At 74.6% G+C, this 115,343-nt stretch carries 92 protein-coding genes and 1 pseudogene (2 of these 93 cut by a window edge); 70 read left to right on the top strand and 23 right to left on the bottom strand.

The features are described 5' to 3' along the window. The 13 genes and pseudogenes from ACFPCY_RS07460 to ACFPCY_RS07520 form a co-directional block, all read left to right on the top strand. Nucleotides 1–280, top strand: the final stretch of a protein-coding gene (locus ACFPCY_RS07460; protein ID WP_378252892.1) for a CoA transferase subunit B. Its footprint begins 350 nt before the window's first position; 280 of the gene's 630 nt are visible here — the last part of the coding sequence; its start codon lies off the left edge, out of view; its stop codon occupies nt 278–280. A gap of 9 nt (nt 281–289) precedes the next feature. Next, the gene (gene pcaH, locus ACFPCY_RS07465) at nt 290–955 is read left to right on the top strand and encodes a protocatechuate 3,4-dioxygenase subunit beta (RefSeq protein ID WP_378252893.1); all 666 of its coding nucleotides are present in this window, start codon (nt 290–292) and stop codon (nt 953–955) included. Continuing rightward, nucleotides 955–1,518, top strand: a complete 564-nt coding sequence (gene pcaG / locus ACFPCY_RS07470; RefSeq protein ID WP_378252894.1) for a protocatechuate 3,4-dioxygenase subunit alpha — start codon at nt 955–957, stop codon at nt 1,516–1,518. The genes pcaH and pcaG overlap by 1 nt, the downstream gene beginning before the upstream one ends. After that, the gene (gene pcaB / locus ACFPCY_RS07475; RefSeq protein WP_378252895.1) at nt 1,508–2,749 is read left to right on the top strand and encodes a 3-carboxy-cis,cis-muconate cycloisomerase; all 1,242 of its coding nucleotides are present in this window, start codon (nt 1,508–1,510) and stop codon (nt 2,747–2,749) included. The genes pcaG and pcaB overlap by 11 nt, the downstream gene beginning before the upstream one ends. Then, nucleotides 2,746–3,977, top strand: a pseudogene (gene pcaDC, locus ACFPCY_RS07480) (bifunctional 3-oxoadipate enol-lactonase/4-carboxymuconolactone decarboxylase PcaDC). The gene pcaB and the pseudogene pcaDC overlap by 4 nt, the downstream one beginning before the upstream one ends. Before the next feature lie 5 nt (nt 3,978–3,982). Beyond that, nucleotides 3,983–4,783: an IclR family transcriptional regulator gene (locus tag ACFPCY_RS07485; RefSeq protein ID WP_378252896.1), complete on the top strand. Its 801-nt coding sequence runs from the start codon at nt 3,983–3,985 to the stop codon at nt 4,781–4,783. Between the two features lie 13 nt (nt 4,784–4,796). Beyond that, nucleotides 4,797–5,954 (top strand): 4-hydroxybenzoate 3-monooxygenase, encoded by a 1,158-nt coding sequence (locus tag ACFPCY_RS07490; RefSeq protein WP_378252897.1) that lies wholly within the window; start codon nt 4,797–4,799, stop codon nt 5,952–5,954. A 47-nt stretch (nt 5,955–6,001) separates the two neighbouring features. Next, complete coding sequence (locus tag ACFPCY_RS07495) at nt 6,002–7,798, top strand: serine/threonine-protein kinase (RefSeq protein ID WP_378252898.1); 1,797 nt, start codon at nt 6,002–6,004, stop codon at nt 7,796–7,798. Nucleotides 7,799–7,878: 80 nt separating this feature from the next. Beyond that, nucleotides 7,879–8,505: an acyl-CoA-like ligand-binding transcription factor gene (locus ACFPCY_RS07500; RefSeq protein WP_378252899.1), complete on the top strand. Its 627-nt coding sequence runs from the start codon at nt 7,879–7,881 to the stop codon at nt 8,503–8,505. A 166-nt stretch (nt 8,506–8,671) separates the two neighbouring features. After that, nucleotides 8,672–10,930: an MMPL family transporter gene (locus ACFPCY_RS07505; protein WP_378252900.1), complete on the top strand. Its 2,259-nt coding sequence runs from the start codon at nt 8,672–8,674 to the stop codon at nt 10,928–10,930. A gap of 87 nt (nt 10,931–11,017) precedes the next feature. After that, complete coding sequence (locus ACFPCY_RS07510; RefSeq protein WP_378252901.1) at nt 11,018–11,962, top strand: phosphatase PAP2 family protein; 945 nt, start codon at nt 11,018–11,020, stop codon at nt 11,960–11,962. A gap of 67 nt (nt 11,963–12,029) precedes the next feature. Then, the gene (gene lysX, locus ACFPCY_RS07515) at nt 12,030–15,290 is read left to right on the top strand and encodes a bifunctional lysylphosphatidylglycerol synthetase/lysine--tRNA ligase LysX (protein WP_378253764.1); all 3,261 of its coding nucleotides are present in this window, start codon (nt 12,030–12,032) and stop codon (nt 15,288–15,290) included. A 131-nt stretch (nt 15,291–15,421) separates the two neighbouring features. Further along, nucleotides 15,422–16,780 carry an ABC1 kinase family protein gene (locus ACFPCY_RS07520; protein ID WP_378252902.1) on the top strand — a complete coding sequence of 453 codons (1,359 nt, stop codon included), beginning with the start codon at nt 15,422–15,424 and terminating at the stop codon, nt 16,778–16,780. Between the two features lie 54 nt (nt 16,781–16,834). Here ACFPCY_RS07520 and ACFPCY_RS07525 read toward each other — a convergent pair whose 3' ends face one another. Further along, nucleotides 16,835–17,716, bottom strand: coding sequence for a siderophore-interacting protein (locus ACFPCY_RS07525; RefSeq protein ID WP_378252903.1), 882 nt, complete (start codon nt 17,714–17,716; stop codon nt 16,835–16,837). A gap of 108 nt (nt 17,717–17,824) precedes the next feature. Here ACFPCY_RS07525 and ACFPCY_RS07530 point away from each other — a divergent pair, with 108 nt between their 5' ends. From ACFPCY_RS07530 to narI, 8 genes are all read left to right on the top strand, one after another. Further along, nucleotides 17,825–19,207, top strand: a complete 1,383-nt coding sequence (locus ACFPCY_RS07530; protein WP_378252904.1) for an FUSC family protein — start codon at nt 17,825–17,827, stop codon at nt 19,205–19,207. Beyond that, nucleotides 19,207–19,743: a MarR family winged helix-turn-helix transcriptional regulator gene (locus tag ACFPCY_RS07535; RefSeq protein ID WP_378252905.1), complete on the top strand. Its 537-nt coding sequence runs from the start codon at nt 19,207–19,209 to the stop codon at nt 19,741–19,743. The genes ACFPCY_RS07530 and ACFPCY_RS07535 overlap by 1 nt, the downstream gene beginning before the upstream one ends. A gap of 98 nt (nt 19,744–19,841) precedes the next feature. Next, nucleotides 19,842–20,615 carry a cyclase family protein gene (locus ACFPCY_RS07540; protein WP_378252906.1) on the top strand — a complete coding sequence of 258 codons (774 nt, stop codon included), beginning with the start codon at nt 19,842–19,844 and terminating at the stop codon, nt 20,613–20,615. Then, nucleotides 20,612–22,294: a thiamine pyrophosphate-binding protein gene (locus ACFPCY_RS07545; protein WP_378252907.1), complete on the top strand. Its 1,683-nt coding sequence runs from the start codon at nt 20,612–20,614 to the stop codon at nt 22,292–22,294. The genes ACFPCY_RS07540 and ACFPCY_RS07545 overlap by 4 nt, the downstream gene beginning before the upstream one ends. A 98-nt stretch (nt 22,295–22,392) precedes the next feature. Beyond that, nucleotides 22,393–26,028 carry a nitrate reductase subunit alpha gene (locus tag ACFPCY_RS07550; protein ID WP_378252908.1) on the top strand — a complete coding sequence of 1,212 codons (3,636 nt, stop codon included), beginning with the start codon at nt 22,393–22,395 and terminating at the stop codon, nt 26,026–26,028. Further along, nucleotides 26,028–27,683, top strand: a complete 1,656-nt coding sequence (gene narH / locus ACFPCY_RS07555) for a nitrate reductase subunit beta (protein ID WP_378252909.1) — start codon at nt 26,028–26,030, stop codon at nt 27,681–27,683. Before ACFPCY_RS07550 ends, narH begins: the two co-directional genes overlap by 1 nt. Then, entirely contained in the window at nt 27,680–28,327 is a 648-nt protein-coding gene (narJ, locus tag ACFPCY_RS07560) for a nitrate reductase molybdenum cofactor assembly chaperone (RefSeq protein ID WP_378252910.1), read from the top strand. The genes narH and narJ overlap by 4 nt, the downstream gene beginning before the upstream one ends. Next, a complete protein-coding gene (gene narI, locus ACFPCY_RS07565) occupies nt 28,324–29,052 on the top strand; it encodes a respiratory nitrate reductase subunit gamma (protein WP_378252911.1) in 729 nt (242 codons plus the stop codon). The genes narJ and narI overlap by 4 nt, the downstream gene beginning before the upstream one ends. A gap of 19 nt (nt 29,053–29,071) precedes the next feature. Here the strand turns inward: narI and ACFPCY_RS07570 are convergent, their stop codons facing one another. Continuing rightward, on the bottom strand, nt 29,072–30,043 hold the full coding sequence (locus ACFPCY_RS07570; protein ID WP_378252912.1) for a tellurite resistance/C4-dicarboxylate transporter family protein: 972 nt from the start codon (nt 30,041–30,043) through the stop codon (nt 29,072–29,074). A gap of 175 nt (nt 30,044–30,218) precedes the next feature. Between ACFPCY_RS07570 and ACFPCY_RS07575 the strand changes: the two genes are divergently transcribed. The 3 genes from ACFPCY_RS07575 (at nt 30,219) to ACFPCY_RS07585 (ending at nt 33,546) form a co-directional block, all read left to right on the top strand. Next, complete coding sequence (locus ACFPCY_RS07575; RefSeq protein WP_378252913.1) at nt 30,219–31,070, top strand: MIP/aquaporin family protein; 852 nt, start codon at nt 30,219–30,221, stop codon at nt 31,068–31,070. 44 nt (nt 31,071–31,114) lie between these two features. Beyond that, entirely contained in the window at nt 31,115–32,632 is a 1,518-nt protein-coding gene (gene glpK, locus ACFPCY_RS07580; RefSeq protein WP_378252914.1) for a glycerol kinase GlpK, read from the top strand. Nucleotides 32,633–32,706: 74 nt separating this feature from the next. Further along, nucleotides 32,707–33,546 (top strand): polysaccharide pyruvyl transferase family protein, encoded by an 840-nt coding sequence (locus ACFPCY_RS07585; protein ID WP_378252915.1) that lies wholly within the window; start codon nt 32,707–32,709, stop codon nt 33,544–33,546. Here the strand turns inward: ACFPCY_RS07585 and ACFPCY_RS07590 are convergent. From ACFPCY_RS07590 to ACFPCY_RS07630, 9 genes are read right to left on the bottom strand one after another with little or no spacing between them, the layout of a single operon-like run. Beyond that, complete coding sequence (locus ACFPCY_RS07590) at nt 33,518–34,462, bottom strand: UDP-glucuronic acid decarboxylase family protein (RefSeq protein WP_378252916.1); 945 nt, start codon at nt 34,460–34,462, stop codon at nt 33,518–33,520. The genes ACFPCY_RS07585 and ACFPCY_RS07590 overlap by 29 nt on opposite strands. Further along, nucleotides 34,444–35,385 carry a glycosyltransferase family 9 protein gene (locus ACFPCY_RS07595; protein ID WP_378252917.1) on the bottom strand — a complete coding sequence of 314 codons (942 nt, stop codon included), beginning with the start codon at nt 35,383–35,385 and terminating at the stop codon, nt 34,444–34,446. The genes ACFPCY_RS07590 and ACFPCY_RS07595 overlap by 19 nt, the downstream gene beginning before the upstream one ends. Beyond that, a complete protein-coding gene (gene rfaE2 / locus ACFPCY_RS07600; protein WP_378252918.1) occupies nt 35,382–36,749 on the bottom strand; it encodes a D-glycero-beta-D-manno-heptose 1-phosphate adenylyltransferase in 1,368 nt (455 codons plus the stop codon). The genes ACFPCY_RS07595 and rfaE2 overlap by 4 nt, the downstream gene beginning before the upstream one ends. Next, nucleotides 36,746–37,369: a D-sedoheptulose-7-phosphate isomerase gene (locus tag ACFPCY_RS07605; RefSeq protein ID WP_465251215.1), complete on the bottom strand. Its 624-nt coding sequence runs from the start codon at nt 37,367–37,369 to the stop codon at nt 36,746–36,748. Before ACFPCY_RS07605 ends, rfaE2 begins: the two co-directional genes overlap by 4 nt. Then, complete coding sequence (locus tag ACFPCY_RS07610; RefSeq protein WP_378252919.1) at nt 37,366–38,583, bottom strand: glycosyltransferase; 1,218 nt, start codon at nt 38,581–38,583, stop codon at nt 37,366–37,368. The genes ACFPCY_RS07605 and ACFPCY_RS07610 overlap by 4 nt, the downstream gene beginning before the upstream one ends. Beyond that, on the bottom strand, nt 38,580–39,575 hold the full coding sequence (locus ACFPCY_RS07615) for a glycosyltransferase family 4 protein (protein WP_378252920.1): 996 nt from the start codon (nt 39,573–39,575) through the stop codon (nt 38,580–38,582). The genes ACFPCY_RS07610 and ACFPCY_RS07615 overlap by 4 nt, the downstream gene beginning before the upstream one ends. Further along, entirely contained in the window at nt 39,572–40,570 is a 999-nt protein-coding gene (locus ACFPCY_RS07620) for a glycosyltransferase family 9 protein (RefSeq protein ID WP_378252921.1), read from the bottom strand. The genes ACFPCY_RS07615 and ACFPCY_RS07620 overlap by 4 nt, the downstream gene beginning before the upstream one ends. Further along, entirely contained in the window at nt 40,558–42,207 is a 1,650-nt protein-coding gene (locus ACFPCY_RS07625) for an HAD-IIIA family hydrolase (RefSeq protein WP_378252922.1), read from the bottom strand. The genes ACFPCY_RS07620 and ACFPCY_RS07625 overlap by 13 nt, the downstream gene beginning before the upstream one ends. After that, complete coding sequence (locus tag ACFPCY_RS07630) at nt 42,204–43,844, bottom strand: carbamoyltransferase family protein (protein WP_378252923.1); 1,641 nt, start codon at nt 43,842–43,844, stop codon at nt 42,204–42,206. Before ACFPCY_RS07630 ends, ACFPCY_RS07625 begins: the two co-directional genes overlap by 4 nt. A 223-nt stretch (nt 43,845–44,067) precedes the next feature. Between ACFPCY_RS07630 and ACFPCY_RS07635 the strand changes: the two genes are divergently transcribed. Together ACFPCY_RS07635 and ACFPCY_RS07640 are read left to right on the top strand one after the other, a co-directional pair. Next, on the top strand, nt 44,068–44,952 hold the full coding sequence (locus tag ACFPCY_RS07635) for a glycosyltransferase family 2 protein (protein WP_378252924.1): 885 nt from the start codon (nt 44,068–44,070) through the stop codon (nt 44,950–44,952). A gap of 9 nt (nt 44,953–44,961) precedes the next feature. After that, nucleotides 44,962–45,789, top strand: a complete 828-nt coding sequence (locus tag ACFPCY_RS07640) for a glycosyltransferase family 2 protein (RefSeq protein WP_378252925.1) — start codon at nt 44,962–44,964, stop codon at nt 45,787–45,789. A gap of 3 nt (nt 45,790–45,792) precedes the next feature. Here the strand turns inward: ACFPCY_RS07640 and ACFPCY_RS07645 are convergent, their stop codons facing one another. From ACFPCY_RS07645 to ACFPCY_RS07660, 4 genes are all read right to left on the bottom strand, one after another. Further along, a complete protein-coding gene (locus ACFPCY_RS07645; RefSeq protein ID WP_378252926.1) occupies nt 45,793–46,509 on the bottom strand; it encodes a cytochrome c oxidase assembly protein in 717 nt (238 codons plus the stop codon). Between the two features lies 1 nt (nt 46,510). After that, nucleotides 46,511–47,002 carry a DUF2243 domain-containing protein gene (locus ACFPCY_RS07650; RefSeq protein ID WP_378252927.1) on the bottom strand — a complete coding sequence of 164 codons (492 nt, stop codon included), beginning with the start codon at nt 47,000–47,002 and terminating at the stop codon, nt 46,511–46,513. 121 nt (nt 47,003–47,123) lie between these two features. Continuing rightward, a complete protein-coding gene (locus ACFPCY_RS07655) occupies nt 47,124–48,587 on the bottom strand; it encodes an MFS transporter (RefSeq protein WP_378252928.1) in 1,464 nt (487 codons plus the stop codon). A 95-nt stretch (nt 48,588–48,682) separates the two neighbouring features. Then, nucleotides 48,683–49,945 carry an RICIN domain-containing protein gene (locus tag ACFPCY_RS07660; protein WP_378252929.1) on the bottom strand — a complete coding sequence of 421 codons (1,263 nt, stop codon included), beginning with the start codon at nt 49,943–49,945 and terminating at the stop codon, nt 48,683–48,685. Between the two features lie 269 nt (nt 49,946–50,214). Between ACFPCY_RS07660 and ACFPCY_RS07665 the strand changes: the two genes are divergently transcribed. Next, a complete protein-coding gene (locus ACFPCY_RS07665; protein WP_378252930.1) occupies nt 50,215–51,099 on the top strand; it encodes a helix-turn-helix transcriptional regulator in 885 nt (294 codons plus the stop codon). Between the two features lie 79 nt (nt 51,100–51,178). Continuing rightward, complete coding sequence (locus ACFPCY_RS07670) at nt 51,179–54,517, top strand: hypothetical protein (RefSeq protein ID WP_378252931.1); 3,339 nt, start codon at nt 51,179–51,181, stop codon at nt 54,515–54,517. Nucleotides 54,518–54,528: 11 nt separating this feature from the next. Here ACFPCY_RS07670 and mgrA read toward each other — a convergent pair whose 3' ends face one another. After that, on the bottom strand, nt 54,529–55,554 hold the full coding sequence (gene mgrA, locus ACFPCY_RS07675) for an L-glyceraldehyde 3-phosphate reductase (RefSeq protein ID WP_378253767.1): 1,026 nt from the start codon (nt 55,552–55,554) through the stop codon (nt 54,529–54,531). A gap of 178 nt (nt 55,555–55,732) precedes the next feature. On the opposite strand from mgrA, the gene paaZ reads away from it, so the two are divergent. After that, entirely contained in the window at nt 55,733–57,763 is a 2,031-nt protein-coding gene (gene paaZ / locus ACFPCY_RS07680; RefSeq protein ID WP_378252932.1) for a phenylacetic acid degradation bifunctional protein PaaZ, read from the top strand. A 34-nt stretch (nt 57,764–57,797) separates the two neighbouring features. On the opposite strand, the gene ACFPCY_RS07685 is transcribed toward paaZ, so the two are convergent. Next, entirely contained in the window at nt 57,798–58,637 is an 840-nt protein-coding gene (locus ACFPCY_RS07685; protein ID WP_378252933.1) for a helix-turn-helix transcriptional regulator, read from the bottom strand. A gap of 101 nt (nt 58,638–58,738) precedes the next feature. Here ACFPCY_RS07685 and ACFPCY_RS07690 point away from each other — a divergent pair, with 101 nt between their 5' ends. The 13 genes from ACFPCY_RS07690 to ACFPCY_RS07750 all read left to right on the top strand — a co-directional run bounded on the left by ACFPCY_RS07690 (nt 58,739) and on the right by ACFPCY_RS07750 (nt 73,256). Continuing rightward, nucleotides 58,739–59,446, top strand: a complete 708-nt coding sequence (locus tag ACFPCY_RS07690) for an SDR family NAD(P)-dependent oxidoreductase (RefSeq protein WP_378252934.1) — start codon at nt 58,739–58,741, stop codon at nt 59,444–59,446. Between the two features lie 120 nt (nt 59,447–59,566). Then, the gene (locus ACFPCY_RS07695) at nt 59,567–60,169 is read left to right on the top strand and encodes a helix-turn-helix domain-containing protein (protein WP_378252935.1); all 603 of its coding nucleotides are present in this window, start codon (nt 59,567–59,569) and stop codon (nt 60,167–60,169) included. Between the two features lie 88 nt (nt 60,170–60,257). Next, entirely contained in the window at nt 60,258–61,439 is a 1,182-nt protein-coding gene (locus ACFPCY_RS07700) for an NAD(P)/FAD-dependent oxidoreductase (RefSeq protein WP_378252936.1), read from the top strand. Next, nucleotides 61,436–61,750 carry a (2Fe-2S)-binding protein gene (locus ACFPCY_RS07705; protein ID WP_378252937.1) on the top strand — a complete coding sequence of 105 codons (315 nt, stop codon included), beginning with the start codon at nt 61,436–61,438 and terminating at the stop codon, nt 61,748–61,750. Before ACFPCY_RS07700 ends, ACFPCY_RS07705 begins: the two co-directional genes overlap by 4 nt. Then, entirely contained in the window at nt 61,747–63,219 is a 1,473-nt protein-coding gene (locus tag ACFPCY_RS07710) for an FAD/NAD(P)-dependent oxidoreductase (protein ID WP_378252938.1), read from the top strand. The genes ACFPCY_RS07705 and ACFPCY_RS07710 overlap by 4 nt, the downstream gene beginning before the upstream one ends. Next, the gene (locus ACFPCY_RS07715) at nt 63,209–64,141 is read left to right on the top strand and encodes a dihydrodipicolinate synthase family protein (RefSeq protein WP_378252939.1); all 933 of its coding nucleotides are present in this window, start codon (nt 63,209–63,211) and stop codon (nt 64,139–64,141) included. Before ACFPCY_RS07710 ends, ACFPCY_RS07715 begins: the two co-directional genes overlap by 11 nt. Then, on the top strand, nt 64,141–65,142 hold the full coding sequence (locus ACFPCY_RS07720) for a proline racemase family protein (RefSeq protein WP_378252940.1): 1,002 nt from the start codon (nt 64,141–64,143) through the stop codon (nt 65,140–65,142). Before ACFPCY_RS07715 ends, ACFPCY_RS07720 begins: the two co-directional genes overlap by 1 nt. Nucleotides 65,143–65,219: 77 nt before the next feature. Then, nucleotides 65,220–66,704, top strand: a complete 1,485-nt coding sequence (locus ACFPCY_RS07725) for an amino acid permease (protein WP_378252941.1) — start codon at nt 65,220–65,222, stop codon at nt 66,702–66,704. Beyond that, nucleotides 66,701–68,119, top strand: coding sequence for an aldehyde dehydrogenase (NADP(+)) (locus tag ACFPCY_RS07730; RefSeq protein WP_378252942.1), 1,419 nt, complete (start codon nt 66,701–66,703; stop codon nt 68,117–68,119). The genes ACFPCY_RS07725 and ACFPCY_RS07730 overlap by 4 nt, the downstream gene beginning before the upstream one ends. A 200-nt stretch (nt 68,120–68,319) precedes the next feature. Then, a complete protein-coding gene (locus tag ACFPCY_RS07735; RefSeq protein WP_378252943.1) occupies nt 68,320–69,990 on the top strand; it encodes a serine/threonine-protein kinase in 1,671 nt (556 codons plus the stop codon). Between the two features lie 74 nt (nt 69,991–70,064). Beyond that, entirely contained in the window at nt 70,065–71,363 is a 1,299-nt protein-coding gene (locus ACFPCY_RS07740) for an extracellular solute-binding protein (protein WP_378252944.1), read from the top strand. 266 nt (nt 71,364–71,629) lie between these two features. Further along, nucleotides 71,630–72,436, top strand: coding sequence for a carbohydrate ABC transporter permease (locus tag ACFPCY_RS07745; protein ID WP_378252945.1), 807 nt, complete (start codon nt 71,630–71,632; stop codon nt 72,434–72,436). Beyond that, on the top strand, nt 72,429–73,256 hold the full coding sequence (locus tag ACFPCY_RS07750; RefSeq protein ID WP_378252946.1) for a carbohydrate ABC transporter permease: 828 nt from the start codon (nt 72,429–72,431) through the stop codon (nt 73,254–73,256). Before ACFPCY_RS07745 ends, ACFPCY_RS07750 begins: the two co-directional genes overlap by 8 nt. A 25-nt stretch (nt 73,257–73,281) precedes the next feature. Here the strand turns inward: ACFPCY_RS07750 and ACFPCY_RS07755 are convergent, their stop codons facing one another. Continuing rightward, nucleotides 73,282–74,310, bottom strand: coding sequence for a GlxA family transcriptional regulator (locus ACFPCY_RS07755; protein WP_378252947.1), 1,029 nt, complete (start codon nt 74,308–74,310; stop codon nt 73,282–73,284). A 72-nt stretch (nt 74,311–74,382) separates the two neighbouring features. Between ACFPCY_RS07755 and ACFPCY_RS07760 the strand changes: the two genes are divergently transcribed. The 22 genes from ACFPCY_RS07760 (at nt 74,383) to pgi (ending at nt 102,544) form a co-directional block, all read left to right on the top strand. Further along, nucleotides 74,383–75,930, top strand: coding sequence for an APC family permease (locus tag ACFPCY_RS07760; protein WP_378252948.1), 1,548 nt, complete (start codon nt 74,383–74,385; stop codon nt 75,928–75,930). 55 nt (nt 75,931–75,985) lie between these two features. Beyond that, on the top strand, nt 75,986–76,417 hold the full coding sequence (locus ACFPCY_RS07765; protein WP_378252949.1) for a VOC family protein: 432 nt from the start codon (nt 75,986–75,988) through the stop codon (nt 76,415–76,417). 212 nt (nt 76,418–76,629) lie between these two features. Next, complete coding sequence (locus tag ACFPCY_RS07770) at nt 76,630–78,372, top strand: amidase family protein (RefSeq protein WP_378252950.1); 1,743 nt, start codon at nt 76,630–76,632, stop codon at nt 78,370–78,372. A 480-nt stretch (nt 78,373–78,852) separates the two neighbouring features. Continuing rightward, nucleotides 78,853–79,851, top strand: a complete 999-nt coding sequence (locus ACFPCY_RS07775; RefSeq protein WP_378252951.1) for a ParB/RepB/Spo0J family partition protein — start codon at nt 78,853–78,855, stop codon at nt 79,849–79,851. A 124-nt stretch (nt 79,852–79,975) separates the two neighbouring features. Further along, entirely contained in the window at nt 79,976–82,462 is a 2,487-nt protein-coding gene (pepN, locus tag ACFPCY_RS07780; protein ID WP_378252952.1) for an aminopeptidase N, read from the top strand. Further along, nucleotides 82,459–83,496, top strand: coding sequence for an FAD-dependent oxidoreductase (locus ACFPCY_RS07785; RefSeq protein ID WP_378252953.1), 1,038 nt, complete (start codon nt 82,459–82,461; stop codon nt 83,494–83,496). Before pepN ends, ACFPCY_RS07785 begins: the two co-directional genes overlap by 4 nt. A gap of 198 nt (nt 83,497–83,694) precedes the next feature. Next, nucleotides 83,695–84,723, top strand: coding sequence for a 3-oxoacyl-[acyl-carrier-protein] synthase III C-terminal domain-containing protein (locus ACFPCY_RS07790; RefSeq protein WP_378252954.1), 1,029 nt, complete (start codon nt 83,695–83,697; stop codon nt 84,721–84,723). 16 nt (nt 84,724–84,739) lie between these two features. Further along, the gene (locus ACFPCY_RS07795) at nt 84,740–86,752 is read left to right on the top strand and encodes an HAD-IIIC family phosphatase (protein ID WP_378252955.1); all 2,013 of its coding nucleotides are present in this window, start codon (nt 84,740–84,742) and stop codon (nt 86,750–86,752) included. Next, a complete protein-coding gene (locus ACFPCY_RS07800; protein ID WP_378252956.1) occupies nt 86,753–87,010 on the top strand; it encodes an acyl carrier protein in 258 nt (85 codons plus the stop codon). A 104-nt stretch (nt 87,011–87,114) separates the two neighbouring features. Further along, nucleotides 87,115–88,461 (top strand): lysine N(6)-hydroxylase/L-ornithine N(5)-oxygenase family protein, encoded by a 1,347-nt coding sequence (locus tag ACFPCY_RS07805; RefSeq protein ID WP_378252957.1) that lies wholly within the window; start codon nt 87,115–87,117, stop codon nt 88,459–88,461. A 14-nt stretch (nt 88,462–88,475) separates the two neighbouring features. Continuing rightward, nucleotides 88,476–88,856 (top strand): cupin domain-containing protein, encoded by a 381-nt coding sequence (locus ACFPCY_RS07810; RefSeq protein ID WP_378252958.1) that lies wholly within the window; start codon nt 88,476–88,478, stop codon nt 88,854–88,856. Beyond that, on the top strand, nt 88,853–90,487 hold the full coding sequence (locus ACFPCY_RS07815; RefSeq protein ID WP_378252959.1) for a class I tRNA ligase family protein: 1,635 nt from the start codon (nt 88,853–88,855) through the stop codon (nt 90,485–90,487). The genes ACFPCY_RS07810 and ACFPCY_RS07815 overlap by 4 nt, the downstream gene beginning before the upstream one ends. Nucleotides 90,488–90,498: 11 nt before the next feature. Then, nucleotides 90,499–91,743, top strand: coding sequence for an ATP-grasp domain-containing protein (locus ACFPCY_RS07820; RefSeq protein ID WP_378252960.1), 1,245 nt, complete (start codon nt 90,499–90,501; stop codon nt 91,741–91,743). Between the two features lie 109 nt (nt 91,744–91,852). Beyond that, nucleotides 91,853–92,746 (top strand): dimethylargininase, encoded by an 894-nt coding sequence (ddaH, locus tag ACFPCY_RS07825; RefSeq protein ID WP_378252961.1) that lies wholly within the window; start codon nt 91,853–91,855, stop codon nt 92,744–92,746. Beyond that, a complete protein-coding gene (locus ACFPCY_RS07830) occupies nt 92,743–93,078 on the top strand; it encodes an avidin-fold protein (RefSeq protein ID WP_378252962.1) in 336 nt (111 codons plus the stop codon). Before ddaH ends, ACFPCY_RS07830 begins: the two co-directional genes overlap by 4 nt. Next, nucleotides 93,075–94,892: an ABC transporter substrate-binding protein gene (locus ACFPCY_RS07835; protein WP_378252963.1), complete on the top strand. Its 1,818-nt coding sequence runs from the start codon at nt 93,075–93,077 to the stop codon at nt 94,890–94,892. Before ACFPCY_RS07830 ends, ACFPCY_RS07835 begins: the two co-directional genes overlap by 4 nt. Next, on the top strand, nt 94,889–96,214 hold the full coding sequence (locus tag ACFPCY_RS07840) for a cation:proton antiporter (protein WP_378252964.1): 1,326 nt from the start codon (nt 94,889–94,891) through the stop codon (nt 96,212–96,214). Before ACFPCY_RS07835 ends, ACFPCY_RS07840 begins: the two co-directional genes overlap by 4 nt. Before the next feature lie 135 nt (nt 96,215–96,349). Next, a complete protein-coding gene (locus tag ACFPCY_RS07845) occupies nt 96,350–97,606 on the top strand; it encodes an ATP-grasp domain-containing protein (RefSeq protein WP_378252965.1) in 1,257 nt (418 codons plus the stop codon). 59 nt (nt 97,607–97,665) lie between these two features. Next, complete coding sequence (locus ACFPCY_RS07850) at nt 97,666–98,964, top strand: MFS transporter (RefSeq protein WP_378252966.1); 1,299 nt, start codon at nt 97,666–97,668, stop codon at nt 98,962–98,964. Nucleotides 98,965–99,061: 97 nt separating this feature from the next. After that, the gene (locus ACFPCY_RS07855; RefSeq protein WP_378252967.1) at nt 99,062–100,333 is read left to right on the top strand and encodes a metal-dependent hydrolase family protein; all 1,272 of its coding nucleotides are present in this window, start codon (nt 99,062–99,064) and stop codon (nt 100,331–100,333) included. A gap of 1 nt (nt 100,334) precedes the next feature. Then, nucleotides 100,335–100,682: a hypothetical protein gene (locus ACFPCY_RS07860; protein WP_378252968.1), complete on the top strand. Its 348-nt coding sequence runs from the start codon at nt 100,335–100,337 to the stop codon at nt 100,680–100,682. Between the two features lie 212 nt (nt 100,683–100,894). Then, on the top strand, nt 100,895–102,544 hold the full coding sequence (gene pgi / locus ACFPCY_RS07865; RefSeq protein WP_378252969.1) for a glucose-6-phosphate isomerase: 1,650 nt from the start codon (nt 100,895–100,897) through the stop codon (nt 102,542–102,544). Nucleotides 102,545–102,618: 74 nt separating this feature from the next. On the opposite strand, the gene ACFPCY_RS07870 is transcribed toward pgi, so the two are convergent. Continuing rightward, on the bottom strand, nt 102,619–102,858 hold the full coding sequence (locus tag ACFPCY_RS07870) for an EF-hand domain-containing protein (protein ID WP_378252970.1): 240 nt from the start codon (nt 102,856–102,858) through the stop codon (nt 102,619–102,621). 288 nt (nt 102,859–103,146) lie between these two features. Continuing rightward, nucleotides 103,147–104,103 (bottom strand): AraC family transcriptional regulator, encoded by a 957-nt coding sequence (locus ACFPCY_RS07875; RefSeq protein ID WP_378252971.1) that lies wholly within the window; start codon nt 104,101–104,103, stop codon nt 103,147–103,149. 81 nt (nt 104,104–104,184) lie between these two features. On the opposite strand from ACFPCY_RS07875, the gene ACFPCY_RS07880 reads away from it, so the two are divergent. Continuing rightward, nucleotides 104,185–105,021: an NAD(P)H-binding protein gene (locus tag ACFPCY_RS07880; RefSeq protein ID WP_378252972.1), complete on the top strand. Its 837-nt coding sequence runs from the start codon at nt 104,185–104,187 to the stop codon at nt 105,019–105,021. A 98-nt stretch (nt 105,022–105,119) separates the two neighbouring features. Next, nucleotides 105,120–105,623, top strand: coding sequence for an anthrone oxygenase family protein (locus ACFPCY_RS07885; RefSeq protein ID WP_378252973.1), 504 nt, complete (start codon nt 105,120–105,122; stop codon nt 105,621–105,623). Between the two features lie 36 nt (nt 105,624–105,659). Here ACFPCY_RS07885 and ACFPCY_RS07890 read toward each other — a convergent pair whose 3' ends face one another. Next, nucleotides 105,660–106,637 carry a DUF1838 family protein gene (locus tag ACFPCY_RS07890; protein ID WP_378252974.1) on the bottom strand — a complete coding sequence of 326 codons (978 nt, stop codon included), beginning with the start codon at nt 106,635–106,637 and terminating at the stop codon, nt 105,660–105,662. A gap of 138 nt (nt 106,638–106,775) precedes the next feature. On the opposite strand from ACFPCY_RS07890, the gene ACFPCY_RS07895 reads away from it, so the two are divergent. Further along, on the top strand, nt 106,776–107,675 hold the full coding sequence (locus tag ACFPCY_RS07895; RefSeq protein WP_378252975.1) for a phosphotransferase enzyme family protein: 900 nt from the start codon (nt 106,776–106,778) through the stop codon (nt 107,673–107,675). Nucleotides 107,676–107,744: 69 nt separating this feature from the next. Here ACFPCY_RS07895 and ACFPCY_RS07900 read toward each other — a convergent pair whose 3' ends face one another. After that, nucleotides 107,745–108,749, bottom strand: coding sequence for a ketopantoate reductase family protein (locus tag ACFPCY_RS07900; protein ID WP_378252976.1), 1,005 nt, complete (start codon nt 108,747–108,749; stop codon nt 107,745–107,747). A gap of 235 nt (nt 108,750–108,984) precedes the next feature. Between ACFPCY_RS07900 and ACFPCY_RS07905 the strand changes: the two genes are divergently transcribed. Genes ACFPCY_RS07905 through ACFPCY_RS07915 form a run of 3 tightly spaced genes read left to right on the top strand, consistent with a single transcriptional unit; the run spans nt 108,985 to nt 114,488 of the window. After that, the gene (locus tag ACFPCY_RS07905) at nt 108,985–109,857 is read left to right on the top strand and encodes an alpha/beta fold hydrolase (protein WP_378252977.1); all 873 of its coding nucleotides are present in this window, start codon (nt 108,985–108,987) and stop codon (nt 109,855–109,857) included. Between the two features lie 27 nt (nt 109,858–109,884). Then, nucleotides 109,885–113,445 carry a BTAD domain-containing putative transcriptional regulator gene (locus ACFPCY_RS07910; protein WP_378252978.1) on the top strand — a complete coding sequence of 1,187 codons (3,561 nt, stop codon included), beginning with the start codon at nt 109,885–109,887 and terminating at the stop codon, nt 113,443–113,445. Next, entirely contained in the window at nt 113,442–114,488 is a 1,047-nt protein-coding gene (locus ACFPCY_RS07915; protein ID WP_378252979.1) for a lactonase family protein, read from the top strand. Before ACFPCY_RS07910 ends, ACFPCY_RS07915 begins: the two co-directional genes overlap by 4 nt. A 41-nt stretch (nt 114,489–114,529) precedes the next feature. Here ACFPCY_RS07915 and ACFPCY_RS07920 read toward each other — a convergent pair whose 3' ends face one another. Then, nucleotides 114,530–115,343, bottom strand: the 3' portion of a protein-coding gene (locus ACFPCY_RS07920; RefSeq protein ID WP_378252980.1) for an FAD-dependent oxidoreductase. Its footprint extends 344 nt past the window's final position; only the last 814 of its 1,158 coding nucleotides appear in the window; its start codon lies off the right edge, out of view — the gene reads right to left on this strand; the stop codon is at nt 114,530–114,532.

Below are 115,343 nucleotides of genomic sequence, written 5' to 3' on the forward strand. Positions count from 1 at the left end.
GGTGCCCGGCAAGATGATCAAGGGCATGGGCGGCGCGATGGACCTGGTGCACGGCGCCCGCCGGGTGATCGCGGTGATGGCGCACACCGACCGGTCCGGCGCGTCCAAGATCGTGGAGACCTGCTCGCTGCCGCTGACCGGCGCGCGCTGCGTGCACCGGATCATCACCGACCTCGCCGTCCTGGACGTGACGCCCGGCGGCCTGGCCCTGGTCGAGACCGCCCCCGGCGTCACCGAGGCCGAGGTCCGCGAGCGGACCGCCGCCCCCATCCGCGCGTAGGAGAGCAGCATGACCCACCCCCCGTACCTCCATCCGGGATACAAGAGCACGGTGCTGCGGGCGCCCGCGCGCGAGCTCGTCATGCCGAAGCTCGGGCCGGACAGCGTCGAGCTGACCTCCCCGGTGTTCGGCCACCACGAGCTCGGCGCGCTGGACGAGGACCTGACCAAGCACCACTCCGGCGAGCCGCTCGGCGAGCGGATCGTCGTGACCGGGCGCGTGCTGGACCGGTCGGGCCGTCCGGTGCGCGGCGCGCTGGTGGAGATCTGGCAGGCCAACGCGGCCGGGCGGTACGCCCACCTCCGCGACCAGCACCCGGCCCCGCTGGACCCGAACTTCACCGGCGCCGGGCGCTGCCTCACCGACGGCGACGGCCGCTACCGGTTCGTCACGATCAAGCCGGGCGCCTACCCCTGGCGCAACCACCACAACGCCTGGCGGCCCGCGCACATCCACTTCTCGGTGTTCGGGACGGCGTTCACCCAGCGCCTGGTCACCCAGATGTACTTCCCGGGCGATCCGCTGTTCGCGCACGACCCGATCATGCAGTCGATCCCCGAGCAGCGGGACCGCGACCGGCTCGTGGCCCGCTTCGACCTGGACACGACCGTGCCCGAATGGGCGCTCGGGTACCAGTGGGACATCGTGCTCGGCGACACCCCGATGGAGGCGTGATGACCGACATGGAGGCGCCCGCGTACGAGCCGACGCCGTCGCAGACGGTCGGGCCGTTCTTCGGCCACGCGCTGCCCTACGCCGAGGGACCGGAGGTCGTCCCCGGCTGGCATCCGGACGCGATCACCGTCCGGGGCCGGGTGCTGGACGGCGCGGGCGAGCCCGTCCCGGACGCGCTGATCGAGATCTGGCAGGCGGACGGCGACGGCCGCGTCCCGTCCGGGGAGGGCGGCCTGCGCCGCGCGGGCCACGGCTTCTCCGGGTTCGGCCGCTGCGGCACCGACCCGGCGGGCCGGTACTGGTTCCGGACGGTCCGCCCGGGCGCGGTCGGCGAGGACGCCCCGTACATCGCCGTGCTGGTGTTCGCGCGCGGCCTGCTGAAGCCCGTCCGCACCCGGCTCTACTTCCCGCAGGACGCGGCGGCGCACGCGACCGACCCGCTGCTGTCCGCCGTCCCCGCCGAGCGCCGTCCGACCCTGGTGGCGGTGGCCGAGGACGACCGGACGTATCGTTTCGACATCCACCTGCAGGGCGAGCGGGAGACGGTCTTCCTTGGCATCTGATCAGCCGTTCGGCGCCGCGCCGGCCGGCGCCGCCGGGCCCCTCGACGAGGGGTGGGCCGCCGGGCCGCTGGACGCGGGCCTGCTGTCGCCGGTCCGCGCCGGGACGGCCGCCGAGGCGCTCACCGGCGACGCCGCGTGGGCGCGGGCGCTGCTGGACGCCGAGGCGGCGCTGGCCCGCGCGCAGGCGCGCGCCGGCATCGTCCCGCCGGGCGCGGCGAACGCGATCACGACGGCGGCGCGCCTCGCGCGGCCGGACGTCGCCGACCTGGCCCGCCGGGCGCGCGGCGCGGGCAACCCGGTCGTCCCGCTGGTCGCCGACCTGCGCGACCTCGCCGGGGACGCCGGACGGCACGTCCACCGGGGCGCCACCAGCCAGGACATCATGGACACCGCGGCCATGCTGGTCGCCGCGCGCGCCCGGCGGGAGATCGTCGGCACGCTCGACCGCGTCCTGCTCCTGCTCGCGGGCCTCGCCGAGCGGTACCGCGACACGCCGATGGCGGGCCGCACGCTGTCCCGGCAGGCGCTCCCCACGACGTTCGGGCTGAAGGCGGCGCAGTGGCTGCTCGGCTGCCTGGACGGCCGCGACCGGCTGGCGTCGGTCGCGCTGCCGGTCCAGCTCGGCGGCGCGGTCGGCACGCTCGCCGCCTACGGCGCGGACGGCCCCGACGTCGCCGACGTGTTCGCGGCCGAGCTCGGCCTCGACCGGGCCGTCCTGCCCTGGCACACCCGTCGCGCCCCGGTCGCCGAGCTGGGCACGGCGCTCGCCCTGGTCACCGGCGCGCTCGGGAAGATCGCGACGGACGTGACGCTGCTCGCGCAGAGCGAGGTGGACGAGGTCGCCGAGCCCGCCGGACCCGGCCGGGGCGGCTCCTCGGCGATGCCGCACAAGCGCAACCCGGCGCTCGCCACGCTCGTCCGGTCGGCGGCGCTCCAGGTCCCGGCGCAGGTGCAGGTGCTGCTGGCGGCGCAGGCCGCCGCGCACGAGCGTCCGGCGGGGGAGTGGCACGCCGAGTGGCAGCCGCTGCGCGAGTGCCTGCGGCTGGCCGGCGGCGCCGCCGAGACCGCCGCCGAACTCCTGGACGGCCTGGAGGTCCGCCCCGACCGCATGCGCGCGCACCTGGACGACCTGCTCGGGCTGCTCGGCGGCCACGACGCCGGCGCCGACATCCGCGCGGCGGGCGCCCTGGTCGACCGCGCCCTCGTCCGGTACAGGAAGAACTCGCCGTGAGACTCGTCCACCGCCTCGACGGCCCCGAGGACGCGCCGCTCGTCGTCCTCGGCCCCTCGCTCGGCACGACGTCCGGGCTCTGGGACCCGCAGCTCGCCGCGCTCGCCCGGCACTGGCGGGTGCTGCGCTACGAGCTGCCCGGTCACGGCGGCGCGCCCGTCCCGGACGGCCCGCTCACCGTCGCCGACCTCGCCGGCGCCGTGCTCCGCCTCCTCGACGACTTCGGCGCGGCGCGGGCCGCGATCGCGGGCGTCTCGCTCGGGGGAGCCGTCGCGATGACCGCCGCCCTGCGCGCGCCCGAACGCGTCGCCAGCCTGGCGCTGCTCTGCACGTCGCCGAAGTTCGGCGAGCCCGGCCCTTGGCGCGACCGCGCCGCGCTGGTGCGCCGTGAGGGGATCGACGGGATCGCCGAATCCGCGCCGTCCCGCTGGTTCACGCCGTACTTCGCCGACGCTGAGCGTTATGTCGCGATGAACAAGGCGGCCGACCCGGAAGGCTACGCGGCCTGCTGCGACGCGCTCGCCGAGTTCGACGTGACCGGCGGCCTCGGCCGGATCACCGCGCCGACGCTGGTCGTCGCGGGCGCGGACGACGCCGCGACACCGCCGCACGGCCACGCCGACGTGCTCGCCGCGCGCATCCCGGACTCGGTGCTGACGATCGTCGGCAACGCCGGGCACCTCGCGAACGCCGAGCGCCCCGGTACCGTCACCGACGCGCTCGTCCACCACCTGAACCGCACCTGGAAGGGGACCGCCGCGTGAATCCCGGCACCGACGAGCAGCGCCGCGCCGACGAGCGGGCCCGCGCCGACGAGCAGCACCGCACCGACGAGCAGCGCCGCGCCGACGAGCAGCGCCATGCGGACGGGATGACGACCCGCCGGGAGGTCCTGGGCGGCGCGCACGTGGACCGCGCCGTCGCGCGCACCACCGGCTTCACCGCCGACTTCCAGGACCTCATCACCCGCTACGCCTGGGGCGAGATCTGGACCCGGCCCGGACTGGACCGCCGGACGCGCAGCTGCATCACCCTGACCGCGCTGGTCGCGGGCGGCCACCACGACGAGCTCGCCATGCACGTGCGCGCCGCGCTGCGCAACGGCCTGAGCAGCGACGAGATCAAGGAGGTCCTGCTCCAGACCGCGATCTACTGCGGCGTCCCGGCCGCGAACTCGGCGTTCGCGATCGCGCAGCGCGTGCTCGCGGAACTCGACGGGGCGGAGTAGCGGCGGTGGACGCGCGGCGCCCGCCGACGGCGGCGGGCAAGGTCATGGCGATCCTGGACGCGTTCGCCCCCGGCGACGTCCGGCTCACGCTGAGCGAGATCTGCCGCCGCGCCTGCCTCCCGCCGTCCACCGGGCACCGGCTGGTCGGCGAGCTGACCGCGGGCGGCTTCCTGGAGCGCACGCCCGACGACGGCACCTACCGCATCGGGACCCGGCTCTGGCGGATCGGCAGCCGCGCCCCGGCCGTCAGCGGCCTGCGCGAGCTGGCGCTGCCGCACATGGAGGACCTGTACGAGGCGACGCACGACAACGTCCAGCTCGCGGTGCTGGGCGACGGCCGGGCGCTGTTCGTGGAGCGGCTGCGCGGCCGCCGCTCGGTGCCGGTCGTGACGCGGGTGGGCTCCGACCTGCCGCTGCACGCGACCGGCGCGGGCAAGGTGCTGCTCGCGCACGCGCCCGCCGACGTCCGCGAGGCCGTGCTCGCGGCGCCGCTGACCCGGCACACCGGCAGCACCCTCACCGACCCGGACGAGCTGCGCCGCGACCTGGCCGCCGTCCGCCGCCGGGGCTACGCCACGACCCGCGACGAGATGACGGTCGGCGCGTCCTCGGTCGGCGTGCCCGTCCGCGACCGGGACGGCACCGTCGTCGCCGCGCTGTCGCTGGTCGCGCGGACCCGCGGGGCCGACCCGCGGCGGCTGCTCCCGCCCCTCGCCACGGCGGCCCGCGCCCTCTCGCGCGACCTGGCCGCCCACTGGCACGCCGACGGCGACATCACCCCTCCGCTCCCCCCGGACGCGGACTGACCCTGGAGGAACCATGCGCACGCAGGTCGCGATCGTCGGCGGCGGGCCGGCGGGGCTGCTGCTGTCCCACCTGCTCCACCGGCAGGGCGTCGAGTCGGTCGTGCTGGAGAGCCGCGACCGCGCCTACGTCGAGCGGCGCCAGCGCGCCGGGATGCTGGAGCAGGGCACGACCGACGTGCTGCGCGGCAGCGGCGCGGGCGCGCGCCTGGACCGCGAGGGCCTGGTGCACCACGGCATCGAGCTGCGCTTCGGCGGCGCCGGGCACCGGATCCCGATCACCGACCTCACCGGCCGGACGGTCACCGTCTACGCCCAGACCGAGATCGTGAAGGACCTGGTCGCGCTGCGCCTCGCCGACGGCGGCGACGTGCGGTTCGAGGCGGAGGTGCTCGCGGTCGACCCGTCCGGCGGGACGGTCGCCTTCCGGCAGGACGGCGTGACGCGCGAGCTCCGGGCCGACTACATCGCGGGCTGCGACGGCTTCCACGGCGTCTGCCGGGCGGCCGTCCCGGACGTGCGGACGTTCACCCGCGACTACCCGTTCGCGTGGCTGGGCGTCCTCGCCGACGTCGCGCCGTCCACCGACGAGCTGATCTACGCGCACCACGAGCGCGGGTTCGCGCTGCACAGCCTGCGCTCGCCGTCGGTGAGCCGGCTGTACCTCCAGGTCGCCCCGGACGCCGACCTCGCCGACTGGTCCGACCAGCGGATCTGGGACGAGCTCGCCACCCGGTTCGGCACGCCCGGCGGCTGGAAGCTCAAGCCCGGCCCGATCACCGACCGGTCGGTCACGCCGATGCGCAGCTTCGTCGCCGAGCCGATGCGGCACGACCGGCTGTTCCTCGCCGGGGACGCCGCCCACATCGTCCCGCCGACCGGGGCGAAGGGCCTGAACCTCGCGGTCTCGGACGTCACCGTCCTGGCGCGCGCGCTCACCGAGCGGTACGCGTCCGGTACGAGCGCGCTGCTGGACGCCTACTCGGCCACCTGCCTCCGCCGCGTCTGGCGCGCGGAGCACTTCTCCTACTGGATGACGACGCTGCTGCACGCCGATCCGGGCGCGGACGACTTCGACCGCCGGCTGCAGCGCTCGCACCTGGAGTACGTCGCCGGTTCGACCGCCGCCGCGACCTCCCTCGCCGAGAACTACGCCGGGCTCCCGCTGGAGTGATCCGCGCCGCCATAATGTCGTGATCTTCACGACTCGGGGGTGCTGGGATGCAGGGGGACGGCGCGGCGCTCGGCAGCCGGTACACGCTGGGCGACATGATCGGCCAGGGCGGCATGGGCGTGGTGTGGCGGGCGCGGGACCGCCGCACCGGCGCGGAGCGCGCGGTGAAGGTGCTGCGGTCGGAGCTGGCCGCCGATCCGGCCGCGGTGACGCGGTTCGTCCGGGAGCGCACCGCGCTGCTGAAGGTCCGGCACCCGGGCGTGGTGACCGTGCACGACCTGGTGGTGGAGGGCGACCGGCTCGCCCTGGTCATGGACCTGGTGCTCGGCGAGGACCTCGCCGGCTACCGGAAGAGGCGCGGCGGAACGCTGCACCCCGCCGAGGCGGCGTGGCTGCTCGGACAGGTCTGCGCGGCGCTGGTCGCGGTGCACGCGGCGGGGCTCGTCCACCGGGACCTCAAGCCCGCCAACGTGCTGCTCGACCACACCGCGCCCGGATCGCCCGTGCGGCTCGCCGACTTCGGCGTCGCGCGGATCGCGGTCGGCGACGAGCTCACCGCCACGGGCAACATCGTCGGGACGCCCCGCTACATGGCCCCCGAGGTGCTGGAGGGCGCGGAGCCGGGGCCAGCCGCCGACGTCTACGCGGTGGGCGTCACGCTGTACGAACTGCTCGCCGGACGCCAGCCGTTCACCGGCGGCAGCATCTCGGCGGTCATGCACGAGCACCTGCACGTCGCGCCGCCCCCGCTGCCGGGCCTGCCCGCCGAGCTCTGGACGCTCCTGGAGCAGAGCCTCACCAAGCAGCCGATGGCCCGGATCGGCGCCCACGACCTCGGCCGCCGGCTGACCGCGTACGCCGAGGCCCACCACACGGGCCGGTTCGCGATCACCGTCCCGCCCGACTCGCCCGCCCTGACGGCCGGTTCGGGCACCCACGCCGGCGTGGGCGCCGGAGCCACCGCCGCGCAGGCGCCGTCCGTGACGAGCCACCCGTCCGTGACGAGCCACCCGTCCGTGACGAGCCACCCGTCCGTTCCGAGCCACCCGTCCGTTCCGATGCCGGCGATCCCCCAAGCCGTGGCGATGGACCCGCAGTTCGGGCCGTCCGGGGCGGGACGACGGCCGGGGACGCACGACCCGATGGGCGGCGGCACTCTCGCGGTGAAGCAGGGGAGCGGCGGACGCCATCGCAACGTGCTCATCGGCGTCGGCGCGGCCGTCGTGGCGGCCGCGGTCGCCACGGGCGTCACGCTCGCGCTGACCGGCGGGGACGGCGGCTCGAAGCAGGACGGGCAGGTCAAGGCGGCGGGCGCGGCGCCCACCGGCGAGCTCGCGGCCCGTGCGGGCGGGAACGCGCCCGGCCCGTCCGGCAAGGGAAAGACATCTGGGGCCTCGCCGTCCGGCTCGGTCTCGGCCTCGCCGGGCGGATCGCGGGGGTCGTCGCCGGGTGCGCCGTCGAAGTCGGCTCCCGGCGCGAGCGCGCCGAAGGCGACCGGCTGGCGGTGCGGGCCGCGCTCCGCCGCCGACGACCGGGGCCACTACCTGACCGCGTGCATCCGCACGGACGGGCACTCGGTGCTGCTGCGCGCGACGATGGAACCGGTGGCGTCCCGCGACGATCCCAAGCTGATCGCGGCCAACCACGTCCAGGTCGTGCTGGTGCTGAAGACGCTCGACCAGGACGACGCCGGACGCTGGGTGTCGCCGCCGTGCACGTCGGTGACCTGCACGTTCCAGATGTCCGCGACGCCGGCGCGGGGCACCTACCGGGCGCTGCCGGGGTGGATGTACCAGGGGATCTACGAGGGCACCGGGAGGGAGAGCCCGCCGGTCGCGTTCTGACCGGAATGTGCTGCACATCACGCAAGGTTACAGCTTCTGCAATTTTGCGGAGAGTGCAAGCAATGTCTACAGTCGTAGGTATGACGGTGGAAATGGGCCTGCGCGAGCGCAAGAAGGCCGCGACACGCGAAGCGCTCAGCCGCGCCGCGATGCGGCTGGCGATCGAGCACGGCGTGGAGGGCGTCACCGTCGACGCGATCGCCGCCGCGGCGGACGTGTCGGCGCGCACCTTCCACAACTACTTCCCCGGCAAGGAGGAGGCGATCGTCGCCCCGCTGACCGACGGGGCGCGCGAGGTGCTCGCGCGGCTCGCCCAGCGGCCCGCCGACGAGCCGGTCTGGGACTCGGTCCGCGCCGTCCTGCACGACGTGCTCGTGCCGGGCGAGCGGTTCGAGGAGATGATCGCGCTGATGCGGATCGTCAAGGCCGACCCGTCGCTCGTGGCGTCCCAGCTGTGCGGCCTCGGCGAGATGCAGCGCGAGGCGGCGGCCGTGATCGCCGCCCGCACCGGCACCGACCCCGAGCGCGACCTGTACCCCCACCTGGTCGCGGGCGTCATGGGCCTGACCATGCGGGTGGTCGCGAACCTCTGGGTGGACGGCCGCACCGGCGCCGACCTGCCCGACCTGATCGACTCCGCGCTCGCGCAGTTCCGCGCGGGCCTGCCCGCTCCGGACGCGGCGGCCACCGCCGACCCGTCGGGCTGACGAGACCCCGGCCGGGGCGCGCCGCCCTGCCCCGGCCGGTACCCCCTCCCGGCGGACCCACCCCTGAGCAACCTGACGACCGGCCCGTCGTGAGGTCATCGACCGTGCACCGTCCGCGAGTCCGGCGCGCCCCCGGCGCGTCCGGCATCGAATGGGAACTGTTCTCTTGGCAACCTTCCTCTACCGGCTCGGCCGGCTCTCCTACCGACGGCGCAGGCTCGTCGCCCTGCTCTGGGCGGCGCTCCTGATCCTGTTCGGGGTGGGCGCGGCCGTGCTCCACGGCCCGACCTCCAACGACTTCTCCATCCCCGGCACCGAGGCCCAGCGGGCCATCGACCTGCTCAAGGACAGGATGCCGCAGGCATCGGCGGACGGCGCGACCGCGCGCGTGGTGCTCCGCGCCCCCGCCGGGCACACCCTCGCCGAACCCGCGGGCAAGGCCGCCGTCGAGCAGGTCGTCGGCAAGCTGAGGACGGCCCCGCAGGTCGCGTCCGTCGTGGACCCGTACCAGGCGCGGGCGCTCTCCCCGGACCAGCGCACCGCCCTCACCCAGGTCACCTACAAGGTGACCCCGGTGGGCGTGAAGCAGGCCTCCCGGGACGCCCTCGACTCCGCCGCCGCCTCCGGGCGCGCCGCCGGGCTGACCGTCGAGATGGGCGGCAACGCCACCCAGGGCATGCCCGAGCAGGGCGCGTCCGAGCTGATCGGCCTCGGCATCGCCGCCGTGGTCCTGGTGATCACGCTCGGCTCGCTGGTCGCCGCGGGGCTGCCGCTGCTGAACGCGATCCTCGGCGTGGCGATCGCCATGGCCGGGATCACCGCCGCGACCGGCTTCATCGACATGAGCTCGACCACCTCGACGCTCGCGCTCATGCTCGGCCTCGCCGTCGCGATCGACTACGCGCTGTTCATCACCTCCCGGTACCGGCACGAGCTCCAGGAGGGCCGGTCGGGCGAGGAGGCCGCCGGACGCGCCGTCGGCACCGCCGGGTCGGCCGTGGTCTTCGCGGGCCTGACCGTGGTGATCGCGCTGGTCGGCCTCGGCGTCGTCGGCATCCCGATCCTCACCGAGATGGGCGTCGCGGCCGGGTTCGCCGTCGTCGTCGCCGTGCTCATCGCGCTCAGCCTGCTGCCCGCGCTGCTCGGCTTCGCCGGACGGCAGGTGCTCGGCGGCAGGATCCCCGGCCTGCGCGGCGGGCCGAAGCCCGGCAGGGCCGCGGCGGGCGAGCGCTGGTCGCGGTTCGTCGTCCGGCGCCCGCTGGCGGTGCTGCTGTTCTCGATCGTCGGCCTCGGCGTCCTCGCGCTCCCGGCGCTCGACCTGCGCCTCGGCATGCCGGGCGAGGAGGCGTCCTCGCCGAGCAGCACCCAGTACAAGGCGTACCAGATGGTCTCCGAGGGCTTCGGTCCCGGCTTCAACGGCCCGCTGATGGTCGTGGTGCACGGATCGGGCGACGTGACGAAGGCTGCCGGGCGGCTTTCGGGGCAGCTCAAGGGGATGCCCGACGTCGCCTCCGTCACCCCGCCGGTGCCGAACAGGGAGCGGGACACCGTCCTGCTGAGCGTCGTTCCGAAGAGCGGGCCGAGCTCGAAGCAGACCGAGGACCTGGTGTCGGCCATCCGCCACGAGAGCCACGGGCTTAAGGCGCAGACCGGCGCCGAGGCCATGGTCACCGGCCAGACCGCGATCGGCATCGACGTGTCGGCCAAGCTCGGCAGCGCGCTGCCGCCCTACCTGGCGCTGGTCGTCGGCCTCGCGTTCATCCTGCTCATGCTGGTGTTCCGGTCCCTGCTGGTGCCGCTCAAGGCGACCCTGGGCTTCCTGCTCACCGTCGCCGCCACCTTCGGCGTGGTCGTCGCGGTGTTCCAGAAGGGCTGGGGCGCGTCCCTGGTCGGCGTGGACACCACCGGGCCGATCATGAGCCTGATGCCGATCTTCCTGATCGGCGTGGTGTTCGGCCTCGCCATGGACTACCAGGTGTTCCTGGTCACCCGGATGCGCGAGGAGTTCGTGCACGGCGCCGAGCCGAGGGACGCGGTCGTCGCCGGGTTCCGGCACGGCGCGCGGGTGGTCGCCGCGGCCGCGGTGATCATGATGGCGGTGTTCGCCGGGTTCATCAGCAACGAGCAGTCGATGATCAAGCTGATGGGCTTCGCGCTCGCGGCGGGGGTGTTCTTCGACGCCTTCGTCGTCCGGATGACGGTCGTGCCCGCCGTGATGGCCCTGTTCGGCCGCTCCGCCTGGTGGCTGCCGCGCTGGCTCGCCCGCGTCCTGCCCAACGTGGACGTCGAGGGCGAGAAGCTCCGGCACCTGCTCGACGACGGCTCGCCGTCCGGTGAGCGGCGCGAGGCCGTCACCGTCGGAAGCCCCGGATCGGCCGGATCCGCCGGATCGTCAGGAACGTCGGGACCGCCGTCCGGTAGATGACCATGGGCCGCCGCCTCGTCGCCCCGAGGCGGCGGCCCTCACCCTCCTCTCCCTCGAACTCCCGCTGCCCCCCAAGGAACCTCGGACATGAACCTTCTCCAGCAGCCGGTCTGGCGGCGCGCCCCTTCACCGCGCGACCAGGTCCGGACCGTCCCGGAGCCGTCCCCCGCCGAAGCCGAGCCCGCCCGAACCGAGCCCGCCGAACCCGCCGGGCCCGGCGAGCCGGCCGCGTCCGCCGCCTCGGACGGCGCGCCGGAGTCGGCCGCCGCCCCCGCCGCGGTACCGGCCGCCGCGTCCCGGCCGCGTCCGCTCCGGGAGCTGGTGCTGATCGCGGCGCTCTTCGGCGTCTACAAGCTGGGCCGCCTGGCGGCCAGCGGACGCGTCGACGAGGCGTTCCGCAACGCCCGCGACGTCTGGGACCTCGAACGCTGGCTGCACCTGCCGAGCGAGCTGCACGTCCAGAACGGCCTGCTGCACAGCGAGACGCTGATCCGCCTCGCGAACTGCTACTACGCCTACGTGCACTTCCCGGCGACCGCCGCGTTCCTGCTGTTCATGTACCTGCGCCGTCCCGCCTACTACCGCTGGGTGCGCTGGGTGGTGGTCGCGCTGACCGCCGCCGGGCTCGTCCTGCACCTGACCGTCCCGCTCGCGCCGCCGCGCATGCTGACCTTCACCGGGCTGATCGACACCGGCAGCAGGTACGGGCCGTCGGTCTACGGCGCGCCGCAGACCGACACCGTCGCCAACCAGTACGCGGCCATGCCGTCGCTGCACATCGGCTGGGCGATCATCGTGGCGGTCGGGCTGATCGTCGCGTGCCGGACCCGCTGGCGGTGGCTGTGGCTGGCCCACCCCGTCCTGACCGTCCTGGTGGTGGTGAGCACCGCCAACCACTACTGGCTGGACGGCATCGTCGTGTCGTTCCTGCTGGCCGTCGCGCTGGTGGCGCTGCGCCCGTTCTACCGGACGGCCCGGTCGGCGCCGGGCGCGGGCCTGCGGACCGACCCCGGAGCGGCGCGGGTACGCTAGCCCCCGGGCCCGGCGGGACGGGTCTCACGGGGAGAATCGTGTCGGGGGACGAGTGCGCGCCAGAGCTGTGATCAGGGCTGTTCCGACGGTGTTGTCGTGGTATCTGGCGCTGTCGGGCGTCGTCTCGATCCTGACCTGGCTGTCGGCCGGCATCATCGAGGACCTGGACGCCATCTGGCTGCTGCGCTGGATCGGCTACTTCAGCTGGCTGCCCAGCATGACCTGGGGACTGCTGCTGCTCCTGCTGTCCACCGGCGTGCGGCGGCGCAAGAAGTCGGCCTGGCGCATCACGCTGGTGCTGCTCGGCCTGTTCTTCCTGCTCTACCTCACGGTCGCGGTCGTGTTCACGATCGCCCCCGACCCGGACGTCCAGCTCGGCGCGGGCGACTACGTCGCCCCGGTCTGCTACGCGTTCGCGCTGGTGCTCGTGGTGGGAGCGCGGCACGAGTTCACCGCCCTGCCGGACCGCGCGAACCTCCGCCTCGCCTGGCGGGTCGGCGTCGCGATGGTGCTGGTGAGCGGCGTCATCGGCACGCTGCTGGTGCACCTCACCGACCGCAAGGCGGCGGGCGGCTTCTGGACGCAGCCGGTCTACGCCGCGCTCCAGACCGTCCTCGGCGCGCGGGTCACCGGCCACACCCTCGACGTGGACGTCCCCGGCTGGGTGGACCTGATCCTCGGCGTCCTCGGCAGCGGCCTGCTCGTCGCGACCGTGTGGGCGCTGTTCCGCCCCTCGCGCGGCGACGCCGTGCTCAGCCCCGGCGAGGAGCTGCGCGCCCGCGAGCTGCTGCTGCGCTACGGCGACGAGGACTCCCTCGGCTACTTCGCCCTGCGCCGCGACAAGGACTTCATCGTCGCCCCGAACGGCAAGGCGGGCATCGCCTACCGGGCGCAGGGCTCGGTCTGCCTGGCCAGCGGCGACCCGCTCGGCGACCCCGAGTCGTGGGGCCCGGCCATCGAGGAGTGGCTCGCCGAGTGCCGCCGGCACGCCTGGACGCCCGGCGCGGTCAGCGTCGGCGAGCGCGCGGCCGTCGAGTACCGCCGGCACGGCCTCAGCGTGCTGGAGCTCGGCGACGAGGCGATCATCGACGTGCACGAGTTCAACCTGGCCGGCCGGGAGATGCGGCAGGTCCGGCAGGCCGTCCGGCGGGTGGAGCGGGCCGGGTACACCGTGCGCATCCGCCGCCACTCGCAGATCTCCGCGGCCGAGATGGCGGGCATCCTCCAGCGCGCCGACCAGTGGCGCGAGGGCGAGACCGAGCGCGGCTTCTCCATGGCCCTCGGACGCCTCGGCGACCCCACCGACGGCGACTGCGTGATGGTCGAGGCGTTCGACGCCGAGGGCCGCCTGCGCGGGCTGCTGTCCTTCGTCCCCTGGGGCCGGACGGGCCTCTCGCTGGACCTGATGCGCCGCGACCGGGCCGCCGAGAACGGTCTGAACGAGTTCATGGTCGTCCGGCTGATCGAGAAGGCCGGGTCGGTCGGGGCCACCCGGATCTCGCTGAACTTCGCGATGCTGCGCTCGGTGTTCGAGCGCGGCTCGCAGATCGGCGCGGGGCCGCTCGTCCGCGCCGCCTACCGGGTGCTGTCGTTCGCGTCCCGGTTCTGGCAGCTGGAGACCCTGTACCTGTCCAACGCCAAGTACCACCCCGAGTGGGTGCCGCGGTACGTCTGCTTCAGCTCCGGCGCGGGCGGCCTGATCCGCCTCGGCATCGGCTACGCCCGCGCCGAGGGGTTCCTGCCGAGCCTGTCGCGGCGCAGGCTGGACCGCGCCGCCAACGCCGTCCCGACGCCCGAGCTGGTCGCCGAGATCCGGCGGCTGGAGGAGGCCGCCGACGCCGCGCGCGCCCCGCGCCGCCGGCTGTCGGAGCAGGAGCGCGTCCGGCACGACAAGCTGGAGCGGATCGGGGCGGCGGGCGTCGAGGCCTACCCGCTCGGCTTCGAGCGCACCGCCCTGGCCGCGGACGTCCGCGCCGGGTTCGGCGACCTGGCCCCGCACACGCGCACCCACGAGACGGTCTCGGTCGCCGGACGGATCATGCTGGAGCGCGACCACGGCGGGCTGGTGTTCGCCAGGCTGCGCGACGAGTCGGGCGACATCCAGATCATGCTGGCCGCGCACATCCTCGGCCGGGAGCCGCTGCGCGGCTGGAAGACGATGATCGACCTCGGCGACCAGGTGGGCGTGACCGGCGAGGTGATCACGTCCCGGACCGGCGAGCTGTCGGTGCTGGTGGCGGAGTGGAAGCTCACCGCCAAGTGCCTGCACCCGCTCCCGGACAAGCGGGCCGGGCTCGCCGACCCCGAGGCGCGGGTCCGGCACAAGGCCGTCGACCTGATCGTCAACGACGAGTCGCGCCGGATGCTGCGGATGCGCGGCGACGCCGTGGCCGCCGTCCGGGACGTGCTGCGGGCGCGCGGGTACCTGGAGGTCGAGACGCCGATCCTGCAGCCGATCCACGGCGGCGCGACGGCGCGTCCCTTCACGACCCGGATCAACGCCTACAACATGCGGCTGTACCTGCGGATCGCGCCCGAGCTGTACCTGAAGCGGCTGCTGGTCGGCGGGCTCGGCAAGGTCTTCGAGATGGGCCGCGACTTCCGCAACGAGGGCGTGGACGCCACCCACAACCCCGAGTTCACGATGCTGGAGGCCTACGAGCCGTACGGCGACTACGACACGATGGCCGAGCTGACCCGCGAGCTGGTGCTGGCGGGCACCCGCGCCGCGCTCGGCACGACCGTGGTCGTCCGGGACGGCGTGGAGCACGACCTGGCCGGCCCGTGGAACCAGATCACCGTCTACGGCTCGGTGTCGCGGGCGCTGGGGGAGGAGATCACCCCGGACACGCCGCGGCCCGAGACCGTCCGGCACGCGGCGCGGGCGGGCATCGAGGTCGATCCCGAGTGGGGTCAGGGACGGATCGTCCAGGAGCTGTACGAGGCGCTCGTCGAGGACCACCTGACCGCCCCGACGTTCGTGCGCGACTACCCGGCCGAGACGTCCCCGCTGACCCGGCCGCACCGCAAGGACGCGCGGCTCGCCGAGAAGTGGGACCTGATCGTCTTCGGCATGGAGCTCGGCACCGCCTACTCGGAGCTGATCGACCCGATCCTCCAGCGGCAGCGGCTCACCGAGCAGTCCCTGCTCGCGGCGGGCGGCGACCCCGAGGCCATGGAGCTGGACGAGGACTTCCTGCGCGCGCTGGAGTACGGGATGCCCCCGGCCGGCGGCATGGGCATGGGCGTCGACCGGCTGCTGATCGCGCTCACCGGGCGGTCGATCCGGGAGACGATCGCGTTCCCGCTGGTCAAACCCGCTCGCTGAGGCCGTCCGGGCGGCGCCCGAACTGATCTCGGGGCGGGTATGACGGTTTCGGCCCTTGGCGGGAAAGATGGTGATTGGTTGCCATCGCCTCCCCGGCGCACCGGGGATCGGGAGTGAGGACGGTCCGCGACGTGAGCGACATCCCCCGGCGTGCGGTCACCCGCACCGCCAAGCTGGCGAGCCTGCCCCTCGGCTTCGCCGGGCGCACCGCGCTCGGCCTGGGCAAGCGCACGCTTGGCAAGCCCGCCGAGGCGGTCGCGCTGGAGGTCCAGCGGCGCACCGCCGAGCAGCTGTTCGCGGTGCTCGGCGAGCTCAAGGGCGGCGCGATGAAGGTCGGCCAGCTCTTGTCGATCTTCGAGGCCGGGCTGCCCGAGGAGCTGGCCGCGCCGTTCCGCGCGAGCCTCACCCGGCTCCAGGAGGCCGCGCCGCCGATGCCCGCCGCGACCACGCACAAGGTGCTGGCCGAGGGCCTCGGTCCGGACTGGCACGACCGGTTCGCCTCGTTCGACGACCGGCCCGCGGCGGCGGCGTCGATCGGGCAGGTCCACAGGGCCGTCTGGGCGGACGGCCGGACCGTCGCGGTCAAGGTCCAGTACCCGGGCGCGGGCGCGGCGCTGATGAGCGACTTCAACCAGATCTCCCGGCTCAGCCGCCTGATCAACCCGCTGTTCCCGGGCGTCGAGGCCAAGCCGGTGATCGCCGACCTGCGGCGGCGGCTGGAGAAGGAGCTCGACTACGTGGACGAGGCCCGCGCGCAGACGGCCTTCCACGACGCGTACGCCGGCGACCCCGACTTCCTGGTGCCCGAGGTCGTCGCGCAGTCCGGGAACGTGCTGGTGACCGAGTGGCTGGACGGCACGCCGCTCGCGAAGGTCATCGCGTCCGGCACCAAGGCCGAGCGCGACCGGGCCGGGCTGCTGCTGTTCCGGTTCCTGCTGTCGGGGCCGTCCCGCTGCGGCATGATCCACATCGATCCGCATCCGGGCAACTTCCGGCTGCTGGACGACGGCCGGCTCGGCGTCATGGACTTCGGCGGCGCCTCACGGGTCCCGAACGACCTGCTGTGGTCGCTCGGCCGGATGATGCGCATCGGCACCGGCGGCGACCCGGACGAGATGGTCGAGAGCGCCATCGAGGAGGGGTTCCTCGCGCCGGACGCCGACGTGGACCCCGACCAGTTCGCCGACCTGGTCGTCCCGCACGCCACGCCGTTCACGCAGGAGACGTTCCAGTACACCCGCGAGTGGCTGCGGCGGGAGACGGGCCGGAGCCTCGCGATGGCCACGGACATGCGTCCGGGCAGCATCGCGCGGCAGCTCCGGCTGCCGCCGCAGTACCTCGCCGTGTGGCGGGCGATGGCGGGCTGCGGCGGCGTGCTGTGCCAGCTCGAGGCCGAGGGCCGGTTCCGGGACGAGGCGCTGCGCTGGCTGCCCGGTTTCGCCGACGACGACCCGGACGCCGACGCCCCGGAGGCCGAGGAGGCCTCCTGAGCCCGGCCCGCCCGCCCGGGCCCGCCCGGTCGTCCTGAGCGCCCGGCCGGGAGGTCAGGAGGAGAGCGCGGACTCCTCCTCCTGCTCGACCTGCTGGTTCCAGGCGCGCTTGCCCGCCTGCCAGCCGTCCTCGTCGCGGCCGACCCGCCAGTAGCCCGAGATCGAGATCAGGTCCATCGGGAGCGTCCGCTCGACCCGCAGGTAGCGCCGCAGGTCCTTGACGAACCCGGCCTCGCCGTGCACGAACGCCTGGACGCGCCCCTCCGGGAAGTCCAGCGCGCGGACGGCCTCGACCAGCGCCGCGCCGACCGGGCGGTCGCCCCGGTGCAGCCAGACGATCTTGGCGTCGCCGGGGGAGGACAGTTCCTGCTCCTCGGCGGCGTCCGCGACCTCGACGAACACGAAGGCGGGCGCGCCGGCCGGGACGCGCTCCAGCGACGCCGCGATGGCGGGCAGGGCGCTCTCGTCACCGGCGAACAGGTGCCAGTCGGCCTCCCTGCCGGGCGAGTACTTGCCGCCGGGACCCATGAAGAAGATCTCGTCGCCGGGCTTCGCCGCCTCGGCCCAGGGGCCGGCCAGGCCCTCGTCGCCGTGCACCACGAAGTCGATCGCCAGCTCGCGGGACGCCGGGTCCCACGAGCGGACGGTGTAGGTGCGCGTGGTCGGCCACTGCTCGCGCGGCATCTCCGCGCGGATCCGCTCGATGTCGAACGGCTCGGGGTACTCCACGCCGGGCCGCCCGAACAGCAGCTTGACGTAGTGGTCGGTGTGCTCGCCCGCGTCGAACGCGGCGAGGCCGTCCCCGCCGAGGACGACCCGGACCATGTGCGGGGTGAGCCGCTCGGTGCGCAGCACGACCCCTCGATGCACGGCCCGGCCGCCCCTGCGGTCGCGCTCCGCCGCCCTGGGTCCGGTAGCCCCGGGTTCGGTTGCCATAGGCCCTCCGCTCGTTTTTGTTAGGTAAGCCTAATCCACCCGTGGCCGCCATACTCCGGCGCGTCTGATATTTTACGAGTGAAATACTTGTGAAGTATCGGAGGGGACGTGGCGGAAGGGGCCGGGGCGCTGGTGCGCCCGCTGCCGGTGCGCGGGGTGCTGACGCTGGGCCGCGGCTCGGACACCTGGTTCAGGGCGGCGTCCAGCGTGGTGGTCGCCTCGGCGATCCCGGACGCGGCGCTGCTGGCGTCCGGACGCCTCGACCTGGCGCTCTACACCTCGGCGGGCTCGCTCGTCGCGCTCTACGCCCACAACCGGCCCTACGCGACCCGCGGCCGCACGCTCGCGCGGGTCGCGCTGCTGATGCTGGCGAGCCTCGCGGTCGCGCTGGGCACCGCCGCCCTGACCGGGGACGTGGCGGTCCGCGTGGCGGTCGCCGCACTTCTCGCCGCCGGGCACAAGCTGGTCTGCGACGCCACCCGGATCGGCCCGCCCGCGAACGTGATCTTCACCTTCGTGGCGGCGAGCTGCGCGTTCGTCCCGCAGCGCCTCGCCGACGTGCCCTTCCACCTCGCGCTGGCGCTGGCCGGAGCGGTGATCGCGTGGCTGGTCTGCATGGCGCCCGCGCTCGTCCGCCGCAGGGACGAGCCCGCTCCTCTCGCCGCCGCCGGTGCGACGGCCGCGCGCCCGCGCGGGATGTGGGCCGTCCTGGCGGCGCTGCGTCCCGGCTCGCCGCTGCTGCCGATCGCCACGCGCGTCGGGGCGAGCGCCGCCGCCGCGGGCTGGCTGACCATGCTGCTCGGGGTCGGACGGCCCTACTGGGCGATCGTCACCGCCGCCGCGATCTTCCAGGCGAACCTCGTGCTGACCTGGCGGCGCGCGCTGCAGCGGGTGCTCGGCAACCTGCTCGGCCTCGCGCTGTTCACCGCGCTGCTGCCGGTCATCGGCGCCGGCCCGGCCGCGCTGCTGCTGGTCGCGCTCGCCGCGCAGTTCGCCGCGGAGGCGACCATGGCGCGCAACTACTGGCTCGGCTCGGTGTTCGTGACGCCGATGGCGCTGAGCATGGTCGAGTTCGCCGGGCACCGGCCCGCGCACGAACTGGTCGGCCAGCGCTGGCTCGACACCTGCGCTGGCGCGGCCGTCGGCCTGCTCGGCTGCGTCCTGATCACCAACCGGCGCGCCGCCGGACGCGTCCACGGCGCCCTCGAGCGCCTCCAAGCGGCCCTCGCCGAGTTGCAGAGCCACGCCGGTGCCGAACTCGACCCCGATGCCGAACTCGACCCCGATGCCCAGCCGCACGGCGTGCTGCATGAGAGGATCACGCACGCGCTCGCCGAGCTGCGGGAGGCCGTGCAGGTCGCCGAGGGTGAATGGTGGCTGCGTTCCCTGCCCGCCGAACGCGTCGAGCAGGCCCAGCGGGACGGGCAACGGGCCCTCGCCGCCCTCGCGGGGCTCGCCGAACGGCCCCGCCTCGACCGGGAGGTCGCCTGATGAGTGCCGACGACGCCGCGACGCGCCGTCCCGGCCGGGACGTGATGACCGAGGTCCTGCGGCAGTGGGGCGAGCTGCGGCCGGACCTCGACACCACGCCGATGGCCGTGATCGGACGCGTGAACCGGTGCGCCGCGCTGCTCCAGCACGCCGCCGACGCGCCGCTGAGCCGCGCCGGGCTGGCCCGTCCCGAGTACGACACGCTCACCGCCCTGTACCGGCTCGGCCCCGGCGTGACGCCGACGCGGCTGGCGCGCGAGACGTTCGCGTCCGGCGCGGCGGTCACCAAGCGCCTGCGGGCGCTCGCCGAACGCGGGCTGGTCGAGCGCCGCGCGGACGAGCGGGACCGGCGCGTCCAGCACGTGTCCCTGACCGAGGACGGCCACGCGCTGATGGACGGCCTGCTGGCCGAGCAGGTCGCCTACGAGAGCGCGCTGCTGGACGGCCTGACCCCCGAGCGCAACGCCGAGCTGGCGTCCGCGCTGGCGGAGCTGCTGGCGCTGCTGGAGGGGAGCCTCGGCCGCCACGTGGGGTAGCCGAGGCGGTCCGCGGCGGCGCCTTTTCAAGGCGCAGCGGCCCGGTTACGTTCGGAAGATCGGGGCGTTCTGAACATCCCAGGGATCGGGAGGCCGCCGTGACCGAGTCCGCGTTCTCTGCAGGGGCCCTCGCCGCCGCCGTCGCGGGCGGGGCGCTGGACGTGGTGGACCTGACCGCGCCGCTGTCGGAGCGGACGCCGATCCTCCAGTTGCCCGAGCCGTTCGCGGGCACCGCGCCGTTCGCGCTGCGGGAGATCAGCCGGTACGACGAGCGCGGCCCGGCCTGGTACTGGAACGACATCGTCACCGGCGAGCACGTCGGCACGCACTTCGACGCGCCCGTCCACTGGGCGACGGGCCGCGACGGAGAGGACGTCTCGCAGGTCGATCCGCGCCGCCTCGTCGCGCCCGCCGTCGTGCTCGACGCGTCCGGGCACGTCGCGTCCGACGCCGGGTTCCTGCTGGAGACCGACCACGTCCGGGAGTGGGAGAAGGCGCACGGCCCGCTCCCCGCCGGCGGCTGGCTGCTGTACCGGACGGGCTGGGACGCCCGCTCCGACGACGCCGGTGCGTTCCTCAACGGCGGCGTGTGGCCGGGCCTGTCCACCGAGTGCGCCCGCTGGCTGGCCGAGGAGACGCCGATCCTCGGGATCGGCGTCGAGACGGTCGGCACGGACGCGGGCGCGGCCCATGGTTTCGACCCGCCGTTCCCCTGCCACTCGCATTTGCTCGGCGCGGGCAAGTACGGCCTCACCCAGCTGCGGAACCTGGGACGGCTCCCGGTGCGCGGAGCGGTGCTCGTCGCCGCGCCGCTGCCGATCGCCGGCGGATCCGGGAGCCCGTGCCGGGTGCTGGCGCTGGTCGACCGGTGAACGTCGCCCACGCCCTCGGCCGGGCCCTGACCCGGCTCGGCGCGCACACCGTGTTCGGCGTCGTCGGCAGCGGCAACTTCGAGGTCACGTCCGCGCTGGTCGAGTCGGGCGCGCGGTACGTCGCGGCCCGGCACGAGGGCGGCGCGGCGACGATGGCGGACGCCTTCGCGAGGGCCGGCGGCGGCCTCGGCGTGCTCAGCGTCCACCAGGGGCCGGGGCTGACGAACGCGCTGACCGGCATCGCCGAGGCCGCCAAGAGCCGGACGCCGCTGCTCGTGCTCGCCGGGGAGGTCGCCGCGGCGGCGGTCCGGTCCAACTTCCGGGTCGACCAGGCGGCGCTGGCGCGCGCGGTCGGGGCCGTCCCGGAGCGGGTGCACAGCCCGGAGACGGCTCTGTCGGACCTGGCCCGCGCCTGCCGGACCGCCGTCGCCGCCCGCCGGACCGTCCTGCTCGGGCTGCCCCTGGACGTGCAGTCCGCGCCCTACGAGGGGCCGGACGAGTGCGTGCCGCGCGCCCCGCACGCGACCGGCACGGCCTGGCAGCCGACCGTCCCGCCGCTCGCGGTGCCGCCGCCGCCCGCGCTCGCACGGCTCGCGGACGCGCTGACCGCCGCGCGGCGCCCGGTGTTCCTCGCCGGACGCGGCGCGCGGCTGTCCGGCGCGGGCGCGCCGCTGCGCGCGCTCGCGGACCGCTGCGGCGCGCTGCTCGCCACCTCGGCGGTCGCGCGCGGCCTGTTCCGCGGCGACCCGTTCGACCTGGACGTCAGCGGCGGCTTCGCGACGCCCGTCGCGGCCGAGCTGATCCGCGGCGCGGACCTGCTGGTCGGCTGGGGCTGCGCGCTCAACGACTGGACGCTGCGCCACGGCGACCTGCTGGGGGAGGGCGCCCGGCTCGTCCAGGTGGACGTGGACGCCGAGGCGCTCGCCGCGCACCGCCCGGTGGACCTCAGCCTCATCGGCGACGCGGCCGAGACCGCGCTCGCGGTGGAGGCGGAGCTCGCGCGGCGCGAGCACCACGTCCGGGGCTACCGGACCCGCGAGGTCGCCGGACGCGTCGCCGCCGAGGGCCGCTGGCGCGACCTGCCGTTCAAGGACCGTTCCGACGGCGCCCGCATCGACCCGCGCACCCTGAGCATCGCCCTGGACGACCTGCTGCCCGCCGAGCGGACCGTCGCGGTCGACTCGGGCAACTTCATGGGCTACCCGACCATGTACCTGGACGTCCCCGACGTGGACGGCCTGGTGTTCACGCAGGGCTTCCAGGCGGTCGGCCTCGGCCTGGCGACGGCGGTCGGCGCGGCCGTCGCGCGGCCCGACCGGCTGACCGTCGCCGCGCTCGGCGACGGCGGCGCGCTGATGTCGGCGGTCGAGCTCGACACGGCCGCGCGGCTCGGCCTGGGCCTGCTCGTGGTGGTCTACGACGACGAGGCGTACGGCGCGGAGGTGCACCACTTCGGGCCGCGCGGCCATCCGCTCGACACGGTGACGTTCCCGCCCGCCGACATCGCCGGGATCGCGCGCGCCTACGGCTGCGACGCGCTCACCGTCCGCCGGGTGGAGGACCTGGAGCCGGTGCGCGACTGGCTGGGCGGGGCCCGCGACCGTCCGCTGGTGGTCCAGGCGAAGGTCACGACCGACCATCCCGCCTGGTGGCTGGCCGAGGCGTTCCATCCCCACTAGCCGCCCGCACCGGCCGCCCGCACCGGCGGTGGCGACGACTTGATCAGTGAGGGGCTTAGCTCGCCGGGGCCAAGGGAATATCGCCTCGGGGGTACCACATGAGCGATGCGCTGCTGCGGACCGGACGCTTCTTCACCAGGGCGGAGGAGTCCTCCGACCTTCGGACCGTCTTCAGGAAGGGCGGACGCGAGGGCGACGTCTTCTACCGCGACCGCTGGAGCCACGACAAGGTCGTCCGCTCCACGCACGGCGTGAACTGCACCGGCTCCTGCTCGTGGAAGGTGTACGTCAAGGACGGCGTCATCACCTGGGAGACGCAGGAGACCGACTACCCGTCGGTGGGCGCGGACCGTCCGGAGTACGAGCCGCGCGGCTGCCCGCGCGGCGCGGCGTTCTCCTGGTACACCTACTCGCCCACGCGCGTCCGGTTCCCCTACGCGCGCGGCGTCCTGGTCGAGATGTTCCGGGAGGCCCGCGCCCGCACCGGCGACCCGGTGGCGGCGTGGGCGGAGGTCACCGGCGACCCGGAGAGGCGGCGGCGCTACCAGTCGGCGCGCGGCAAGGGCGGCCTCGTCCGGATCGGCTGGGACGAGGCGGTCGAGATGGTCGCCGCCGCGCACGTCCACACGATCGCGGCGTACGGCCCGGACCGGATCGCGGGGTTCTCGCCGATCCCGGCGATGTCGATGGTGTCGCACGCCGCCGGGTCGCGGTTCGTGTCGCTGATCGGCGGCGCGATGCTGTCGTTCTACGACTGGTACGCCGACCTGCCGGTGGCGTCCCCGCAGGTGTTCGGCGACCAGACCGACGTGCCCGAGTCCGCCGACTGGTGGGACGCGGCGTACCTGATGCTGTGGGGCTCCAACGTCCCGGTCACCCGCACGCCCGACGCGCACTGGATGGCCGAGGCCCGCTACCGCGGCCAGAAGGTCGTGGTGATGTCGCCCGACTACAGCGACGCCACGAAGTTCGCCGACGAGTGGCTGGCCCCGCATCCCGGCACGGACGGCGCGCTCGGCCTCGCGATGGGCCACGTCGTCCTCAAGGAGTTCTTCGCCGACCGGGAGACCGCGCCGTTCACCGGCTACGTCAAGCGGTACACCGACCTGCCGTTCCTGGTGACGCTGGACGAGCGCGGCGGCGCCTTCGTCCCCGGCCGGTTCCTCACGGCGTCCGACCTCGGCGATACCGGCGAGAACGCCGAGTGGAAGACCGTCCTGCTGGACGCCCGGACGGACGCCCCGGTCGTGCCGAACGGCTCGGTCGGGTTCCGCTGGACCGAGGCGGGCAAGGGCCACTGGAACCTCGACCTCGGCGGCATCGACCCGCGGCTCACCCTGCATGGAAGCGAGGAGTCGGCGGCGGTGCTGCTGCCGCGCTTCGACCTGCCGGACGGCTCGGGCGGCACGCTGCGCCGGGGCGTCCCGGTCCGGCGCGTCGGCGGGCACCTCGTCACGACGGTGTTCGACCTGCTCATGGCCCAGTACGGCGTCGCCCGCGACGGGCTGCCGGGGGAGTGGCCGGCCGGGTACGACGACGCGTCCGCGCCCGGCACCCCGGCCTGGCAGGAGGAGATCACCTCCGTGCCCGCCGCGACCGCGATCCGGATCGCCCGCGAGTTCGCCGCCACCGCGGAGCGGACCCGCGGCCGCTGCATGATCGTCCTCGGCGCCGGGACGAACCACTGGTTCCACTCCGACACCGTCTACCGGACGTTCCTGGCCCTGCTGATGCTGACCGGCTGCCAGGGCCGCAACGGCGGCGGCTGGGCGCACTACGTCGGGCAGGAGAAGGTGCGCCCGTTCACCGGCTGGGCGCAGCTCGCGTTCGGCCTGGACTGGAACCGGCCGCCGCGCCAGCTCCCGGGCACGCTCTACTGGTACCTGCACACCGGCCAGTGGCGCTACGACGGGTACCGCGCCGACGCGCTCGCCTCGCCGCTCGCGCGGGGGCTGTTCTCGGGGAAGCACACCGCCGACCTCGCCGCGCACTCGATCCGCGCCGGCTGGATGCCGTTCTGCCCCGGCTTCGACCGCAACCCGCTCGACCTCGCCGACCAGATCGAACGCTCCGGGCGCGAACCGGGGGAGTACATCGCGTCCGAGCTCGCGGACGGCACGCTGAAGTTCGCCTGCGACGACCCCGACGCCCCGGAGAACTGGCCGCGCGTCCTCACCGTCTGGCGGGCCAACCTGCTCGGCTCGTCCGCGAAGGGCGCCGAGTACTTCCAGAAGCATCTGCTCGGCACGCACGCGAGCCTGTTCGCGGAGGAGGCGCCGCCGGAACGGCGTCCCGAGGACGTCCGGTGGCGCGAGCGGGCGCCCGAGGGCAAGCTCGACCTGCTGCTGTCGCTCGACTTCCGGATGACGTCCACGACGCTGATGTCCGACGTCGTCCTCCCGGCCGCGACCTGGTACGAGAAGTACGACCTGTCGTCCACGGACATGCACCCGTTCGTGCACGCCTTCAACCCGGCGGTCGACCCGCCGTGGGAGGCGCGCAGCGACCTGGCCGCCTTCCAGGCGATCGCGCGCCGGTTCAGCGAGCTCGCCGCCGGACGGCTCGGCACCCGCAAGGACCTGGTCGCCGGCGCGCTCGGCCACGACACGCCCGGCGAGACCGGCGCGCCGCACGGGACGGCCGAGGGCACGACCCCGTCCTTCGCGATCGTCGAACGCGACTACACCGCGATCGGCCGGCAGATGGCCGTCCTCGGGCCGAAGGCCGAGGGCGCCGGGCTGCCCGTCAAGGGCGTCACGTTCAAGCCCGACCGGGAGATCGAGGTGCTGCGCGAGCGGCTCGGCACGGACGCCGAGAACCGCCCGCTCCTGGACACCGACACCAAGTGGGCCGAGACGATCCTCGCGCTGTCCGGGACGTCCAACGGGCGGCTCGCCGCGCAGGGCTTCGCGCAGCTCGCCGACCGCACCGGTTCGGACTTCGCGGAGCTGGCCGCCGAGGGGGCCGAGCGGCGCATCACGTTCGCCGACACCCGGGCCCGGCCGACCGCGGTCGGGCCGTCCCCCGAATGGTCGGGCATCGAGGCCCCCGACCGGCGGTACTCGCCGTTCACCATCAACACCGAGTACTCCAAGCCCTGGCACACCCTCACCGGCCGCATGCACTTCTACCTCGACCACGAGTGGATGGCCGAACTCGGCGAGCAGCTCCCGGTGTTCCGCCCGCCGCTCAACATGCACCGCCTCTTCGGCGAGCCCGAACTCGGCACGGGCGGCGGGACCGGGACCGGGGCCGGTGCTGGGGCTGGGGCTGGGGCCGAGCTGACCGTCCGGTACCTGACGCCGCACTCCAAGTGGTCGATCCACTCCGAGTACCAGGACAACCTGTTCATGCTGACGCTGTCGCGCGGCGGCCCGGTGGTCTGGATGAGCGTGCCGGACGCCGAGCGCCTCGGCGTCGCCGACAACGACTGGGTCGAGATGGTCAACCGCAACGGGGTCGTCCCGGCGCGCGCGATCGTCAGCCACCGGATGCCGTCCGGCACCGTCTACTACCACCACGCGCAGGACCGGCTCATCGACATGCCCAAGGCGCAGCTGACCGGACGGCGCGGCGGCATCCACAACTCGCTGACCCGGATGCTGGTCAAACCGTCCCACCTGATCGGCGGCTACGCGCAGCTGTCCTACGGGTTCAACTACCTCGGACCGACCGGGAACCAGCGCGACGAGATCACCGTCATCCGCCGCCGCGCCCAGGAGGTGACCTACTGATGCGGGTCATGGCCCAGCTCGCCATGGTGATGAACCTCGACAAGTGCATCGGCTGCCACACCTGCTCGGTCACCTGCAAGCAGGCGTGGACGAACCGCTCGGGCACCGAGTACGTGTGGTTCAACAACGTCGAGACGCGGCCCGGCGAGGGCTACCCGCGCCGGTACGAGGACCAGGACCGCTGGCGCGGCGGCTGGGCGCTGGACCGGCGCGGACGGCTCGTCCCGCGCTCGGGCGGGCGGGTGAGCCGGCTGCTGCGGATCTTCTCCAACCCGCTGATGCCGACGCTCCAGGACTACTACGAGCCCTGGACCTACGACTACGCCTCGCTCACCACCGCGCCGCTCGGCGACGACATGCCGGTCGCCCGCCCGTACTCGCTGGTCAGCGGCGAGCCCATGAAGATCGAGTGGAGCGCGAACTGGGACGACGACCTCGGCGGCGGCCCGGATCTCGCGCGGGCGGACCCGGTCGTCCAGAGGCTGTCCGGCGAGATCCGGCTCGACTACGAGCGCGCGTTCATGTTCTACCTGCCGCGCATCTGCGAGCACTGCCTCAACCCGACCTGCATGGCCGCCTGCCCGTCCGGCGCGATCTACAAGCGCGCCGAGGACGGCATCGTCCTGGTCGACCAGGACCGCTGCCGCGGCTGGCGGATGTGCGTCACCGGCTGCCCGTACAAGAAGATCTACTTCAACCACAAGACGGGCAAGGCGGAGAAGTGCACCTTCTGCTACCCGCGCGTGGAGGTGGGCCTGCCGACGGTCTGCTCGGAGACCTGCGTCGGGCGGCTGCGCTACCTGGGCGTCCTGCTGTACGACCAGGAGAAGGTCACCGAGGCGGCGAGCACGCCGGAGGACACCGACCTGTACGAGGCGCAGCTCGGCGTCTTCCTCGACCCGGACGACCCGTCCGTGCGGGAGGCGGCCCGGCGCGACGGCGTCCCCGACGCCTGGATCGAGGCCGCGCGCCGCTCGCCCGTGCACGCGCTGATCAGCAGGTACCGGGTGGCGCTGCCGCTGCATCCGGAGTTCCGGACGATGCCGATGGTCTGGTACGTCCCGCCGCTGTCGCCGGTCGTGGACGCGCTGCGGAACACCGGCCACGACGGCGAGGACGCGTCCAACCTGTTCGGCGCGATCGAGACGCTGCGCATCCCGGTCGAGTACCTCGCCGGCCTGTTCACCGCCGGGGACACCGCGCCGGTCACGGCCGTCCTGCGCAAGCTCGCCGCGATGCGCTCCTACATGCGGGACCGGAACGTCGGCGACCCGCCCGATCCCGGCAAGCCCGCGTCGGTCGGGATGTCCGAGGCCGACATGGACGCCATGTACCGGCTCCTCGCCCTCGCCAAGTACGACGAGCGCTACGTCATCCCGACGCAGGCGCGCGCCGAGGCCGCCGCGCTGGAGGAGACCGTCTGCCCGGTCGACTACAGCGGCGGGGGCGTCGGCCGCAACGGGCCGTTCGGCGAGACGTCCGGCGGCCCGGACAACGTGTCGGTGGAGACGTTCCACGCGCTCAAGCAGCGCCAGTCCAGCGGCGCGCTCACCGAACCGGGGGAGCGCGACGGCCGCGTGAACCTCCTCAACTGGGACGGCAAGGGCCGTCCGGACGGACTGTTCCCGTCGCGCGACGAGAAGGACGACTCATGAGCCCCGTGGTCTGGCAGGCCGCGTCCCTGCTGCTCGACTATCCCGACGCGGCCCTGTACGAGCGCCGCCCGCTGCTGCGCGAGGCCGTCGCCGGGCTCGCCCGCCACAAGACCCACAAAGCCCACAAAGCCCGCAAGGCCCACAAAGCCCCCCGGGCTCACCAGGCCGCCGAGCGGCTCGGCGCGTTCCTCGACCACATGGACGCGACGCCGCCGTCCGCGCTGGCCGAGCACTACGTCGAGACGTTCGACCTGCGCCGCCGCTGCTGCCTGCACCTCACCTACTACCGCGACGGCGACACCCGGCGCCGCGGTTCGTCGCTCGTCGCGCTCAAGGAGCGGTACCGGGCCGCCGGGGCGGAGTTCGCGGGCGGCGGGGAGCTGCCCGACTACCTGCCGGTCGTGCTGGAGTTCGCCGCGCTGCACGGCGGCGGCGACCTGCTCGCCGAGCACCGCGCCGGGATCGAGCTGCTGCGGCTGGCCCTGCTCGACCGCGGCTCGCCCTACGCCGCGCCGGTGGAGGCGGTCTGCGCGACGCTGCCGGGCGCGTCGCCCCGCGACCGCGCCGAGGCGCTGCGCCTCGCCCGCACCGGACCGCCCGCCGAGACCGTCGGGCTCGAACCGTATCCGGAGACCGTCCGATGAGCCTTCTGCTGTGGGTCGTGCTGCCGTACCTGACCATCGCGTCCCTGGTCGGCGGGACGGTCTGGCGCTACCGCTACGACAGGTTCGGCTGGACGACGCGCTCGTCGGAGATCTACGGCCGGACGATCCTGAACATCGCCAGCCCGCTGTTCCACTACGCGCTGGTGTTCGTGATCCTCGGCCACGTCATGGGCCTGGTCATCCCCGAGGGCTGGACGCGCGGCGCGGGCGTCACCGAGCACGCCTACCACGTGGGGTCGCTCGTCGGCGGGACGGTCGCGGGCGTCGCGGCGCTCCTCGGCGTGGGGATGCTCGTCTACCGGCGGCGCACCAGCGGCCCGGTGTTCTCCGCGACCACGCGCAACGACAAGCTGATGTACGTGTTCCTGGTCGGCTCGCTGATCCTCGGGACGCTGTGCACGATCGTCGCCAACGGCATCAGCGGCCCCTACGACTACCGGACGACCGTCTCGCCGTGGTTCCGCGACGTCTTCCTGCTGCGTCCCGACCCGGACCTCATGGCGCCGGTGCCCGTCCTGTACAAGCTGCACGTGCTGGTCGGGATGCTGCTGATCGCGCTGTTCCCGTTCACCCGGCTCGTCCACGCCTTCGCCGCGCCGTGGTTCTACCTGTTCCGCCCGTACATCGTGTACCGGTCCGCGGACCGCGGCGAACCGGGCACGCGCGCCCCGCGACGCGGCTGGGAGCCCGTTGGCCGCCGCTGAGACCGCCGCAGCCGGACGATCAGCCGTCCCCCGCCCTCCGGTTCGCGCGGACCTGCGCGCGGACGGCACCGACCGCCACGACGCCCCAGACGATCACCGCGGGCCACAGCAGCACCCGGCCCGCGGTCGAGAGCCACGAGATCCTCAGCGCGGTGCCGCACGTCAGGGCCGCGACCGAGGTCATGCCGAGCGGGAAGACCGTGGACCAGCGCCGCACGTCGTAGGCGAAGCGCGGCCAGCGGATCTCGCAGGCCACCAGCACCGCGTACCAGGCGAGCGCGAACAGCACCAGGGCGAGCGCGGCGCCGCGCAGCGCCCCGTGCAGCCCCGGCGCCCAGTCCAAGGGCCGGGCGGACGCCGCGACCAGCTTCGCCGCCGCCAGCGCCGAGATCGACACCGAGCCCCCGGCGACCCAGTGGTCGCCGCGCCCGGCCCTGAGCTGCCGCCAGTCGAACCGCGCCACCACCAGCAGCCAGAGCAGGACGCCGACCGCCGCCGCCGCGAGCGCGGGCCACATCAGCCAGGCCGCGTGCAGCGGCGGCGCGACCGTCCCGGCGAGGACGGCCAGCGACTGGGTGGACACGCACACCAGGTAGGCGGCGCCGGGAACCCGTCCGCGCAGGTGCTCCAGGACGGTCGGCAGCAGCACCGCCCACAGGACGAACGCGGCGGCCAGCAGCACGGCCCCGGCCCACGTCGCCCCGGCCGCCGTGAGCCGGACGCCCAGCACGCCGGTCCCGGCGACGCCGGTCAGCGCGGCGGGGGTGGCCGACTCGTCCCGCCAGCGCGCCGGCGCGCGGAGCAGCCGCGCGGCGAACAGGGCGCAGAGCGGCACCCACAGCAGCGCCGCGACGACCAGCAGCGCCACCGAGAGGGCCTCGGCCCCGACCAGGTGCAGGCCGACCGAGACGATGCCGGTCGCCATGACCGCCGCGCCGAAGGCGGGGCCCACTCCGGGCGCCGGGTCCCCGGCGTCCTGCCGTCGCTTCATGCCGCCAGTGTCCGCGATCACCGGCGGGCCGCCCGAGGCGGCGCGCCGCGAGGGAGGTGCGGCCGGACCATATATCCCTGATCCGCCGCGGGGGATAGGGCTTGACCGTTTTCCCCCCGAGTACTTACCTTCGCGACAGTTGTGTCTCACGTCACACCGCCCAGAGGAGGAGACCATGGCGGAACGACTGAGAACGTCCTTCCGGCTGACCGGGCTGGGCCGCGAGGCGGCCGCCGAGTTCGCCGGAACCCTGATCCTGATCCTGTTCGGCGTGGGCGTGGTGGCCCAGGTCGCCGCGGGCGGGATCGGCGGCCACGACAGCATCGCCTGGGCCTGGGGCATCGGCGTGACCCTGGGGGTGTACGTGTCCGCGACGCTCAGCGGCGGGCACCTCAACCCCGCCGTCACGCTCACCCTCGCGGTGTTCAAGGGCTTCTCATGGCGCAAGGTGGCGCCGTACATGGCCGCCCAGTTCGCCGGGGCGTTCGTCGCGGCGCTGATCGTCCGGTGGAACTACACCGAGGTGCTGGCCAAGGCCGATCCCGGCCACACCATCAAGACGCAGGGCGTGTTCTCGACCCTGCCCGGCAACGGAACGCTCCCGGTCAGCACCTGGGGGGCGTTCCGGGACCAGATCATCGGCACCGCGATCCTGCTTTTCGTCATCCTCGCCCTCACCGACCTGAAGAACCAGCCGCCGCTCGCCAACCTCGCGCCCGTGGTCATCGGCCTGCTGGTCGTCGCGATCGGGATGGCCTGGGGCACCGACGCCGGGTACGCCATCAACCCCGCCCGCGACTTCGGCCCCCGGCTCGCCGAGTACATCACCGGGTACGGGGGAGCGTGGCGGGACCAGAACCACGACCTCTACTTCTGGGTGCCGATCGCCGGACCGCTCCTCGGGGGGCTCGTCGGGGCGGGCCTTTACCTGGTATTGATCGGGAACCACCTGCCCGACCCCGAGGAGGCCGAGAGCGCCGCCCCGGGCCCCGAGCCGCGCTACGACGTCCCCAGCGAGACCTCCTGACCGCCGCCCGCCCCCACCCCGAACCAGCGAGGAGAGCAGTGCCGATGGCCGACTTCGTCGGAGCCCTGGACCAGGGGACCACGAGCACCCGCTTCATGATCTTCGACCACGGCGGCAACGAGATCGCCCGCCACCAGCTCGAGCACGAGCAGATCCTGCCCCGCGCGGGCTGGGTCGAGCACAACCCCACCGAGATCTGGGAGCGCACCCGCGCCGTCATCGAGTCCACCCTCCACCGGGCGAACCTGTCCCACACCGACCTCGCCGCGCTCGGCATCACCAACCAGCGCGAGACGACCGTGGTGTGGAACCGGCGGACGGGCCGTCCCTACTACAACGCGATCGTCTGGCAGGACACCCGCACCGACCGCATCGCCAGCGCCCTGGAGCGGGACGGGCGCGGCGAGACCATCCGGCACCGCGCCGGGCTGCCGCCCGCCACCTACTTCTCCGGCGGCAAGATCCAGTGGATCCTGGAGAACGTCGACGGCGTCCGGGAGGCGGCCGAGAACGGCGACGCCGTGTTCGGCAACATCGACACCTGGCTGCTGTGGAACCTCACCGGCGGGTCCGCCGGGGGCGTGCACGTCACCGACCCGACCAACGCCAGCCGCACCATGCTGATGGACCTGGAGACCCTCGACTGGGACGACCAGCTCCTGTCGTTCTTCGGCATCCCGCGCGCGATGCTGCCCGAGATCCGGCCGTCGTCGGCGCCCGACCCCTACGGGCTGACCCGCGCGGACGGCCCGCTCCGTGGCGAGGTGCCGCTGAGCGGCGACCTCGGCGACCAGCAGGCGGCGACGGTCGGCCAGGTCTGCTTCTCCCCGGGCGAGGCCAAGAACACCTACGGCACCGGCAACTTCCTCCTCCTCAACACCGGCCGCGACCTCGTCCGCTCCAAGGCGGGCATGCTCACCACCGTCTGCTACAGGTTCGGCGACGAGGCGCCCGTCTACGCGCTGGAGGGGTCGATCGCGGTCACCGGCTCGGCGGTGCAGTGGCTGCGCGACCAGCTCGGGATCATCTCCGGCGCGGCGCAGAGCGAGGCGCTCGCCGCGCAGGTCGAGGACAACGGCGGCGTCTACTTCGTCCCGGCGTTCTCCGGCCTGTTCGCGCCGTACTGGCGCAGCGACGCGCGCGGCGCGATCGTCGGCCTGTCCCGCTTCAACACCAACGCCCACCTGGCCCGCGCGACGCTGGAGGCGATCTGCTACCAGTCCCGCGACGTCGTGGAGGCGATGCGGGAGGACTCGGGCGTCTCCCTCGACGTCCTCAAGGTGGACGGCGGCGTCACCGCGAACGAGCTGTGCATGCAGATGCAGGCCGACATCCTCGGCGTGCCGGTGTCGCGTCCGGTGGTCGCCGAGACCACCGCGCTCGGCGCCGCCTACGCGGCGGGACTGGCGGTCGGGTTCTGGAACTCGACCGACGAGCTGCGCCGCAACTGGAACGAGGACAAGCGCTGGACGCCCCGCTGGGACGAGGCGCAGCGCGAGGCCGGCTACGCCGGCTGGCGCAAGGCGGTCGAACGCACGTTCGGCTGGGTCGACGTCGACTGATCCGGAACGTCGACTGATCCGGATTCGTCCGCCCGTGCCCGCATCGGACGCTCCGATGCGGGCACGGGCCCGGAATGACACGTGTACTGGTCACCGGATGGCCGAGCTTCACCGACGGTGAGGCGACGGCCGGAGACGTCCTGGCGATGCAGGCGGTCCAGGACGAGCTGGACGCCATCGGCCTGCCCTACGACACGGCCTGGAGCCCGGTGTTCCGGCCGGACGCGCTGAGCCTCGCGAGCGCCGACCCGGCCCGCTACACGCATCTCGTGTTCGCCTGCGGCCCCCTGCACGGCCGCCAGATCGAGGAGCTGCACGCCCGCTACCCGCACTGCCGCCGGATCGCGGTCGGCGTGTCGGTCCTCGACCCGGAGGACCCCGCCGTCACCGGCTTCGACCTGGTGATCCCGCGCGACGCGCCGGACGCCGACCCCGGCGCGGACCTGGCGGCCCGGCCCGTGACGCGGGACGTGCCGGTGGTGGGCGTCGTCCTCGCGCCGGGCCAGGACGAGTACGGGGCGCGCCGCCGCCACGACCGGATCGAGGCCGAGCTGACGGACTGGCTGGCCCGCCGCGAGTGCGCCCGGCTCCCGCTCGACACCCGGCTCGACCCGCGCGACTGGCGGCTCGCGACGACGCCCGACGAGCTGGAGAGCGTGCTGCGCCGCTGCGACCTGGTCGTCACGACGCGGCTGCACGGGCTCGTCCTGGCGCTGAAGAACGGCGTCCCCGCGCTCGCGGTGGACCCGGTCGCGGGCGGCGCGAAGGTCACCGCGCAGGCGCGGGCGTGGGCCTGGCCCGCGGTCGTCACCGTCGGCGAGGACGCGGCCCCGCCGCTGCTGGACGGGACCGCGCTGGACCGGCTGTGGGGCTGGTGCCTGGCGCTCAGGCGCTCCGGGCGAGCGCCCGCCTGAACCAGCCGAGGGTGTCGAGCAGGCCCTCCTCGACCGAGACCTTCGGCTCCCAGCCGAGCGTCTCGCGGGCGAGGGTGGTGTCGGGCCGCCGGACGGCCGGGTCGTCCACCGGCCGCTCGATGTGGCGGATCGAGGACGACGACCCGGCGAGCTCGACGATCAGCGCGGCCAGGTCGGCCATGGTGATCTCGAACGGGCTGCCGATGTTCATCGGGCCGGGATGCCGCGAGTCGGCCAGCGCGAGGATCCCCCGGACGGTGTCGGAGACGTGGCAGATCGAGCGGGTCTGGGTGCCGTCGCCGGTGACCGTGAGCGGCTCGCCGGTGAGCGCCTGCCGCAGGAACGTCGGGATCGCCCGGCCGTCGTCCGGCCGCATCCGGGGACCGTAGGTGTTGAAGATCCGCACGATCGCGGTGTCCAGCCCGCGGGCCTGCCGGAACGCCGAGGTCAGCGCCTCGCCGAACCGCTTCGCCTCGTCGTACACGCTGCGCGGCCCGACCGGGTTCACGTTCCCCCAGTACTCCTCCGGCTGCGGGTGCACCTTCGGGTCGCCGTACACCTCCGAGGTGGACGCCAGGACGAACCGGGCCCCCGAGCGTTCGGCGAGCTCCAGCGCGTTGCGCGTGCCGAGGCTGCCCACGTCCAGCGTCTGGATCGGCAGCCGCAGGTAGTCGGCCGGAGAGGCGGCCGACGCGAGGTGGAAGACGTGGGAGACCGGGCCCGGCACCTCCACCGGACGGGTCATGTCGTGCCGCACGAACTCGAACCCGCGGCGTCCGGAGAGCCTCGCGACGTTCGCGAAGGCCCCGGTGAGCAGGTTGTCGACGCAGACCACGGCGGTGCCGCGGTCGAGCAGCGCCTCGCACAGGTGGGAGCCGACGAAGCCGGCTCCGCCGGTCACAACGGCGCGTTCCATGATGTCACTCCTTCCAGGCGTGAGAGGTGGTCCGCGGCGGCCGCGACGACCTCGTCCGGGCCGATGCGGAGCAGGGCCGGATCGGGCCGCATGCCGTGCGGGTCGCCGCGTCCGCCCTTCCACAGGACGCGGTGCTCCGGACGGTCCGGAGGCGGCCCCCAAAGCTTGGGCGGCGTCGGCCCGAACAGCAGCACCGACGGGGTCCGGTAGGCGGTGGCGAGATGGCCGGTCCCTGTGTCGCCGGAGACGACCAGCCGGGCGCTTGCGACGAGGGCGGCGAGATCGAGCAGGTCGGTGCGGCCGGACAGGTCGTCCTCCGGCGGCAGCCCGGCCGCGGCGGCGACCCGGCGGGCGATGCCCGTCTCGTCCGGGCCGCCGGTGACGACGACGCGCTCGCCGCGCCTCCGTAACGCCGCGGCGACGGCGGCGAACCGCTCCGGCGGCCAGCGCCGCGACGGGTAGGCCGCGCCCGGATGCACCACGACGGCGTCCGGCGCGGGCGACGGACGGTCCGGGGCGGGCAGGTCCAGCTCGGACGGGTCGGACGGGATCCCGTACCAGGCCAGCAGGCGGCACCAGCGCGGCACCTCGTGCTCGCCGGGATCCCAGCGCGGCCCGCCGGGGACGTCGAACGCCATCAGCCTGCGCGGCTCCGCGTCGAGGAGCGGGTCGTGGCTGGCCGGGCCGTTCCCGTGCAGGTCGACGGCGATGTCGACGGGGCCGGCGTCCGGCAGCGGACCGAGGTCGGGAACGTGCAGCACCTCGTCCACCGTCCCCGAGAGGCGGACGAGCGGTTCGAGCACGCGCGGCGCGGCGAGGACGATCCGGTGCCCCGGCAGGCCGCGCCGCAGCCCCCGCAGCGCCGGCACCCCGGTCAGCAGGTCGCCGAGGCCGAGGGCGCGCAGGACGAGCGCCGTCCTCATCGCGCCGCCGCCAGGATCCGGGTCGTGGAGCGGCCCTCCAGCAGCGGCAGCAGCACCACCGCGCCGTCCCAGGCGCGGACCGTCGCCGCCTCCGGCAGCTCCCGGTCGGCGTAGTCCGCGCCCTTGACCCACACGTCCGGGCGGAGCCGCTCCAGCAGCGCGGTGGGGGTGTCGTCGTCGAACACGACCGTCGCGTCCACGTCGCTGAGCGCGCGCAGCACGCGGGTGCGGTCGGCGGCGGTCGTGACCGGACGGCCCGGTCCCTTCGCCCGCCGCACCGAGGCGTCGGAGTTCACGCACACCACCAGGCAGTCGCCGAGCCGCCGGGCCTGCTGGAGCAGGCTGACGTGCCCGGCGTGCAGCAGGTCGAAGCAGCCGCCGGTCGCGACGACCGTGCCGCCCGCGCGGCGGGTCCGCTCGGCGACCTCGAACGCGTCGTCCTCGCGCCCGGCGGGCACGATCGGCGCGCCCGTCTCGGCGAGCCGCTCCGACAGCCCGACGGCGCCGCCCGCCGCGACGTACCGCGACGCGGTCCGCACGCCGCGCGTCACCGCCTCGGTGAGCGCCCCGCCGGTGCCGAGCGCCCAGGCCGTGGCGGCCGCGAAGCCGTCGCCCGCGCCGCACGGATCGCCCGACGCGGGTTCGGCCGGGGCCAGGAACGGCGGCCCCTCTCCCTGGCAGAGCAGCGCGCCGCGCGGGCCGAGCGTCACCGCTACGGCGGAGACGTCCCAGCGCGCGGCCAGCTCCCGCGCGTGCCGCGCCGAGGCGGCCACCCCGTCGCCCGCGCCGGTGAGCCGGCGCGCCTCGTCCTCGTTCGGCGTCGCGAGCAGCGTGTTGCGGACGGGCGGGCCGCCGCGCGGATGCGGGTCCCACACGATCGGGACGCGGTCCGGCAGCCGTTCCAGCAGGGCGCGGACGGCCGGCTGGGACGCGACGCCGCGCCCGTAGTCCGACACCAGCACCGCGCCCGCCCCCGACAGCGCCGCCGCGACGGCGGGCGAGACCGGCCCCGCGGTGGCCCGGCCCTCGCCGGCGTCCAGGCGGGCCACGGCGTGGTCGCCGGACCTGATCCGCGTCTTGACCGGGGTCGGGCCGTCCAGCCGCAGCGCCGCGACGTTGACGTGCGGGCGCAGCAGCGCGCGCAGCCGCCGCCCGGCCTCGTCGTCGCTCAGCGCGGTCACCAGCACCACCTCGGCGCCCTCGGCGGCGGCGAGCAGCGCGGCCAGGCCCGCCCCGCCCGGCCGGGACCGCTCGGCGGCGTGCTCGATCACCGGGACGGGCGCGTCCGGGGACAGCCGGGCGCTCTGCCCGACCAGGTCCACGTCGAGCAGCGTGTCCCCGACGACGACCAGGGGCCCGTTCACCGCTCGTCCTGGATCGACTGGTCGACCTGCCCGCACAGCAGGTGGAGCGCGGCCAGGTGGATCTCCTGGACGGTCGAGGTGCGCGGCGCGTCCACGGTGATCGCCTGGTGCGCCGCGGCCGCCAGCGAGTTCGGGCCGGGCCCGGTGAGCGCCCACACCGTCAGCCCGCTGCGCCGCCCCTGCCGGGCCGCCGCGACCACGTTCGGGCTGTTGCCGCTGGTCGAGAAGCAGACCAGCACGTCGCCGGGCCGGCCGTGCGCCCGGACCTGCCGGGCGAACACCTGCTCGGCGCCGTAGTCGTTGCCGATCGCGGTCACCGAGGAGGTGTCGGCGTGCAGCGGGATCGCCGCGAACGGGCGCCGCTCGTCCTCGAACCGCCCGACCAGCTCGGCCGACAGGTGCTGGGCCTCCGCGGCGCTGCCGCCGTTGCCGCAGGTCAGCAGGCGGCCACCGGCCTCCAGCACGCCCGCGAGGTGCGTGCCCCACGAGACGATGATCGGCGTCCAGCGGCGGAACGCGAGCGCGGCGGAGGCGAGTTCCTCCAGGCGCCGGTCCTGGTCGCGGGAGAGTACGTGCGCGTGCATGGAGGGCACGACGCCGGGGACGATGCTGGAAGTCATGCCGCCACCTCCTTCCTGGCCATGGCCTCTCGGTAGACGCTGAGGGTGTCGCGCGCGACGCGCGGCCACGAGTAGCGGGCCTCGGCGCGCCGCCGTCCGGCGCGGCCGTACGCCTCGCGCCGGGCCGGGTCGTCGAGCAGCGCGTTGACCGCCCGGGCCGCGGCGACCGGGTCGCGCGGCGGGACGAGCAGCCCGCTCTCGCCGTCCGCGACGCTGTCCAGGTGCCCCCCGACCGCGGTCGCGACGACCGGGACGCCGCAGCTCATCGCCTCCAGCGGCACCATCCCGAACGGCTCGTACCAGGGCAGCGCCAGCACCACGTCGGCCGACCGCAGCAGCGCGGGGACCTCGTCGCGGGACCGGCGGCCGACCAGGTGCACCCGGCCCGCCACGTCCGCCTCCGCCGCGACGGCGAGGAGCCGCCGCGCCTCCGGGTCGGCGTCCAGCTCGGCCGCGGGCGGGCCGCCCGCGACGATCAGTTCGGCGTCCGGGACGTGCGCCAGCGCGCGGATCGCGGTGTCGACGCCCTTGCGCTCGACCATCCGCGACAGCACCACGAGGCGGCGCGGCGCGCCCCGGTCCTCGGCCGGGCCGTCGGGGGAGTGGACGGCCAGGTCCACCCCGCACGGCACGACCTCGATCCGGTCGGCGGGCACGCCCATGGCGGCGAGCTCGGCGGTCTCCTCCACGGCGGTCGCGATGACGGCCTCCGCCGCCCGCCCGATCTCGCTCTCCATCTGCACGCGGCCGTCCGGGCTGGTGTCCTTGCCGCCCTGATGGCGGCGCTTCACCGAGCCGAGCGCGTGGAACGTCTGCACCACCGGGACGCGCGGCGCGCCCGGACCGCGGGTCGCCTGGAGCGAGGCCAGCCCGCTCATCCAGAAGTGCGCGTGCACGACGTCCGGCGGGTCGGCGCGCCATCGGTCCCGCAGGTAGTTCCCGAAGTCGGGCATCCAGCGGAGCAGGTCGTCCTTCGGCACGTCCGACGGCGGGCCGGCCGGGACGTGCTCGACCGTGACGCCCGGCGCGAGCCGGACCCGGCCCGGCGGGGCGGGCGAGTCGCGCCGCGTGTAGACCGTCACGTGGTGGCCCTGGGCCCCCAGCTCGGCGGCGAGCGCGGCGACGAACACGTTCTGCCCGCCGGCGTCCGCGCCGCCGAGCCCGCCGCGCGCGGCGAGCGGGCTGGCGTGCTCGGAGACCATCGCGATCCTCATCGTGTCACCTCTTCCAGTAGGCGTCGCCAGTCCCGCAGGAAGCGGGGCAGGCCGTAGCGGCGGACGGCGGCCTCGCGCGCCCGGTGGCCCATCACGCGGGCCCGCTCGGGGTCCGCGGCGAGGTCCCGGGCGGTGCTCGCGAGGGTGTCCGCGCGGGTGGACAGGACGCCCGTCCCCGGCGGGACGGCCTCGACGGCCTCGGTCGTGGCGAGCGCCACGACCGGCAGGCCGAGATGCATGGCCTCGATCAGCGCCAGGCCGAGCGACGTCCACCGGTAGGGATGGACGTAGACGCGGCGCCGGGCGAGTTCGGCGTGCATCCGCTCCTGCGGGAGGTCCTCGAAGGTCCGGAGGCGGTCGGGGTGGACGCCGAGGGCGTCCGGTGCGCCGGTGACCCGCATCCCGAACAGGTCGATCGGGACCGCCTCGGCGAGCCTCGGCAGCAGGTCGGTGCCGGTGATCCGGCCGCGCCTGAGCGGGTCGTTCACGACGACGCCCGCGCGCGGCACCTCGCCGGTGTAGCGGTAGCCGGGATCGACCACGCCGTGCTCGACGACCGTGGTCGGGGCGCGCCCGCAGTCCCAGAACAGCTCGTTGAAGTGGGCCACGTGGACGACGGGGATGTCGTCCCGGTCGTGCAGGAAGTGCGGCACGTCGGGGACGAACCGTCCGGGCAGGTCGGGCGCGGCGGCGGTCCTGCCGGGCGTGTCGTGCTCGACGTAGACGGCCGGGACGTCGCGTCCGGGCCTGCGGCCGAGCCACTTCTCGCACAGCTCCAGCTCGTGCGGGCGCTGGAGCACCACGACGTCCACGTCCTCGTCGCGCAGCGTGTCGTGCGGGACCTCCACGGCCCGGTCGGGCCAGGGGAAGGTCTCGGCGCGGCCGAGGCCGTCGGGACCGCGGTCCGGCGTGACCGGGACCAGCGTCGTCCAGGGCCCGTGCACGAACGAGGTGGCCCACGAGCCGTGGACGTGCCACATCAGCGCTCTCATCGGACGACCTCCTCCACGGCGCGCACCACTTCGGACGCCTGGACGGACGTCAGGCACGGATGGCCGGGCACCGGGCAGACGGTCGCGCGCGTGTCCCGGCAGGGCGCGTCCTGGTCGCCCAGCAGCACGGTCGGGACGGCGTACGGCGCCCAGCGCTTCGCCGGGACGGTCGGCGCGAACAGCGACACGACCGGCGTCCCGACGGCGGCGGCCAGGTGCGCGGGACCGGTGTTGCCCGCGACGACGGCGTCCGCGCCCGCGAGCACGGCGGCCAGCTCGGCGAGGCCCGTCCGGCCGCCGAGGTCGAGGGCGTCCACGCCGGCGACCTCGGCGGTCAGCTCCTTCTCCCGGCGGTGGCCGGTGACGATGACGCGCCGCCCGGACTCGGCGAGCAGCCGCACGGCCTCGGCGTTCCGGTGCGGCGGCCAGGCCCGCGCGGGAACCGACGTCCCCGGATGGACGACCACGTACGGCTCGGTCCCGGTGAGGGCGGACACGTCGGGCAGCGGCTCGCGGACGCGCAGCCGGCCGTCGTCCACCGGCGGGAACCCCGCCTCGGTGGCGAGGGCGGTCATCCGCGCGGCCTCCGGGATGTCGCCGTCCGGACGGTGCCGCAGGTCGAGCAGCGAGCCGGGGTAGTCCTCGCTGATGCCCCCGATCCAGGGCGTCCCGGCGAGGCGCAGCAGCAGCGCGAGCGGCAGCGGCGACTGGTGGAACGACGTCAGGATCAGCGCCCGGTCGAACCCGCGCAGCCGCCGCGTGATCGCGGCGACGTCGTCGGCGTCGACCGGGACCCGGTCGGGGTCGATCCACGGCGCGCACCACTCGATCACCCGGTCCGGCCCGGGCAGCAGGTCGGCGGCGGCGCGCCCGCGCGGCCCGCACAGCAGGACCGTCTCCTCGGCGCGCGCGGCGACCGCCCGGACGGCGGGCCCGGCCAGCAGCACGTCGCCGAGGTTGTCCTGGCGGGCGACGAGGACCCTCACCGCGCCCACCCGCCCAGCAGCACCAGGTCCACGGCGGCGGCCAGGTCCGGCGCGACCTCCGGGGCGGCGTCGATCTCGCCCGGCTTGGTGCGGTCGGTCGGCACCAGCACGCCGCGCGCCCCGGCGGCCCGCGCCGCCGCTACGTCCGCGCCGATGTCGCCGATGACCACGCAGTCGGACGGCGCGACGCCGAGCCGCCGCGCGGCGCGCTCGACCATGCCCGGCGCGGGCTTGCGGCAGGCGCAGCCGTCGTCCTCGCCGTGCGGGCAGACCTCCCAGACGTCGAACCGGCCGAGCAGGTCCTCCACCCGCCGGTTCACCCGGCGGACGTCGGTCTCGGTGATCTTGCCGCGGGCCACCCCGGACTGGTTGGTGATCACCCCGATGGACAGGCCCGCGCGGCGCAGCCGTTCGAGGGCCGCGCGCGCTCCGGGCACCGGCTCGACCAGCTCGGGGTCGCCGTTGTACGGGACGTCGCGGATCAGCGTGTCGTCGCGGTCGAACAGCACGACCGGACGCGGCCGCCACACCCGCGCGTCGCGGTGGCGGATCGTTCCCCGCACCCGGTGCGCCACGGCGACCGGCGGAATCACGGCGCTCGTCACGGCCATGCGGAGGATCTCGCCGGGCGTCTTCGGCCCCGGCCGGATCCGCGCGGCGGCGAACTGGGCGGTCAGCCCCGCCCACACCGTTCCGGCGGCGACCAGCGTCCCGCGCCGCGCCGCGTGAACGGCCCCGGCGCCGCGACCGCGGTGCCGCGGTCCGCCGCCTAGCCGTCCGCCGCGTGGCGAAACAGCGTGGCGTTGAAGTCGAAGGTGTTGCAGTCCGCCGCGTCGCATACCGCGGCGTTGCGGCTCGTGGTGCTCCAGAAGCCGCTCCCAGGGCGCGAGGGCGGCGAGCGCGAGCGCCCCCGCGGCCGTCGTGGCGACGTGCGCGGCGAACCGGCCGCGCGGCGCGGCGACGCGCGCGTACCAGCCCCGGCCGTGCAGCGCGTTCATGAGGGCGTCGTCGGCGTTCCCGGCCTGGGCCTTCACCGAGGCCCAGAACCCGGCCGGACGCACCGGGTGCACGATGCGGCGGCGGCCGAGCACCAGCTCGTGCCCCGCCACCTGGACGCGCAGCGCCAGATCGGCGTCCTCGCGGAAGGCGCGGCGGAAGCGCTCGTCGAACCCGCCGACCAGCGTCAGCACCGGACGGCGGTACGCCATGTCGGCGGTGATCCACACGGACGTGGCGAGCCCGGCGGTGTTGCGCTCCCAGTCGGTGGGCCGCCGGTCCTGCGGCAGCGGCACCACGACGCGTCCCTGCGAGCCGCCGACCGTGCCGGGCAGCCCGGCGAGGTCGTCGGTGAGGCGCTGCGCCCAGTCGGGGTCCGGCACGACGTCGTCGTCGAGGAACACGATCCACTCCGAGGTGGCCGCGTGCCAGCCGGTGTTCCGCGCGGCGGCGGGGCCGCGCCCGCCCGAGCGCAGCACGCGCACGCGCCGGTCCGCGCCGTCCGGCAGCGGGAGCGGCGCGCCGGGCTCGGGCCGGTCGTCCACCACCAGGATCTCGGCGGGCGGCGGCCCGGACGAGCCGAGCAGCGCCTCCAGCGTCACTCGCAGGCTGTCGCGGCCGACGGTGGGAATCACGACCGAGTACTTCATCGTGCGAACACCTCCCCCCGCCGGACGACGAAGGGGCCGAGCACGAGCATGTCGACCGGGGCCGACCCGAAGCACTCCAGGGCGTCGCGCGGGTCGTCCACCATGGGCCGCCCCGCGGTGTTGAGGCTCGTGTTGACCAGCACCGGCAGCCCGGTGCGGACGCGGAACTCCTCCAGCACGCCGGCGACCAGCGGTTCGTCCTCGCGCGCGACGGTCTGGACGCGCGCGGTGCCGTCCACGTGCACGACGGCCGGGATCCGGTCGCGCCACTCGGGCCGCACGTCGTGGACGAACAGCATGTACGGGCTCGGCACCGGCCCGTCGAAGATCTCGGTGGCGTGGTCGAGGGCGACCATCGGCGCGATCGGCCGGAACGTCTCCCGCCCCTTGACCGCGTTCAGCCGGTACACGTTGCCGGGGTCGCCCGGATGGGCGAGCAGCGAGCGGTGCCCGAGGGCGCGCGGCCCGTACTCCGACCGGCCCTGGAACCAGGCGACGACCTCGTTGCGGGCCAGCGCCTCGGCGACCGTCGCGGCCAGGTCGCGCGGCCGGTCGTAGGGCACGCGCGCCTCGTCGAGGCGGGCGGCGATCTCGGCGTCGGTCCAGCTCCGGCCCAGGTCGGCGCCCGGCATCGCCTCGATCCGGTCGCCCTCGGCGTGGGCCGCGTGCAGGGCCGCGCCGAGCGCGGTGCCCGAGTCGCCGGCGGCGGGCTGGACCCACACCTCGTCGTAGGGGCCGTCGCGCAGCAGGCGGGAGTTGGCGACGCAGTTCAGCGCCACGCCGCCGGCCAGCGACAGCCGCCGCGACCCGGTCCGGGCGTGCAGCCAGGCGGCCAGGTCGATCAGCACCTCCTCCAGCCGCTGCTGGACGGACGCGGCGAGGTCGGCGTGGTCGCTCGTCCACTCGCCGTCGGCCGGGCGCGCCTTGGCGAGCGACGACCAGTCGATCCGGGCGACCTCGAAGCCGCCGTCGCCGGTCGCGCGCACCAGGTCGCGCATCTCGCCGGCCAGGCGCGGCTCCCCGTAGGACGCCAGCGCCATCACCTTGTACTCGTCGCAGGAGCGCAGGAACCCGAGGTGCTCGGTCAGGTCCTCGTACATGAGGCCGAGGGAGTGGGGGAGCCGCTGGGCCGCGAACGTCGTGAGGCCGTCGTCGCCGTACCGGCCCGCGAGGTGGGAGTGCGACTCGCCGCGCCCGTCCAGGACGAGCACGTCGCCCTCGCCCGGACGGGGCGCGGCGAGCGCGGCCGACGCGGCGTGCGCGGCGTGGTGCGGGACGAACCGGACGATCCCCGGATCCAGGCCGGGCAGCGCGTCGGCCAGCATGTACGGCGCCCGCTGCGCGTACAGGGTACGCAGTCGCTCCCACTGGCCCTCGTGGCCCGCGAGCCCCGGCTCGACCAGGGCCGGATCGTAGGAGTACGCCACGGCGTCGAGGTCGCCGGGCTCCAGCCCGGCGACCTCCAGGCACCAGCGGGCCGACCGCTCCGGCAGCTCCCAGGCCGAGAAGGCGTAGGGCCGCTTGCCGTGCTTGCGCCGGGAGAAACGCTCCTCCTCGGCGGCGGCGACCACCCGCCCGTCGACGACGAGTGCTGCCGCCGGGTCGTGAAACACCGCGTTGATTCCGAGTACGCGCATGGACGATGCCCCCCGTGCACCGCACGTTCGGTGCAGTCGACTCCGTTGTGGAGTCACTCGCCTACCCGTGACTGACGGTCCAAACGGAGAGTCCTGCAACTTCCTGGGGGCTGGAGTGCAGAAACCGGTTGTGCGCAGTGCTTCCGCGATTCGGATTATTTTGGCCGGTCGGGGGCCCAACGCCGCATCTGCATGGAATCCGTGTCCCGGGTAGTCGGGGATCATGCGATACACGCTTCTGGTCATCACCCACCAGCGGCGGCCCGAACTGCTCGCGACGCTGGACAGGCTGCGCGCGCTCCCGGGCCGTCCGCCGATCGTCGTGGTGGACAACGCCTCGCAGGACGGCTCGGCCGACGCGGCGTCGGCCCTGCCCGGCGTGACGGTCGTGCGCTCGCCGCGCAACCTCGGCGCGGTCGCCCGCAACCTCGGAGCCGACCACGTCCGCACGCCGTACATCGCGTTCTGCGACGACGACACCTGGTGGGAGCCCGGCGCGCCGGACCGCGCGGCGGACCTGCTGGACGCCCATCCGCGCCTCGCCGCCGTCACCGGCCGCATCCTGGTCGGCCCGGACGGCCGCGAGGACCCGATCGTCCCGGAACTGCGCGACTCGCCGGTTCCGGGGCCGTCCTGGCTGCCCGGCCCCGCGCTCGGGTCGTTCCTCGCGGGCGCGACCATGCTGCGGGCGTCGGCGTTCCGCGCGGCGGGCGGGTTCTCGCCGCGGCTCTGGCTCGGCGGCGAGGAAGAGCTGCTGGCCGCCGACCTCATGGCGGCGGGCTGGTGGCTCTGCTACGCCGACGACGTGGTCGTCCACCACGAGCCGTCCCTGGTGCGCGACCCCGGCCTGCGCCGGCGCCACGGCATCCGCAACACGCTGTGGACGACCTGGCTGCGCCGGTCCGCGCCCGCCGCCCTGCGCCGCACCGGAGCGCTGCTCCGCGACGTCCCGCGCGACCGGACCACCGCCCACGCGCTCGCCGAGGCCGTCGCCGGAGCGCCCTGGGTCCTGCGGAACCGCGCGCCCGTCCCGGCCGCGGTCGAGGCGCGGCTGCGCACCCTGGACGGCCCCCAGCGCGACTCCACCGCCCGACGCTACGTGGGATGAGGAACGACCATGCCGGACGTCACGACCGTCGTCGCCACCCGCAACCGCGCCGACGAGCTGCGCCGTAGCCTCGTCCACCACCGGCCGCCGGTGATCGTGGTGGACAACGCGTCCGACGACGAGACCGCCGACGTCGCCCGCGAGGCGGGGGCGAGCGTGCTGCGCCTGAGCAGCAACCTGGGGGCCGCCGCGCGCAACCTGGGCGCCGAGCACGCCACGACGCGCTATGTCGCGTTCGCCGACGACGACTCCTGGTGGGCGGCGGGCGCGCTCGACCGCGCCGTGGGGCTCCTCGAGGGCCATCCGCGCGCCGCCCTGCTCGCCGCGCAGGTCCTGGTGGGCGAGGAGGCCCGCCCGGACCCGGTGTCGGACCTGATGGCCGACTCGCCGCTGGGCCGTCCCGACGACCTGCCGGGGCCCGCCGTCCTCGGGTTCCTGGCCTGCTCGGCCGTCGTCCGCCGGGACGCCTACCTCGACGTCGGCGGCTTCTCCGAGGCCCTGCACTTCGGCGGCGAGGAGGAGTTGCTCGCGCTCGACCTCGCCGCCGCCGGATGGGGCATGGCCTACGTGCCGGAACTGGTCGTCCACCACCACCCGTCGCCGCACGGCCGCGACCCCGTCGCGCGCCGCCGCCTGGAGGTCCGCAACCGGCTGCTCACCGCGTGGCTCCGCCGTCCGGGCCGGACGCTCGCGCGGGAGGTCGCCCGCGCCGTCCGCACCTCGGACGGACGGCACGGCCTCGCCGCCGCCGTCCGCGCGCTGCCGCCGCTCCTGCGCGCCCGGCGGCCCGTCCCGCCGGAGGTCGAGGCCGCCCGGCGCGCCCTCACCCGCTACTGACCGTCAATTCGGGTTGACCGTCAACGGGGAGTGGCCGTCATCTGCGAGCGGCTCCCGTCCGGTGCGGAGCCGCCGCGCGGGACGCCACGTGACCAGCACCGCGAGCGCCAGCAGCAGCTCGCCGATGTCACCGCCGTAGTACATCAGGTCGGCTCCGCCGCGGATCTGTGACGGCTCGGCGGGCAGGTCCAGGAACCCGGCGTACATGACCTGGGCCAGCGAGGCGTGCACGGCGATCGCGACGCCCAGCACCACCAGCCGGGTCATGACCGGCGCCCGGTGCGGCGCGGGGTCGGGCCCCGCCACGGCCCACGCGAACAGGCATCCCGCCAGCAGGAAGTGGGCGTGCACGAGCATGTGCAGGGTCTCGTCCTGGGTGGACGCCGCGTAGAGCGGCGTCGCGTAGACCAGGACGGTCCCGCCCGCGCTGAGCACGAGCGCCGTCACCGGATTCGTCAGCCACCGGACCGGCCCCGACCGCAGCAGCCGCCCGATCCGGCGGCCGACCGCGCGCGGCGAGTACCGCAGCGCGAGCGACACCGGCGCGCCCAGGACCAGGAACAGCGGCGCGTACATGCCGAGCAGCAGGTGCTGCGCCATGTGCCCGCGGAAATCGTCGTCGGCCCAGGCGTCCACGGGCGGGGAGAGGGCCGCGGCGAGCAGGAGCACGCCCAGCAGCAGGCTCGCCGTCCGCCACCGGGTCCGTCCGCGCGCGGCCATCTCAGCGCGGCCCCACAGCCGGGTGGCGCCTGGCGCTCAGGTAGCCGCCGACCAGCAGCACCGCGCCGAGGAGCAGGAACCCCATGTCCCACCACACGTGCTTCGGGCCGCTCCGGACGTGGTGGATGCCGAGGATCTCGTGGTCGATCAGCCCCTCGACCAGGTTGAAAACGCCCCAGCCCGCGGCGAGCCAGGCCCACAAAGCGGGCATCCGCCAGGCGGGCCGGTCGCCGGGGGCCATCCGGCGGTACAGCAGGGCCAGCCCGGCCAGGACGCACACCCAGGTGAAGACGTGGAAGAACCCGTCCCAGACCGTGTTCATCTCCAGGCCGGAGACCGTGTGGGTCGAGTACCGCTTCAGGCCGAGGCGGTCCCCGCCGGTGCTGGACAGCATGTGGTGCCACTGGAGCACCTGGTGCAGCATGATCCCGTCCACGAACCCTCCGAGGCCGAGGCCGAGGATCAGGCCGGGCAGAGCGAGCCGGTCACGCACCGGGCACCTCCGATCGTCGAGTGATCGGGACCCTGCCCGGTGGCCGGGGGCCAAACCTGCCCCCGCGCGCGCCCGGTGGACGCGCGCGGGCGCGCACGTCCACCGGGCGGGACGAGCCGGGTCAGCCGATCTCGACGGCGACCGGACGGGCCGGCGCCTCGTCGGCCGCCGGGGCGACCGCGCGGCGGCGGACGCCGAGCAGCAGCGACCCGAGGGCGGCGACGACGGCCAGCCCCGCGAGCGCCCAGCCGGTCGCGTACTCGGCGTGCCGGGTCGAGCCGCTGTCCTGGAACTGGACGAGGAACAGCGTCCCGATCGTCGCGACCCCGAGCACCTGCCCGACCTGCATCACCGTCAGCAGGAGGCCGCTGGCGTCGGCGGCGTCCTCGGCCGGGACGTTCTCCAGCGCCATGGTCATCACGATCGGCATGACGCCGAGGCCGAGCCCGATCACGGCGGTCAGCGCCAGGTAGGCCGCGCCCCCGGCGGCGAGCGGCCCGATCCAGATGTAGCCGAGCGCCGCGACCGTGAAGCCGATCGGGACCAGCCGGCGGTACCAGCTCCCGGGCAGCCGCTGCCAGTAGAGGCTGACCAGCGCGAACGCCAGCACGCACGGCACGAACGCCAGGCCGGACCTCAGCGGCGTCATCTTGAGGTCGCCCTGGAGGTGCAGCGTCGTGGTGAACAGGAACGAGCCCCACGAGCCGGGGCCGAACATCAGCGTGACGACGCTGACGACGACGCCCGGCGCCCGCAGCACCCGTCCGGAGATCAGCGGACGCCCGCCGCGCGCCGCGAACCGCCGCTCGGCCACCGCGAACACGGCGAACAGGACGGCGCCGCCCGCCAGCGCGGCCCAGCCCCACGCGGGCCAGCCGAGCTCGTGCCCGAGGATCAGCGGGATGACGAGCCCCAGCAGCGCCGGGGTCAGCAGGAGCAGGCCCACCGGGTCCAGGCCGCCGCGCCGGTCCTCGTCCGCCCGCGGCAGCACCCGCGGCCCGGCCGCGAGCAGCAGCAGGCCGATCGGCACGTTCACCAGGAACACCAGCCGCCAGCCCGACCCGAACAGGTCGGCGCTGACCAGCAGCCCGCCGAGCACCTGCCCGACGACCACGCCGCCGGCGATCACCATCGCGTACATGCTGAGCGCCCGCGCCCGCGCGGGCCCCTGGAACCCGCGCTGGATCATGCTCATCACCTGCGGCGTCATCAGCGCCGCGCCGATGCCCTGCAGGAACCGCATGACGATCAGGAACCCGGTCGCCGGCGCGAGGCCGCAGGCCAGGGACGCGGCGGTGAACACCGCGAGCCCGCCGAGGAACACGCGCCGGTGCCCGAACAGGTCGCCCAGCCGCGCGCCGGTGATCAGCAGCACGGCGTAGGCGATGATGTATCCGGCGACCACCAGTTGCAGGCTCGCCCCGCTCGCGTGCAGGTCCGCCCGCAGCGTCGGCAGCGCCACGTTGACGATGTTGACGTCGAGGATGGCCATGAACTGCCCGAGCAGCAGCAGCGCGAGCATCGGGCCGGTAGACCGTGCGGAGGACGCCCGCACGCCCTTCATGCGTTCGGTCGGAAATGTCATGCATGTAGCTTCCGTCCGTTCGCATACCGGTGCCGAGAGCCCCTTGATACTGGTACTGGCACCACCCGGCTGAGGCGCCGCGCGCGTCCGGTGTTTCAGGGAGCCTCGGGATGGATGTGGAAGTACTCGTTGTCGGCCCACTGGAACCAGTACTGGCCGACGAGCGCGCCGTTGGCGCGGCTGTTCCCCAGGACGTTCAGGAACAGTCCCTTGGCGTGGCTCTGGATCCGGTACCGGTTCGGCTGGTCGGTGAACGGGTGGCCGAGATTGAAGTTCTGCGTGTCCTGGTACCAGTGGTCGGTCTCGGGCTCGCCGTTGGTGGCGTGGCAGCGCCAGACGTTGCTGAGGCTGCCCGCGCCCGAGTTCGGCCCGCCCTCGACGTCCGCGCACCAGGACCCGGGGATGCCGCTGAGGATCCGGTAGTTGTCCGGGCCGGGCTCGGGGCCGAGGAAGCTGAGCCGCCAGCGCTGGTTCGCGCCGCCGTGGTCGGCGTAGACGTCGATGTGGTCGCCGTTGGCCGCCGACCCGCCCGCGATGTCGAGGACGCCGCCGTTGCTGTCACTGCTGATCGACACCGTCGGAGGGACGCCGCCCGCAGCGCGGAACGAGCTGAAGCCCACCGGCCAGTGGTCGCTGCCCCGGTTGGTCAGCACGGACGCCTGCCAGTTCTCGGTGTCGACGCTCGACACCATGTAGTCGAGCTCGCCGGCGGACCGCTGCGTGGCCTGCCCGGCGCTGTAGAGGTAGGACCCGGCGGGTCGCTGGAGCCGTCCGGGGTCGCGGTTGAAGTCGCCGAGGACGGCCCAGCGGTAGCCGCGCGCGTTGGCCCAGTCGCGTCCGCGCCGGACGAGCGTCGCCGCGTCGCCTCCGCCGCGCGCGGACGCGTGCGCGGACGCGAAGACCGTGTCGGTGTCGTGGTTGACGACGGCCAGCAGCGGCCGGTACGGCCCGTTGATGACCGCGATGTCGTCGGCGCGCCACGTCGTCACCATGCCGAGGTTCCGCGACGGGGTCCGCAGGATGTACAGGTAGACCGTCCTGCCGCGGCTCCCCTCCTGCCAGCGGTACTCGCGGAGCGCGCCGAGCCTGCGCCCGGTGGGCCGCGCCGCCGCCGGGGGAGTGCTCGGCACCTCCTGGAGCGCGATCACGTCGTGGAAGTTCGCGAGCGAGTACACGCCCGCCCAGCGGTCCCGGCCGCCCTGGATGTTCCAGGTCGCCGGCCGGTGCCGGTCGCCGGGGTTCTGCTGCGCGTGGGCCCTGCCCTGGACGGCGAACGCCAGGGCGAGGGCCAGGACGGGCGCCACGAGCGCCGCCAGGAGCACCGCGCCCGTCCGACGCGGCGCCGCAGAGGTTCGCACCGATGCCTCCCGTGTCCGGTGGTGGGGGAACGCTCCCGCGCCACAGCTCACACGCGAAGCTACGCTCCGCAAAGGAGAAATCGACCGGACAAGGTGTCACTTCCGTCGACGATGACCACAACCGGCTACCGGAGCCGTCCGGTGAGGGGGGACGGCCAGCCGGCGCGGACCGGTACCCGTGTGAGGGGCCGGTACCCGTGTGAGAAGGTGCCCGATCCTGGTACTGGTAGCACCTGGATGCGGCGGCCCGGGTCGGCGACACTGGGAGGGTGACGATCACGATCAGCGAGCGGCGGACGAGCGGCGGCGGCCGGCGGCGGGACGAGCTGGCGGCGTTCCTGCGCAGCCGGCGGGAGCGGATCACCCCCGAGGACGTCGGGCTGCCGCCCGCGCCCCGGCGGCGGACGCCCGGCCTGCGCCGGGAGGAGGTCGCGCAGCTCGCCGGGGTCGGCGTCACCTGGTACACCTGGCTGGAGCAGGGCCGGCCGATCAACGTGAGCACGCAGGTCCTCGACGCCATCGCCACGACGCTGCGGCTCGACCCGGTCGAGCGCGAGCACCTGTACCGGCTGTCGGAGGTGGCCGTCCCGCCCGAGCCGGACGTCGCGTCCGCGCTGACCGAGGACGTCCGGACGATCCTGGCCGGGCTCGGCCCGATGCCCGCGGTGGTCGCCAACGCCCGCAGCGACGCGCTGTTCTGGAACGACGCCTACGCGGCGCTGTTCCCCGCGGTCACCGAGGCCCCGGACGGCGAGCGCAACTCGATGTGGCAGTTCTTCACGCTGCCGCCCTGCTGCAACCCCTGCGTCAACCTGGACGAGCAGGTCGCCGAGAGCGTCGCGATGTTCCGCTACCGGTACGTCCGGCACCGGGACGACCCGGAGTTCCAGCGGCTCGTCCAGCGGCTCGTGGACGCCAGCCCGCGCTTCGAGAAGCTGTGGCGGACGCAGGACGTCGCCGTCCCGAAGCCGTGCCAGAAGGACTTCCTCTACCCGCGCGTCGGGAAGGTCGCCACCCGCACGACCTCGTTCGACCTGAGCGTCCGGCCGGGCACCCGCATGGTCGTCTACACCTTCGTGGACGAGGCCAGCCGCGCCAACTTCGCGCGGCTGCTCGCCGATCCGTCGCTGGCGCGCCCGGACCACGCGCACTGAGACGGGGGTTGCGGCGGGCGGGGGCGTCCGCCATCATCGTCCGCATGATCTACAGGAAGGGCGGTCTCCGCCCGGGCCGTTGAGCCCCCGCGCAGCCGACGCGCTGCTCGCCGACGTAGAACCCCTGGCCTTCCCGCACCGCATGGGCGCGCTGGCCCTGCACGCCCGGCGGCTCGCCGGGACACCCGGACTCGGCGCGCTGCTCGCCGAACTCTCCACCCGCGGACGGTACGAACGGCACCTCGCGCTGCACATGGCGATGGCCGCGCGCGACCTGCCGTTCGTCGCCGCCGTCCTGGCCGGGCCGGACCTGGACCTGCGCCGGTCCGCGCTCCGGGCCGTCCGGACCCTGCCCGTTCCGGACGACGCCGTGGTGCCCGTCCTCGACGACGCGCCGACCGAACTGCGGCGCGCGGTCTACCGGACGCTTCTCCACGCGCGCCGGACGTCCCTGGCGGACCGGCTCCTGCCGGAGATGCGCGCTCTGTACGGGGACCGCGAGGCCGCCGCGCTGCTCCCCGCCTGTTCCGCCGAGACCGTCGCGCGCCTGCTGCCGGACCTCGCGCACGCCGCCACGATGTGGCGCGCGCTGGCCGCCCGGCATCCCGGCGCCTTCCTCGACCTGGCCGAACACGAACTCGGTGCCGACGACGCGAACCGCTGGATCTGGCTCCGGAGGCGGCGGACCGGCCTCGCCGCGGCCGCTCGGGCACGGCCCCGGCACACGCTGGACGTGCTCGCCCGCACCGGCCTGCTGCGGGAGACCCGGATCCTGCCGGGGCAGATGGTGAACGCGCTCCATCGCGCGGAACCCGCGCGCTTCGCCGAGATCGTCTCCGGCGAGCGGCGGACGGCCGGCCTGCTCGATCCGCGGCACTGCCCGGACGACGAGGTCGCCGATCGCCTGATGCGTCGCGGTCACACCGGCGGGGCCGTCCTCGCCGGCCTGCCGCCCGCCCGCCGCGACGTCGCCTTCCGGCTGAGCGTCGACAAGCTGGGCGGCTCGGTGAGCGCGTGGAGGGTCATGCCGCTGCTGCCGTGGCTGTCCCCGGACCTGGCCGCCCGCGAGGCCCGGCGCCTGCTGGAATGGCACGCGTCAGTCTGGCACTCGTCCCGCGACCGCCTGGACAATCCCGACATTCCGCTGCGCCTCACGTCCTACCTGCCGCACGACGAGGCCGCCGTAACGCTGGTCGAGGCGTCCTTGGCCGGGGACCCACGGCGGCGCGGCCTCGCCCGGACGCTGCTGCTCGCCAACGCCGCCCGGACGGGCGATCCCGCGCTGGTCGCCGAGCGGCTGGCGGAGATCGTTCGGCGCGTGCTGAACGAACCGGACCCGCTGCGGGCCGAACTGTTCGACGCCGTCACCGCGCTCAGCCCGCGCGCGCTGTCGGACGCCTGCGCGGAACCGCTGCGCGCGCTGACCACGGCGGTCACCGAGGCGCGCGACACCTCGCAGGGCACGGTCCGGGCCGTCCGCCGCCTCGCCGTCCGCGTCCTGCGCCACCGGACCGGCCACCCCGCGCTCACCGCGTGGGCGATCGGCGCCCTCGCCGACCTGCTCGGCCGTTTCGGCGCCGACGCGCTCCGTCCCGCCGAGGCCGCGCCGCCGCCGCGCTGGTCCCGGCGCCGGGGCCGCCCGGCGGTCCGGCCCGACGATCACCGCCTGGACCGGGCCGTTCCGAAGGGCGGCGAGGCGGCGCTGCTCGCGGCGTTCGCTCCGCACCTGCGCGCGGCTCGCGAACGCGGCGACCACGAGGTGCTGATCGCTGTCGCGTCGTCCTTCGGCCGCCGTCCGACCGGCCTTGAGGACGAGTTGCGGACAGCCGTCCGGGAGGCCCCCGAAACCCTCGGCGCGGTCGCGGCACACCTGCTCATCAAGGACCATCCGGAACGCGCCGCCGACCTCCTCGCGGACGACCCGTCCACGATCGCGCTCCCCGCCGTCTGGCGAACCGTCGCGAACCGGCGCACCGACCTGCTGACCCTCACCCCCGATCCGCACAACCGCTTTCGCCCGTGGATCCCGGAGCTCGCAGGTGTCCGTCCCGGCCGCTGGACGCCGGCCCAGCTCCGCGCCGCCCGGCGGAGCCTGGACGCCGCGGCCCGCGACGAGGCGTTCGACGTGACCGCGCGAATGCGGGCGCTGGCCTCCCTGGGCCGCCTGCCCGGCGGGCTCTCCGAACTGCGCGCCCGGGCGCTGGAGTCCGAGGGCGTGCCGGCCGAGACGGCGCTCGAAGCGGCGGCGCGCCATCCGGAAGCCCTGCCCTTGCTGTTCGACCGGGCGCGAGGCCCCGCGTCGGCCGTCGCCGTCGCGGGACTGGCCCGGTGCGCCGGACGCGTCCGCCCGTCGGTCCTCGGCCCGGCCCTCACGGCCGCGCTGGCCTCGCCGGACACCAAGGTCACCGTCCGCAAGCAGGCGGCCAGGCTGCTGGAACGGCACCGTCCGCCCGGCGCGCTGGACGCCCTGCTCGACACCTGGCGGGAGCCGAATCTGCACCGCGACGTGCGCGTGGCCGTGGCAGTGGCCCTGCGCCTGTTCCCGGACGATCCGCGTGCGCTCGAAGCCCTCGCCGAGGCTCCGCGCGACCATCCCTCCGAGGAGATGCTGCGGACGCTCTTCCAAGCGTCGCCGGCCGAGTACCCGGCAGCGGCGCGCCCGGCCATGGCGACGCTGATCAGAGCGTGCCTGGACGCCGCCGACCAGCCGGGAGTCCGGTTCCGGGGCCGCAAGGCGTTCGCCGCCTGGGGACGCTGGTATCCGGACGGCCACGCCGGGACGCTGGCCGCCGCGTCCGACCCGGACGACCCGTCCGGCGACGGCCAGGCGCAAGTGCTGGCGACCCTCGTCGAGGTCGGCGTGGTGCGGCGCGAGGTCCTGGACGTCCTCGCGCGCCTGGCGCCGGAGACCCGCGTCCGCCGCCGAGTGCACGACCTCGCCAAGGCCCTGGAGCACCTGGCGCGCCGATCCGCCGACGACGAAGGACTCGACCCGCTGCTCCGCGACGCGATCGCCCTCCTGGCGAGGCACCCGCTCCAGACCGGCACGGCCGCCGACCTGCTCCTCGCGCTGATCGAAGCCCGGTGCCGGCGCGCCGCCGACCTCTCCTCCGACCTGCTCGCCCTGGCCGACCTCCTCCGCGACCGTCCCGTCCTGGCGAACGAGCAGTGCGGACACCTCGTCATCGGCGGCCCCTACAGCGGCGGCGCGGTCTCGTCCGAGCTGCTGCCGACCGTCCACGCCCTCATCGACCGCGGCCACACCGCGGCCCGCCTCCTGGCTCTGCGCCTCGTCCGCCGAGGCGGCGGCGACGCCGGCTGGCCCCCCGAATGGCGCGCTCCGCTCGTCCGCCTCCGCGACTCCTCCGACCCGGAAACGGCCGAGCGCGCCTGGAACGTCCGGACGCCGGAGGAGTAGCGGAGCGGCGGTCAGGTCGCGCTGGAGGTGGACCAGATGTTGATGCCGGCCTCCACCGCGTCGCGGTCGATGGCGGCCAGCTCCTCCGGAGTGAAGGTCTGGTTGCCGAGGCTGGCCAGGCTGTTCTCCAGCTGGGCCACGCTGCTCGCGCCGATGAGGGCGGAGGTGACGCGGCGGTCGCGGAGAGTCCAGGCGAGGGCCATCTGGGCGAGGGACTGGCCGCGGGAGCGGGCGATCTCGTTCAGGGCGCGGATGTGGTGGAGGGCCTCGTCGGTCAGCAGGTCGGGGGAGAGGGACTTGCCCTGGCTCGCGCGGGATCCCTCGGGGATGCCGCCGAGGTACTTGTCGGTGAGCATGCCCTGCGCGAGCGGCGAGAAGGCGATGCAGCCGACGCCTCGGTCGTCCAGGACGTCCAGGAGGCCGCCCTCGATCCAGCGGTTCAGCATCGAGTAGGACGGCTGGTGGATGAGCAGCGGCGTGCCCATCTCGCGCAGGATCTCGGCGGCCTCGGCGGTGCGCTCGGGGGAGTAGGACGAGATGCCCGCGTACAGCGCCTTCCCCGAGCGGACGGCGTGGTCGAGCGCGCCCATCGTCTCTTCGAGGGGCGTCTCGGGGTCGAAGCGGTGGCTGTAGAAGATGTCCACGTAGTCCAGGCCCATGCGGGAGAGGGACTGGTCGAGGCTGGCGAGCAGGTACTTGCGCGAGCCCCATTCGCCGTAGGGGCCGGGCCACATGTCGTAGCCCGCCTTGGTGGAGATGATCAGCTCGTCCCGGTAGGGGGCGAAGTCCTCGCGGAAGAGGCGGCCGAAGTTCCTCTCGGCCGAGCCGTACGGCGGGCCGTAGTTGTTGGCCAGGTCGAAGTGGGTGACGCCGAGGTCGAAGGCGCGCCGCAGGATCGCCCGCTGGACGTCCAGCGGGCGGTCGTCGCCGAAGTTGTGCCAGAGCCCGAGCGAGATCGCGGGCAGCTTGAGGCCGCTGCGTCCGCAGCGTCGGTAGTCCATCCGGTCGTAGCGCTCGTCATCGGCGGCGTAGATCATGGTCATCAGTGTGGCATGTCGCGGGCGGCGGCGTTTGGGCAGGTCGGCGGCGGAAACGGGGAACGGGGGCGGCGGAACGCTCGACACGGGCGGCGCGGCGGGGTGAAGATACTGAACGTTCGGTCGGTATCGCGGGGGCCGGCGGCCCGGCCGCCCCCGGCGCGGACGAGGAGGTCCCGTGAGCGTGCTGCGCAGCTATCTGTCCGGTTCCTGGCAGGAGGGGGGCGGCGAGGGCGTGCCCCTCCGGGACGCCGCGACCGGCGAGGAGGTCGCGCGGCTGTCCACCGAGGGCCTCGACCGCGCCGCCGCCCTCGACTACGGACGCCGCGTCGGCGGTCCCGCCCTCCGCGAGCTGACCTTCCACCAGCGCGCCGCGCTGCTGAAGGCGCTCGCCTCGCACCTGCGCGAGCACCGCGAGGAGCTGTACGCGCTGTCCACCCGGACGGGCGCGACGCTCGCCGACTCCAAGTTCGACGTGGACGGCGGCATCGGCGTCCTGTTCACCTTCTCCAGCAAGGGCCGCCGCGAGCTGCCGAACGACACCGTCCTGGTGGACGGCCCGGTCGAGCCGCTCGGCAAGGCCGGGACGTTCCTCGCCCAGCACCTCTGCACGCCGCTGCACGGCGTCGCCGTCCAGATCAACGCGTTCAACTTCCCGGTGTGGGGGCCGCTGGAGAAGCTCGCCCCGGCCTTCCTCGCCGGGATGCCGAGCCTCGTCAAGCCCGCCGAGCAGACCGCGTACCTGACCGCGCGGCTGGTCGAGCTGATCGTCGAGTCGGGGATCCTGCCCGAGGGGTCCGTCCAGCTCCTCACCGGCGAGGCGGGCGACCTGCTCGACCACGTCACCGAGCAGGACGTCGTCGCGTTCACCGGCTCCGCCGACACCGCCGCGCGGCTGCGCGCGCACCCGGCGATCGTCCGCCGGTCGGTGCGGTTCAACGCCGAGGCCGACTCGCTGAACTGCTCGATCCTCGGCCCGGACGCCGCGCCCGGCACGCTGGAGTTCGACCTGTACGTCAAACAGCTCGTCGCCGAGATGACGGTGAAGGCCGGGCAGAAGTGCACGGCGATCCGGCGCGCGCTCGTGCCCGCCGACCGGCTGGAGGACGTCGCGGAGGCCGTCCGCGCGCGGCTGGCGAAGGTCACCGTCGGCAACCCGGCGAACCCGGACGTCCGGATGGGCGCGCTCGCCACGCTGGAGCAGCGCGAGGAGGTCCGCCGCTCGCTCAAGGGCCTGCTCGACGCCGGGACCGTCCTGTTCGGCGACCCCGAGCGGGTGGACGTCGTGGACGCCGACGCCGAGCGCGGCGCGTTCATGTCGCCGATCCTGCTGCGCGCCGACGACCCCGGCCGCGCCGAGCCGCACGAGATCGAGGCGTTCGGCCCGGTGTCGACGCTCATCCCCTACGAGGGCGCGGAGCAGGCGGTCGAGCTGGCCGCGCGCGGCCGGGGCAGCCTCGCCGGGTCGATCGTGTCGGCCGACACCGGCTTCGCCCGGACGGTCGTCCTCGGCCTCGCGCCCTGGCACGGCCGCCTGCTGGTGCTGAACGGCACCGACGCCGGGGAGTCCACGGGCCACGGCTCGCCGCTGCCGATGCTCGTCCACGGCGGTCCCGGACGCGCCGGGGGCGGCGAGGAGATGGGCGGCGTGCGCGGCGTCCTGCACCACATGCAGCGCACCGCGGTGCAGGCCGACCCGGCGACGCTGACCGCGATCACCGGCCGCTGGGTGCCGGGGACGGAGCGGACGGTCACCGCCGACCACCCGTTCCGCAAGCACCTGGAGGACCTGCGCGTCGGCGACACCGTCGTCGCCGGCCCGCGCCGCGTCACGCTGGAGGACGTGGAGCACTTCGCCGAGTTCACCGGCGACACGTTCTACGCGCACATGGACGAGGATGCGGCCCGCGCCAACCCGTTCTTCGACGGCCGGGTCGCGCACGGCTACCTGGTGCTGTCGTTCGCCGCCGGGCTGTTCGTCGACCCGGCCCCCGGTCCGGTCCTGGCGAACTACGGGCTGGAGAACCTGCGGTTCCTGACGCCGGTCTACCCCGGCGACGAGGTGACCGCCACGTTGACCGCCAAGCAGCTGACGCCGCGCGAGGGCGCGGGTCACGGCGAGGTCCGCTGGGACGTGGACGTCACGAACCAGAAGGGCGAGTCGGTCGCCAAGTACGACCTGCTGACGATGGTGGCCAAGCGTCCGTGACGGCCGCTCTCCGCGACCGGCCGGCCGGCCGGCGTCAGCCGGTCAGGGCCTGGGTGCCGAGGACGGTGAGCAGTTCGAGCTTCTCCGCGTCCTCGGTGCCCGGCTCGGCCGTGTAGAGCATGACGCGCAGGTCGGCACCGGTCACGGTGAACATGTCGCAGTCGAGCGTGATCGTTCCGACCCGCGGATGGTCGATGACCTTGCGGGACACCTCGTGCTCGCGCACGACGCCGGAGTCCCACAGCCGGGCGAACCGCTCGCTGGCCGCCCGCAGCTCCGCGATCAGCGTGCGCAGCCTCCGGTCGGCCGGATAGCGGGCCGCCGCCTTCCGCAGGTCGCTGACCAGCGCGGTCTGGAACTCCAGCAGCGTCTCGGGGGTGTGCCGGGCGAAGCCGCCCGGACCCACGAAGTGCCGCCACAGGACGTTCCGCTCGTTCCCGCGCCACCCGGACGGGTCGCCCATCAGCGCCGCCCACGGCGGGTTCGCGAGCAGCAGGTTCCAGGCGGCGTCGTGGACCACGACCGGCGTCCCGGCCATCCGGTCCAGCAGCCGGTGGACGCCCGGGGTGATGAAGGCGGGCACGGTGTCGGGGCCGGGCGGGACGAGCCCGGCCAGCCGGAACAGGTGCTCGCGCTCCGCGCCCGACAGCCGCAGCGCCCGCGCCAGCGCCTCCACGACCTGCGCGGACGGGTTCGTCGCGCGGCCCTGTTCGAGCCGGGTCACGTAGTCCACCGAGATCCCGGCCAGCATCGCCAGCTCCTCGCGCCGCAGGCCCGCCGCGCGCCGCTGCCCGCCCGCCGGGAGCCCCGCCGCCTCGGGCTGGACGCGGTCGCGCCACACGCGCACCGCCCGGCCGAAATCCGTGGTCGCCATGCCCCCAGTCTGCCCGGCCGCCGGGAGCGCTTCCTGGTACCGCTGGTCCCAGGAAGAACGGACGACTGTCCGGCCCCGCCGCGCGGCGGAAACCTGGAGCCATGACGACGACACTGATCACCGGAGCGAACAAGGGCCTGGGCTACGAGACCGCGCGGCGGCTCGTCGAGGCGGGCCACACCGTCTACGTGGGAGCGCGGGACGCCGGGCGGGGACGCGCGGCGGCCGAGCGGCTGGGCGCGCGGTTCGTCCTGCTGGACGTGACCGACGACGCGTCCGTGGACGCCGCGGCCAAGACGATCGAGGCGGACGGCGGGCTGGACGTGCTGGTCAACAACGCGGGCGTCGAGTGGCGCCGGCCGAACGGCGAGGTGCCCGGCGCGGCCGAGCTGACGGCCGACGACCTCCGCGCGGTCTTCGAGACCAACGTGTTCGGCGTGGTGCGGGTCACGCACGCGTTCCTGCCGCTGCTCCAGCGGTCGGAGGCCCCCGTCATCGTGAACGTCGGCAGCGGCCTCGCCTCGCTGACCAAGGCGCAGGTCCCCGGCACCCCGCACCACGACTACCCGGGCGTGGCCTACCCGGCGTCCAAGACCGCGATCAACATGATCACGCTGCGGTACGCGCACGCGTTCCCGCAGATGCGGATCAACGTGGTCGAGCCGGGCTACACCGCGACCGACCTCAACCACCGCACCGGGCACCAGACGGTGGAGGAGGGCGCGGAGATCATCGTCCGGATGGCGCAGATCGGGCCGGACGGGCCGACCGGCGGCTACTTCGACGCCGAGGGGCCGCTGCCCTGGTGACCCTCGTCCGGGCCGTCCGGGCGCCCGCGGGGGCGTCCGGACGGCCCGTCCTATACTCGTTCGGTAAAGCGAACGACGGTAGGGTGCCGACCGCCCGGCCGGACGACGAAGGGAACGCGGGTGAGCGAATCAGTGCGCGACATGCTGGCGGAGAACCTCCGCCGGGCGCGCGCCGGACGCGGGTTGTCGCTGTCGGAGCTGTCCCGCCGGTCCAAGATCGGCAAGGCGACGCTGTCGCAGCTGGAGGCGGGCGCGGGCAACCCGACGATCGAGACCGTGTTCAGCCTGTCGCGGGCCCTGGAGGTGCCCATCTCCGACCTGCTGGACAGTGAGCGGCCGAACGGGCTGACCATCGTGCGGGGCGCGCAGGTCGAGGTGCTGAGCGGCGCGGGGGTGGACCTGCGCCCGCTGCGCGGCATCGAGTCCGGCGACGCGATCTTCGAGGTGTACGACCAGCAGGTCAGGGCCGGCTCCCGGCAGGACTCGCTCGGCCACGTCGGCACCGAGCACACCATCGTGCAGGGCGGCCGGCTCGGCGTTCGGGTCGACGGACGGGAGGTCGAGCTCGGCCCCGGCGACTACGTCGGCTTCGACGGCCTCCTGCCGCACAGCTACACCGCGCTGGACGGGCCGGTGCGCTCGGTGCTGCTCCTCCAGTACCGGTCTGACCAGCGCCTTCACTCCGCCAAGGCCGGACCGCCCTGCCTGGCCGAAACTCCGTGAACCCGGTCGCCCCGCACCGTTGACACGGCGTGAACGCGCGTCGTAGCCTCCGAAGCGTTCGGTTTAACGAACGAGCTGGAGGGAACGCATGCGCGTCGTGGTCGTGGGCGCCGGAATCGTCGGCGCCGCCTGCGCCCGCGAGCTGGCGCGGGCCGGGCTCGTGGTGACCGTCCTCGACCGGGGCGGCCCCGCGGCCGGGACGACCGCGCACGGCGAGGGCAACGTCCTGGTGTCCGACAAGGGCCCCGGCCCGGAGCTGGAGCTGGCGAAGCTGTCCCGGCGGCTGTGGCCCGAGATCCTGGACGGCCTGCCGGAACCCGCCGGCGTCGAATGGGACGCCAAGGGCGGCATCGTCGTCGCGACCACCGCCGACGGCGCGGGCGCGCTGGAGGAGTTCGCCGCCGCCCAGCGCGAGGCCGGAGTCACCGCCGAGCCGCTGGACGCCGCGGCCCTCGCCGCCGCCGAACCCCACCTCACCCGCGACGCCGCGCTCGCCGTCCACTACCCGGACGACGCGCAGGTCCAGCCGTCCGGCGCGGCGACCGCGCTGCTCGCCGACGCCCTCCGCCACGGCGCCGGCCTGCGCACCGGCTGCGAGCTCCTCGGCGTCCGCACTGAAAGCCCCCGCCGTGAGGGGAGCCGCCTGACCGGCGTGCGCACCTCGCAGGGCGTGATCGACGCCGATCTCGTCGTGAACGCCGCCGGTCCCTGGTCGGGGGAGACCGCGGCCCGGCTGGGCGCGCCGATCGACGTGCGGCCCCGGCGCGGCGAGGTGCTGGTGACCGCGCCGCTGCCGCCGACCGTCTTCCACAAGGTCTACGACGCCGACTACGTCGGCGCGGTCGGCAGCGGCTCGCAGGACCTCCAGACCTCCAGCGTCGTCGAGTCCACCCGCGCCGGGACGATCCTGATCGGCTCGTCCCGCCGCCGGGTCGGCTTCGACGACCGGATCCGCCCGTTCGTCCTCGCCGAACTCGCGCGCAAGGCGCTGCGGCTCTACCCGCGCCTCGCGGGCGTCCAGGTGATGCGCGCGTACGGCGGGTTCCGGCCCTACGTCCCGGACCACCTGCCGGTCATCGGCCCGGACCCGCGGCTGCCCGGCCTCTGGCACGCCACCGGCCACGAGGGCGCGGGCATCGGCCTCTCGGCCGGGACGGCCCGCCTGCTGCGCGAGCTGGTCACCGGGACCGCGCCGTCCCTCGACCCGGAGCCGTTCCGGGCCGACCGCCCCGCCGTCCTCGGCGCCGACGCCACCGAAGGAGCAGCGTGAGCCCCCGCATCGTCCCCGCGCGCACGGACGCCGTCCGGCGGCGCGCGACCCCGGTCCAGATCACCGTGGACGGCGAGCCGGTCGCCGGGACGGCCGGGCAGACCGTCGCGGGCGTCCTGCTCGCCGCGGGCCGCCGCGCCTGGCGGACCGCGCCGTCCGGCGCGCCGCGCGGGGTGTTCTGCGGCATCGGCGTCTGCTTCGACTGCCTGGTCACGGTGAACGGCGAGCGCGACGTGCGGGCCTGCCGCCGCCGCGTCCGCGACGGCGACGTGGTCACCACCCAGTCGCGCGAGGCGGGGGACGAGCGATGAGCGGCACCGGGACGCGGCGGCACGTCGTGGTCGTCGGGGCGGGCCCGGCGGGGCTCGCCGCCGCTGCCGCCGCGCTGCGCGCCGGGGCCCGCGTCACGCTGCTCGACGCGTCGGACCGGCCCGGCGGCCAGTACCACCGGATGCTCCCGGCCGAGTACGAGGCCGAGGACAACGGCCGCCTGCACCACGGCTGGGACGCCTTCCAGCGGCTCCGCGCCCATGTGGAGTCCCACCCGAACGCCGAGTGGTGGCCGGACAGCGCCGTATGGGCCCTCGAACGCCCCGACGACGGCACGAGCGCACCGTGGGTCCACGTGTTGCGCGGGCCCGCGGACGGGGCCGGGCGCGAACGCCATGTCCTCGCACCGGACGCACTCGTCCTCGCGACGGGGGCGCACGACCGCGTCCTGCCGTTCCCCGGCTGGGAGCTTCCCGGCGTCTTCACCGCCGGCGCCGCGCAGGCCCTCGCCAAGGGGGAGCGGGTCGTCGTCGGCGACCGTGTCGTGGTTGCCGGGTCCGGGCCGTTCCTGCTGCCGGTCGCCGCCTCGCTGCTGGAGGCCGGGTCGGACGTCCTCCAAGTGCTGGAGGCCAACGCCGCCCCGACCGTCCTGCGGGGCTGGGCGCGGCGTCCGTGGGAGCTGGCCGCGCAGGCCGGGAAGACCGCCGAGCTGGCCGGGTACACCGGCCTGCTCGCCCGGCACCGCGTCCCCTACCGGCTCGGCCGCGCGGTGGTCGAGGCGCGTGGCGACGGCCGCGTCGAGGAGGTCGTCACCGCCCGGCTCACCGCCGGCTGGACGCCCGTCCCCGGCACCGAGCGCACCGTCGCGGTGGACGCGGTGTGCGTGACGCACGGCTTCAGCCCGCAGCTCGAACTGCCCGTCGCCGCCGGATGCGGCCTGCGCGACGGCTTCGTCGAGGTGGACGGCGCGCAGCGCACGACCGCGCCCGGCGTGTACGCGGCCGGTGAGATCACCGGCATCGCGGGCGCGCCCGCCGCGCGCGCCGAGGGCCTGCTCGCCGGCTGGACGGCGGCGGGCGGCGACCCGTCCGACCGGGCCGTGCGCGCGGCCGTCCGCCGCCGCGACCAGGGCCGCGCCTTCGCCGCGCGGCTCGCCGCGGCGCACCCGATCGGGACCGGCTGGCCCGGCTGGCTGCGCCCCGACACCCTGATCTGCCGCTGCGAGGAGACCGACTACGGGACCCTCCGCGCCGCGGCCGAGGACCCGGCCACCGGCGCCGCGCGCGCCGTGAAGCTCGGCACCCGCGCCGGGCTCGGCCCCTGCCAGGCCCGCGTGTGCGGGCCCGCCGTCGCCGACCTGTGCGGTCGGCGGCCGGACCGGGCCGTGCCCGGACTGGCGTCCGCGAGCCACCACCGCCGTCCGGTCGCGCAGCCGATCCGGCTCGGCGAGCTGGCGGCGACCCCCGGACAGCCCCCCGAAGAGAAGGAGAACAGCACCGATGAGCGGTGAGAACACGATGGAGAGCCTCGGCGGCGTGATCGTCGCGACCGCCCTGCCGTACCGGGAGGACGCGTCCGCCCCCGCCGGGCTGGCCGTGGACTACGACCGGTTCGCCGAGCACTGCCGGTGGCTGGTCGACAACGGCTGCCGCGGCGTCGGCCCGAACGGGTCGCTCGGCGAGTACTCCTCGCTGACCGACGAGGAGCGCCGCCGCGTCGCCAAAACCGCGATCGAGGCCGTCGGGAAGGACGGCGTGGTCGTCGTCGGGGTGCACGGCCCCGGCGCGCACCAGGCGAAGCACTGGGCCGAGCTCGCCGCCGAGGACGGCGCGGACGGCGTCCTCTGCCTCCCGCCGACCATGTACCGCGCCAACCGCGGCGAGATCATCGCGCACTACGAGGCCGTCGCGTCCGCCGGGCTGCCGGTGATGGCCTACAACAACCCGATCGACACCAAGGTGGACCTCACCCCCGGCCTGCTCGCCGAGATCGCGCAGATCGACGGGATCGTCGCGGTGAAGGAGTTCTCCGGCGACGTCCGGCGCGTCCTGGAGATCAAGGAGCGGGCGCCCGGCCTGGAGGTCGTCGCGGGCGCCGACGACGTGACCCTGGAGGCGCTGCTGATGGGCGCGACCGGCTGGTTCGCGGGCTTCCCGAACGTGTTCCCCGCCGAGTCGGCCGAGCTGTTCGAGCTCGCGACCGCCGGGAAGCTGGAGGAGGCGCGGGCGCTGTACGAGCCGCTCGTCGCCGCGTTCCGCTGGGACTCGCGCACCGAGTTCGTCCAGGCCATCAAGCTCGGCATGGAGATGGTCGGCCGGTACGGCGGCCCGTGCCGCCCGCCGCGCGGCCCGCTCACCCCCGAGCACCGCGCCGGGGTGACCGCCGACATGGAACGCGCCATCGCCGCCCTGCGGCAGCGCGCGGCCGCCTGATGCGGGCCGCCCGCGCGATCAGCGCCGTCGACTCCCACACCGAGGGGATGCCGACGCGCGTCGTCACCGGAGGCGTCGCGCCGATCCCCGGCGCGACCATGGCCGAGCGTCGCCGCCACGCCATCGAGCACCTGGACGGGCTGCGCGGCTTCCTGATGAACGAGCCGCGCGGGCACGCCGCGATGAGCGGCGCGCTGCTCCAGCCGCCGCTGCGCGCGGACGCCGACTGGGGCGTGGTCTACGTCGAGGCGAGCGGGTTCCTGCCGATGTGCGGGCACGGCACGATCGGCGTCGCGACCGTGCTGGTCGAGACCGGCATGGTCGAGGTCACCGAACCCGAGACCGTGGTCCGGCTGGACGTCCCGGCGGGCCTGGTCGAGGCGCGCGTGGCCGTCCGGGACGGGCGCGCCGAGCGCGTCACGCTGCGGAACGTGCCCGCCTTCGCGCTCGAACTGGACGCGAAGGTCGACGTCCCCGGCTACGGGACGGTCCGCTACGACATGGCGTACGGGGGCAACTTCTACGCCATCCTCGACCTCGACTCGATCGGCCTGCCGTTCGAGCGGGAGCGCAAGGACGAGATCCTGCGGGCCGGGCTCGCCATCATGGAGGCCGTCAACGAACAGAACCGGCCCGTCCACCCCGAGGACGCCCTGATCGGCGGCTGCAAGCACGTGCAGTTCCTCGCGCCCGGCTCCACCGCCGAACGCAGCCGCAACGCGATGGCGATCCACCCCGGCTGGTTCGACCGGTCGCCGTGCGGCACCGGGACGTCCGCGCGGATGGCGCAGCTGCACGCGCGCGGCGAGCTTCCGCTGGACACCGAGTTCGTCAACGAGTCGTTCATCGGCACGAGCTTCACCGGACGCCTGGTCGGCACGGCCGAGGTCGGCGGGCTGCCCGCCGTCCTGCCCGAGTTCTCCGGACGGGCCTGGATCACCGGGACCGCCACCTACACGCTCGACCCGAGCGACCCCTTCCCCGAGGGCTTCGTCCTCTGACGCGCCCCTCGGCGCGCTTCTTCTCCGGGTGACCCCACCCGTTCACCACCCCCTCGACCTCCCCGGAGGTGCCCCGTATGTCCCGACTCATGCCCGAAACCAGGTCCGGTCCGCCACCGCGACCGCTGTCGCGGTCCGGGGTGTTCCGGCTGAAGCCGGTCGACACGTCCGAGGCGGAGCAGGCCGGCGGGCTGCGCCGCACGATGGGCCTGTGGCAGCTCGTCGCGCTCAGCCTCGGCGGCCTCGTCGGCGCCGGCGTGTTCTCGCTCGCGGGCGTCGTCGCCCACGAGGACGCCGGACCCGGCGTCATGATCTCGTTCCTCATCGCGATCGTCGCCAGCGCCGCCGCGGCGCTGTGCTACGCCGAGTTCGCCGGGATGATCCCGAAGGCCGGGTCGGCCTACACCTACTCCTACGCGGCGCTCGGCGAGCTGGTCGGCTGGGCGATCGGCTGGGACCTCCTGCTGGAGTACACCGCGATCGTCGCGGTCGTCGCCATCGCGATCTCCGGCTACCTGTCCTACCTGTTCGGCCAGATGGGCCTGGACCTGCCGGACTGGATGCTCGGCGCGCCCGGCACCGGCGCGGGTCACAAGGTGGACCTGTTCGCCGCGCTGCTGTGCCTGCTCCTGGCGTTCGTGCTGTCGCGCGGCACCAAGGAGTCGGCCCGGTTCGAGACCGTCCTGGTCGTGGTGAAGCTCGCGATCGTCGCGCTCGTCATCGTCGTCGGGGCGTTCCACATCTCCGGCGGCAACTACACGCCGTTCCTGCCGTTCGGCGTCGGCGGCGCGATCTCCGGCGCGGCCACCACGTTCTTCGCCGTGTACGGCTACGACGCGATGAGCGCCGCCGCCGAGGAGAGCGCGGAGGCCAAGAAGGTCCTGCCGCGCGCGATCGTCATCTCGCTGGTCATCGCGGCCGCCATCTACATCGCGGTCTGCCTGGTGCTGCTCGGCATGGTGAAGTACACCGAGATCGACACCAAGAGCCCGTTCTCCAGCGCGCTCGCCTCGGTCGGGTTCGCCTGGCTCGGGACGGTCGTGGCGATCGGCGCGGTCGTCGGCATCACGACCTCCGCGCTGGCGAACATGCTGGCCGTGACGCGCGTCTGGTTCTCGATGAGCCGGGACGGCCTGCTGCCCGCCTGGTTCGCCCGCAACCACGCGACCCGCGCCGTCCCGACGCGGGTGATCTGGCTCGTCGGCGCCGGCTCGGCCGTGATCGCCGGGCTGCTGCCCATCCGCGAGGCCGCCGACCTCACCAACATCGGCATCCTGATGGCGTTCATCGTCGTCTCGGCGGCGGTGGTGGTGCTCCGCCGCACCCGTCCGGACCTGCCGCGCTCGTTCCGGACGCCGCTGGTGCCGCTCGTCCCGCTCGTCGGCATCGCCTTCGCGATCTGGCTGATCGCCAACCTGGACTGGGTCACCTGGGTCCGGTTCGCGGTGTGGATGGTCCTGGGCCTGATCGTGTACGCCTGCTACGGGTACCGGCACTCCGCGGAGCGCGGCTCCGCCGGGGACGCCGTCCCGCAGTCCGACCCCGAAGGGAGAACCCCGTGAGCGAGTCCGCTGTCGACACCGTGGTCGCGGCGGCGGCCGAGGCCGCGCCCGAGTGGGCCGCCGCGCCGCGCAGCCGCTCGTCGGCCCTGGTCGCGGTCGCCGGCGCGCTGGAGGCGCACCGGGAGGAGCTGGTCGGGCTCGCCGACGCCGAGGCGCACCTCGGCCCGGCCCGCCTGAACGGCGAGCTGACCCGCACGACGTTCCAGCTCAAGCTGTTCGCCGAGCAGGTCGCCGAGGGACGCTACCTGGACGTCCGGATCGACCGTCCCGACCCCGACTGGCCCACCGGCCCGCGCCCCGACCTGCGCCGTTACCGGACGGCCCTCGGCCCGGTGCTGGTGTTCGCGGCCGGCAACTTCCCGTTCGCGTTCAGCGTCGCGGGCGGCGACACCGCCTCGGCGTGGGCGGCGGGCTGCCCGGTCGTGGTGAAGGCGCACCCCGGCCACCCCCGGCTGTCCCGGCGCACCGCCGAGATCGTCTCGGCCGCGCTGCACGAGGCGGGCGCGCCGGACGGCGTGTTCGCGCTGATCGAGGGCGAGGACGCGGGCGTCGAGGCGCTCCGCCACCCGGGGATCACCGCCGCCGCGTTCACCGGATCCCAGCGCGGCGGCCTCGCGCTCGCGCGGATCGCCGCCGAACGGCCGCTGCCGATCCCGTTCTACGGCGAGCTCGGCAGCGTCAACCCCGTCGTCGTCACGCCCGCCGCCGCCAAGGCGCGCACGGACGAGATCGCCGACGGCTACACCGCGTCGGTGACGCAGGGCGCGGGCCAGTTCTGCACCAACCCCGGCCTGGCGTTCCTCCCGGCGGACGGCGACCTGCTCGACGCCGTCGCCACCCGGATCAGCGCCGCGTCGTCCGCGCCCATGCTGAACGACCGGATCGCCGAGGGCTTCACGGGCGCCTCGCGGGCGCTGGCGGGCCGTCCGGGCGCCCGGACGATCGTGTGGCCGGACGACCCGACCGCCCCGCGCCTGGTCGCGATGGACCTGGCCGCGTTCACCGCCGACATGGAGGCCGCGTCCGAGGAGTGCTTCGGACCGCTCGGCCTGGCCGTCCTGTACGAGCGGACCGAGGACGTGACGGCCGCGCTCGCCGCGCTTCCCGGCCAGCTCACCGCGTCCCTGCACGCCGAACCGGAGGAGGCCGCGGGACTCGGCGCGCTCGCCGCCGTCCTCGCGGACCGCGCCGGACGCGTCCTGTGGAACCAGTGGCCGACCGGCGTGTCGGTCACGCACGCGATGCAGCACGGCGGGCCGTTCCCGGCGACGGTCGGCCCGGCGTCCACCTCGGTCGGGACGGCCGCGATCGAGCGCTTCCTGCGCCCGGTCTCCTACCAGAACTGCCCCCAGGAGCTGCTGCCGCCGCCGCTGCGCGACGACAACCCCTGGAACGTGCCGCAGAGCATCGCCTGACGCAGGCCGCCCCGCGCGCCGCGGCGGCCGTCCCGAAGCGCGCTCCGGGACGGCCGCCGCCGTACGCAAGGCCCGTGGCGCGTACGTAAGGGCCGTCGTGGTGGTTCGACCGTGGCCGCAGTCGGCCGCCCGGCCCGGCCGGTACCCCGCCGTGACCTCCGCGTGCGCAGGATGGGGACGAGGTGCTGCCGGGAGGCGCGATGGACGCAACCGCCGGCTCGCTCGACCCCCTGGGCGCAGGGGATCCGGGCACGGTCGGTCCCTACCCCCTCCTCGCCCGCCTGGGCGCGGGGTCCATGGGCCGGGTCTACCTCGGCCGCTCCGCCGCCGGACGGCTCGTCGCGGTCAAGACCGTGCACGCGGCGCTCGCCGACGACCCCGACTTCCGGGAGCGGTTCGCGCGCGAGGTCGGCGCCGTCCGCCGGGTCAGCGGCGTGTACACCGCGCCGGTCATCGCCGCCGACGCCGACGCGCCGGTGCCGTGGCTGGCCACCGCGTTCGTCCCCGCGCCGTCGCTGGAGCGGCTCGTCAAGGCGGCGGGCCCGCTGCCGGTGGACGCGGTGCGGTGGCTCGCGGCCGGATGCGCCGAGGCGCTGGAGTCCATCCACGCCGCGGGCCTCGTGCACCGCGATCTCAAGCCGTCCAACGTGCTGGTCGCCTCGGACGGGCCGCGCGTCATCGACTTCGGCCTCGCGCGCATCGCCGAGCGCGCCGGGATGACGCTCAGCCGCGCCACCGTCGGCACGCCCGCGTTCATGGCGCCCGAGCAGGCGCACAGCACCCGGGACGTGACCAGCGCGAGCGACGTGTACTCGCTCGGCGCGACGCTGCTGTACGCCGCGACCGGGCACGGCCCCTACCCCGGCCGGACCGTGCTCGAACTGGTCGCGCAGCTCCTCGGCGAGGACCCGGACCTGGCCGGGCTCCCGCCCGGTCTCGCCGAACTCGTCGGCGGCTGCCTCGCCCGCGCGCCGCGCGCCCGTCCCACCCCGGCGGAGATCGTCGCGATGGTCGCGCCGGGCCTGCGCGCCGACACCGGCCCCGACCCCGCGCGCACCTACCTGCCCGCCGCCGCGCTCGCCGTCGTGGACGCGCACCGCGCCGGGCCGACCGTCCGCCTGACTCAGCCGTCCCGCTTCACCGACCCCCGCTCGAACGCTCGTGGCGGCGCTCGCTCGGACGGCCGCGCCGAGGGGCGGCGGGGCACTGATCCGGGATCGGAACTCACCCGTCCCGAAGCGGGCGGGCCGTCCACCGGGGGCGGGCCGCCGGACGCGCAAGGGATGGGTCTCCAGTACGGCTCGGACGGGTCGTTCCCGCAGCGCGACCCGTACGGGACGGACGCCTCGTACTCCGAGCGCGGCACGCGCGGGCACGGCCGCCGGAAGCGGCCCGGCGGCCTGGCCACGCCGCTGACCGCCGCCGCGATCGCGGCCGTCCTGATCGGCGTCGGCGCGGTGCTCGGGCGCTACCTCACGCCCGGCGGCGACACCTCGAATCCGCCGGACCGCGGGCCCGTGCTCACGCGGCAGAGCGACGGCGACCCGCCACCGCCGCCCGGCGGCGAGAGCGAGAGCCCGGGGACGGCGCCGAAGCTGGTGGTGAACCAGCCGCGCGGGGACGGCTCGACCACGTTCGTCGTCCACGGGTCGGGCTGGCGGGCGGGCGAGTCGGTGCGGCTGACCCTGGACGGCTCGCACCGCGCGCCGCGCCCGTGCGTCACCGACCGGCGCGGCACCTTCAACTACGCGGTCAACCAGGAGCAGGAGTTCGTCACCGGGGCGCTGCCACCCGGCCGGCACCGCGTCACCGCCGCCCCGGCGGACCGGCATGGAACGCCCGTCACGGTGTGGTTCACGGTCCTCCGATGATTTCCTACCAAACCGGGGGAGATCACACCGCGGGACGCTTGACGCTGCCCCGACCGGCCTAGATAGTGATCACCATGCTTGAGCGGCCGTTCCGATTCCTGCGACCCGCCGCCGTGGTCGCCGCCCTGTCGCTGGCCGCCGCGTGCGGCGGCGGATCGTCGGACAAGTCGCCCGGGGGAGGCGGTCCCGGCCCGGCGACGTTCACCTACTGGACGACGAGCTGGACGCCGGACCAGATCAACCAGATCGACGCCGACTTCGCCAGGGCGCATCCGGGGCTGCACGCCAAGGGGCAGTTCATCGCGAGCGCCGACCAGTACCTCCCCAAGGTCATCTCGGCGATCAAGTCGAACACCCAGCCGACCGTCCTGCTCACGCAGAACGCCTCCGACCTGCCGGAGATCGCGCAGAGCGGCAAGCTGATCCCGCTCGGCGGGGACCTGAAGCAGCAGACCGACGGCCTCTATCCCGGCATCAAGGACGCGCTGTTCTACAAGGGCGAGCAGCTCGGCTTCGCCCGCTCCGGCGTCGGCGACATCGTGCTGTTCTACAACAAGAAGGACTTCAAGGACGCCGGTATCGCGCAGCCGCCCGCGACCTGGACCGAGCTCGTCGAGGACGCCAAGAAGCTGACCGATCCGGCCAAGAAGCGGTTCGGCTACTACGTCCCGCTCGGCGAGGCCGAGTGGATCACCTTCGCGTGGATGCCGCTGCTGCGCGCCAACGGCGGCGACCTGCTCAGCCCGGACGGCTCGAAGTCGGCGTTCAACTCCCCGCAGGGCGTGAAGGCGCTCCAGACGTGGCTCGACCTGATGGGCGCCAAGGCCGCGCCGACCACCAGCTTCGCGCAGGCGGGCAGCTTCGACGGCGCACCCGCGTTCGCCAGCCGCACCGTGTCGATGATGGCGAACGGCCAGTGGGCCGTGGACACCTTCAAGAAGGCCGGGATCGACTTCGGCGTCGCGCCGCTGCCGCGCGGTGACGCGGGCCAGTCCACGTCGGTGGGCATGGAGGTCGCGGCGCTGCTGAAGACGTCCAAGGCGCAGGAGCGGGCCGGTCTCGAGTTCATCAAGTACCTGGCGACGCCGCAGGTCGGCGCGCACCTGGCGGCGGTGAACGGCGGCCTGCCGTCCGCGCCGGACCAGCTCCAGCAGCCGGAGCTGAAGGAGCACATCGCCAAGGACCCGTACTACCGGACCTTCGCCGACAGCCTCGGGTTCGGCAAGGGACGTCCGATGACCCCGGCCTACAACGCGGTCTCCGAGGCGCTCTACACCGAGATCAACAAGGCGCTGCGCGGCCAGGAGACGGCGCAGCAGGCCCTCGCGAACGCCGCCGCCAAGGCCGACTCGGCGCTCAAGGAGCAGGGCTGAGCCCGGCCGCCGCCCCGGACGCCGGTCGCGTCCGAAGCGACGGACGCGCCGGTCGCGACGGACGCGCCGGTCGCGACGGACGCGCCGGTCGCGCCGGTCGCGCCGGTCGCGCCGGTCGCGCCGGTCGCGCCGGTGGCAGTCGCGTTCGCGGCGCGGGTCGTCCGCGAGACGCCCGGCGACCGCGGGGACGCGGCCGTCCGCGCGGCGACCGGCGCACCTGGGGCCTGGCGTACCTGTTCGTTGCGCCGACGGTCCTGCTGACCGTCGTGTTCTCCGTCGTGCCGCTGGCGATGCTCGGGTGGCGCAGCCTGCAGAAGGGCAACGTCTTCGGGACGTCCCTGCGGTTCGTGGGGCTGCGCAACTACCGGGAGATGCTCGCCGAGGGCGGCGGACACGCGCTCGGCGTCACCGCCGAGTACACCGTGGCGTTCGTGCTGCTGACGATGGTGCTCGGGCTCGTCCTCGCGCTGCTGCTGAACGCGAAGGTGCCCGGCGCGCGCCGGCTGCGCGCGCCGTTCGTCATCCCGCTCGTCGTGCCCGCCGTCGCGACCGCGCTCATCTGGGGGAACCTGTTCGCGCCCCGGTTCGGGCTGCTCAACCGGCTGCTGACCGGGCTCGGCCTGGCCGAGATCGACTTCGTCTCCCGGCCGGGGCCCGCGCTGGCCATGGTGATCCTCTTCGGCACCTGGCAGTTCTTCGGGCAGAACGTCATCCTCTACCTGGCCGCGCTGAAGACCCTCCCGCAGGACGTGCTGGAGGCGGCCGGTGTGGACGGCGCGGGCGCCTGGCAGCGCTTCCGGTACATGCAGTGGCCGATGCTGCGCCGCAACACCCTGCTCATCCTGGTCGTCACGACGCTGACGGGGCTCCAGACGTTCACCCAGATCTACGTCCTCACCTCGGGCGGCCCGGACGGCGCGACCCGCACCGCCCTCTACTACGTCTACGACGAGGGCTTCGCCAAGTTCGACGCGGGCCGCGCCGACGCGATGGGGATGGTGCTGTTCCTGCTGTCCCTCGCGGTCACCGGGCTGCAGATCGCCGTGCTGGGCCGGAGGGACGAGCGTGCCTAGGATCCTCGCCCACCGCGCGGCGGTCTACGCGCTGCTCGCCGCCGCCGTGCTCATCGTCATGTTCCCGCTGGTCTGGATGGCGCTGACCGCCGTGAAGTCCAACGGGCAGATCATCAACCCGGCCGCGCCGCTCTGGCCGACCGAGTGGCACTGGTCGAACATCCCGGACGCCTGGGGCAAGGCACCGTTCGCGCGCTGGTTTGTCAACACGGTGGTCTTCGCGGTGGCCGCCACGGCCGGCCAGCTCGCCGCCGGGATGCTCGCCGGCTACGCGTTCGCGATGTTCGACTTCCCCGGCCGCAGGACGCTGTTCGTCCTCGCGTTGAGCGGCCTGATGATCCCGTTCAGCGCGATCATCGTGCCGGTCGCGCAGATCCTCGGCGACCTGCACTGGCTGAACACCTACCAGGGGCTGATCGTCCCGAACATCGCCTCCGGCCTGGCGACGTTCCTGTTCCGGCAGTTCTTCCTCGGCGCGCCGCACCAGCTCGCCGAGGCCGCCCGCATCGACGGCGCGTCCGAGCTGCGGATCTTCTGGCAGGTGTACGCGCCGCTCGCGCGGCCCGCGACGGCCGCGCTCGGCATCATCCTGTTCCTCCAGAACTGGAACAACTTCCTGTTCCCGCTGATCGCCGTGAACACCACGAAGATGCAGGTGATCTCGCAGGGCCTCGCGGTCTTCCAGGCGCAGATGACGACGCAGACCCAGTACAACCTGATCATGTCGGCGTCGCTGATCGCGATCGTCCCGGTGCTGCTGGTCGCGGTCGCCGCGCAGCGGCACATCGTGGAAGGCATCACGCTCGGCGCGGTCGACTGAGCGCCCCCGGAGGACGAGCCCGGCGTCAGTTCTGGGCGACCAGGTCGGGGCGGGGGAGCGTCGCCGGGGCCGGGGCGTGCTCGGCCCGCGCGGCGGACGCCCGGTAGCGGAACACGTGCCGGTACGACTGCGGCGACACCCCGGTCACCCGCCCGAAGTGGTAGCGCAGGTTGGCGGCGTTGCCGAAGCCGGTGTCGCGGGCGACCTCCTCGATCGGCAGGTCGGTCGTCTCCAGCAGCTCCTGCGCGAGCCGGACGCGCTGCTGGAGCAGCCATTGCAGCGGCGTGATGCCGAGCGTGTCGCGGAACCGCCGGGCCAGCGTCCGCTCGCTCAGGTGCGCGACCCGCGCGAGCTGCGGCACCGTCAGCGGCAGGTGCAGCCGCTCGGCCGCCCAGCGCAGCACCGGCGCGAGGTCGCCGTCCCGCTCGCCGCCGACCGCCGGACGGGTCACCTGCGCCTGGCCGCCCTCGCGGTGCGGCGGGACGACCATCCGGCGCGCCACCTCGCCCGCGACGGCCGCGCCGTGGTCCTGCCGCAGCAGGTGCAGGCACACGTCGATCGCGGCGCCCGAGCCCGCCGTGGTGACCACGTCGCCGTGGTCGATGTAGAGCGGCGAGGAGTCGAGCTCCACCGCGGGGAAGCGGTGCGCGAAGTCGCCGGCGTTCATCCAGTGCGTGGTCGCGCGGCGGCCGTCCAGCAGTCCGGCGGCGGCGAGGACGTAGGCGCCCGTGCAGAGCGCGACGATGCGACGGCCCCGCCGGTGCGCCTCGCGCACCGCCGCGACCAGCTCGGGCGGCGGGGCGAGCTGCGCGGGCCGCGCCAGCGCCGCGACCACGACGGTGTCGGCGTCGGGGAGGTCGGCGAAGCGGTGCCCGGCGTGCAGGCTGAGCCCGCCGGTGGACGGCAGCGGACCGGCCTCGGCGGCGCACATCCTCAGCTCGTACCAGGGATCGACCAGGTCGCTGCGGTCGGTCCCGAAGACCTCGCACGGGACGGCCAGCTCGAACACCGGCGTCCCGGAGGTCACGGCCAGCCCCACGACGTGTCCGCTCATGGCAGGAATTCTACGCACGCCGTCGCTTCTGTCGCTGGCGGCGAAGGGGTGTTCAACCGACGCTTGGACCTTGTGAACGACACTCGAGTGAACGGCTCCGGCACCGGCGGCGCCGAAGGGGAGACCGGCGGCGCGGGCGCCGCGGGAGGAATCGCCGCGGGCGTCACGGGCGAGACCGGCGCGGTCGCCGCGGTCGCGACCGGTGCGGGCGCCACGGTCGGCGCGGTCGGCCCAAGCGTCGCGGACGGCGCGGACGGCGCGCGCGCCGCGGACGGCGCCGGCAGCGCGGGCGGCACGGGCCGCGCGGGTGGCGCGGTCGGCGCGGTTCATGCGGGACGCCTCACGCTCGGGCAGGGCACCGCGATGTACGTCGGCGCGGTCCTCGGCACCGGCGTGATCGCGCTGCCCGCGCTCGCCGCCCGCGCGGCCGGACCCGCCTCCCTGCTCGCCTGGGCGCTGCTGGTCGTGATGTCCGCCCCGCTCGCCGCGACGTTCGCCGCGCTCGGCGCGCGCCACCCCGACGCGGGCGGCGTGTCCACCTACGCGCGGCTGGCCTTCGGCGGACGCGCCGCCGCCGTCGTCGGCTGGTGCTTCTACTTCGCCGTCCCGCCGGGCGCCGCCGCCGCGGCGCTGTTCGGCGGCGCGTACGTCGCCGAGGCCGCGGGCGGCGGGCGGGGGACCGTCCTGCTCACCGCCGCGCTGCTCATGGTCGTCGTCACCGCCGCCAACGCGGTCGGCGTCCAGGCGTCCGGACGGCTCCAGTTCGCGCTCGCCGGGCTGCTGGTCGTCCTGCTGCTGGTCTCGGTCGCGCTGTCGCTGCCGCACGCCCGGAGCGGCAACCTGGAGCCGTTCGCCCCGCACGGCTGGACGGCGGTCGGGTCCGCGGCGGCGCTGCTGGTGTGGAGCTTCGCGGGCTGGGAGGCGATCACGCACCTGGCCGCCGAGTTCCGCCGTCCGGCGCGGGACCTGCCCCGCGCGACCGGCGCGGCGGTCGGGATCGTCGGGGTGCTCTACCTGCTGGTCGCCTTCGCGATCATCGCCGTGCTCGGGCCGGGCGCGGCCGACTCGGCCGCGCCGCTCGGCGAGCTGATGGCGCGCGGGCTCGGCGGCGGCGCGCGCTGGCTCGCGGCCGGGGCCGCCCTGCTGCTCACCCTCGGCGCGATGAACGCCTACTACGCCGGGGCCGCCAAGCTCGGCTCGGCGCTCGGCCGGGACGGCGCGCTGCCGTCCTGGCTCGGCCGGGGCAGCGTGGCGGGGGAGGTGCCGCGGCGCAGCCTGGCCGCCAACTCCGCGCTGTCGTTCCTGTGCCTGGCGGCCGTCGGCGCGACCGACGTCGGGCCGAAGCCGCTCGTCCTGCTCACCACCGGCTCGTTCGTCACCGTGTACGCGATCGGCGTCGCGGCGGCGCTGCGGCTGCTGCCCCGCCGGACCGCCGGGTGGTACGCGGCGGCCGTCGCGCTCGTCTCGGTCGCCGCGCTGCTGCTGATGTCCGGCCGGTACCTGCTGTGGCCGCTGGTGGTGACCGGGGCGTCCCTGCTCTACCTGCGCCGCCGCCGGGCCGCCGCGCCCGTCGCCGCACCGGACGGCACGGCCGAGCCGCAACCCGCCGAGACCGCCTGACCGCCCGCAGCCCCAAGCCCACGCCGCACGACCTCGACGAGACGGAGGACCCCCGGTGATACTCGGCATCGACCACATCGGCCTCGCGACCGACGACCCGGACGGCGTCGCGCCGTTCCTGTCCGCGCTGGGCCTCGCGGCCTCCGACCGGGGCGTCGCCGAGGCGTACGGCGTCGCGTGCGAGTTCTGGCACCGTCCCGGGGAGCCCGCCCACCCCGCCGTCGAGCTGGTGTCGCCGGCCGGGGACGACTCGTCCGTCGCCGGACGGCTCGCCGACCCGGGCCCCGGCCTCTACCACCTCGCCTTCACCGTGGACGACCTGGAGGCCGACCTCGCCAAGCTGCGCGCGCAGGGCTTCACGGCCGTGGACCGCGAGCCCTGCGCGGGCGCGCGGCCGGGCATGCGCGTCGCGTTCCTCTACGCGCGGCGTCCGGCGGGGCTGCTCGTGGAGCTCGTCCAGTATGACGATCACCCCGCGGCGGGATGAACGGCAGGATTTTGACGAAAGGCGGCAGAACCTCCCCTCGCCGGAACGCGGCGGACGGTCCACGTTGATCTCCATGAGCCTTCTGACCGCCCCCGGCCCCGCTCCCCGCCCCGCCGTCTCCCGCCCGCCGGGAACCCCTGCCCCGGTGAAGCGCGGCGGAGTGTCGTGGGTGTGACGGGCCGTTGACACCCCCTTCCCCGCCTGGAGATCCCGTGAATGATTCCGAGCGACCCTTCGGGGCCGTCCCCGACGCGGACGACCTGGAGCGGCTCGCCACCGACCTCGGCCTCGGCCTGACCCGGGCCGAGCTCGCCGAGTACGCCCCGCTCGTCCGCCGCCGCCTGGACGCCTACTCCCGGCTGGACGAGCTGGAACCGGCCCCGCCGCCGTGGCGGCCCCGGCCGCGCGACCCCGGCTCGCCCCCGGCGGGCCGCGCCGACCCCCGCGACGGCTGGTCCTGGCGCTGCTCGCTGCGGTACTCCGGCGCCGGCCCCCTCGCCGGACGCCGGGTCGCGGTGCAGGACGACATCGCCGTCGCGGGCCTGCCGATGCGGCTCGGGTCGCCGCTGCTGTCCGGGTTCGCGCCCGGCGAGGACGCCACGGTCGTCACCCGGATGCTGGAGGCCGGGGCCGAGATCGTCGGCAAGACCGCCGCCGCGGACGACGGCGTGGGCGGGACCGCCGGCCCCGGCTCCTCGGGCCGCGCGGGTCCGGGCGACCTGAACGGCTTGGAGTCCCTGAACGGGCACGGCGGCCTCACCGGAGGCTGCGGTGCGACCGGCTGCGGCGTCCCGGACGACCACGGCGTGCCGAGGAGCGCCGCAGGCCCGGACGCCGGGCGCGGCGGCGCTCCCGGCGCGGTGCCCCGGCCGCGCAACCCCCACGACCCGGCGCGGCTTGCGGGCGGACCGTCCGGCGGCAGCGCCGTGGTGCTCGCGACGGGCCAGGCGGACCTCGCAATCGGCACCGACCACGGCGGCGAGCTGCGCGTCCCGGCTGCCTGGTGCGGCTGCGTCGCGCACAAGCCGACCTACGGGCTCGTCCCGCTCACCGGCGCCTTCCCGTTCGAGCGCACCCTGGACCACCTCGGGCCGATGGCGCGCGCCGTCGCCGACTGCGCGCTGCTGCTGGAGGTCCTCGCGGGCGCGGACGGCCTCGACCCCCGCCAGCAGGTGGACCTCGGGATGCGCGGCTACCGCCGCTACCTCGACGCCGACGCGCGGGGCACCCGGATCGCGGTCCTGCGCGAAGGCTTCGACATCCCCGGCGTGTCCGAGCCGGACGTGGACGCCGCCGTCCTCGACGCCCTCGACGGCCTCTCGCGCGCGGGCGCGCGGGTGGAGGAGGTGTCGGTGCCGCTGCACCGCGACGGCCCGGCCATCTGGAGCGCCGTCGCGCACCAGGGCATGACCGACCTGACGCTGCGCGGCGACGCCGCCGCGACGAACTGGGGCGGGCACGTCGAGCCCGAGCTGGTCCGCCACCACCGCAGGGCCCGCTGGACGCGTCCGGACGCGCTGCCGCCCGCCGCCGTTGTGCACGCGCTCGCGGGCGCGTACGCCACCGCGCGCTTCGGCCACTACTACTACGCGAAGGCGCAGGCGCTGGCCCGCGAGCTGCGGCGCAGGTACGAGACGGTCCTGGAACGTTTCGACGTGCTCGCGCTGCCGACCGTCCCGATGAAGGCCCCCGTGGGCGGGGCGTCCGGGACGGCGTCCGCGGTGTCCCTCGCCTTCGACAGCGCCCGGAACACGATGCCGTTCGACGCGACCGGGAACCCGGCGCTGAGCGTCCCGTGCGGCTTCTCCGAGGGCCTTCCGGTGGGCCTGATGTTCGTGGGCCGGTGCTTCGACGACGAGACCGTGCTGCGCGTCGGGCACGCCTACGAGAACGCGCGCGGAGCGCTCGTCGCGCCCGCCATGCGACGGCTGGAAGGGCGGCCGACCAGGGCCTGAGCCGAAGGAAAATCACCCGAGCCGGGGCCCGGGCGAGCCGATCTCAGGCGCGCCCGGGTTTCGGCGCTTCCCGGAGCCGGGTTACGGCTCTGTATCCGCCCGGTGAGTCGACGCCGGCCGCGAGACCCGCAAGGGCGTCGGCTGTGGTCGCGGCTACCGCGCGGTCGGACGGCCGGGACGCCGGGTCCGCATCGGCGACTTGTGCCAGAAATTCCCCGAACTCTCCGTGAAGGAGCTGGTAAAAAAATGTAGTCGCCGGGCGTTGACAATGAACCCTTGCGCCGGATTGTCTCACGTGTAACTGTGGTCGGGCGGCCAAAGATCGTTAACACGACGGCCGTACTCGCGGGCTTTATCAGGTCCACAGGTAAAGGCGATGGGAGCGTCGAACGTAATGCCCGGGGAGCCTTCTTACAGATGGCACGCAGTGAACACGAGACAAACCATCGGTGCAGCGCCTGAGCAGGGAGGCCCGGAGTCGTGAGTCCTGAACGCGGGACGGCCGAAGCGGCGGTCCGGGCTCCCCAGGCGTTCGACGACCAGACCGTCCACACCGTACGGATCGACAAGCTCCTCCCCGCCGACTCGCCGAGGCTGGCGGGGGAGGACCTGGAGCACGCGCGGGCCCTGGCCGACGTGGAGACGCCGCTGCCGCCGATCCTGGTGCACCGGCCGACGATGCGGGTCATCGACGGCATGCACCGGCTGCGCGCGGCGGTCATCCGCGGCCACGAGACCATCGAGGCCCGCTTCTTCGACGGCCCCGAGCAGGCGGCGTTCCTGCTCGCGGTCCGGGAGAACATCGCGCACGGCCTGCCGCTGACCTCGGCGGACCGGGAGGCCGCGGCGCTGCGCATCCTGCGCGCGCACCCCGACTGGTCCGACCGCGCGGTCGCGCTGGCCGCCGGGGTCTCCACCCGCCGGGTGGCGCTGGTGCGCGGGCGTTCGACTGACGCGGTGCGGCAGTCGAACGCCCGGGTGGGCCGGGACGGGCGGCTGCGTCCGCTGGACGGCGCGGCGGGGCGGCTGCGCGCCAGCGAGATCGTGCGCGCGCGCCCGGAGGCGTCCCTGCGGGAGATCGCCCGGGAGGCGGGGATCTCCGTGGCGACCGCCCGTGACGTCCGCGAACGCCTGCGGCTCGGCGAGGATCCGCTGCCCCCCAGGCAGCGCGGCGACGCCGGGACCGACGCCGGCGCGACGGTCGCGCCGCGCCCGGCGCGGGCCCCCGAGTGGTCGGTGGAGTGGCCGGTCGTGCGGCAGAAGCTCCGGCAGGACCCGGCGCTGCGGTACGCCCAGTCGGGCCGCGCGTTCCTGCAGTGGCTCGACAGCCGGGTGATCAGCGGCGAGGAGCTGCGCGGGATCGTGGAGTCGGTGCCGCCGCACTGGGTGGACGAGATCGCCGCGCTCGCGCTGGTCTGCGCCGAGCACTGGCGGGAGATCGCCCGGGAGTTGGAGGACCGCCGGCAGGCCACCGCCTGAGCCGCCGGCCGAAACGTGGCGGGCCCGCGTCGCGAATTTGTCGGGACGCGGGCGTTTCTTATGGCTCGTTGACGTTATCCCGCTCCGTCTCCGACCATTCTTTCGTCGAAGTGGAGGAATGCCGATGCCCAGTCTCACCCATGCCGAAGCCAGGACGCGCGGCGCTCTTGTGGACGTCCACTCCTATCAGGTAGGGCTCGATCTCACCGGGACGGGGGAGACCTTTCGCTCGGTCACCACCGTGCGTTTCGGCGCCGAACCCGGCGCCGAGACCTTTGTCGACGTCGCGCCCGAGACGCTGCTGTCGGCGACGCTGAACGGCCGCGACCTGCCGGTCGGCTCGCTCGACGACGGCCGCCTGCCGCTGCCCGGCCTGGCCGCCGGCAACGAGCTGACCGTGGTGGCCGACATGGCCTACTCCCGGCAGTGCGAGGGCCTGCACCGGTTCACCGACCCCGCCGACGGCCGGGTGTACGTCTACTCGTTCGTCTACCTCGACCACGCGCCCAAGGTCTTCGCGTGCTTCGACCAGCCCGACCTGAAGGCCCCCTACACCTTCGAGGTGACCTGCCCGGAGGACTGGACCGTCCTCGGCAACACCCCCGCCGAGCGCACCGGCCCCGGCACCTGGACGCTCGGACCGTCGCCCGCGCAGGCCACCTACCTCACCGCCCTGGTCGCCGGTCCGTACGCCGCGTTCTCGCACCGGCACGGCGAGGTCGAGCTCGGCTTCCACTGCCGCGAGTCCGAGCGGGCGGCGCTGGCCGCCGACGTCGCCGAGGTCTTCGAGATCACCGGGCAGGTCCTGGACGCCTGCGCCGAGATGTTCGGCATCGACTACCCGTTCGGCAAGCTCGACCAGGTGTTCGTCCCCGAGTTCAGCGTCCTGTCGCTGGACCACCCGGGCTGCGTCCTGCTCCGCGAGCAGTACCTGTTCAGCAGCGCCGCCGCCGAGAGCGAGCGGGAGACGCGGGCGGTCGTCCTCGCGCACGGCATCTCGCTGATGTGGCTCGCCGGCCTGGTCACCAACCGCTGGTGGGACGACCTGTGGCTCGGCCAGTCGCTCGCCGACTACATGGCGCACCGGCTCACCGCCGAGGCCACCCGGTTCCCCGGGCCGCCCACCACGTTCGCCGCGCGCCGCAAGGGCCAGGCGTACGTGCCCGACCAGCGGCCGTCCACGCACCCGGTCTGCCTGGAGGGCCCGGACGTCCGGACCGTCCAGCTGGAGCTGGACCGCATCTCCTACTTCAAGGGCCACTCGGTGTTCCGGCAGCTCGCCGCGCACATCGGCGACGACCGGCTGCGCGCCGCGCTGCGCACCTACTTCTCCCGGCACGGCTTCGGGACGGCGAGCTTCGCCGACTTCGTCGCCGCGCTGAGCGACTCGGTCGGGTCCGACATGTCCGGCTGGGCCGACTCCTGGTTCCGGACGTGCGACGTGGACACCCTCACGGCCGAGCTGACCGTCCGGGACGGCCGGATCGCCGCCGCCGCGATCCGGCAGACCGCGCCCGAACGCCATCCCGTCCTGCGCACGCACACCCTCGACGTCGGGCTGTACGGCGACGACGGCGAGCGGACCGTCCACCGGGTGCGGGTCGAGGGCGAGCGCACCGACCTGCCGGAGCTGGTCGGACGGCCCGCCCCGCGGCTGCTGCTGCCCAACGACGGCGACCTCGCCTACGCCAAGATCCGGTTCGATCCGGCGTCCCGCGCGGCGCTGCCGGAGCTGCTGCCGGAACTGGCGCCGATCAACCGCGCGATGGTGTGGTGCGCGCTGCTGCTCGGCGTGCAGGACGGCGTCGTCCCGGCCGCCGAGCACCTGGGCCTCGTCCGCCGGATGGTCGCCGGCGAGCCGGAGCTGTCCATCCTCGCCGAGGTGCTGGAGCAGGCGCGCGGCGACGTCGCCGACCGGTTCCTGCCGCCCGCCGAGCGGCCCGCCGCGATGGCGGCGGTCGCCGGCGCGCTGCGCGACCGCCTGGCGGCCACCGCGCCCGGCGACGAGCGCGCGCTGACGCTGTTCCGCGCGCTGGTCGACTTCAGCGCCGACACCACCGAGCTGCGCGGCTGGCTCGACGGCGCCGCGCCGCCCGCCGGGCTCGCCGTGGACACCGACCTGGCCTGGCGCATCCGGTACCGGCTCGCCGCGCTCGGCGGCGTGGACGAAGGCGAGATCACCAAGGCGCTGGCGGACGCCCCCGGCGCGGACGCCGACCAGGCCGCCGCGCGCTGCCTCGCCGCGCTGCCCGACCCCGCCGCCAAGGACCGCGCCTGGACGGCGATCACCACCGACACCGAGCTGTCCAACTACCGCCTCTGGGCGCTCGGCGAGGGCTTCTGGCAGCCGGAGCAGACCGAGCTGACCGCCCCCTACGTCGAGCGCTTCTTCGCCGAGATGCCCGACGCGGCCGGGCTGCGCGGCGACCTGGTCCTCGACCTGCTGCTCCGGTTTTTCTTCCCCCGCCTCGCCGCCGATCCCGCGACGCTGGAGCTGGCCGAGCGCACCCTGGCCCGCCCGGACCTCTCGCCGACCCTGACCCGCCGCATCGCCGACTACACCGACGACCTGCGCCGCGTGGTCAGGGCCCGCGCCGCCCACACCCGATGAGCGGCGGCGGACGGATCGCCGTCGTCGGCGGCGGGGTCGCCGGGGCGGTGCTGGCGCTGCGCCTGCGGGAGCGGCGGGACGGTCCGGAGGTGGAGCTGTTCACCGGGCCGGACGCCGGACGGGCCGACGCGTCCGCGGCGTCCGGCGGGATGGTTCGCGCGTTCGAGACCGATCCGGAGGCGAGCCGGCTGGCCGCGGAGAGCCTGGCGGAGCTGCGCGGGGACGCGCGGTTGCGCGAGCGGGCGCGGTTCCGCGAGCACGCCGCCGTCTACGTCGCCCGGCCCGGCACGGACCTGGCCGCCTCGCTCGCGGTCGTCGAGGAGGTGCTGCCCGGCGCGGCCGAACTCACCGACGCCGGCCGGATCGCGCGCGAATACGGCTTGCACGGCCTGACGGCCGGCGCGCCCGGCGTCGTTGAACGGCGCGCGGGACATCTGTCGCCGGACGCGCTGAGAACCGCCGCGCTAGAAGATCTCGCCAAGCTCGGCGGCGCCGTCCGCGCCGGTCCGGTGGCGCGCGTCGGGGACGGCCCGTCGGTGAAGCTCGCCGACGGTTCCGCGCGCGGCTTCGACGCGGTGGTCGTCGCGGCCGGAGCCTGGACGGAACGGCTGCTCGCCGCGAGCGGCCTGCCCGGCGGCGGGTTCCGGACGCGGCAGATCCAGTACACGCTGTGCCGCGCGGCCCGCGACGCGCTCCCGTCGTTCGTGGACGAGGAGAGCGGGCTCTACGGCCGTCCGGACGGCCCCGGACGGCTCCTGCTCGGCCTGCCGACCGTCCGCTGGGACGTCGATCCCGACGCGACCGTCCCGGACCGGGTGCTCGCGGCACGGGTCGTGGAGGACGCGGCGCGGTTCCTCGGCACGCCCGTCGCGCCGGAACGCACCGTCGCCTCCTTCGACTGCTTCCTGGACCCGCCGGGGCTGGAGCTGCGTCCGGTGGCCGGCGGCGTCTTCACCTTCACCGGCGGCAGCGGCGGCGCTGCCAAGACCGTCCTCGCCGCCGCCCGCGCCGCCGTTCGGGCGCTCACAGGCTGACCCCTGGGTCAACAGAATCCGGCCGCCTTTTCCGGGCGGCCGGATTATTTTTTCTTTTCCCGTGTTCAACTGCGGCACCGCGCCGGTCGAACAGCGCCGTTCACCTTTTCGCATTGTCTTTCGGGGATCTCCGGGCGATGCTTTTCCAGGCCGCGACGAAGAGGCCGATTTGTTATGACCCGCAGAGAGGCAATGGCGATGACGCGACCGCCCGTGGAATTCGGGATCACCGGATTCGGATACGCCTTCGGGCAGGACCAGGACGTCGAGGAGGCGGCCCCGTCCTACGTGCCCGACCCCGAACGCATCCTGCGGTGGGGCTACCACACCTTCCATCGCGCCCCCGGCGGCGTGACCGCCGTGGACCTGGCCGCGGACGCCGCCCGGGACGCGCTGGAGCGCGGCGGCCTGGCGGTCGGCGACGTGGACCTGCTCGTCCTGGCCCACTCCGAGCTGCCCGACTACCCGCACTGGGACTCCTCGACCGCGCTGGCCCGCGCGCTCGGCTCCGACCACGTCGAGACGCTGCTGCTGAACGAGGGCTGCGCGTCCGGGGTGACCGGGCTCGGCATCGTCGCGGGACTGCTCGCGATCCGGCCCGAGCTCTCCACCGTCCTGTTCGTCGCGGTGAACCGGGTCAGCGAGTTCCACCGAAACCGGATGACCGTCAACAACGCCGTGCACAGCGACGGCGCGGTCGCCGCCGTGCTGCGCCGCGGCCACGAGCGCAACCGCTGGCTCGCCACCGAGCAGATCATCGACGCGGACCTGACCGACTGGTTCCGCACCGACTACGGCGGCGCGGTCGCCCCCGTCCCGCCCGAGGGCTGGACGGCGAAGGACGCGCCCGCCGGGCACGAGCGCGTGCAGGCGCACTTCGCCAAGGACCCGTCCAGGCTGCGGGCCTTCGCCCAGGCGGCGGTGGACCGCTCGGTCGAGGTCGTGGACGCCGCCTGCCGCCGCGCCGGGGTCACCCGCGACGAGGTGACCCACTACGTCTACATCAACGACCCGGACGGCATCACCGACCTCGCGCCGCTGCTGGACGTCCCGCTGGAGCGCACCAATCTGGACGCCGCCCGCGCGCACGGCCACATGGGCGCCGCCGACCAGCTGACCGCGCTCGGCGAGCTCACCGCCAAGGGCTCGGTCCGGCCGGGCGACCTGGTCGCGCTGGGCGGGATCTCCATCGGCATGCGCTGGTACTGCTCGCTGGTCCGGGCCTGAGCTGAGGGACACGCAGATGACCGAGACCTCGTCCGCTCCCCGGAGCGCCGCCGACCCCGCCACTTCCCCGAATGCCGCCGACCCCGCCGCTTCCCCGAACGCCGCCGCTTCCCCGAACGCCGCCGATCCGGCCGCCGCGCTGCTCGACGGGCTGCGCCGCACCGTCCGCGCCGGTGACGCGCCCGGCCCGGCCGCCCGCCGGGCCCTGCTCGAACTCGCCGACCCGAGCGCCGCCCGCACCGCCGGACGCGTCCTCGCCCGGATGGACGCGCCGGACGCGGGGCTCCGCGACGTGCGCGTCACCATCCACGCGACCTGCACCATCGGGCCGCTGGAGCAACTGCTGCGCACCCAGCTCGTCGGCGCCGGCTTCCGGCCCGACATCGTCAAGGGCGAGTACGGCTCGTTCGAGATCACGCTCGCCACCGGGGCCACCGGGGCCACCGGGGCCACCGGGGCCACCGGGGCCGCCGGCGGACCCGCCGACCCGGACCTGCTGGTGCTGCTGGTCGACGCCGGGTTCCTGCTCCCGCGCGACTGGAGCCCGGCCGAGCCGCTCGCGCTGGAGGAGCACGTCGAGCACCGGCTGCGCGAGCTGCGCGGCCTGGTCGAGGGCGTCGCCGACCGGACGGCCGCCACGCTCGTCCTGCACACCGTCCCGCTGCCCGCCGAGGTGCGCGACACCTTCGTCAGCCTGGACGGCCGCGCCCGCTTCGCCGCCCTCTGGCACCGCGTCAACGCCGAGCTGCTGAAGCTGGCGGCGGACCGCCCGCAGATCGCCGCGCTGGACCTGGCCGGCGCGCTCGCCGACAGCCCGTTCGCCGCCCGCGACGCCCGCCTGCACCGCTACGGCGACCTGCCCTACACCGACGGCGCGCTGCTGGTGCTCGCGAACGAGATCCGCCGCGTCGCCCAGGCGCGCGCGGGCCTGTCCCGCAAGGTGCTGGCCCTCGACCTGGACAACACGCTGTGGGGCGGCGTCCTCGGCGAGGTCGGCGCGGGCGGCGTCCAGCTCGGCGGCCTCTACCCGGGCAACGCCTACCTCGACCTCCAGCGCACCGCGCGGCGGCTCCGCGACCAGGGCGTCGTCCTGGTGCTGGCCAGCAAGAACGACGCCGGCCCGGTGGACGAGGCGCTCGCCGGGCACCCCGAGATGGCGCTGCGCGCGGACGCCTTCTCGGTCCGCGCGGTCAACTGGGGCGCCAAGTCGGAGAACCTCGTCCGCGCCGCCGAGTCCCTGGGCCTCGCGGTCGGGTCGTTCGTCTTCATGGACGACTCGGACTTCGAACGCGCCCAGGTCGCCGACGCGCTGCCGGACGTCGCGGTCGTGTCGGCCGCCGGGGACCCGGCCGGCCTGCCCGGCGCGCTGCTGCGGCACGGCTGGTTCGACGTCCCGGCCCTCACCGACACCGACCGCAAGCGGCCCGAGCTGTACCGCAAGCGCGCCGAGCGGCAGGACTTCTCGTCCGGGTTCCGGACCTCCGAGGAGTTCCTGCACGCGCTCGCCGTCCGGGTGGACGTCGCGCCCGCCACCGAGTTCACCGTCGGCCGGATCGCGCAGCTCGCCGCCCGCACCAACCAGTTCAACCTGACCGGCGAGCGGTTCGACGAGGCCGCCACCGCGCGGATGGCGGCGTCCGGCGGCCACGTCGTCGCCTCCATCGCGGTCGCCGACCGGTTCGGCGACGAGGGCGTGGTCGGCGCGTTCTGGGTCGAGCGCGGCCCGGAGACCTGGCGGGTGCTGAACCTCGTCATGAGCTGCCGCGTCCTCGGCCGGGGCGTCGAGCAGGCCGCGCTCGGCTGGCTCGCAGACCGCGCGAGGGAGGCGGGCGCGGCGCGGATCGAGGGCCGGTACGTCCGCTCCGACCGCAACGCCGTCTCGGCCGACCTGTGGACCCGCGCGGGCTTCGTCCCCGCGCCCGGCGCGGACGCCGAGGCGGGGCCCTTCGTCCTGGACCTCGCCGCCGCCCCCGACCTCACCCCCGCCTGGATCTCGACCCGCTCGACACGCGAAGGGAGCGCCGCCTGAATGGACGGCACGAACACCGTGGAAACGGTCACGGAAATCATCGAGGAAGTGCTCGGAGAAATACCGGGAGAATTGTCGCCCGACGATGTGCTGGCCGCCCGTAAATGGGACAGCATCGCCTCGCTCGAAGCGCTCGCGCAATTGGAGGGCAGGTTCGGCGTGAGCCTCGATCTGCGCCGCTTCCACGCCGCGCGCACCGCCGCGGAGATGGCGGACCTGGTGGACGAGCGGCTCGCCGTCCGGGCCGGCGGCGCGTGAACCGCCCGAGCGGCGTCCCCCGTCCCGTCCCCGGCCCCGTCACCCGACCCGTCATCCGAACCAGCGCGTCCGGAGCCACCGCTCCGGGAGTCAAGGAGGATCCCATGGAACGACAGGAAGTCGAACTGCTCGCGATCGGCGCCGGGCCGGCCAACCTCGCCCTCGCCGTGGCGCTGGAGGAGCTGGCGGCGCCCGGCCTGGCGGACTCGGCGCTGATCATCGAGCGGCACGACGACATCGTCTGGCAGCGCGGGATGCTGCTGCCCTGGACCCAGAGCCAGGTGTCCTTCCTCAAGGACCTGGTCACGCTCCGCAACCCGCGCAGCGAGTTCTCGTTCGTCAACTACCTGCACTCGATCGGGCGGCTGGACGAGTTCGTCAACCTCGGCAGCTTCACCCCGTACCGGATGGAGATCTCCGGCTACCTGCGCTGGGTGGGGGAGTCCCTGCGGCGGGTGCGGATCGAGTTCGGCCGCCGCTGCGTGTCGGTCGAGCCCGTCCCCGAGCAGGACGGCGGCGTGCACCGCTGGCTGGTGCGCACCGCGGACGGCGGCGAGATCCTCTGCCGCGACCTGGTCATCGGCGCGGGCCGCGACCCGCACGTCCCGGACGAGGTCGCCGCGCTGCCACGCGAGCGGGTCGTGCACAGCACCGAGTACAGCGCCCGGATCGCGGACCTGGACCCGGCGGCCGAGCACCGCATCGTGGTGGTCGGCGGCGCGCAGAGCGCGGCCGAGATGTACTGGGCGTCCTACCAGAACCTGCCGAACGCGCAGGTCACGATGGTGATGCGCTCGATCGGCCTGAACGCCTACGAGTCCAGCAAGTTCACCAACGAGCTGTTCTACTCCTCGTTCGTGGACGAGTTCCACAACGCGCTGCCCGAGGCGCGCGAGCAGCTGCTGCGCGAGATGCACCGCACCAACTACGCCGGGCTCGCGCCGGGCATGCTCGACACGCTCTACCGGGAGATGTACCAGGAGCGGCTCACCGGCGGCGACCGGATGCACATGATCACCATGACCGAGATCGTGGGCGCCCGGATGGAGGACGGCGAGGTCGTCCTGACGCTGCTGGACCGCAAGCAGCGCCGGACCCGCGAGCTGCGCTGCGACATGGTGCTGCTCGGCACCGGCTTCGACCGGGCCATGCCGCGGCTGGCGCGGGACCTGGCCGCCGCCGCCGGGGTCGGCGGCGCGACCGTGGACCGCAACTACCGGATGAACCTGCCGCCGGAGTACACCGCGGGCTGCTACCTGCAGGGCGTGAACGAGGCCACGCACGGCATCGCCGACTCGCTGCTGAGCGTGCTCGCCGTCCGCTCCCAGGAGATCGTGGCCGACCTGCTCGCGCACCGCGAGCCCGCCGTCGCCGCCCCGGCCGCCACCGCCTCGGCCGCTGACGCCACCGCCGCCGCGTCCGAGCCGGCGCTGCTGCTCAACGCCAAGTGAACGGGAGGACCCCCATGACCGACAGCGGTATGGACATCCACCGGCTCCAGCCCGGCGAGCTCCGGCCCGACAACGGCCTGGACGCCAAGCGGCTGCTGCCCTGGCCCGCGCTGAACGCCCCCTTCGAGGGCTCCTGGTGCGTGGTCCCGCCCGGCGCGTCGTCCGGCGCGCACGAGCACCACGAGTACGAGATCTGGGTCGCGATGACCGGCGAGGCCGAGCTGCGCAGCGAGGGACGCGTCGAGCCGTTCCGCGCCGGGGACGTCGTCCACTTCACCCCGGGCACCCGCCACCAGGTCGTCAACGAGGGCGCCGAGCCCTTCGCGATGTACGCGGTCTGGTGGGACCTGGACATGACCGAGCGGTTCGCCGCGCGGCACCGGGAGGGGGTGTGAGCGGGACGCCCGCCGCGGGCGCGGCCCGTCCGGTGATCGTGATCGCCGCGACGCCCACCTCGAACGGCGACCTGCACGTCGGCCACATGGCCGGCCCCTACCTCGCCGGGGACGTCTACGCCCGGTACGCCGCCGCCACCGGCCGTCCGGTCGTCTACACGACGATCACCGACGACAGCCAGACCTACGTCCCGACGACCGCGCACCGGCTCGGCGTCGAGCCGCGCGAGCTGGTCGCCGACTCGACCGCCCGGATCCAGCGGACGATCACCGCGATGGGCCTGTCCATGGCCGGCCTGCCACCGGTGGACGACCGCTACCGCGCCACCGTCCTCGACTTCTTCACCCGCCTGCACGCGGATGGGAAGCTGCGCCGCCGGACGGTCCGGCTGCCCTACGTCCCGGCCACCGGGACCTACCTCTACGACGGCCTGATGAAGGGGATCTGCCCGTCCTGCCTGGCGGGCAGCGCGGGTGGCGTCTGCGAGGGCTGCGGGCACCCCAACAACTACGACGAGCTGCTCGCGCCGGCCGCGACCACCGACCCGGACGCCGAGGTCACCGTCCGGGAGGCGGAGATCCTCGTGCTGCCCGCCGAGGAGTACCGGGACCGGCTCACCGCCTACTACGCCGAGCGCGAGGGCCGCTGGCGGCCGAACGCGATGCGGCTGGTGCGCGAGCTGCTCGCCGGGCCGCTGCCGGAGATCCCGGTGACCGTCCCCGGCACGTGGGGGATCGCCGCGCCCTTCCCGGAGACGCCCGGCCAGATCCTCTACCCGTGGGTCGAGGCGATGCCGGCCGTCATGTACGCCACCTGGTGGGCGAACGGGCGCGACGGCGAGCCCGCCGCCGAGACCGACGCGCACTGGCGCGCCGGCGCCGACCCGGAGCTCGTGTACTTCCACGGCTTCGACAACGTCTACCACTGGGGCTTCCTCGACCTGGTCATGCTCATGGCGCACGGCGACCGCTACGCGCTGCCGGAGAGCAACGTCGTCAACGAGTTCTACGACCTGCGCGGCGAGAAGTTCTCCACCAGCCGCGGCCACCTGGTCTGGACGGCCGACCTGCTGGAGGACGTCCCGCGCGACCTCGTCCGGTTCTACCTGTCGCTGACCGCGCCCGAGACCCAGCGCACCGACTTCACCGTCGAGGCGATGCGCGCGGCCACCGGCCGCCGCCTGGTCGGGCCGTGGAACCGGCTGGCGGACGCCCTGCGCGCCGCGACGCTCGCCGACGAGCCCGGGCCGCGGCCGGTGTCGGGCGAGGGCCGGACCCGCGCCGCGGTCATGGCCGCCCGCTTCCGGTCCTGCTACGACCTGGCGTCCTTCAGCCCGGCCCGCGCCGCCGAGACGCTGCTCATCCACCTGGACCGGCTCGTCGCGAGCGCGTCCGCCGGGACGGCCTCCACCGGCGACCTGCTCCTGGAGGCGCGCACGCTGCTCGCCTTCGCCGCGCCGATCCTCATCGACGTCGCCGCCGAGGCCCGCGCCGCCGGCGTGGACCTGCGCACCGACGCCGCCGAGCCGCCCACCGAGATCTCCCCGTTCGTCCTGCCGAGGCTGCCCGACTCGGCCCGGCCCGATGCCGCCCTCGCCGGGGCGGACGGCCGCGCGCCCGCCGGGGTCTGAAGGAGCCCGCCATGAAACTGCTCACGATCGAGACCAGCCAGTACCTGAACTACTACCACTCCCGCTACCGGCAGGTGCAGGACCTCGGCGTCGACCTGTACGTCCTGAACGGCGAGGGCACCGAGGACTTCTGGCCCGCCGACCACTACCGCCTGGTCGGCAGCAAGAAGATCGACGAGATCGTCGAGACCGCGCGCGCCTGGCACGAGCGGGAGCGGTTCGACGGGGTCATCACCTTCTCCGAGTCCGCGGTCATCACGGTCGCGGCGGTCGCCGAGGCGCTCGGCCTGCCCGGCATCGGCGTCGAGACCGCCGTCCGCAGCCGCAACAAGTACCTGATGCGGCAGGCGTACGAGCGGGCGGGCGCGCCGATCCCGTCCTACCGGCTGGTGCGGAGCGAGGACGAGGCGCTCGCCGCGGCGTCCGAGTTCGGCTACCCGGTCATCCTCAAGCCGACCCTCGGCGCGGGCAGCCACCTGGTGTTCCGCGTCGACTCGCCGGAGGAGATGGCCCGCCGGTACGCGCAGGCCGCCGAGGGCCTGAAGAACCTGTTCTGGGTGAACTCCGAGGCCGACGGCGTGGACCTCGGCCCGAACGCCCTGCTGGTCGAGTCGTTCCTGGACGGCCGCGAGTACCTGATGGAGGCCGTCGCCTGGGACGACGAGGTCTACCTCGGCTCGGTCGTGGACCGCATCACCGACGAGGGGCAGACCTTCGACGACGACGTGCACCACGCGCCGACGTCGCTGCCGTCCGAGGAGGTCGCCAAGGTCCAGGCCGCCGTCAGGGCTGGCGCGCACGCGATGGGCCTGCACCGCAGCGTCATGCACGCCGAGGTGCGCTACCACAAGGGCGAGCCGCATCTCCTGGAGATCGCCGCCCGGGTCGGCGGCGGCGGCCTGGACATGATCGCGCGGATCTCCGCCGGGCACGACCCGATCAGGGCCGTGGTGGACATCGGCCGCGGCGTCCGGCCGGACGTCCGGCACTTCCGGCCGACCGGGACGCACGTGACCGCGATGTGCCTGATCTGCGACGAGGGCGTGGTCGAGCGGGTGGACGTGCCGCCGGAGGTGGCGGACTCCGACCGCGCCTTCCTGCTCAAGATCACCGCCCGGCCGGGCGACCTGATCCGGCGCCCGCCGAACGGCAACACCATCCTCGGCTTCCTCGGCACGACCGGGACGTCGCAGGAGGACGCGTTCGCGACCATGACCGACTTCGCCTCGAAGATCAAGGTCACCTTCCGCGACTGACGTCCGAGGCCCTCCCCGTCCCTCTCCCCGCCCCCTTCGCACGTCCCCTCCCCGCCCCGCTCCGCCTCCGAACCACCTGCTCGACGCATCCCCCCGAGGAGAGACCTCAGTGTCGACCCAGAACGCGGCGGCCCGTCCCGCCCGCACCGCCACACCCCGGCGCTACCTGATGTGCCCGCCGCGCCACTTCGACGTGACCTACTCGATCAACCCGTGGATGGAGCCCGGCAAGCCGGTCGACGCCGGCCTCGCGATGGCCCAGTGGGACCGCCTGCGCAACCTCTACGTCGGGCTCGGCCACCGGGTCGAGCTCATCGACCCGATCCCCGGACTGCCCGACATGGTCTTCGCCGCGAACGGCGCGACCGTGGTGGACGGCCGGGTGCTCGCCGCGCGCTTCCGGCACGCCGAGCGCGCGGCCGAGGGCCCCGCCTACGCCGCCTGGTTCCGCGACCGCGGCCACCCCGTCCACGTGGGCGAGTTCGTCAACGAGGGCGAGGGCGACCTGATCGTCACCGGCGACCGGATCCTCGCCGGGCACGGGTTCCGCACCGACCCGCGCGCCCACGCGGAGGCCGAGGCCGCGCTCGGCCTCCCGGTCGTCCCGCTGCGGCTGGTGGACCCGCGCTTCTACCACCTCGACACCGCGCTCGCGGTGCTCGACCACGAGGAGATCATGTACTACCCGGCCGCGTTCGACGCGCGCAGCCGGGCCGTCCTGGCGGAGCTGTACCCCGACGCGATCACCGCGACCGACGCCGACGCCGAGGTGTTCGGACTGAACGCGGTCTGCGACGGGCGGCACGTGCTGCTCCCCGAGCAGGCCGTCCACCTCATCGACCGGCTCTGGGAGCGCGGCTTCGTGCCGATCGGCGTGGACCTCGCCGAGCTGCTGAAGTCCGGCGGCAGCGCCAAGTGCTGCACGCTGGAGATCCGTCCGCCGCGCCCGGCCGGCGTCCGGCGCCACGCGGATCCGGCCGTCCTGCGGGAGGCGGCCCGGTGATCGACTACGAGGGCCGCCGGTTCCGCCCGGCCGAGGACGACGCCCGCGACCGCGTCGCGCACTACCACCAGGACGGCGACCTGCTGTGGGGCGAGTTCGCGGGCGGGCGCGCCCGGCGCGGCACGCTCGTCGGCACCTGCGCGCCCGACGGCCGCCTCGACTTCGCCTACTGCATGGTCCTGGAGGACGGCGAGGTCATCTCGGGCCGGTGCCGCAGCACCCCGGAGTTCCGTCCGGACGGCGGCATCGACCTGCGCGAGGAATGGGAGCGGTTCGGCCGGCACGCCGGCCGGGGCGTCTCCCGCCTGACCGAGATCAGGGAGGGACGATGACGGCACCGACCGACACCACCGGCACCACCGCAGCCGGGGCGCCCGCCGAAGCTCCCGCCGGGCGTCCGCGGAAGGGCGGCGTGGTGACCTGGGCGTGCGCGCCCGGCTTCCCGCCCGCCGTGATCTTCCCGTTCACGCCGGCCGAGCGGATGGGCACCCGGAACATCTACGAGTTCCAGATGCTCATGTACCGGACGCTGTACTACTTCGGCAGCAAGGGCACGCCCGAGGTCGACTACGAGCAGAGCATCGGCGAGCCGCCGGTGTGGAGCGAGGACGGCCGCACCGTAACGATCCGGATCAAGCCGTGGAAGTGGTCCAACGGCGAGACCATGTGCGCCGACAACGTCCTGTTCTGGGTGAACCTCATGAAGGTGAAGGGCGCGCGGTACGGCGAGTACGTGCCGGGCTACTTCCCCGACAACTGCACGTCCTACGGCAAGCTCGCCGAGGACACCGTCTACTTCACCTTCGACAAGCCGTACTCGAAGAAGTGGGTGCTGATGAACCAGCTCAGCACCATCACCCCGCTGCCGAAGGCGTGGGACCGCACGGCCGAGGGACCGGCGAACGCGTCCGGCGACACCGCCGACGTCGAGGCCGTCTACGCCTACCTGATGGCCGAGCAGGGCGACCACGTGGACGAGGGCAACGCGCACCGGACCCGCTGGGCCGACAGCCCGATCTGGAGCGTGGTCAGCGGCCCGTGGCGGCTGAAGAGCTACACGCTGGAGGGCGTCGTCACGTTCGTGCCGAACGAGCACTACTCCGGCCCGAACAAGCCCTACCTGGACGAGTTCCGCCAGATCCCGACCATGTCGGACGAGCAGCAGTACGCGATGCTCGAACGCGGCGACATCCAGGTCGGCTACCTGCCGCTGAGCTTCGCCACCGAGTCGACGACCGACCCGACGGTCGGCGGCGGCAACCCCCTGGAGGGACGGTACGACCTCGTCCCGCAGGTGGCGTTCTGCATCCGCTACTTCTGCCTGAACTACAACAACCCCGGCATCCCGGGGAAGATCTTCAAGCAGACCTACTTCCGGCAGGCGCTCCAGCGGACCCTGGACCAGGACAGCGCCGTCCAGGAGATCTACCAGGGCTACGCCTACCGGCAGAACGGCCCGGTGCCGATGGTCCCGCGCACCGACCTGGTGTCGCCGCGGCAGCGCGAGGGCGCCTGGCCGCTGCCGTTCGACGTGGACGCCGCCCGCGAGCTGCTGGAGGCCAACGGCTGGGACACCAGTCAGACTCCCGCGGTGTGCGTGGACCCGGAGAAGGCCGGCGAGGGCATCCCGGCGGGCACGAAGCTCAGCCTCAAGCTGCGGTACGTCGAGGGACGGCCCGCGCTCACCGAGCTGATGCGCCGCTACAAGGAGCACGCCGCGCAGGCCGGGATCGAGCTGCGCCTCGAAGAGGTGTACGGGTCGATCCTGGTCGCCGAGGACGGTCCCTGCGACCCCGGCCCGGACTGCCCGTGCGACTGGGAGCTGACCTGCTGGAACGGCGGCTGGGCGTACCACTACCCGTCCGGGGAGATCCTGTTCAAGACGCGGGCGGGCGGCAACTTCGGGTTCTTCAGCGACCCGGTCGCCGACGAGCTGATCGAGAAGTCCGTCACCACCGACGACCTCCAGGCGCTCTACGAGTACCAGGACTACATCGCCGAGCAGGTCCCGGTGATCTTCACGCCGAACTTCCCGATCCGGCTGTTCGAGGTGTCCCGCGAGCTCGGCGGGTTCGGGCCGGTCAACCCGTTCGGCATGATCAACCCGGAGAACTGGTACTACCGCGACGACGAGGGGCGCCCGTGATCCGCGCGGCCCACCCCGCGGTGGCGGCTCCGGTCGCCCCCATCGGAACCCACGTCATGCTGGTGTTCCTCCTCCAGATCGCGCTGCTGCTGGGCGCCGCGCTGCTGCTGGGACTGCTGGCCCGGCGGCTGGGCATGCCCGCGATCGTCGGCGAGCTGTGCGCGGGCGTGCTGCTCGGGCCGTCCGTGCTGGCGCACGCCGCGCCCGCGCTCGCGCACTGGCTGCTGCCCGCGCGGCCCGAGCAGCAGCACCTGCTGGACGCGGTCGGGCAGCTCGGCGTGCTGCTGCTGGTCGGCGTCACCGGCATGAACGTGGACCTCGGCATGATCCGGCGGCAGGGCCTGACGGCCGCCCGGGTCAGCGCGGGCGGGCTGGTCCTGCCGCTCGCCGCCGGGTTCGGCGTCGGCCTGCTGCTGCCGGGCGCGCTGCTCGCGCCCGGCGGCGACCGGACGGTGTTCGCCGCGTTCGTCGCGGTGGCGATGTGCGTCAGCGCCATCCCGGTCATCGCCAAGACGCTCCTGGAGATGCGGCTGCTGCACCGCGACGTCGGCCAGCTCATCGTCGGCGCGTCCGTCGTGGACGACATGGTCGGCTGGCTGCTGCTGTCGGTGGTGTCGGCGGCGGCCACGACCGGCGTCCGGGCGGGGCACCTGGTGTTCACCGTGGGCATGCTGCTCGGCGGGATCGCCCTGGCGCTCACCCTGGGCCGTCCGGTCGTGCGGACGCTGCTGTCGCGGGCCGCGCGGTCACCGGAGCCCGCCGTCACGGTCGCCACGGCCGTGGGCGTCGTGGTGCTGTGCGCGGCGGGCACCCAGGCGCTCGGCGTCGAACCGGTCGTCGGCGCGTTCTTCGGTGGCCTGCTCATCTCGGCCGTCGGCTGGGAGGCGGCGCCGCAGCGGATGACGTCGCTGCGCACGTTCGCGATGGGCGTGCTCGCGCCGCTGTTCTTCGCGACGGCCGGGCTGCGCATGGACCTCACGGCCCTCGTCCATCCGGACGTGCTCGGCGCGGCGGTCCTGGTGCTCGCGGTCGCGGTGGTCTTCAAGTTCGCCGGCGCCTACCTCGGCGCGCGGGCCAGCCGGCTCGGGCACTGGGAGGCGCTCGCGCTCGGCGCCGGGATGAACGCCCGCGGGGTGATCGAGGTGATCATCGCCATGGTCGGCCTGCGGCTCGGCGTGCTGTCCACCGAGATGTACACCGTCGTCGTGCTCGTCGCGATCGCGACCTCGCTGATGGCGCCGCCGCTGCTGCGCACGGCGGTGCGCCGGATCGAGGTGACCGGCGCCGAGCGCGAGCGGGAGAAGGTCCTGCTCGGCGGCTGACCCGGCGGCGAATTCCCGCCGGGACCACATCGAATTCCGGACGAACCACCCAAATGACGATCTTGGCTCCGTACGTTGGGGTCGCGGCCCGCCCGCGGCCCCGGCGGACCCGGCCGGATCAGGAGGAAGGCGCACATGACGATCCGGCGACCGGCCACCGGCGACCGGCCCCACCTGCTGGTGGTCGCCACCGGGATGCGGACCTACCGCGAGTACCTGCTGCGTTCGATCAGCACGCGGTTCCGCGTCCACCTGTTCCACACCGCCGAGCCGACCTGGGAGATCCCCTACCTGGACGGCTGGACGGTGGTCCCGAGCACCCTGGACGGCCCGGCGATGGCCGAGGCCGCCCGCAAGGTCCACGCCGGCGATCCGGTCGAGGGGGTGCTGTGCTGGGACGAGGGCCGCATCCTCGCCGCCTCGCACGTCGCCGCGGCGCTCGGCCTGCGCAACGGCGACCCGGCCGTGGTCTGGCGGCTGCGCGACAAGGCGCAGACCCGCGCCGCGCTCGACGCGGCGGGCGTGCCGCAGCCGCGCTCGGTGCCGGTCTCGACCCTGGACGAGGCCGTCGCCGCCGCGGGGAAGACCGGCTATCCGGCGATCCTCAAGCCGCGCGGCCTCGGCGCGAGTCTCGGCGTCCTGCGCGTCGAGGACGAGGCGGAGCTGCGCGCGGGGTTCGCGTTCACCCGCGACACCAAGGCGCCCGACCCCGTCCTGTACGCGGGGGAGGAGCCGGTGCTCGTCGAGGAGTGCGTCACCGGCGAGGAGATCAGCGTCGACTCGGTCGTGCGCAACGGCGTCGTCGCGCCGCTGTTCGTCGCGCGCAAGGTCGTCGGCTACCCGCCGTACGCCGAGGAGGTCGGCCACTACGTGGACGCCGCCGACCCGCTGCTGGAGGACCCGGAGCTGCTGCGCGTCATGCGCGACACGCACGCCGCGCTCGGCTTCGAGGACGGCTGGACGCACGCCGAGTACATGCTCACCGCCGACGGCCCGAAGGTCATCGAGGTGAACGGGCGGCTCGGCGGCGACATGATCCCGTTCCTCGGGCTGCTCGCCACCGGCGTGGACCCGGGCCTGGCCGCCGCGGCGGTCGCCTGCGGCCGCGCGCCCGACCTGGAGCCGGCCCGCGCGCGGGTCACCGGCATCCGCTTCTTCTACGTGGACGAGGACGACACGACCCTGGAGTCGGTCGGCTTCGACGAGGCCCGGCTGCCCGCCGGGATCGAGCGGGCGGTGGCCGTGGCCGCGCCCGGGGCGGTGGTCTCGCCACCGCCGAAGGGCACCGTCTGGGGGCGCATCGCCTTCGCGATCGCCGCCGCCGACGACCGGGACGCCTGCGCCGCCGCGCTGGACGGGGCGGAGCGGGCGCTGCGGGTCGTCGAGCGGTGACCGTCCCCGGCCGGGGCCCGGCACCCGCAGGAAACGACCAGAGAGCGATGTGAGAGTCCATGCCGACGAAGACCGAGACCGCCGAAGCCGGCCGCGCCGGCGTCTGGGCGACCTTCCGCCACGCGCCGGCCGCGGCCAAGGCGATCCTGGTCGGGGTGTTCCTGAGCCGCCTGGGTGGTTTCCTCAACATCTTCATCGTGCTCTACCTGACGGCCAAGGGGTACTCGGCCGGGCAGGCCGCGTTCGCGCTCGGCGTGTACGGGTTCGGCGGCGTGGCGGGCGTGCTGCTCGGCGGGACGCTCGCCGACCGGCTCGGCGCGCGGAACTCGACCGTGCTGAGCATGGCGGTGACCGCCGTGCTCACCGCCGCGCTGCTGTACCTGCCGAGCTACGGCCTGCTGCTGGTCGCGGTGGCGATCGCCAGCCTGGCCGCGCAGATCTACCGGCCCGCCTCGGCGACGCTGCTGTCGGAGCTGATCCCCGAGGACCAGCAGGTGATGATCTTCGGGATGTACCGGCTCGGCCTGAACCTCGGCGCGATGGCCGCGCCGCTGGTCGGGTTCGGCCTGTACCACCTGGACGGCGACGGGTACACGCTGCTGTTCTGGGGCGAGGGCGCGATCGCGATGGTGTACGCCCTGGTCGCGATCGTCGCCATCCCCGCCCGGGCCACCGCCTCGGCGGCGGCGCCGGACGAGGCGGACGCGGCCCCGGACGCCGCGCCCGAGACGTCCGGGGGCTGGGCGGGCGTGCTCCAGGACCGCCGCTACCTGCTGTTCCTGGCCGCCGTCCTGCTCAACGCGATCGTCTACGTGCAGTACCTGTCCACGCTCCCGCTGGACGTCAAGCGCGCGGGCGTGGACCTCTTCTGGTACACCCTCGCCGTCTCGCTGAACGGCTTCATCGTCATCCTGTTCGAGCTGCCGCTGACCCGCTTCTCCCAGAAGTGGCCGTTCACCTTCACCGTCGGCCTCACCTTCGGCCTGGTGGGCCTGGGCGTGGGTCTCTACGGGCTGCCGATGGGCGCGGCCGTCATCGTCGGCGCCACGCTGGTCTGGACGCTCGGCGAGATCATCGGCGGCCCGGCGGTGTTCGCCTACCCCGCGATGGCCGGGCCCGCCCGGCTGCGCAGCCGCTACATCAGCGGGTTCCAGTTCATGCACGCGCTCGGCACGGCGATCGGGCCCGTCCTCGGCGGGGCGCTGTTCGTGCGGATGCACCACGGCGTGTGGCCCGTGCTCGCCGTGGCCGGGCTGCTGGCCGCGGTGTTCGGCGTCGCGGCGATCCGTCCGGACGCCGTCCGGCGCAGCCGCGCGAAGGAGACCGCGCCGGCGGCCCTGGTCGCCGAGGAGGCGTGACCCCTCCGTCACTCCGTCCCCTTTCCCCCTTCCCTTCCCGCTTTTTCCTGTGCGCAGGGCCCGGCGCGGCCCGGCACGCCTACCGATTGGAGCCACCGTGACCCTCCAGCGCATCGAGGCCGAACGCCTGATCCCGGGCTCCGGACAGCCCGTGGACGACGGCGTCGTCATCCTGGACGGCGAGACCATCTCCTACGCCGGTCCCGCGTCGTCCGCCCCCGGGACCCCCGGCGCCGACACCGTCACCGCCCGCGCCGTCATGCCCGGCATGTGGGACGCGCACGGGCACTTCATGGGCCTGCGCTCGGCCGACTTCAACGTGCTGCCGCAGGAGTCCATCCCGCTGCGCTCGGCGCGCATCGTCACCGACCTGCGCCGCGCGCTGGACGCCGGGTTCACCTCGGTCCGCGAGACCGGCGGGCTCGGCATCAACTTCGTCCAGGCGATCGAGGAGGGCAGCGTCGAGGGGCCCGCGATCTACGCGGCGGGCACCACGCTGTCCACCACCGGCGGCCACGGCGACCTGCACAGCCTGCCGCACCACTGGGTGGTGGACTTCGGGCACCTGGGCGGCGAGTTCCGGCTGTGCGACGGCCCGGCCGAGTGCGCCCGCGCCACCCGCGAGCAGCTCCGCCGCAACGCCAAGCTCATCAAGGTGTGCGCGTCCGGCGGCGTCCTGTCGGAGGTGGACCACCCGATCCACCAGCAGTTCACCGACGCCGAGCTGCGCGCGATCGTGGAGGTCGCGGGGATGGCCGACCGGATCGTCGCGGCGCACTGCCACGGCAAGCCGGGCATCATGGCCGCGCTGGAGGCGGGCGTGAAGACCATCGAGCACGGCACCTACCTGGACGAGGAGGCGGCCGTCGCGATGCGCGAGGCCGGCGCCATCCTCGTCACCACCCGGACGATCTTCCTGGAGCTGCTGGACCACGGGCACGTGCTGCCCGAGTACGCGCTGACGAAGCTGCGGGCGACCGTGGACCGGCACGGCGAGGCGATCACCATCGCGAAGGAGAACGGCGTCACCATCGCCGCCGGGACCGACGTCGCGATGAGCGGCACCGACCTGCCCGACTCGTGGGGGCGCAACGGGCGCGAGGTCGAGCTGCTGGTCGAGCTGGGCCTGACCCCGCTGGAGGCGATCGAGGCCATCACCGCGCTCGGCCCGGCCACGCTCGGGCCGCAGGGCCCGAAGTCCGGCGTGCTCGCCGAGGGCTACGACGCCGACGTCATCGTCCTGGACGAGGACCCGCTCGCCGACGTGTCGATCCTCGCGCAGCCCGACCACGTGACCGGTGTCTGGAAGGCCGGACGCCGCGTGAAGACCCTCGCCCCCGCGTCCGACCGCGTCCTCTCGGAGGCCTGACATGAGCGACACCGCACTGCTGGAGATCCGCTTCTTCACCACCCGGCCCGGCACCCGAGCGGAGTTCGACCGGGTGAGCCGGGACGGGACCGTCCCGCTGATGCGCCGGTGCGGCATCGAGGTCCTCGCGCACGGGCCGATGCTGAACGACGAGGACGGCTACTGCCTGGTCCGCGTCTTCGAGTCCGAGGAGGACCGCCTCGCGCGCGGCGGCTCGATGTACGAGACCGACGAGTGGAAGCGGTTCTACGAGGAGCCGGTCACCGCCATGATGGCCGACTACCGGACGGCGGTGATCGAGGTGCCGCGCCACGCGGTGCGCGCCTACGCCTCGGCCGTCCTCGGCTGATCCCGGCCTCTCCCCGGCCGCCGGCGCGCGGACCCCGGACGGGGCGGCGGCCCCGGCGGCGTGTGCGTCGGCCGCGAAAGCGGGAACACACGCCGTCGGCGGCCGCTTTACTCGGGTGACGTACCGGTTCCCTATGATCGCAGGGAGGGTTCGGCGGCGCGTTTGCGGGGGCGCGGTCGGCGCCGCCGGACAGGCTGAGGAGATGAGGGGTTATGGCTGATATCACCGAAACATCCGAATGGTCGGCACTGTCGGAGCATCAGGGGGAGCTGGCGGGCCGCAACCTGCGCGAGCTGTTCGCGGCCGATCCGGGACGCGCCGAACGGATGACGGTGACGGCGGGCGACCTGTACCTGGACTACTCCAAGCACCGCGCCACCGACGAGACGATCCGCCGCCTCGTCGCGCTGGCCGAGCGGGCGGGGCTGCGCGAGCGCATCGACGCGATGTTCTCCGGCGAGCACATCAACGTCAGCGAGGACCGGGCCGTCCTGCACACGGCGCTGCGGCTGCCCGCCAACGCCCGCCTCACCGTGGACGGCCAGGACGTCGTCGCCGACGTGCACGCCGTGCTGGAGCGGATGGGCCAGTTCTCCGACCGCGTGCGCTCCGGCGAGTGGACGGGCTTCACCGGCAAGGCCATCAACACCGTCGTCAACATCGGCATCGGCGGCTCCGACCTCGGCCCGGCGATGGCCTACGAGGCGCTCCGCGACTACGCCGACGCGGGGATCACCGCCCGGTTCGTGTCGAACGTCGACCCGGCCGACATCACCGGCACGCTCGCCGGCCTCGACCCGGAGACGACGCTGTTCGTCGTGGCGTCCAAGACGTTCGGCACGCTGGAGACGCTCACCAACGCGCGCGTCGCCCGGCGCTGGCTGATCGAGCGGCTCGGCGACGAGAAGGCCGTCTCGCGGCACTTCGTCGCGGTGTCCACCAACGCCGAGCGGGTCGCCGACTTCGGCATCGACACCGACAACATGTTCGGCTTCTGGGACTGGGTCGGCGGCCGCTACTCCATGGACTCGGCCATCGGCCTGTCCCTCATGGTCGTGATCGGCCCGGCCCGGTTCCGCGAGCTGCTCGACGGCTTCCACGCCGTCGACGAGCACTTCCGCACCGCGCCGTTCGAGAAGAACATGCCGGTGCTGATGGCGCTGCTCGGCATCTGGTACACCGACTTCTTCGGCGCGCAGACCCGCGCCGTGCTGCCCTACAGCCAGCGGCTCGCCCGCTTCCCGGCCTACCTGCAGCAGCTCACCATGGAGTCCAACGGCAAGTCCGTCCGCGCGGACGGCGCGCCCGTCGTCGCGCAGACCGGCGAGATCTTCTGGGGCGAGCCCGGCACCAACGGACAGCACGCCTTCTACCAGCTGCTGCACCAGGGCACCCGGCTCGTCCCGGCCGACTTCATCGGGTTCGCCGAGCCGTTCCAGGACGCGGGCGCCGGCGGCGACGAGCCCGGCATGCACGACCTGCTGGTGGCGAACCTGCTCGCGCAGACGTCCGCGCTCGCGTTCGGCAAGACCGCCGAGGAGATCGCCGCCGAGGGCACGCCCGCCGACGTCGTCCCGCACAAGGTGATGCCGGGCAACCGCCCGACCAACACCATCCTCGTGCCGAAGCTGACGCCGTCCACGCTCGGCCAGCTCATCGCGCTCTACGAGCACATCGTGTTCGTCGAGGGGACGGTCTGGGGCATCGACTCCTTCGACCAGTGGGGCGTCGAGCTGGGCAAGGTCATGGCCAACCAGCTCACCCCGGCGCTCACCTCGGCCGAGCCGACCGGCGAGACCCCGGACGCCTCCACCGCCGCGCTCGTCCGCCGCTACCGGCAGTTGCGGGGCCGCGCCGTCTGACCCGGCCCGGACACGCCTCGGGCCGTCCCCCTTCGCGGGGGACGGCCCGCTTCCGTTCCGGCGGTGGCGGAGCGTCAGGCGGGGACGTCCCATGTCTGGGACGCCAGCAGCGCGCGCAGCTCCGAGAGGGAGATGAAGCCGTCATGGTCGGTGTCGGCCCTCTCGAACCTGTCCTGGGTCTCGGCCCGGGACCACGACAGCCCCACGCTGTCCAGCACCAGGCCGAACTCCATCAGGTCGAGCCTCCCGTCACCGCCGAGGTCGGCCCGCGTGAACACGGTGACCAGTTCGTCCTCGGCCGGCTCGGTCGTCATCTCACTCCTCGTGATCGCTTGGACGAGATCCCGCATCATGCCACAGCGGTACCCGTCCTCACAGGGGAAAACGCGCTATTCGATCAAGAGGTTCCCCGCCGTTCACGCGCCGCCCGCTCACGCGCCGCCCGGTGGCCCGGCCACGCATCGCCCGGTGGCCCGGCCACGCATCGCCCGGTGGCCCGGCCACGCATCGCCCGGTGGCCCGGCCACGCATCGCCCGGTGGCCCGGTCACGCGCCGCGCGGCCGCCGGGGCACGCGCCGGGGGCGTCCGGCCGTCGGGCGGTTCACGCGCCGACCGGGTGGTCGCCGGCCGGGTACTCGCCGTCGCGGAACTCCTGCGGGCTGACGCCGCGCTCGCGCTTGAACGCGGCGCTGAGCGCGAACGCGCTGCCGTAGCCGACCTTCCGCGCGATCGCCTCCAGGGTCTGGTCGCCGGCGCGCAGCAGGTCGGCGGCGTGCGCGAGGCGCAGCCCGGTCAGGTACGTCATCGGCGGCTCGCCGACCAGGTCGCCGAACCGCTTGGCCAGCGCCGCGCGGGACGCCCCCGCCTCGGCGGCGAGGTCGGCGACCGTCCACGGCCGGGCCGGCTGGTCGTGCAGCAGCCGCAGCGCCGGGCCCACGACCGGGTCGCCGTGCGCGGCGAACCACCCGGGCGCCGCGGCGCCCGGCCGGGAGAACCAGGCCCGCAGCACCGCGATGAGGATCAGGTCGAGCAGCCGGTCTAGCACGACCGGCTGGCCCGGCGCGTCCCGGACGATCTCCTCGCCGAGCAGCGCGGCGAGCGGCGAGTCCCAGGCGGGCAGCACCGCCAGCGGCGGCAGCGCGGCCAGCAGCCTCCGCTCGACCGCGCCCTGCGCCAGGTAGGTGCCGACGAGCAGCGTCGTCGGGCCCTCGGGGGCGTTGCCCCACATCCGGACGCCGAACGACATCGTGTCCGCGGGCGGCGCGCCGAACAGCGTCGTGCAGCGCTCCTCGTCGTGGATGATCCACTGCGGCGGCGAGTCCGGGGCGTCCGCCACCGTGTACGGGTCGGGGCCGCGCATGATGGCGACGTCGCCGGGCGCGCAGTGCACCGGCTCGCCGTCCTCCGGCGTCACCCAGGCCCCGCCCGAGCGGACCACCACCAGGCACAGCGGCGCGCCGTCCTCCACCCGGACCGCCCACGGCGGCTCCATCACCATGCGCAGCAGGAACGCGCCCCGCGCCCGGGGGCCGTCGAGAAGGTCGGCGAGGGTGTCCATGACCGCACCCTAGACGCTCGCGTATGCGCGCCGGACGCTCGACCATGTTCGATGATCAGCGGCGCCGGTTGACTGAAGGACATGACGAACAGCACCCAGCACGAACTGACCCTGGTCCTCAACGGCACCGGCAAGACCGGCCGCCGCGTCGCCGAGCGGCTCGCCGGACGCGGCGTCCCGGTGCGCGTCGCCTCCCGCTCCGCCGAGACCCGCTTCGACTGGACCGACGAGACGACCTGGCCCGCCGCGCTCGACGGGGTCCGCGCCGTCTACCTCGCCTACGCCCCCGACCTGGCCGTCCCCGGCGCGCCCAAGGCCATCGCCGCCTTCTGCGAGGCGGCGGTGGAGGCGGGCGTGCGGCGGCTCGTCCTGCTGTCGGGACGCGGCGAGAGCGAGGCGGAGGTGTGCGAGGACATCGTCCGCGGCTGCGGGACCGACTGGACGATCGTCCGCGCGGCCTGGTTCTTCCAGAACTTCACCGAGTCCGACTTCGCCGGATACGTCCGCGCGGGCCATCTCGCGCTGCCGGTCGGCGACGTGCCCGAGCCGTTCGTGGACGCCGACGACATCGCCGACGTCGCCGTCGCCGCGCTCACCGAGGACGGTCACCGCGGCCGGCTCTACGAGCTCACCGGGCCGCGCGCGCTGACCTTCGCCGAGGCGATGGGCGAGATCTCCGAGCTGACCGGCAGCGAGGTCGGGTACGGCACCCTCACCCCGGACGAGTTCACCGCCGCGCTGGAGGGCGCCGGCGTCCCGGCCGAGGAGGTCGCCTTCCTCGCCTACCTCTTCACCACCCTGTTCGACGGACGCAACGAGCGTCCGGCGGACGGCGTCCGCAGGGCCCTCGGCCGCGAGCCGCGCGACTTCCGCGACTTCGTCCGCGAAGCCGCCGCCCGCGGCGCCTGGACCGCCTGACCGTTCCAGCCCGCTCCGCCGCGTGACCGTGGCGGCCCGTCCGGCCGCGCGGCCCGTCCTCTCCGCATTCCCGCTCCACCTTCGAAAGGGAGATTCCCATGCGATTTCAGCTCGCTACCGCGTCCGCCGCCCTGTCCATCCTCATGACGGCCCTCATGGCCGGATCGTTCTTCGCCTTCTCGACCGCCGTGATGCCGGGACTGAACGCGACCAGGGCGCCGTCGGCGATCGCGGCGATGAACGCGATCAACCAGAAGATCCAGAACCCGGTCTTCCTGGCGGCCTTCACGCTCGCGCCGGTCGCCGCCGCCGCGGCCGGGATCCTGCTGCTGACCATGGGCCAGAAGAGCGCGGCCTGGCTGTTCTTCGCGGCGGCGGCCGTGTACTTCGTCGGCGCGTTCCTCCCGACCGCCGCCGTCAACGTCCCGATGAACAACCACCTGGCCGGCGTGAAGGTCCCGCACGACCTGGCCGACGCCGCGAAGGTCTGGTCCGACTACTCGGGCCGCTGGACGGGCTGGAACCACGCCCGCGCGGTGTTCTCGACGGTCAGCGTCCTGCTGATGGGCGCGGCGACCTACTTCTGGGGCCGGAACCACTGACCCGGCGGGCGGGGAGCGGGCGGGGAGCGGCCGGGGTCAGCCCCGGCCGTTCCGCGCACACCAGTCCGTCCACGTGAGAGCGCCGGAGCCCAGCTGGTCGCGCCAGAACGAGGTCCACGAGGACTCGGAAGGCGCCGGGGCATCCGGCGCCTTCTTGTACGCGGGATACGACCTCTCGACCTCGTCCTTGATGAACGGTTCCAGCTCGTTCCATGAATTCAGCGTCCAGCTCCGCGCGTGATAGAGCGCATTGGCCCGGACGTCCTTTTCGGCGACGCACATGAACGGCGGGAACGGGCTCGACCGGACCCAGCTGTTCGACACTTCCAAGGCGCCGTGAGGAACGCCGTGGGAACGCTTGGCCGCTTCGTGCTCGTCGATGTAGAAGTCGAACATCTCCATCGCGGTATAGACGCCGTCGGCGAGACCGAACTCGTCCCCGGTCCTGGCCTTCAAGTCCGTCCGGGGCGGGATGTCCGAGACCTGGACCAGGTTCCTCTGCACCTGGTTGAGCGGCCCCAGGCGGAAGTCCGGCGTGATGGGGAACGGGCCGAAATCGACGTTCAGATTGTTCACGGGAACGACCGGGTAAGTCTTGCCGTCGAGCGGGTTCGTCCATTCCCGGAGGATCTTCGTGGGGTCTTTCGGGTCGGTGTAGAAGACGACCTCGCGGGTCAGCGCGTAGAGCTTGTTCGTGCCGGGCTCGCGCCACAGCCGCCGGATGTTGTAGCCCTCGAACCCGAACAACCTCGTCCCGTGCCGCAGTTTCGGCGCGAGCGTGTCGCCGGGCGCGTTCGCGTAGACCGCCCCCGAGATGCGGTAGAGCATGTCGCGCCCGTCCGGCCGACCGAACACCTGGAGCTGCAACCGGGTGTCCCGGTCCTTGACCATCGAGTACAGCGGCCCGGGATCGGTCGGGGCGGCCCGGTCCCCGGCGGCCGCCGCGCCCGGCACGCAGGCCAGCGCGAGCGCCGTGACGCCGAGCACCGCGAGCGGAACACGAACGCGTGACATGAACGCCTCCCCTTCACCCGGGAACACCTGCGATCACTCCAACACGCCCCGGCCCCCGGCGCCACCCGTCCCGCGAGGACGGGCCGGACGGGCCTGACGGGCCGGACGGGTGATCATGACCGGGTACGGTCGGGGATCATGCCTTTCGTGGAGACGCCGCTGACCGCGGCCATGCGCGACGCCGTCCGCGACCGGTGGGGACGGCCGGTCGAGGACGAGCCGAAACGCCTGTACGGCGGCGAGGAGTCGGCGGCCTACCGGGTCGGCGGCATCGTCGTCCGGGTGGGCCCGGCGGGCCGGAGCAGCGCCGAGGCCGAGTGGTGCCACGCCATCGCCGCGCACGCGGCGCTGTCCATGCCGGAGGCCGTCGCGCCCCTGCGCGCGGACGACGGCGCGACCGTCGTCCGCGTGGAAGGGCGGCCCGTCTCGGTCTGGCCGTACGTCGAGGGGGAGTGGCCGGACGCCGACGACGAGTCGGTGCGCCGCGAAGGCGCGCGGTTCCTCGCCCGGCTGCACCGCGCGCTGGCCGACTGCCGGCCTCCGGCGCGTCCGGTGACGGGGTTCCTGGAGATCGGGCTGTACGGCGAGCCGCCGCTCGACGTCCCCGAACTCGCCGATCCGCAGCTCGACCGCTGGCTGGCGGAGTTCCACCGCCGCCGGACCGTCCGGCACCCGCTGCACGGCGACTACTACACCGGCAACACCCTCGCGCGGGACGGGCGGCTCGTCGCCGTCCTGGACTGGGACGAGGCCGTCGTCGGCGCGCCCGAGCTGGAGGTCGCGACGGCCGCGCTCGAATGGGCCGACGAGGACGCCGAGACGCCCGAGCAGCGCCGCCGTTTCGTCGCGGACTACCACGAGGCGGGCGGCACGGCGGGGGAGATGGACGACGAGACCGTCGCCCAGCTGATCCGGCACCGGCTGCGCCGCGAGGCCGCGTACTTCGAGCTCGCGCGCCGCCGCGGCGACCGGCACGACGAGGACGACATCGAGTACCACCGCCGCCGCAACAAGGCGTTCTTCACCCTCCGCCCGTGAAGCGTTCGTGGACCGTCCTCCCGCGGCCGTGGGGCGCTTTCGGGCACGTGAGGCGGCGCTTTCGGGCCGTCAGCCTCCGACCGTGAGGCGCTCGTGGGCCGCGATCCGGGCGACCAGCTCGTCGAGCGAGAGCTCGCCGGGAGCGCGGCCCAGCCGGGCGGACTCGTTCGCCGCGTCCTGGAGCGCCTCGTTGACCGGCGTCGGGACGCCGAGCGTGCGGCCCATCACGACGATCTCGCCGTTCAGGTAGTCGGTCTCGACGGACCCGCCGCGCCGGATGCTCTGCCACGACGAGTTCCGGCTCACCTGCTCGCCCTCGATCTCCCTCGTCTCCACCAGGGCACCGCGCAGCTCGGCGATGTCGGCGTCGTCCGCGCGGTCGATGCCCGCCGCGCGCAGGACGTGGTCGGCCTCCGCGCGGGCGCGCACGTGCAGCTCGGGGGAGGGCTCCCCGCACACCGCCTCGATCGCGTTTCCGAGGTTGCCGAGCAGCTTGAGGTACTTCCAGCGCGGCAGGTCCGGGACGGTCACGGCGCGGAACCTCGACGCCTCCAGGTCGGCCGCGATCCGCTCGGCCGTGTCGTCGATCCCGGACGGGTGCCGTCCGAGGACGAGCAGCCCGGTCAGCGGCGCGCCCGGCGCGACGATCTCGCCCGGCGTCAGGTACGTGGCGGGCAGCAGCACGAACGCCCCGTACACGCGCCGGAACCGGCGCAGCGCCATCACCTCGTTCGCCACGCCGTTCTGCGCGCAGAGGACCGGCAGGCGCTCGCCCGCCGTCCCGCCGCCGAGGACGGGACGTCCGCGCCAGGCGTCCAGCGCCGCGACGGTGTCCTGCGTCTTGACCGCGAGGACGAGCACGTCGTCCGGTGCCAGCCCGATCTCGGCCGGCCCGGAGACGACGGGCACGCGCAGCCGCGCCCGTCCCTCGGGCGTGACGAGGGTCAGCCCGTCCTCGCGCAGCACGCGGCCGTGCTCGCCGCGGGCGACCAGGACCACCTCGTGCCCGCCCTGGTGCAGCCGTCCTCCGAGCGAACCGCCGATCGCTCCCGCCCCGATGATCACGTAACGCATACCCCACCTCTTCCCTCCGCGCGGCGTGTGTAGCCCGGACCCCGCGAACCGAGCTCGACGACCCGGTTCGCCCCCGTCCGGCCGACGGCAGGCGGCGTCCCGCAGCCTGCCCGGAGGGGCCGGCACGGTGCCGATCACCGGGGTCCTGCGGTCGCTGATCGGGGACTGATCGGAGGCTGATCGGGGGCGCGCAGAGTGGGGGCGTCCGAGAGAACCGACCGAGAACGGGGACGACATGAAGATCGAGGGATTCGCGTACCGGCGCGTCCAGGTGGCCGACGGGGTGGCGCTGAACGCCGCCGTGGGCGGCTCGGGCAGCCCGGTCGTGCTCCTGCACGGCTTCCCGCAGACCCACCTGATGTGGCGGCACGTCGCCGCCGACCTCGCCGCGGACCACACCGTCATCGCGCCCGACCTGCGCGGGTACGGCGACAGCGACAAGCCCGCCGACCCGGACGGGACGGCCTACTCCAAGCGGACCATGGCCGCCGACATCGTGGCGCTCGCGCGCGAGCTGGGCCACGACCGGTTCGCGCTGGCCGGGCACGACCGCGGCGCGCTGGTCGCGATCCGCGCCGGGCTCGACCACCCGGACGCCGTGACCCACCTGGCGTCCCTGGACGTCCTGCCCACGCTCGACATGTGGGACGTGATGCACGGCGTCGGCGGCGCGATCGGGTTCCACCTGTACCTGATGGCGCAGCCGCCCGGCCTGCCCGAGCAGATGATCTCCGCCAGCGCGGACGCGTTCTTCGGCCACTTCCTGGACCTGTGGGCGAACAACCCGGATGCGATCCCGGCCGAGGCCCGCGCCGCCTACCTCAAGGCGAGCCGGGAGGCCGTCCCGTCCATCGTGGCCGACTACCGGGCCTCGGCGGGCGTGGACGTCGAGCACGACCGCGCCGACCGGGCGGCGGGCCGCACGCTCACCATGCCCGTGACCGTCCTGCAGCAGGACTGGGGCGCGGCGCTCGGCTTCGACGCCGCCGGGCTGTGGCGCGCCTGGGCCGGTGACCTGGACCACCGCACCGTCAGCTGCGGCCACTACATGGCCGAGGAGGCGCCCGCCGAGGTGACCAAGGCGCTGCGCGACCTGCTCGCCCGGTGACCGGCGCGCGTCGGTAGCGTGGTGGACGTGGGGGAGGCGACGTTCGGCGTGCTGGGGCCGCTGGCGGTGACCGACGCGGCCGGGCGGCCGGTCGAGGTCCGCGGCGCGCGGCCCCGGGCCGTCCTGGCCCGGCTGCTGGTCGCGGGCGGCCGGGCGGTCCCCGCGTCCACGCTGGTGGACGACCTGTGGGACGACCCGCCGGAGAAGGCGCTCGGCGCGGTGCAGACGTTCGTCGGCACGCTGCGCCGGGCGCTGGAGCCGGACCGTCCGCCGCGCACGCCGTCCCGGCTGCTGGTGACCGTGCCGTCCGGCTACGCGCTGCGGACCGCTCCGGGCGCGGTGGACGCCGCGCGGTTCCGCGAGGCGGTCTCGGCGTCCGCCGAACTCCTGGAGGCGGGCCGGGCCGAGGAGGCGCACGCCCGCCTGGACGAGGCGCTCGGCTGGTGGCGCGGCCCCGCCTACGCCGAGTTCGCCGACCGGGACTGGGCGCTCGCCGAGATCACCAGGCTGACCGAGCTGCGGCTGCTCGCGGTCGAGCGCCGCGCCCGCGCCGCGCTCGACCTCGGCCGCGCGGCCGGGACCGTCCCCGACCTGGAGGCGCACACCGCCGCGCACCCCCTCCGCGAGGACGCGTGGGCGCTCCTGGCCCTCGCCCTGTACCGCTCGGGACGGCAGGGCGACGCCCTCGGCGCCCTTCGCCGCGCCCGCACCGTCCTCCGGGAGGAGCTCGGCCTGGACCCGGGGGAGTCCCTGCGCCGCCTGGAGGCCGACATCCTCGCCCAAACCCCCGCCCTCGCCCCCGCGCGACCGCAGACCTCCTTGGAGCGCCGGGCGGTCCCGCGGGACGCGTTCGTCGGACGGGCCCACGAGCTGGACGCGCTCGAGAAGGCGGCTTCGGACGGGCGGCTCGCGCTGGTGTCGGGCGGCGCCGGGACGGGGAAGACGGCGCTGACCCGCGTGCTGGCCGAGCGGCTCGCGGCCCGTGGCTGGACGACGGCGCGCGGTGCCGCGCCCGAGGTTCCCGGCGCTCCCGGCGGCTGGCCGTGGCAGCAGATCGTCCGGGACCTGGTCGCGGCGGGCCACGAGCCGCCGCCCGAGCCCCGCAGCGACGCGGCCGACCCGCTGCGGGCGCGGTTCCTGCGGCACCGCGCGATCGCCGGGTACCTGGCGGGGCTGGCCGCCGAGCGTCCCCTCCTGCTCGTCTTCGACGACCTGCACTGGACCGACGAGGAGACCCTCGCGCTCCTGACCACCCTCGCGACCGGCGGCGACACCGCCCGCATCCCGATGGTCGGGACGTTCCGGGCGGGCGAGATCCCCGGCGCGCTCGCCGAGACCCTGGCCCGCCTCGCCCGCGCCGAGCCCGCCCGGATCTACCTCGGCGGGCTGGACGGGTCCGACACGGACCGGCTCGTCCGCGCGCTCACCCCGAGCCCCATCCCGGACGAAGCGGTCGAAATCGTGCGCCGGCGGAGCGGCGGAAACCCGTTCTTCGTGCGCGAACTCGTCCGCCTGTGGGAGTCGGACGGGACGCTCGACCAGGTGCCCGCCGGGGTCCGCGACGTCCTCCGGCACCGCTTCGAGGGCCTGCCCGACCCGACGCGCGCGGTGCTCAACCGCGCGGCCGTCCTGGGCGACGACATCGACACCGACCTGCTCATCGCCCTCACCGGCGACGAGGAACGAACCCTCGACGCGATCGAGCAAGGCCTACGCGCGGACTTCCTCACCGAACCCGCCTCCGGCGTCGGCGACACCGCGCCCGGCGGCGGAAGCACGCGCGGCGGAAGCGCGCACGGCGGAAGCGCGCACGGCGGAAGCGCGCGCGGGAGGCTGGCGTTCGCGCATCCGTTGATTCGGGAGACGCTTTACTCCGGTTTGCCTGATGTGCGGCGCGTTCGGTGGCATGCGCGCGTCGCCGAGCTGATCGAGCGGGACCGTCCGGACGATGTGGAGGCCATCGCGCACCACCTGGTGCGCGGCCCCGGCGGGCCGTCCGCCGCCCGTTACGCCCGCGCCGCCGCCGAACGCGCCGAACGGCGCGTCGAACCGCGCAGCGCGCTCCGCTGGTGGCGCGCCGCCCTCGCCCACGCCCTCGCCCACGCGGATGGCCCCGCCCCCGCACACGCCCCCCGCCACGCAGACGCCCCCGCCCACGCGCACGCCCTCGGCCACGCAAGCTCTCTCGGCTGCGCGGATGGCCCCGCCCGCGGTGATGGCCCCGCCCGCGCGGATGGCCCCGCCCGCGCGGATGGCCCCGCCCCCGCACACGCCCCCCGCCACGCAGACGCCTCCGCCCGCCCAGATGGCCCCGCCCGCGCGAATGGCTCCGTTCGCGGTGATGGTGACGCTCGGGCGGAGGGTGGCGCTCGGGCGGAGGGTGGCGCTCGGGCGGAGGGTGGTGCGCGCGCGGAGGGTGGTGCGCGCGCGGAGGGTGGTGCGCGCGCGGAGGGGGTTGAGGCGCGGGAGTTGTTGGAGATCCGGATGGGGCTCGGGCGGGCGCTGGCGCTCACCGGGGACCTGGCGGGCGCCCGGCGGGAGCGGGCCGCCGCGCTCGCCGCCGCGGAGGAGCCGGCCGACCCGCTGCTCGCCGCGCGCGTGCTCGGCGCGTTCGACCTGCCCGCGAACTGGACGTCCAGCGACGACCCCGGGCTCGCCGCGCGGACGGCCGCGACCGCCGAACGCCTGCTCGCCGCCCTCCCCGCCGGCCGTCCGGCCGAGCGCGCCCGGCTGCTCGCGACCATCGGCATGGAGCTGCGCGCCGACCCCGCCGGACGCGGCGACGCGGCGGCCCGCGAGGCCGAGCGGCTCGCCCGCTCGGTCGCCGACCCGCCGCTGCTGGCGTTCGCGCTCAACGCCCGCTACCTGCAGACCTTCCAGCGCGCGGGCCTCGCGGACGACCGCGCGGAGATCGCCGACGAGCTGCTGGCGCACGCGCGCGAGCACGGTCTTGTCCCCTACGAGATCCTCGCGCACCTCATCCTCGTCCAGTCGCGGTCGGCGCTCGCGGACTTCGCCGCCGCGGACCGGCACGCCGACGCCGCCGACGCGCTCGCCGACCGCTACGACCTGCCGCTTCCCGGGGTCTTCACCGACTGGTACCGGGCGCTGCGGCTGGCCGAGTCCGGATCGCCGGACGCCGAGAACGCCTACCGCCGCGCCGCCGCCCGCCTGGACGGCACCGGCATGAGCGGCGTGGAACGCGGCCTGCTCCCGCTCGCCCTGCTCGGGCTGCGAATGCGAACGGGCGCGGACGCCGCCGACCTCGCCGACCTGGACTGGGGTCCCTACGAACCCTGGGCGAGGCCGCTGCTCCTGCTCCTCGCGGGCCGCCGCGGCGAGGCCGCCCGCGCCGCCCGCGACATCCCGCCGTCGCCGCGCGACCTGCTCTTCGAGGCGCGCACGGCCCTGCACGCCGAGATCGCCCTGCGCCTGGACGACCGGGACGCGATGCGCCGCGTCCGCGACGACCTCCGGCCCGCCGCCGGGGAGATCGCCGGGGCCGGGACCGGCATGCTCACCTTCGGCCCGGTCACGACGTACCTCCACCGGCTGGACCGCGCACTAGGGCAGGATCGGACACCGTGAACGACGTATCGCAGACCTCCGGCCGCCTCATCATCGGCAGCTCCGGGCCCGTTCCGGGCGTGGCCCTGCACAGCGCCCGGTACGACGCGTCCGGGACGCTGGCGATCGAGCGGTCGCTGCCGCTCGCCGAGCCGTCCTATGTCGCCTTCGACCCGTGCCACGCGATGCTGCACGCCGTCCTGGAGGAGGACATCGGACGCGTCGCCTCGATCCCGCTGGATCTGGGCGAGCAGCGCGCGGAGGCGGCGAGCGGGGGAGCGCTGCCGTGCCACGTGGCCGTCCACCCCGACGCGCCCTACGTCTTCGTCGCGAACTACGGTGACGGCGTCCTGTCCGTCCTGCCGACCGGCGAGGACGGGCGGATCACCTCGTCCTCGCCCGTCCAGGCCGTCGGCCACGAGTCCGGCTCGCACGCGCACATGGCCGCGATCTCCCCGGACGGGCGCTTCGTCCTGTGCACCGACCTGGGCGCGGACCGGGTCCACGTCTACGCGTTCGACACCGTCTCCGGCCGGCTCGACCTGCACGGCACCGTCGCGGTCCCGGACGGCCGGGGCCCGCGCCACCTGGTCTTCCACCCGTCCGGGCGGCACGCGTACCTGATCAACGAGCTGTCCTGCACGCTCATCGCCTGCGCCTGGGACGCGGCGTCCGGCCGCCTGGAACCCGGCGCGGAGGTCCCGACCCGGCGCGACGCCGGGAGCCCCGTCGCCAACTTCTCCGCCGCCGTCCGGGTGTCGCCGGACGGCCGGCACGTCTACAGCACCGACCGGGGCGACGACGCCATCGCCGTCCACGCCGTGACCGGCGGCGGTGCGGCGCTGGAACGCGTCGAGGTCGTCGCCTGCGGCGGCGCCTGGCCGCGGGACATCGCCCTGACGCCGGACGGCCGCCTGCTCTTCTGCGCCAACCAGCGCTCCCACACCGTCACCGCCTTCCACCGGGACCCCGAGACCGGCCGCCTGGCCGCCGCCGCCACCGCGCTCGCGGTCCCCGCCCCGTCCGCGCTCCTGCCGCTCCACCTCGCGCCGGCCCCGCTCTAGCCTTCGCTCCAGGTTGCGCGGACCCTGTTTCAGGCCGCGTTTCAGGCCGCTCCTGACGGAACCTGATCCCTGGTCGGCAGCGGCCCCTCGGTGAGGCGGTTGCTGAAGCGGGCCAGCATGCCGGTCTGCGCCGTCTCGGGGATGCGGCGCCCGATGAAGGGCGGGATGCGCCAGTTGGCCGGGTTGCGCTTGGCCATCCGCGAGACGAGGTTCACGTGCGGGTAGCGGGCGCGCTCGTAGGCGCGGAGCCGGTCGCTCACCGTCCGGCTCTCGTCGGCGAGTTCGCGGCCGAGGACCCAGGCGTCCTCGAAGGTCTGGTTCGCGCCCTGGCCGAGGGTGGGCGGCATGGTGTGGGCGGAGTCGCCGAGGAGGGTGACGCGGCCCTCGCCCCAGACGCGGCGGACCTTGTTCCAGCGGTGGCCGAAGAAGTCCAGGTCGTCCTCGGTCGCGGCGGCGAGGACCTCGGGCACCGGGTAGGCCCAGTGGCCGAAGCGCTCGCGCAGCATCTCCAGCGGCGCGTCCGGGCGCGGGTCGGACGGCTTCCAGCGGACGTCGAACCACCACTGGAGCAGCCCCGGACCCGCCGGGATGAGCCCGCACGCCCCCTCCTTCCCGGTGATCATGTAGTGCAGGGTCGTGTCGGTGATGTCGATGTCGATCGGGCTGAGCCCCTGCCACGTCCCGAACGACGCGGGGCGGACGCTGCCGTCGCCCCACAGTTGGCGGCGGACGACCGAGTGCACGCCGTCCGCGCCCACGAGCAGGTCGCCCGTGGCGGACGTGCCGTCCTCGAAGAAGGCCGTGACGCTCTCGGCGTCCTGCTCGACGCGGACGCACGGCATGCCGTAGCGGACG

This window comes from Actinomadura gamaensis, from assembly GCF_042652125.1.
GTDB lineage: Bacteria > Actinomycetota > Actinomycetes > Streptosporangiales > Streptosporangiaceae > Spirillospora > Spirillospora gamaensis.

Excerpts from the sequence above, each read along its gene's own strand:
- narI (WP_378252911.1), top strand. The coding sequence starts at position 28,324 with ATGAGCCTTCTGCTGTGGGTCGTGCTGCCGTACCTGACCATCGCGTCC.
- ACFPCY_RS07795 (WP_378252955.1), top strand. The coding sequence starts at position 84,740 with ATGACCGAGACCTCGTCCGCTCCCCGGAGCGCCGCCGACCCCGCCACT.
- narJ (WP_378252910.1), top strand. The coding sequence starts at position 27,680 with ATGAGCCCCGTGGTCTGGCAGGCCGCGTCCCTGCTGCTCGACTATCCC.
- ACFPCY_RS07905 (WP_378252977.1), top strand. The coding sequence starts at position 108,985 with ATGAAGATCGAGGGATTCGCGTACCGGCGCGTCCAGGTGGCCGACGGG.
- ACFPCY_RS07820 (WP_378252960.1), top strand. The coding sequence starts at position 90,499 with ATGAAACTGCTCACGATCGAGACCAGCCAGTACCTGAACTACTACCAC.
- ACFPCY_RS07610 (WP_378252919.1), bottom strand. The coding sequence starts at position 38,583 with ATGAGGATCGCGATGGTCTCCGAGCACGCCAGCCCGCTCGCCGCGCGC.
- ACFPCY_RS07615 (WP_378252920.1), bottom strand. The coding sequence starts at position 39,575 with ATGAGAGCGCTGATGTGGCACGTCCACGGCTCGTGGGCCACCTCGTTC.
- ACFPCY_RS07850 (WP_378252966.1), top strand. The coding sequence starts at position 97,666 with ATGCCGACGAAGACCGAGACCGCCGAAGCCGGCCGCGCCGGCGTCTGG.
- ACFPCY_RS07525 (WP_378252903.1), bottom strand. The coding sequence starts at position 17,716 with ATGGCAACCGAACCCGGGGCTACCGGACCCAGGGCGGCGGAGCGCGAC.
- ACFPCY_RS07605 (WP_465251215.1), bottom strand. The coding sequence starts at position 37,369 with ATGACTTCCAGCATCGTCCCCGGCGTCGTGCCCTCCATGCACGCGCAC.
- ACFPCY_RS07575 (WP_378252913.1), top strand. The coding sequence starts at position 30,219 with ATGGCGGAACGACTGAGAACGTCCTTCCGGCTGACCGGGCTGGGCCGC.
- ACFPCY_RS07500 (WP_378252899.1), top strand. The coding sequence starts at position 7,879 with ATGACGGTGGAAATGGGCCTGCGCGAGCGCAAGAAGGCCGCGACACGC.
- ACFPCY_RS07595 (WP_378252917.1), bottom strand. The coding sequence starts at position 35,385 with ATGAGGACGGCGCTCGTCCTGCGCGCCCTCGGCCTCGGCGACCTGCTG.
- ACFPCY_RS07790 (WP_378252954.1), top strand. The coding sequence starts at position 83,695 with ATGACGCGACCGCCCGTGGAATTCGGGATCACCGGATTCGGATACGCC.
- ACFPCY_RS07585 (WP_378252915.1), top strand. The coding sequence starts at position 32,707 with ATGACACGTGTACTGGTCACCGGATGGCCGAGCTTCACCGACGGTGAG.
- ACFPCY_RS07785 (WP_378252953.1), top strand. The coding sequence starts at position 82,459 with ATGAGCGGCGGCGGACGGATCGCCGTCGTCGGCGGCGGGGTCGCCGGG.
- ACFPCY_RS07535 (WP_378252905.1), top strand. The coding sequence starts at position 19,207 with ATGAGTGCCGACGACGCCGCGACGCGCCGTCCCGGCCGGGACGTGATG.
- ACFPCY_RS07725 (WP_378252941.1), top strand. The coding sequence starts at position 65,220 with ATGTCCCGACTCATGCCCGAAACCAGGTCCGGTCCGCCACCGCGACCG.
- ACFPCY_RS07900 (WP_378252976.1), bottom strand. The coding sequence starts at position 108,749 with ATGCGTTACGTGATCATCGGGGCGGGAGCGATCGGCGGTTCGCTCGGA.
- ACFPCY_RS07645 (WP_378252926.1), bottom strand. The coding sequence starts at position 46,509 with ATGGCCGCGCGCGGACGGACCCGGTGGCGGACGGCGAGCCTGCTGCTG.
- ACFPCY_RS07690 (WP_378252934.1), top strand. The coding sequence starts at position 58,739 with ATGACGACGACACTGATCACCGGAGCGAACAAGGGCCTGGGCTACGAG.
- pgi (WP_378252969.1), top strand. The coding sequence starts at position 100,895 with ATGGCTGATATCACCGAAACATCCGAATGGTCGGCACTGTCGGAGCAT.
- pcaH (WP_378252893.1), top strand. The coding sequence starts at position 290 with ATGACCCACCCCCCGTACCTCCATCCGGGATACAAGAGCACGGTGCTG.
- ACFPCY_RS07805 (WP_378252957.1), top strand. The coding sequence starts at position 87,115 with ATGGAACGACAGGAAGTCGAACTGCTCGCGATCGGCGCCGGGCCGGCC.
- ACFPCY_RS07640 (WP_378252925.1), top strand. The coding sequence starts at position 44,962 with ATGCCGGACGTCACGACCGTCGTCGCCACCCGCAACCGCGCCGACGAG.
- ACFPCY_RS07550 (WP_378252908.1), top strand. The coding sequence starts at position 22,393 with ATGAGCGATGCGCTGCTGCGGACCGGACGCTTCTTCACCAGGGCGGAG.
- ACFPCY_RS07625 (WP_378252922.1), bottom strand. The coding sequence starts at position 42,207 with ATGAAGTACTCGGTCGTGATTCCCACCGTCGGCCGCGACAGCCTGCGA.
- ACFPCY_RS07755 (WP_378252947.1), bottom strand. The coding sequence starts at position 74,310 with ATGAGCGGACACGTCGTGGGGCTGGCCGTGACCTCCGGGACGCCGGTG.
- ACFPCY_RS07570 (WP_378252912.1), bottom strand. The coding sequence starts at position 30,043 with ATGAAGCGACGGCAGGACGCCGGGGACCCGGCGCCCGGAGTGGGCCCC.
- ACFPCY_RS07880 (WP_378252972.1), top strand. The coding sequence starts at position 104,185 with ATGACGAACAGCACCCAGCACGAACTGACCCTGGTCCTCAACGGCACC.
- ACFPCY_RS07510 (WP_378252901.1), top strand. The coding sequence starts at position 11,018 with ATGAACCTTCTCCAGCAGCCGGTCTGGCGGCGCGCCCCTTCACCGCGC.
- ACFPCY_RS07635 (WP_378252924.1), top strand. The coding sequence starts at position 44,068 with ATGCGATACACGCTTCTGGTCATCACCCACCAGCGGCGGCCCGAACTG.
- ACFPCY_RS07700 (WP_378252936.1), top strand. The coding sequence starts at position 60,258 with ATGCGCGTCGTGGTCGTGGGCGCCGGAATCGTCGGCGCCGCCTGCGCC.
- ACFPCY_RS07845 (WP_378252965.1), top strand. The coding sequence starts at position 96,350 with ATGACGATCCGGCGACCGGCCACCGGCGACCGGCCCCACCTGCTGGTG.
- ACFPCY_RS07630 (WP_378252923.1), bottom strand. The coding sequence starts at position 43,844 with ATGCGCGTACTCGGAATCAACGCGGTGTTTCACGACCCGGCGGCAGCA.
- mgrA (WP_378253767.1), bottom strand. The coding sequence starts at position 55,554 with ATGATCTACGCCGCCGATGACGAGCGCTACGACCGGATGGACTACCGA.
- ACFPCY_RS07895 (WP_378252975.1), top strand. The coding sequence starts at position 106,776 with ATGCCTTTCGTGGAGACGCCGCTGACCGCGGCCATGCGCGACGCCGTC.
- ACFPCY_RS07885 (WP_378252973.1), top strand. The coding sequence starts at position 105,120 with ATGCGATTTCAGCTCGCTACCGCGTCCGCCGCCCTGTCCATCCTCATG.
- ACFPCY_RS07890 (WP_378252974.1), bottom strand. The coding sequence starts at position 106,637 with ATGTCACGCGTTCGTGTTCCGCTCGCGGTGCTCGGCGTCACGGCGCTC.
- pcaG (WP_378252894.1), top strand. The coding sequence starts at position 955 with ATGACCGACATGGAGGCGCCCGCGTACGAGCCGACGCCGTCGCAGACG.
- ACFPCY_RS07710 (WP_378252938.1), top strand. The coding sequence starts at position 61,747 with ATGAGCGGCACCGGGACGCGGCGGCACGTCGTGGTCGTCGGGGCGGGC.
- ACFPCY_RS07800 (WP_378252956.1), top strand. The coding sequence starts at position 86,753 with ATGGACGGCACGAACACCGTGGAAACGGTCACGGAAATCATCGAGGAA.
- ACFPCY_RS07835 (WP_378252963.1), top strand. The coding sequence starts at position 93,075 with ATGACGGCACCGACCGACACCACCGGCACCACCGCAGCCGGGGCGCCC.
- ACFPCY_RS07810 (WP_378252958.1), top strand. The coding sequence starts at position 88,476 with ATGACCGACAGCGGTATGGACATCCACCGGCTCCAGCCCGGCGAGCTC.
- ACFPCY_RS07715 (WP_378252939.1), top strand. The coding sequence starts at position 63,209 with ATGAGCGGTGAGAACACGATGGAGAGCCTCGGCGGCGTGATCGTCGCG.
- ACFPCY_RS07735 (WP_378252943.1), top strand. The coding sequence starts at position 68,320 with ATGGACGCAACCGCCGGCTCGCTCGACCCCCTGGGCGCAGGGGATCCG.
- ACFPCY_RS07860 (WP_378252968.1), top strand. The coding sequence starts at position 100,335 with ATGAGCGACACCGCACTGCTGGAGATCCGCTTCTTCACCACCCGGCCC.
- ACFPCY_RS07740 (WP_378252944.1), top strand. The coding sequence starts at position 70,065 with ATGCTTGAGCGGCCGTTCCGATTCCTGCGACCCGCCGCCGTGGTCGCC.
- ACFPCY_RS07495 (WP_378252898.1), top strand. The coding sequence starts at position 6,002 with ATGCAGGGGGACGGCGCGGCGCTCGGCAGCCGGTACACGCTGGGCGAC.
- ACFPCY_RS07590 (WP_378252916.1), bottom strand. The coding sequence starts at position 34,462 with ATGGAACGCGCCGTTGTGACCGGCGGAGCCGGCTTCGTCGGCTCCCAC.
- ACFPCY_RS07490 (WP_378252897.1), top strand. The coding sequence starts at position 4,797 with ATGCGCACGCAGGTCGCGATCGTCGGCGGCGGGCCGGCGGGGCTGCTG.
- ACFPCY_RS07875 (WP_378252971.1), bottom strand. The coding sequence starts at position 104,103 with ATGGACACCCTCGCCGACCTTCTCGACGGCCCCCGGGCGCGGGGCGCG.
- glpK (WP_378252914.1), top strand. The coding sequence starts at position 31,115 with ATGGCCGACTTCGTCGGAGCCCTGGACCAGGGGACCACGAGCACCCGC.
- pepN (WP_378252952.1), top strand. The coding sequence starts at position 79,976 with ATGCCCAGTCTCACCCATGCCGAAGCCAGGACGCGCGGCGCTCTTGTG.
- ACFPCY_RS07870 (WP_378252970.1), bottom strand. The coding sequence starts at position 102,858 with ATGACGACCGAGCCGGCCGAGGACGAACTGGTCACCGTGTTCACGCGG.
- ACFPCY_RS07655 (WP_378252928.1), bottom strand. The coding sequence starts at position 48,587 with ATGACATTTCCGACCGAACGCATGAAGGGCGTGCGGGCGTCCTCCGCA.
- ACFPCY_RS07720 (WP_378252940.1), top strand. The coding sequence starts at position 64,141 with ATGCGGGCCGCCCGCGCGATCAGCGCCGTCGACTCCCACACCGAGGGG.
- ACFPCY_RS07685 (WP_378252933.1), bottom strand. The coding sequence starts at position 58,637 with ATGGCGACCACGGATTTCGGCCGGGCGGTGCGCGTGTGGCGCGACCGC.
- narH (WP_378252909.1), top strand. The coding sequence starts at position 26,028 with ATGCGGGTCATGGCCCAGCTCGCCATGGTGATGAACCTCGACAAGTGC.